The sequence below is a fragment of the Brevibacillus formosus genome, from assembly GCF_003013405.1.
GTDB lineage: Bacteria > Bacillota > Bacilli > Brevibacillales > Brevibacillaceae > Brevibacillus > Brevibacillus formosus.
Genome location: NZ_PXZL01000004.1, coordinates 173,015 through 288,357, shown reverse-complemented (window position 1 = coordinate 288,357; position 115,343 = coordinate 173,015). Strand labels below are relative to the sequence as shown.

Genomic DNA, 115,343 nt, shown 5'->3' with positions numbered 1-115,343 from the left:
TCCAAGAACATGAACGAGGGACGAGCGGCACATACAGTGTCTTGCTACCACTTGTCAAAATGGCTGACAATCAGCTAGGCATTTTATTTGAAAAAAGAGCCAGTACGATGAGGCGACAGGCTAATGAGGTATGTTTTCCGGGAGGGCGAGCTGAGAAGAGCGACGAATCCCGTTGGGCGACGGCTGCTCGGGAAACAAGTGAGGAGCTGGGGATTCCACTTGACCGCATTCATTATGTAGGCGAGCTCGATCAGGTGATTGGGCCTGGCTCCTCTATCATTTCGCCTTTTATTGGATACGTGGAAGGAATTCCAGATATGAAGCCGAATCCAGACGAGGTTGGTGAGGTCTTTATCCTTCCACTCGATCGTCTGTTGGCAACACAGCCAGCGAAGTATCTTTCCACTGTCATGACCGAGCCCGAAGAGGATTTTCCTTATCATCTGATCCCAGGTGGCAAGCGATATCCGTGGCGAACAGGGACAGTGGAGCATTTGTTTTACGAGGTGGATGGACGTGTCATCTGGGGGTTAACTGCCCGTGTGTTGGCTCAGTTTCTTGAATGGATTCACAGCGACGACTAATTAACGAGTAAACAATAAAAGCGGTTGTTCAAAAAGTTGAGGAGTGGAAAACCATGTGGATAAACAATCCGATCACTTCGCGTTTACATTTGAAATGGCCGATTATTCAGGCGCCAATGGCAGGGGGAGCGACCACACCTGCTCTGGTAGCCGCTGTCTCAGAAGCAGGGGGACTCGGAACTCTTGGTGCCGCATATATGTCTCCTGAGCAGATTCGTGAGGCGATCAAGTCCATTCGGGCGTTAACGGACAAACCGTTTGGCGTGAATCTGTTTATTCCCGAAGATTTCGATGCCGACCAGCCGATCGCAGAAGGTGTTGCCCGGGCAATGAATGATGTGCGAGATCAATTGGGCATCCCGCACAATCCGCAGGTGACGCAATTTACAGAGCCGTTTGCTGAGCAGATGGCTGTCGTTTTGGAGGAACAGCCCGCTGTTTTCAGCTTTACCTTTGGTGTTCTGGATCATCGCTTGATGGCAGAGCTGAAGCAGCGAGGAATCACTGTCATCGGAACGGCGACAACCGTTCGCGAAGCGATTGCATTGGAAGCGAGCGGAGTCGATATGATTTCCGCCCAAGGCAGCGAAGCAGGCGGGCACCGCGGTTCCTTTTTACCGGACTCACCAAGCAATATGATTGGAACGATGGCGCTCGTCCCGCAAATCGTGGATCGGGTCAAGATTCCCGTAATCGCGGCTGGAGGGATCATGGATGGGCGGGGGATCGCAGCAGCACTCGCGCTCGGGGCACACGCGGCACAGCTCGGAACGGCCTTTCTGACATGCAAGGAGAGCGGAGCACATGCCCTGCACAAGAAAGCTATTCTGGAGACGAGCGAAGAGTCCATCGTGATGACACGTGCGTTCTCTGGAAAATGGGCAAGGGGCATTCAAAATGAGTTTATGATCACACTCGCCCCACTTGATCACGAGCTCCCGACCTATCCGGTGCAAAATGCCCTGACCAAAGACATTCGAGCCGCAGCGGGCAAGCAGCAGCAAATTGCGTACATGTCGATGTGGGCGGGGCAGGCAGCTCCACTCAGCCAAGAAATCAGCGCGAGTGAGCTCGTTGAAAAGCTGGCAGCGGAGACGACGAGAATTTGCAGCAGTCTCGGGTATCCCCAGTAGAATAAGCGCGCAACGAAGCCACGCTACAAACGGAGGAAATCAAATTGAACCAGGAATATGCTCTCAAGGGGAACCTTGTCGCAGATGGACAGGAATTGCATAATGGTCTCGTAGTCGTGGGAAATGGAACGATCACCTATGCTGGCAAGGCTGATGAGTATGGAAAAGCTTTGCCAGATCATGTAGTGACAGTAGAGGATGGCTGGATATGCCCTGGATTCGTCGATATGCACATGCATGGGATTGACGGATACGACACGATGGACGGGACGCCGGAATCAATTCAGGCCATCTCGACTGCACTTGCGCGGCATGGGGTGACATCTTTTTTGGCGACGACGATGACGGCTCCTTATGCTCAATTGGAGCAGGTGCTGGTAAACATCGCGCAGTACAGCAGGGAGGGGCTTCCGGGGGCACAAGCGATCGGCATCCATCTGGAAGGACCGTGGATCAATCCTCGTTATAAGGGAGCGCAAAAAGAAGAAAACATCGCGATACCCAAGCTCGATGCAGTGCAAAAGCTATACGGACTGTCAGAAGGGCTGATCAAGGTCGTGACGATCGCCCCAGAACAACCGGAAGCACTTGAAGCGATTGCATGGTTAAAAGAACGCGATGTTATCGTGTCTGCTGGACATACAGGAGCTACGTTCGCCCAAGCGACGGAAGCGGTAGATGCGGGCGTACGCCATTTTACACATTGTTTCAATGCTATGACAGGGCTACATCATCGGGAGCCGGGCGTAGTGGGCGCCGCGATGTATCACGAGCAGTTGAGCACAGAGCTGATCGCAGATGGCATCCATGTGCATCCAGCAGTCATGAAGATTTTGTATCGGGTCAAAACGGCAGAACGACTGGCGCTCGTCAGCGATTCCATGCGGGCAGCCGCGATGGGCGAAGGGACATACGACCTTGGGGGTCAAGAGGTTCACGTCCACGACAATCAGGCAAAGCTCGCAGATGGAACCCTTGCCGGAAGCATCCTGACGCTGAATCGGGCAGTCGGCAATATGGTAACGCTGAGCGGTGTCTCTTTGTCAGATGCAGTAGAAATGGCTTCCCTGACACCAGCTAGCATCCTTGGCTTTGGCGAGCGAAAAGGACGTCTGGCACCAGGGTATGATGCAGATATTACGGTATTAAATACACAATTTGACGTGACGATGACTTTTGTAGCAGGTAAAGAAGTTTATCACCAGTCAAAATAGTTTCTTAATAGAAAAAAGCAGTCCAAGGTCGCTCTTGGATTGCTTTTTTTCGCATGAAAAAATAAAGATGTACTCTAGGAGTGTGGTCGGGGAGAAGCCCTGCCACATGTTTTCCATTCGCCTGTATCCTCACTTCGTTCGGGCGGTCTCCTTCCAAACATGTGACAGGACTTTCGTACAGCTTTTATCTTTTTATTGGTTTACACCGTTTTCGAAGGCCTTCTCAGGGAGAGCTTTCATAACGCCTTCCTTCTAGAGTGAATTTTCAAAATGTAGGGAATGGAAGCTACGTAGGAAGAAGTGCATTTCCAGTCCAAGCGCCTCTGGAGCCCGCCCCGAAGCGGACTGTGATACCCCTTGTAGGGCGGAGGCCGAAGCGTAGACTGGAAATGCACTTCTTCCCCCACCCAACCCCCTTTTCACAACTGCTGCTGCAACGCATCCGGTTGAAACCATATTTTATGAAAGTCCAACCACCCCGACGAATTGATCGACACGCCTCGTAGAGACTTGTGGAACGACGTAAGAGTCTTTTTCTGAACCAGATACAAGACAGCATAGTTTTCCTTGATCATGGCTTCGATCCTGGCGAGATGGCGTTCCCGAGCGAGCCGGTCTGGCTCCTGAAACGTCAAGCGAATCTCCTTGTTGATGGCCAAAGCCAATGATTCATCAAATGCGGGGAGAAAGTAATTTCTTTGCAAGTACATCTCCAGCTCGCTAATTTGATCGCTGCTAAACACATTGCCGTACAGCTGGCAATCATGTTCGGGCAAACAATCGGGATTCGAAAATTCCCATGGTTCTCTCACATCGACTTCCAGATTAATGCCATAATCGCCGCATCGTTGTTGAATCCATAGCGCATCTTCTTCATGGTAGGCTGTGGTGACGAGACGCAATGTTTCTCCCTGATAGTTGCTTTCCTGTAGCAGGGACATAATTTCAGCAAGGCAGGGCTGCTCGTTCTCTCTCGCTCTTACCTCCCTTAAAACAGGGTGATACGTGCGGAAGCCTTTTGCCGGGTAGATGCGATCACCGCCCAAATCGGCAATCATTTGATCCCGATCAATCAGCTGATCAAGCGCCTGACGAAACTTGAAATGATTATGCGGACCGCTCTTCCACTGGTTAAAAACAAGCAAATTACAGCAGGAAAAAAAAGCCTCCGTATCGCACCAGTCCTGGCCATCCTGAATGACTGCTTCCTTCAATGCTAGTGCTTTCGACTGGACACCGTGCGACACCATTACAGACGCCCAATTTGGTTCTTTTAGGCGACCCATGTCCAACTCAGGGAAAATCAAAATTTCCACACGATCCAACTGCGGTCTCCCCAGAAAATGAGCAGGAAATGCCTCCAGAATACAGATCCCCTCGTTAAGGCGCACCAGTTGAAAGGGTCCTGTTCCGATTGGCTTTTCTCCAAAGCCTTTTTCATCCTGTCGAACAATTTCTTCTGGAACAATGCTTGCAGGTATCGTCGCCAACAACCTCAGAAGCAAGTAATTCGGCTCTTTTAGCAGGATGCGCACGGTTCTGTCATCAATGGCGATGAGTTGATCTATGTCACGACACATCCAGCTTGCTTCATACGTGTCTGGATGCAAGCGAAGCCGGTTCAGGGAAAAAACGACGTCATGAGCAGTCAGCTCCCGTCCATGATGGAACAGCACGTTCTTTTTCAAATAAAATGTCCACGCTGTAGCATCTGGACTGCTTTCCCATGAGTGGGCGATGGAAGGTAAAATGGAACGACTATTCAGATCATAATGGACGAGTGTATTGAAAATTTGTCCCGCGAGATGTGCATCGAAGTGGTAGTAAACCAGACCAGGGTCCAGCGTCACAATCCTGCGGTACACGGGAAAGCGCAGGACATCTTGCGAACGGTTCGATACCGAGTGGCGCAAGAAGCCCATTCCCTCGGAGAGCCAATCCATGATCTGGTCTTTGACGGCTGTTTTGCCGTAGCGATTCATGAGCTCCATTGCTTCTTTGACGTCGCCCTTGTCTATTTGCAGCTTGACCTCGGCAAGAAGGATCTCATCGGAATCAGCATGAAGCGTCATGACCGAGACATTCCCTCGCCCGCGTCCCGCCTTCCATTCGACCCAACTCAGCTCGACTAGCTTACGGACAATCAACTTGGCATAGCGAGGCGTACAATGCCAAATCCCGGCCAGCTTTTCGATGGTAACAGGGAACGGTTGCCCGATTTCTTCTTGATGAAAAAACGAACGAAGCTCTAAAAAATGCAGAACGGTAACCATGCTGGCCCCCATTTCTCAATTAAAATGCATGCTCAAAAAGGTGATCGGATTCACTCAAACCGAACCCTTTTTCCCCTTTTTCTAGTTCCATATACTGAAGATAACACGAGAGATAACAAACGGGAATGGGAAAGAGAGATGGGGAGAATGAGATTTCATCCAGTGGCATGGGGTGTCATTATCGGAACATTTTTGTCACGCACAGGCTTTTTTATGACGCTTCCGTTTTTGGGCATTTACTTAGGAAAGGTAAAAGGAATTGATCCGGCGATCGTCGGTTCGATCCTCGCACTAAGCTTGCTGGTTGGAACGATTAGCAGCTTTGCTGGGGGAGCCCTGTCAGATCGATTGGGCAGATATCCAGTGATGATCACTGCGATGGGTGCTTGGAGCATCGTCTTGATCGGATACGTTTTTGCGACGGAGACGTGGATGTTCTTTGTTTTAAGTGCTTGCAACGGTCTTTTTCGAAACGTATTTGAGCCGACAGCCCGGGCCCTGCTGGCGGATGTCACGACAGATGATCAGCGGGCAGCTGTTTTCAACGCTAGGTATTTCGCGATTAACCTGGGTGGAGCAATCGGTCCGTTAATCGGCTTGCAATTGGGAGCAGGAAGCACATCCTTGTTGCCGTTCATTGTCACAGCTATCATTTTTGCCGTGTACGCAGCTGTGCTGGTGGTATTTATGGTCATGTTCAAGGAACAGTGGAAGAAGGACGTGGCTGCTGATCCGGTCACCATGAATCAGATGGCACGCATTGTTTTTACAGACAAAGTATTTCTTTACTTGTTGCTCGGGAATTTATTCGTTGCTGGTGCCTACTCGCATTTGGACACCACACTTTCCCAGTACATTGGGCATGATCGAATCGAGGCGTATTCCTTTTTATTTGTTGTGAATACCATCTCGGTTTTAGCACTTCAATATCCACTCGCCAAGTTTATGAAGCGGTACTCATCGATGACTGCATTGAAGCTGGGCTGTCTATTGTTTGGACTGGGGCTGTTCGGTTTCGGGCTATTCACGAATTTGTTTTGGCTCTCCGTGTCGATGGTGGTGTTTACGATTGGCGAAATCTTATGCTTTGTCGTTGGAGATATCCTCATCGGGGAGATCGCTCCCCAGCATTTACGTGGAGCATATTACGGCGCCAGCGGCTTTGCCTTCCTTGGACAGAGTGTTTGTGCGTGGATCGGCGGGGTGTTGCTCCAGGTACTCGGCTTTGGACAAGGGCCGCTCATTTTCGCGATCCTCATGCTGTTGACCTTTATCGCGCTTCCGTTCTATCAACGCGGCCAGCACTTATGGGAGCAGCGGCAACATCAAAAGAAAAGCTGTGAAAAATCCTCACAAGTTATGATTTGAATAGGGTGCGATCTCTTGTTTTTTAGGAAAAGGAAGAACGAAAAGAAGCACGCTGTTGACGCATGCTTCTTTTTATTTTTGCCATATCCAACTGACTAGTTGTTCTTCTGAATAACTCCCCACATGTTTCCGCTCGGGTCAAAAAACTTGAGCACCCATCCGAAGCCATCATTTTGGTAGTGGGTAATCGAGACTTCATGGGCCTGCAAATAATCATGGAGTGAATGCACATCGGAAGTGGTGTACAAAAAGACAGGCATGGGTTGATGATCAACGGTAAAGGTTGTGGACGTCTGCTCATCCGTTTCCCATATCATCAAGGTGGGTCCCGCAGACAGGGCAAGAAAAGCGGAAGTACGATACCGCGCCTGTAAGGAAAAGCCAAGGTGATTGCAGTACCAGACAATGGCCTCTTCCAAATTTTTCACGGGAACTTGTACGTGAAGCAACGATTCCAAATGTGCCATGATCAATCATTCCCCTCTCCATACTTTTTCTTTATATTGCCAGAATCCCCCATCTTTCGTTATCATTTTTTGAGAGGAAAGATAGGGGAGGCCATGACATGGGGCAGGTAGAACGGGAAAGAGGTCTGAAAAAAGGCACGATCCTGCAAAAAGCTTATCGGATCAAAAAGATCATTTCCACAAGTGGGCTGTCGAATGTGTATGTGGTCTACCATATGAAAAGCAAGCGGACGCTCATTCTCAAAGAGTTTTTCCCTCAAGCATTGGCTATGCGAGATTTGGATCACGTGAAGGTCATTTGTCGCAAACCAACGTTAAAAAGCAAATTCGATAGGCTGCTAGACAGCTTTTGGCAAGAGGCATCCCTACACAAAGAACTAAATCATGCAAATATCATCGGATACATCGACCATTTTGCCGAAAATGGCACAGGTTATCTCGTCGTGGACTATTGCAAAGGAAAGACGCTGGATGAGTATGTATTGGCCCAAACCGAGCTTGATCTGGGAGTATTTTTGCATCAGACGGTACTTCCGATATTTGACGGATTAGACTATTTGCACAAAAAAGGTATCATACATCGCGATATCAAGCCCAAGAACATCTTGGTCACTGAAGCTGGCCAGCCTGTGCTGATCGATTTTGGCTCCGCGATCTACTTCGTGAGTGATGAACCCAAGCCGATTGTGACGACAGAGGGATATTCACCGCTTGAGTTTTACTCGGGTCAATCCAAGCAAGGAGTAGTCTCGGATATTTACAGCCTGGCTGCCACACTGTATTACTGTCTGACCAAAGAGCGTCCCGTTGATGTGGCGGCAAGAGTCATTGAGGATACCTTGCCATCGATTCGAACACGGAACCCTGATGTTCCGCTGCTGCTGGCGAATGTCATTATGTGGGGATTGGCCGTCGACTCGAAAAAAAGATGCCCCACACTCAAGCTGTTTGCGACAGCGATTCGTGCAGAGCATCTGATTTGGAAGGGAAAGGCGCGCTTTTCTCTTAAGAAGCTTCCTCATTAGACGATTTTTTAAAGCGAATTTCGATCTCTGTCATCCGATCCTCGAAGGTCACATACACCTTGTCGTTGTATTGGAGGACGAGCTTTTTATGTCGGGGCATGGTTTCCTTGCCCCGCTCAACTGTGCAGTGACTATGATTGACCAAGAGCAGCGTCTGATTTTTTCCCGGCTGGAAGTAAATCTTCTGCGCTTCGGGCAAATGCTCATTCACATCCAAACTGGTGAATAGCTCCTGCAACGTGATCCGCTGCTTCTTGCCAAAGGAGGCGAGAGGCCAAAACTTGACGGGGATGTCGTTGCCGCTAGCCGTGTGCAGGAAATAACCCTCCAGACGACCTACAAACGCAGGCTTAGGACGTGTAAGCAGGTAAACACCGTAGCCGATTGCGGCTACGAGCAACACAATCATGCTGATGCTGATGTAGCGATCCCATACCGAGTGCACGGTAATGACGAGCGGGCCTGTGACGCTTGCTCCTTCTGCATCCGTGGCGGTAATGGTGATTTCTGATGTACCGCTTTTCTCTGGTGACAGCTTCAGAGCCGCGTCTTGAATCGTAGCGACAAATCGTTCTTCCGGATCAGCGGTGACGATGGTATAGGTCAGCTTGTCGTTATTGGCGTCCGTGAAGAATGAACCCAAATCGATAGCCTGCTCGCCGTTTTCCTTCTCGATCGTCAAGGTATTGACCGAGGCAGCAACTGGCGCGATATTCGTAATGTCATAAACGCTTGTAGCCGTCTCGCGATAAAAGTCCGGGCCGCTCATAAAGATTTTCCACTGGTACTTGCCCGTGTGAGGGAAGACGTAGTCGACTGTAAAGCTATCGCCAAGATTCTTCATCGGGACCTTCTCTTCTTTTTTCCCCGCGAGATCGTTTACGATCAGTTCTGCTTGCATGGATGCGTACACATCCTTGTCATCCAGACGTCCTTCCAGATGGTGGAGATAGGTAGTAAACGTGATAGGATTCCCCTTGATAACAGGTTCAGGCTTGACCTCTACACCAGCCATCAAGCTGTAATTCCCCAATAAATTGATCTTCACCAAATCCCCGGGTTTGCCCCTAAATTTAACGAGATAGTTCCCCTTCTTCGGCTTTTCTATTTTCATCAGTGAGTATTTTTTCGATTTCATAAAATGAACATTTTGCGATTGATAGTACACTTGCGATTCCAGCAGCGGATTGTTGGACAACAGGATGATGTTCGCTTCCTGCATGCTGGAGTTAGGAATAGTCACGGTCACTTCCTGCAAGCCCCCGGTAGCTGTCATAGCCGCTACTGATACGAGCTGCGATTGAATATGCTTGGCAAAAATCTGATTGAAGATTTCGGGCAGATCATCCGTGCTTTGTGTGACAAAGGAAGTTCCGCCTGTTGCCTCTGCGATTTTTTTCAATTGATCTTTTTGGACGGAGCCATCGCTATTGAGGCCAATCGTATAGATCGGATAGCCTTGCACTTTTGCTTTCGAGATAGCTGTCTCCACGTCCTTGTTGGATCCTGCCACACTCCTGCCATTCGCGTTTTGCCGCAAATCTGTTCCCCCGTCTGACAGAAGGATCAAAAATGGCTTGCGAGCCGAGTCCTTTGCTTTTTCAATCATCTCTGCCCCTCTGCGCAAGCCGAGTCCCAAATCCGAATACCCAGAGTAACGCAACCCTTGAATGGTTCGCTTGAGCTGTTCCCGATTCCTTGCTTCGGCCATGCTCGCTGGAGACTGAGCTTGTACAATTCGATCATTATAGGCGACAAAGCCAATGCGGGTACGCGTGGCTTCGCTCATATCAATGAACATACTCATGACCTCTGCGGCTGTTTTGCCAGGGTCTGTTTTGTTCATGGAATTACTCGTATCAACGACAAAGACCGCGTCTACTCCCGCATCTGCTGATCCATTTGCCCCAGCAGTAAGAGGGGCCGACAAAAAGAGCATGGGGAGGAGCAGTCCAATGACTACCATTCGAAAAAGTGGCGGCATAGAGACGGTTGACTGACGATTTTTGTGCATACATTCACCTTTTTTCTGAAAAAAATTTAAAAAAGTTCATGACTTACTAAAATGGGACGATTTACCTATAAATGGGTGTTCGTATAAAAGATTGGTTTCATATTGCCGATGTATATAAAAGTTAATCCCAACCATTTTTGTAAATATTAGGTGAATGCATGATGCTCCCCAGCGGCAACTAGGGAGAATTATCTATCAGTCCTTGTGCTTCTTTCCTAGTAAGAGAGTGGACGAGGCGAGGCTTATCCCTATTTTTTCGAAGACCTAGGAAAGGAGACTCTGTGTCTTCAGCATAAAACGGGAATCCAAGAAAAGGAAGATTTGTGGAATAAAATGGGTCTAAATACTGGGAATGGTCGCATAAGGATAGGAAATTTGTCACAATCAGCAGAATGTTGACAAATAATGCGGGCAAAGTTTAATTTAGAGGCAAGATTTTTTGTTTGTTTTTGGTATAAATGTCACGATTTGTATCTTTATTCGTGAAGTAGGACTCATCATTTATCAAGTAGGACTAAGTGGTTATGCAGACAACAGAAAGGGGCCATTTATGGACATTATTAACCAGACCAACCGAACCATGCTGTTCGAAGAGATCAACCCGGAAAAATTGGACCTGATCACCATTGTTGGAGATGTAAAAGGCATCGACAGTCTCAGCGACGACAAGATCAAGGAGATCAACGAGCATCTTCTCGTGCGCAGCTTCGATGAGTTTTTGGACAAGTTCTCCCCGAGTGTATATTCGTTCTACAATGCAGCGAACCAAAAAGTGATGTACACCTTGAAAAAGCCTGACGGAATTGCAGAGGATGCGATTTCCGAGATCAAAATCGATCAGAGCAACGACTTCTTGAAAATGCTGTTTACCCTGATTGATACGAAGCGCAGCCAAGGGATCACCAATGTGGATTTCAAATTCGAGAATTTGCTCGATATGATTTCCCCGAAAAAAGTGATGGATGATATCCGTCAGGTCCGCAAAGAGATTCACTACTTGTACGGCCATTACGAAAAGCTCGATGATGGCGATCCAAAGAAGCTCGATCTAGGTGACAAGCTGAACACGATGTTCGAGGATGCCAGCAAAAACTACAACAACGTCATGGCGATGCTGCCGCTGGCGATTGAAGATATCAAAACTCGACTGCTCTTGGGCGGCGCACAAGAGGAGAACCAATCCGAAGCGATTCAGATCGGGATGCTGACGATTGGGGAAGACGGCGAACTGAAGATCATCGAGGCACCGAAGAGTGACAGCCGCGAGCTGATGGTTCTCGATGAAAACAGCGGAAACGGACTGATGAGCGTTTTCGAAGAGGATTACGAGTCGATCACAGAGACGCCATCCTCCTATGTAAAAGACCTCGTGGTACGCACCTTCTGCCCGCTGCCGACGGTACATACCGAAGTCAACATTGAGACAGAAGTACAGAACTACAATACGTATCTGGAATTCTACAAAAACGCCAAGGACGACTTCGTTAAAACAGTGAAGCCTTTGGTTGAGAAAATTTTGGGCGTGAAGATGTTCTTCGATCAGTACGTGACCAAGAACAAAGGCATGCAGCCAGCTATGCTGATCACGAATACCAAACTCGACATGCTCGTGAAAAGCAGCAACATTCCACGTCTGGAGACTTACCTGAACACGGTCAACGCGAAAAACGACTTCACGGATACGATCTGGTTTGGAATCGTTCCATCTGTTGATATGGATTCCGCCGGAAAAGCAAAAGTGACTCGCGAGCGTTTCCGTGGGAACGAAAAAGTCGTCAAGCAGGACGGCAATACGATGGAATCGCTCACTATGCTGCTCCAGGTCGTCAAGGACTTCAAGGTGCAAGTGTTCTTCAGCTTTAGTACGGGTGAAGAAACAACCTTCAACAGCATGGCGACTGCGGGCATTGATAAATACATCGACAAGTGCGGAATCCTGGTGCGCAAAGAATTCAGTGAATTCGCGATCCCGTGCATTCCGAACTTCACGATTATTCCAAAAGACAAATCAGGAGTTGTCATCGACAGCAGAATGCTGCAAACCGAAGACGGCGTGAAGCTGTCCCAGGAAAAAGAAGACATCCTGAAGCTGTGGATCGAGGGTGTTTACGTCGGTGCGAGCTATGTAGCAGCAGGCATTGTAGCAGCGTACCAGTGTCCAGAATACTTGCGCGAAACATTCAAAGTGGTTAGCCGCGAATATCCGGGTGTGCGCTTTGACATCGAAGCAGGTGAAAACGGACTGCGTGCTGTTACCACCATGGCTAAAGAAATCTCCGGCTTCACCAACAACATCAAAGATTCCATCAACCGCAAAAACTTTGGATTCGTCTTCTCTTCGGAAAATGCACAAATCCAAGGCAAAGATATCAAGCGCATTACGGTGTACAAGGCACGCAGCCTCGCCATGTCAGAGGACGGCTTTGATTCCATCTATAAAACACTGGTCAGCACCTATATCGAGCGGATTCTCCGCTTCCAGACGGGTGATTTCAAACACGACAACATCGTGAAGTTCTTCAGTAACAATCCGAGCAGCCAAAAAAGCAAATGGCTGGGCACACGCGGCTTCGTGAACTCCATCATTCACGATGGCGATGACATGAGCTACGTCATCGATGACAAGAGCAATCTGTGCCATATCGATCTGGTGTTCAACGGCAATGTGAAAAACCTGGAGGTCACTATCACCAAAGGTACAACTCCGGTCAAAGCATAGCATTTGATCCCCTGGAGAGCTGTTTATGAAACTTTTTGACACATTACGCAGGTGGTTAGAGGTGTGTTTCCCAAAACGCACCCTTACACATAAGCCTCGAAGCCAATCAGGTACTTCGAGAGCAAGATTTCATTTCAAGGAGGTTTTATTCATGGGTTTTCGACTCAAAGTAGAAGGTTCTGAAACAATTGAGCTGGGCATGGACAACATCCAAACAGTGAAGTATGACACTGACACGCCAGACGATTCCAACGCGCGCTCTACAGATGTAGGTGCAACGCTGAGAATTACTGGCAAAATCATCACCGCAACAGACGGCGACAGCGCAGATGACACCATGAAGCTGGCTCTCTGGTCCTTGGTACCAGCAGAAAAAGCGGATTGCTACCGCAAAGTGACTCTGGAAGTAATCGCTGCTGATCAAGTGATCCGCAAAATCTACTTCCCGAACGCATTCGTAGTAGATTACACCGAGAGCTTCGGTGATACCGAGGGTGTAGGAACATTCAGCCTCTTCATCAAGCAAAAGAAAGACAAAACCGAGTTCACCAAAATCGAAGGCGGCTACGCTGTTTAGGTTTTGAGAGAAGTAAGGTAGGAAGAGCCGTACCTCGAAAGCCGTGTTCGAGGTACGGCTCTACAAAATAACCAAAATCATTGCCAGACAGAGGGTGCGCGAATGAAAAATTATTACGAGATTCTGGGGCTAACCAAACAAGCTTCCACGAATGACATCAAAAAAGCATACCGTCAACTGGCAAAGCAGCATCATCCGGATGTCAATGCCGGGAGCAGTGAGTCAGAGCGAATTTTTAAAGAAATTACCGAGGCCTATCAGACATTGCAGGATCCGGCCTTGCGCGAGGCGTACGACGCACGCTACGAGGCTTTTCAGCAAAAGAAACAACAACAGACCAGTCATACAAGCAGTACAAAACAAGGACAAAGCAAACAGCAAGCGCAGTCTGCGCCCGGAGTGAACTTCGAAGATTTGGGAAGCACCTTTGAACGATTTTTTGGTTTTCATCCGAAGACTGGCGAGATTAATCCAAACACCATGAAATCCGAAAAGAAAAATCCACTGGATACGACGGATATGTTTGAACAGTTTTTCCGCATGAAGAAAAAATAAGAGGGAAAAATCGGGCTTGGATGACAGCTCTTTCATGACATAGAGGTAGTAGCAACCTGCTCCTGTCTTTGGATGGATGTCCAAACATACACCATTCGCCCAAAGCTTGGAGCATTTTTCATACGAGGAAGTTCAAAAATTCGTCTTTTGATCACGATTTAAATGCAAGAGGTAGTTGATTGGGGGTAAAGACGTGGCGAAGAAAAAAGGGTACCAAAAGTCCATCAGAGTGAAGCTCATAGAACTGCTGATTTCCATTCTTGTGATTAGTGCACTTATTTATGTATTTGGTTATACGGACGGCAACGCTCTGAAAATCTTTACAGGAATTGCCTTCGGACTCTTTTTGTTCGGGGTCATTATCGTCAGATTCGGAAGCCCCGACGAACCGGCGCCCAAAAAAGAGGATGGCGTCACCAAGCTGGTTCTGTTAGATGAAGAGGGAGAGAGCGTGAAGGAGTGGTTCATCCAAGGGGAGACATCCCTTTTGATCGGTAAAAGCTCCGCGCAAAACGAGGTCGACATCGACTTGGGAGACGCAGAATACGCAGCCTTGATCAGCAAGCAGCATGCGGTTCTGAATCAAGCGTCCGGGGACTGGTTCATCGAGGATATTCATTCCAAAAACGGCACAGGCATCAAGCAGCCGAACAAACGCGACAAGAGCAAGCTGGAAATCGAACAGCCGCATAAAGTGAAGGCTGGCGACATCATTTACATAGCCAATACCCGCTTGTTGCTGAAATAACAACGGGGGAAACATCGCTTTTACACATACATATCGTCCTTGCACGGAACGAAACGGGGGAGCAGAACAATGAGTTTGACAAGATGCGCGAATGGTCACATGTTTAGCACCAGAAAACACGGAAGCACCTGCCCTTATTGCAGTATGGTCGTTGAGCCTGGGGCGAAACCGGACAACAAAGCACCAGCGAGAGTGGCAGACGATGATAAGACGATGCCGTACCTGGGAGAAACAGAAGGGATCGAACCTGTTACCGGATGGCTGGTATGTATTGAGGGACCGCAACAAGGTCAAGATTACCGCATTATGGCGGAGAAGAACTTCATCGGTCGCGCAGAGGATATGCATATTCGAATCGTCGGAGACAACACGATCTCTCGCCGTAATCATGCAGTGATTGTCTACGATCCGAAAAAACGCAACTTTTACTTGCTCCCGGGCGATGCTTCGGGACTTGCCTATCATAACAATGAAGCGGTGTACACACCAGTCGAGCTCACTGCGTACGATGTGCTCCAGCTCGGAAAGAGTACCTTTATTTTCATCCCGCTGTGCGGTGTTCACTTCGAGTGGGACAACTCCAACAAAGGCAAGGAATGATGAGCATGTTTCAACAGGGCGCAATCCCGTATCTTATCGTCCTTGGCGTGATCATTGCCATTACTCTTTTGTTTCGTCTGCGTGCAGCTTTGATCCGGCAAGAAATGAATCCCGTCATCCAGATCGGAAATGGACAGACGATCGGCAGACGAGAAGAACAGGATGATTACTTTTCGACAGCAACATCGTCTCATGGGACGATTGCGGTCTTGGCTGATGGAATCAGTGGACTGGCTAACGGCAGACTTGCTTCAACGCTTGCCGTGACTACATTTATCCGCGAGTTTACAAAGCTGGACAACCCGAAGCATATGTCCCTCTTCTTTTCCCGGGCTGCTTCTCTTGCGAATTCGGAGATTTTGCAGGCGTTGAGAGGAAGTAGGGGTGGGACAACACTGGTCGCTGGCGTAATCGTAGAGGACAAGCTGTATTGGGGAGCAGTTGGAGACAGTATCATTACCGTTTTCCGGAATGGAGAATTCATCCCGATCAATCAAAAAGACATTTATGAGTCGGTGCTGGAGGCTCGTTTTCTGTCCGGCGAGATTACAAAGGACGAGGCGTTGGAGCATCCGCAGAAAAAACAGCTGATCAACTACTTGGGCTACGAGAATTTTCAAAATATCGAAATTGGCCGTGAGCCGTTTCCTCTTGAGAAGGGAGACAAGGTCATTCTGTGCAGTGACGGCGTCTACGATACGTTAACCGAGATGGAGCTGGAGCAGATTTTATTCCAAAATATCGCTGCCCATGACGCGGCTGACCAAATCATTGAAGCGGTGGAAAGCAAGCAAAAAGCCAATCAGGACAATGCAACCATTCTCATCCTGGAAAAAGGCTGGTAACGGGGGAGCGGGTAGTACGAATGAGAAAGGACAACAGTGAATTCATTACCGGGTTTCTATCCGAATCAGGCAGCTTCGTTCGTAACAAGGATTACTTTGCCTACGCCGAGCTGGATGATATCGCGTGCTGGGTAATCGCCCGCGGATTGGACAATGATCAGGAAGTAGAAAGTGCAGAGTTAGCGGCCAAAAGTGTTCTGGGCTACTTTTTGCAGAAGCCGTCCATTTCGCGGTATCGCATTCGCCGCTATTTGCAGGAGGCTCATCGTGTCCTGCAAGCCGAGAGCCATCGCGTCAGGCTAAAAGCGAGCTTGACCGTAATCGTAACGGACTATGCCAGAGTGAGGTACGGGATTGCTGGTAACACCCGACTGTATCAGTTTCGCAATGGCAGATTGCAATGGCAGAGCAAGGATCAGAGTCTTGCCCAACAGATGGTGGATGGGGAGGAAATCGCAGAGGACGCGCTTGATCAGCACGAAGAGCGGCATAATCTCTTGAGCTATTTGGGGACACCCAATGAATTTCGTCCGTTTGTCTCCAAGAAGCTCCCGCTCTATGACGGTGATGTTTTTCTGCTTGCCACCCCTGGTCTGTGGGAGAAAGTGAATCCGGCTGAAATGCAGGATGGGCTTCAAGAGGCGAAAGATCCTGAAGCTTGGATCGATACGCTGGAGGACGTGCTTTTGAGCAAGCAAGAGCATGTCGTTCAAAACTACACGGCAGCCGCTATTTTTGCGAACAAAATTTTTAAGACAGACCCGCAAAAAAAATGGCGGATTATCAAACGGGTGGCCCTCATCCTTCTCGTGCTTGCCTTGGCTGGAGGCGGAGCTCTGCTGTACAAGATGAAGGAAGCGGAGCGCATCGCGGATGCTGCGACAGGGATGTTTGAGCATGAAACTGCCGGAGACGCTTTCATTGCGGAGGGAGATTATCCGAAGGCACTCAAGGCGTACAGCGATGCACGAAATGCCGCAAATATTGTGAAAAACAAAGTTCAGGCTGCCCTCTTGGCCAAAAAGATCCGCATTACACAGTTGATCGTGGATGGAGATACGGCTGTAAAGGATGAGCAGTACGCCAAAGCATTGGATAAGTACGACAAGGCGCTCAAGGAAATGAAAGGGCGCGATGATTTTAACGAACCGGAGATTTTGGAGAAAAAAGAAAAGACGCAATCGTATGTGCTCGTCATGCAGTGGAAAAAGGAAGGCGATCTCTTGTTTGAGGCGCAGGATTACGCTGGTGCGGAGGCCTATTACCAAAAGGCGCGCAAGCTGGCGTTGGAAACGTCTTTTGTAACAGGAGAAAAGGAGCTTCGCACCAAGCTGGACGAGGTAGCTTCCAAAAAGACCGGCATCGATAAGGAAAAGAAGACGCTCGACGGCGACAAGCTGGAAAAGCAAGGTGACGAGAGCTATGCGGCGCAAGACTTCGAGGGAGCGATCCAGTCGTATACGATGGCGCAGGAAATTTATCAGGAGATTGGTGTGCTGGAGAAAGTTTTGGCGATGGAACGCAAGGTGACAAAGGCAGAGGAAAAGCTGAATCCTCCTGCTGCTCCACCTTCGGCAGGTGCGCCAGCAGGACAGCCACCTGTGCAAGGGACGAGCGCTGCGAGTCAACCACCGGCAGTTCAGGTGAATCAAACGGCCCCGGTTAACCAGACCGCACCAGTTAACCAGACGGCTCCTGTAAATCAGACGGCACCGGTAAATCAAACGGCTCCGGTGAACCAGTCGGCGCCGAATAACCAAACGGCCCCGGTTAACCAGACAGTCCCAGTCAATCCGGTGCCTCCAGTCGTGCCGACCACTCAAGCAATTCCGCCAGCCGCGACAGCTCCGGCGACTCAGCCAGTTCAGCCACCGCAAGCTAATCCACCAGCTACAGCCAATCCGACACAGGAGGAGGCAGCGAAAACGCCATGAAAGAGATCGTACTGGATCGTTTGAACAAAATGGAGGAGCTGGAGCAGCGCAGGTTGCTCAAGCAGATCATGAACGGTGTCTTCCTCAACCTGGTCGAGTATCAGGAGGAGATGCAGAAGAAGCTGGAGGAGCGTGTTTTTACCGAGATCGAGGACAAGGAAGATAAGCATGACATCTACGTGACCCTCTGTCATCGTGATGACTTTGACCCGATCCACGAGTATTTGTACCCGATGATCCCTGGCGATGAGGAAAAGAAGATATGCGATCGCAAAGAGTTGGCGGTCAGGCTCAGCAATCGGGAAGAAGCGGTCATGATGACGATCTTTTTAGAATGTGAATACGACAAGATTCAGGCGCTGATGATGAGCAAGCGAACCTTCAAGGGGCGTCTGAACACGGCAGGCAATCACTATCCAATCGAAGTGCGCCTGCAACAAAGTCGTGTGTATATGGATGAGCTGGAAAAGCTGTACAACATGTTTCAAAAGAACGGAATGCCGTGGAAAACGGTGAATCACCCTTACGCCAGCAAGTTTTTCGATGTCATTTTGGTTGCCTGTGAGGGTACGTTTACAGAAGACGAAGAGATACTGGAAATGTCGATTACCCTCGATGAGTGGGAGCCTTACAAAAAGCTGGATGTGATCCCGTTGTGGAACATCGAACGTTTGGCTTTAAAAAACATCGGCTTTCCCGTACCTGCTATAGACCGGGTGAACTTCGAGCATGTCCTGTCGTTACGCAAGACAGGCAGTGATCACGGGTATTTGGTGGATGGAGATGAAGAGCTGATTCGCTACATCAAGCGGTCACCGGAAGAGCTGACGATCGTCTCCCCTCAGGAGAAGTCGGGAGTTTGGAACGTATGCAAAATTACGCAGCCAGTTACGACCCGCATCGGAAGACTCGATTACGAATTGGTGTCCAATCGTCGCAAAAACAGCTTTATTGGGAGCTATGCGCGGAAGCAGGCGATGACCGTACGAGCCAAAGGAGAGATTATCCGAATTGTCCATTCCTTTGAGGCGGCTGATCAGCTGGAGCTAGTGAATGTAGAGATCCGGGATAAAAACAATCGGCCTGCCGCCACATACGGTTTGAATCCGTTTATTAGCGATAACGTCCGTGTAGAAAACGACAAGAAGATCATGGCTCTCGGCTTTCGGAGACGCGGGGCGAACAGCTTTATTCTCCAAGACATGATGAGCTTTCTCGTCTCCGAGGTTCAGATGTATTTTCCGGAATACAAGTGTGAAGGAGAATGGGCTTGAATTACATCTGGGATTTGGTTATTCGTGCAAAACGCGCCGGGATCGCCAAAAAAGACATCCAGTTCAAAGCGGCCAAAGTGTATTCGCCCTACATGGAGCTGAGTCATGAGGCCATCAACGCCAAAACGGTGGAAAAGACAGTAGAGGTGAATCCGTACTACCGCTTCGACGATATTTTCCGTGACCTTTTTGATGCCAATTACTCGGACGATGCAGAGCTTCGGCATACCTTGTTTGATATCATCGTCCACTTGCTGGCCGAGATCGATCTGTCGCAAGGGATGAACAAGCGTGAATACCACATCCGCTTTGTGTTGCGCGACTTGGAAGCGGGGCTGTTCGGCAGTCGGGTACAGGAAAATATCCGACTTTTTACCAAAGAGGAGCGAGAGATTATCGCAGGCAATATTTTGCGCTTGTATGAGACCGGTGAAGCGGTGTACCTGCTCAAGGATACGATGCGAAAAATATTCTCTCACTCTACCATTTACGCCAATTGCGAAGAAAAAGATGAGCTGCTGATTTACGTCGGGCAGTCGGAAAGTGAAACCGCACACGCAAAGCTCACATTAATCAAGGATATTTTTCTACCGGTTCGGTTCCATACAGAGATTTATTGGCGAAACCATTTCGGCATTTTGGATGTCGAGGAAACGATGCAAATCGACAGTGTTGCACTGTATTAGGCGGCAATCACTCCCGAAGTGCGTAACGTTTTCACTATGGGAGAGAGGAGAGTTTGAATGTCTACCTATTCATATAAGCTTCATCTCCAAAAGGGCAGCGGGGATGGCAAAAATCAAGGCGGAGTAACATACACGCGGGATGAACTGATGGAGATGACTACTTTTCAGCTGCGAAATATTTGTTACAAAGAAAAGCTGGTCACTTCACTGGTGAACAACCTAGACAGGGAAGGCTTAATCCGAACAGTTCTACGTTTTCTTGGCGCAGAGGAGAAACTCTTGATTGAGCGGGTTGTTCCAGGAGGTTTCGAACGGCTCGAAGCGGCTTTACATAAATATTTGAAAACTCCGTTGCCAGGTGTAGATGCGATCAAAATTCCGGCGAAGATGTGCTTGTACATGGGTCTTGCCATTGACAGGCTGGACAATTATCGCGTCGAATCCTCCCAAGGCTTGTCCGAATCCAATGTGCTTTTGGTGAATGACCATATGGAGCTATGCGGCATTCTGCATCTGCGCAAAGACAAAGACGATAGGAGAGCCGGGCATTTTACGCTGCACGCTTGCCAAGATGCTCAACTGAGAAAAACGGTCAATCAAAACTACAGCCTGCTCTTTTTCCGCAAGCAGGATTCGGAGTATTTGTACAAGGCGTATCATCAGGACCATCCGTTGCCGCCTGTTAATCTCCACTACTACAAAGTACCGGTGACAGACCTCGAGATCAGGGAATTGGAAGAAACAGATGCCGTTCTCGCGATTGATTTTGGTACCTCCTCGACGACAGCGGGTGCTTTTCTCGACCATCAGTATGTCAGCTCCCCTTCCAGCAACGACTTGTTGAATGGACGTATACGCTTGAATGCGATCAATTACGTCTCTTTCCCCGACACGACGCAAAAAAACGAGGAATGGATCGAGGTGTTGCCGACGGCTGTCAGCGTGGCGGATTGCTCCAACCCGCATGACGTTCGCTTTCACATCGGTTATGAAGCACTTCGGCACATGAAAAAGAATGGATACAGTACGAACGCGACCGTATTTCAAGGCATCAAACGCTGGGTGAACAGCTATCACAAGATCGAAGAGGTCATGGACAGCCAAGGAAATACCGCGACTGTGAAACGAAGCGACATCCTGCGCCAGTACCTTCTTCACGTCATTCAAATGGCCGAGCATCAATTCAAATGTCGCTTTCGTCATTTGCATATCACAAGTCCGGTCAAGCTGAAAACGCAGTTTCTTGAGATGTTCACCGAGATTTTGCCGGAGTATCGCATCGAAGCAGAGCACGCTCTCGATGAAGGAATGGCTGTCCTGTTTAACACGATTGCGGATCAAATTGACAAAAACAGCTTTCTGGACGGGGAGACCTATCAAGCGCTCGTCATCGATTGCGGCGGAGGCACGACGGATCTGTCATCCTGCCATTTCCGGATCGAGGACGGACATATCTCCTATCGCATCGATATCGATACGACCTATGAAAACGGCGACACCAATTTTGGCGGCAACAACATTACGTACCGCATCATGCAATTTATGAAAATCGTCTTCGCGGACTATTACGGAAAAGGGCGGCAAGTGACCGACATCGACCAGATTATCGACATCCCTGGATCGGAAATATTCCGGTACGTGGATGAATACGGCGTCGACTCCATCTATGAACGCTTCGAGGCGAGATATCGGGAAGCTGAGGCAATTTTGCCGACTCGCTACAAGGAGTACGAGAACAAGAGCCGGGACGAGTATCAGCGTGTCCGCAACAATTTTCACTTTTTGTGGGACCTCGCTGACCATATGAAAAAAGAGTTTTTCCGTCAGACCGGCATTCTGCGCAATCGCTTCACATCCGATACAGAAAATCGTCAAGAGCCTGATCTAAAGCTGACGGCAGTCGAGCGATGGGTGTTGTCGATACGGGAGGATGGTCGCTTCCGGGATGTGTTTGATTTTCCAGATGTCGTTTTCAACGCCAAAGAGATCAATCACCTGATCAAGGCTGATATTTACGAGATTTTGCGCGTCTTCTTGGACGATTTTTACCAACAGGGAAGGCTGGCTGACTTCTCGATCATCAAGCTGACTGGGCAGTCGTGCCGGATTGATGTTTTCCGTGAAGCGCTCAAAGAGTTTGTCCCTGGACGCAGCATCGAGTTCCGGCAAAAGTCGGAGGATGCGGGCAAGGTGCCAGACCTGAAGCTGTCTTGCCTGCGTGGAGCACTGCGCTATCAAAGTGCCAAAAAGGCGGGTTTCATCGAAGCCAACATTACGAATCATGCGCCGATCGTCCCGTATTCCGTGACTGCCTTCACGCATAACAAGCAAGAGAGAGTGCTTATTCACAGTCAGGAAAAGCTGAGTCTCGTGCATGGCTCCATCTCGCGTCCCTACGGTGTGAGCGAGGTTGAATTTTATCTCAAGGAAAGCGACGGTCAGCTGCGCCAGCGGTACTTGTACATGGATGATCCTGCTCAATACAAAACGGTTTTGTATGAGGACATTGCGAGCAAGTACGGTACGCATATCCCGCAGGATGAGACTGACTCCATTCAAAATGGCGAGTCGAAATACTTCGTTTTTGCGAGCGGAAGCGAGTGGGGATTCCATGTCGTGCCAGTAGCTCGTCTGAATGAACAGCTTGCTTTGGGGAAAAAGGTTTTCTTTGCTTTCGAGAGTGACTTGTCCGAGCTGGATTTCTTTGACGGGATGAAATGATCAAAATAACCAGGCAGCTTAAATGAACAGGAAGGGGGAACAGCGGTGTTTTCCCATCTCTATCCCAATTTTCATAAAGGGCGAATTCTCAAGCGAGAGATGCTTGAAAATCTGCGTGATTACCCGCGGCATTTTGTAGATTTATACTTTCAGGATTATACAGATGGCATTATTTCCGGGATGGATGTAACGATAGGCGAGGGGCACCTCACTGTCGGCAGAGGGATCGTCAAGCATCAAGGACGGATTTACTTGTTCGACCGCGAAGAGAGTGTCCCTTATGAGGCCACAGGCATGGAGACGGTGCTCAAGATTCGTTTTCACGAGGAGACTTCGCTGACCGACTATTACGTTTACGAGACGTCGTATGTTCTCGATCAGGAGATAGAGTCAAACCAGGATGAAAGGGAGTTGGGGCGCTTCAAGCTCAAGCAAGGGGCAAGGCTTCGCGGGGATTATCAGGACTTAGCCGATATGGCGACCGAATTCAATACGTGGAATATCGTGCATGTCGAACATGCCGGGAGAAACGAGCCAACACTTGCTCCTTACATCCTGTGGTATTTTGCGAATGAAATGCTGAAAACGGTCACCAATCACCCGTATGATCTCGCCTTTGCCATGCAGTGCTTGAATGCGGACAGAGTAGAGCGGGGGCTCATTCTTCATTATATAGGGAACAGACTGGGGACTGGTTACCGCGAGTACACGAACCTGCAGATTCTCAAATACCTCGCACGTATCTTGGACGACGCCAAGAGCGGCGGAAGGTCCTCAAAAACGGAGTGGAAAACAGGCGGGCGTCAGCGGGTTATTGTTGATTAACGAGAGGATGGGGAATGGAAATGGCGCGCATGGATGAAAGTATTATCGGCATGTTGAATGAGCTTTCCGGTGAGGATGCACAGCCAGCAGCAATACGTTTTGGTCCCAAGGGCAAAAATCGACTGGATGTGGTGAACAAATCATTTATTACAGTCGGTGAAGAGAGAATTCCCATGGAGGACAAGCGCGTCCTCGACGATCTCGTACAGATTCGGCTCCCGAAGACATTTTCCATCATGAGTCCAGAAGTAGCAGCTCTGAAGTATCCATCGGAACGTAGGCCTTCCCTGATTTTTACGAACGAAACAGCGTCCATTAACCTGGCTTTTACCTATACCGAGAGCAAGCTGACGGATTCTCCTGCGCAGTTGAAAGGCTTCATGGAGGTCATGAAGCAGGTTTTGCGGAGAACACAGCCGCTTGCTCGTTGGCAGGAGGAAGGAATACGTGAGATTGCCGGGACCAGCGTCGGATTTTTCGAGTTTGTTGCACCAGCATTGGATACAGACATTTACAACCTGATCAGCTTTGTCTCCCTAGAGGGACGCGCTCTTCTCTGCACGTTCAATTGCACGGAGCAGGAGCTGTCAGATTGGAAGCCAATAGGCTGGGGAATCATGGATTCCTTGTCGCTCGTATCCTCCAATTCAGATGAAAATGGGAAGGGAGAAGGGAAAATATGAGTCTTCCTGTCATTGCCTACAACAATTTGCAAATCTCTCCTTATCAATTGACGCATCTGGTAGAACTGACGATTACGAAAAAGATCAATGAGCATGCCCGCCTGACATTTACGGGGATTGTACCAGAAGAATTGAAGGACAGCTATGTAGAAATGACAGAGGCCCAAACCCCGATCGAGATCAGTCAGGTGGATAACGACGGCAACGCTACGCCGCTTTTTGCGGGGATCGTTCTGGAGATAGGCATCAAAGCCGTACGAGACGTCTATTATTTGTACGTAGAAGCTGTCTCACCTACGTACAATCTCGACGTGAAGCGCAAGAGCCGTTCGTTTCAAAACAAAGCGATGACCTACGGTGCCCTTTTGAAAACAATCGCAGGAGAATACCCAGGCATGGACATTATGGACATGGCCTCCAATGGCGGGAAGCTGGGCTCCTTTACTATGCAGTATCAGGAGACGGATTGGCAATTTCTCAAGCGGCTTGCTTCGCGTTTTCAGACTGGACTGATGCCAGCATCCGTTTTTGAAAAGCCGAAGTTCAGTTTCGGTGTGCCAGAGGGTGCTTCAAAGGGCAAGCTGGACGATTTTCACTACCGGGTGCGCAAAAATTTGAATGAATACCGCCATTCCTCGGAAAACGGGGTCAAGGGCGTGGATGAAAATGACTACATCTTTTACGAGGTAGAGACGGATCGCGTGCTCGATTTGGGCAACGGTGTGGATTTCAAAGGGAAGAGCCTGTATGTGTATGAAGCCCATACCGAGATGAAGAAAGGCTTGCTCAAGCACAAGTATTTGCTCGCGTCCAAAAAAGGAATGAGCCAAAAGCCGCTCCACAATGCGCTCATCGTAGGGGCATCGGTGCAGGGGAAAGTCATTGAGGTCGCAAAAGACAACGTCAAAATCCACCTCGATATCGATGAGAGCCAGAGCAAGAGCGAAGCGCACTGGTTCCCGTACTCTTCGGTTTATACGGCCGAAGGAAACAGCGGTTGGTATTGCATGCCGGAGCTCGATGACTACGTACGCGTCTATTTTCCGAGCAACAAGGAAAGTGACGGGATTGCGATTAGCTCTGTCCGGAAAAATTCAGACGAGGGCGAAACGAACAAGCTCGGGAATCCCGATATCAAATACTTCCGCACAGCCAACGGAAAAGAACTGATGTTCAGCCCGTCGGAGGTATTGCTTAGCGCAAAGGACGGGGAAATCCTCATTCGCATGACCGACGCGGACGGCATCCAGATTTTCAGTAAGAAAAATATTAAGGTTGTCTCCGAAAAGGACATTTTGATGGACTCTGCTACGAAGGTGATTATCTCGGCGAAAGAGGAGATCAGTCTCACCTGCAAAGAGAGCAACATCAAGATGGACGGAAATACAAGCATCGTCGGGCAGGAGCTCAAAACCAATTGACACACATGGTTGCCACGCGGGTAACCGTGTGTTTGGTGTATGCAAAAACGGTGAGAAGAAGGGGGGATTGGCATGGAGAGAGAGGAAGCCTTGCAGCATTTCAAGGAGCATGAGGTGCCGAAGAGAACCATTGCCAGCCTGCATGCCTTGGATGCTTACTATCAGGCCAATAAAGAGAGGCTCGCAAAAGAATTTCTCCGTTCATTTGAAGAGATTTGCCGACGAGTCGTTGACATGCAGGAGCGAGGGGAAAAAGGCAAGCTGGCGCACTTGACATATTCCATGTTGCGAACGGAGCTTCTTCTTGGAAGCAGTCAGTATTTGCTGGAAGCTACGGACAGCAGTTGGTTTTTCGATCCGGTGGAGTGTCAAGCCAGCTATGATGCGAGCTGGGCATTCCGCTTTTTGGATCGGCTCGCAGATGAATGGAACGAGGCTGCCAGAGCGTATGCCGGACACGTAAGACTTCCCGATATCGAACGGATCAAGCTCGTGGAGGCAGAGAAGTTTCATCAATATGTTGTTCACCTGATCCGTTATGCCATGGTGCAGGCTGTTCAGCTGGAGGTTTTTCAACAGGTGGACAAGGAGCCGGAGCTGGAGGTGCGTGTCGGAGAATACCTGGATCAAAGCGAGATCGTGTACTGTCTGGACACTCGCCACAAAGATTCCGAGGTGATCCGTGCTTGGCTGGAGGAGAAGCAAGAGCTGGAATACGGCTACAAGGTTTTGGCTGGCCTCGATCTGGGGCAAGGGCAATTCGATGGTCTTGATCTTCGTTATTCGGACCTCTCTGACAGTCAGTTAACGAAAGCAAACCTTCGCGAAAGTGTTTTAGTCGGAACGAGATGGCATCGTGCCCAGCTAAAAGCGGTTGATTTCGGAGACAGTCTCATTCATGGAGCGGATTTTACCGGAGCGAATCTGCTAGGCGCGAGTTTTCGTGAAGCGTCCGGGCCAAGGGGTCTTTTGGAACCAGATGCGTGGGAGATGCCCGGTTTTGATGGCGTCTTGTTCGTCGGGGCGGACTTGACCGGAACTGATTTTACTGGAGCCGATCTGCGCGGCGCAGACTTTACAGATGCGATTTTGACCGGAGCGAATTTTAGCGGCGCGCTTCTGGAGAGAGCCGTATTCTCGGAGGAGTCCAGAGAGTCCATTCTGTTGGATGAGCTTCAGGAGCGGCATGTCGTTTGGCGAGAGGGGAGTCAGGCATGAATTATTTCATCTTGTCACAGGACGAGCGAATCGTGAGTCCGGTAGAGCCAACAGGCGTTTTTGACGTCATCCGGCAGGAGTGGCTCACCCCGGATTATCAGGAAGAGCTGGACGAAGCAATCATTCAATTCGACATCAAGAAAAAGAAAGAAAACGACTACCTGGATTTTCTCGACAGACCGATCCCGCTCTATTCCAACCGCTTAAAGACAATTATCCACAAGTTCGCACCGAAGCTGTTTGTCAAATCCGTCGTGTTGGTGGACATGGAGCGGGTCAAGCAGGATTTGTACTGGCTGATGATCCTGCCGCGCGTGAACTGTTTGTCAGAGCAAAGCGAGTTTCACCGGGACGGCTCACTCAAAAGGCTGGTTCTCGATCCCGAAAAGATTGGGCGCCATACAATTTTTCAAATCGAAGGCATTCGTGAACCGTATATCATCATTGATTTGCGGCTGGCAGAGGCTTTGCTGCGCCGGGACTTTTTCGGTATCCGCTTGAAAAAAGTAGAGCAAGCAGGGAGGAGAATGAGTCATGCCCATGATTGAAGATGTCAATGTAGTGCCTTCGTCCGCTCCGAAGAAAAGCTACGTCGTGGCAGGTGCGATTCTCTCGTGCGACTACGGGAGCCAGAAGAACAAGCTGAAAACGCCGTTTAGTCATGGCGTGTACATTCGCAACCAGGCACAAATGAACGTGAATGACTATATGCCGCAAGTGAACATTATGCCGTTTGGCAAATGCAAATGCGAGAAAAATCCAACCGTCGCAGCTGCTACTGCTGCCAACAACGGCGTGCTCAAGCCGATGCCATGCGTTCCTGTGGTCACCATGCCCTGGATCGATGGCAAGGCAGATGTACTCGTGGAAAACCATCCCGCCCTGTTAAACACCAGCACAAACATGTGCATATATGGAGGCTGCATACGCATCGAAGACGACGGACAGGAGCAATAGTGAGGGGGATTGTATGGATACGACAGAGAAGCTGGCTGGATACGAGAACATCCAGTTGGTCTCGCCCTTTGAAATCCAAAGCCTGCAAGATGTCAGAATCGTGAAGAAAGTTAATGAGCACGCCAGATTGTTCGTCACCGCAATCATCCCGGAGGAAAAAAGCGACCGTTGCATTGAGATGGCGACGAGTGAGGATACAGTCGCGCTGAATTTGGTGGAAAACGGTTCGCTTACAAAGACACTGTTCAAAGGACTCGTGGATTCCGTCAGTGTGAACTTCGTTCGAGGTGTGTACCATTTGGAGCTGGAAGCGGTCTCGCACACACAGCGCATGGACGGACAGCGCAAAATGCGTTCTTTTCAGCATAAACAAATGACGTATGCCAGTCTGCTGGATGAAATCACAAAGGACTATCCCGGCTCGGATTATTTGGACCATGCTTCGAACGGAGCGCCGCTTGGGACCATTGCCATCCAGTATCAGGAAACAGATTGGCAGTTTTTAAAGCGGCTGGCCTCCCGCTTCGGCTCCATTCTCGTTGCTGAGGCTGTCGCGGATACGCCCAAGTTCTGGTTCGGCTTGCCAGAGGGACGTACTGCTCAACTGACAGACGCCAGCTACACCATCAGCAAAAGGCTATCTCCCTATATGGAAACGACAGAAAACGGCTATGCGTCAGGTATGTCGGAAAACGATTTTCTCACCTATGAAGTAGAAAGCGGGCAGGTCCTCCAGCTCGGAGACCGCGTGAACTACCAGGGCAAAGAGCTGGTCGTCGCCGGGTCTACCACGAGAATCGAGCATGCCCTTCTGATTCACACCTATCAGCTCATGCCCGAAGCAGGCATCCGTCAAAACCCTATTCGCAACGACGACATCTGCGGTGCTGCCCTGGAAGGCAAGATCATCGACATCCAGAAGGATACCGTCAAAATTCACCTCGACATCGATCCGAAGCAGCCTAAGGCAGAGGCGAGCTGGTTTCCGTATTCCACGGTCTACTCCGCAGAAGGCAACAGCGGCTTTCACTGCATGCCGCAAATGGGCGACTCCGTCAAGCTGTACTTCTCCACGCCAGACGAAGAAGGCGCCATGGCGGTCAGCTCCGTGCGCAAAGGAGGAGGCAGCACCCCGAAGACAGGCAATCCCGGCATCAAGTACTGGGGAACCAACTTTGGCAAAGAGCTGATGATGGGCGGCAAGGAGCTCGTTCTTACTGCCAAGGAGAGCAAGGAAGGCAACATTTTTATCAAGCTTCATGAAGAGGACGGCATCGAGATTCACAGCATGCATCCCATCGTTTTTTCTTCGGAAAAGGATATGGAGATTACGTCAGATACCAAGGTTGAGATCAAGGCCAAGGAAGCGATCTACCTCATGTGCAGCACCAGCAGCATGATTTTGGACGGGGAAGTGGATCTCCAAGCGCCGAAGATTGAGATGGTCGGGCTGACGAAGGCGCCTGTGGTTGTGGAGGATTTGCCGCAGGAGGAGGAAGAAGAGGAAGAGGAGCAGCAGGAAGAGGAAGAGTCTGGCTGGGGTGGATTTCTGGATGGTGTACAGTTAGCACTGGATGTTGTGGGGCTCATTCCAGGTCTGGGAGAAATAGCGGACTTAGCGAATGCGGGAATCTCGCTCGCACGAGGAGACTATGCAGGAGCAGCGCTATCTCTGGCAGCGTGTATCCCTTTTGCAGGCTGGGCGGCAACCGGAGCTAAGCTGGGAGCAAAGGCGCATAAAGCACTAAAAGGAACGAAAGCGGGACAGAAAGTGCTCGAGGTAGCAGACTCAGCGGCGGATGTAGTGAAGACGGTAGCAAATACCGTCGAAAGCACCGTCGGGAAGGTCTGGACGGCAGCCCGCAAAACACTAGACGAGATAGATGTGGTGCAAGCCGTCCAGCGAATCAAGGAGCAGTTGTACGCTAGCGTCATGGCCGCAAAAGATGCTGTCATCAACAAGGCAACACAGATGAAAGAACAGCTCAAGCAAAAGGCTAGGAAGCTGCGCGATGATATGCAAGAAGGATTGCAGAATTTAGCGGATAGTTTAGGGCCTCAGTTACAATTGGCGGAAGGGTTTCCAACAAAATTCTCGAATAGAAAGGATGTAGTAGAGCTTGCCCCTACGGAGTACCAACTGAAGTGGCGCGAAACATATGGGGGACCGAATGGCCAGAAGCCGAATCAGAAGCCGCCTGAGGGTGAGAAACCACCGAAGACTGAGGAGACGGGTGAAGGTGGTAATCAACCAAAAGGTAAAGAAATTTTTGGTCCCCATTATGATGAAGGTAAACGATTGTATGAGGAAGACCCAGAGTTTTACTGTGATCCAGATATATGTACTATTGTGCAGGGGAAAGAACTCAAAAAAGCCAGGGCAGAGTATAATAAACTTAGTAATAGAAAGAAGTTGAAGAAGGGGCATCATGTTCAGGGATTGGCTTTTGGAGGGAAAAATGTTGATAGTAACATTGTGCATACAGGTGAATCTACTATTAGCAGAACAAAATTAACTAAAGAACAAATAGAGGAATATGCCAACCCTGAGAATGGTTACACTAAGAATAAAGATTTTAAATTTGCGAAGATAACTGAGGATCCAGAAGGCAAAATTGTTAGAGATGGAGTGAATTATAGATTTGGATTAAACGAAAGGCATACACGGGCTACGACTTATCAGAATAAGGTTTTGGAATATCAGAGAAGTGTTGGACTAAGAACAGAATGAATGAGGAGGGGCGACTTTGGAGATCTTGGATAAATTAGTTAGTGATATTTGGTATAGAGATAAAAATGATGGGATGGAAAATGAAATAAAGGAGTGTATAGGTTTAGGTGATGCAGAATCGGTAGTATTACTTGAACTTATTAATGCCTTTAAACGGGGTGATTTTTCGCAAAAAACTCAACTACTTGATTTGATACATACAAGTGAAAACAGGGATCTGTTAAATGTAGCAATCAGACTATTCTTTTCGGTAGCTACGCCAGATGATTTTGAAAAAATTAACAATTTCTTGATTGATGCAGAACAAGAAATAGTATCTGTATTCGTTTCTTTTGCAGAAGAATCATTATCATATCAAATTATTCCATACCTATTAGGGCTGTTATCTATATGGGAAGATACTGAAATAGGTGAAGATATTTCTTTTAAAATCGGCAGTATGATAGGCTATGATAAAGCTACCTATGAAATATGTTCAGCGGATGAGTTAGGAAATGAATTTATTACTTTTTGCAAAGATAAAAATCTGGAAAAATATTACTATAATGGTGAGTTAGCTTTTCCCGGCCACTTGACGAAAGTACTTATTGAAGAAACCATGATTGCAAGGTCCAATAATAGTGAATTGAAAGATGATACTATCCCATCCTTGTTATCTATTTGGAGCGGAATTAAATGTCCTGCAGATTACTATACTAAAGTAGATGATGAGATAGCTGGTCAGATCATTGAATATGTAAAACAAATAGCGTCAATGAAATGGGAAAAAGGAAGTAAATATTTTTACGGGCATAAGATACAATAGACAAAATAAAAATATTAATCAGCCACACCCTGGAATGAAAACAAGGGTGTGCTTTTTTCTATGTAATTAACAAAAATTGGGCGATGAAAAATGTGAAAAGTATAATTGATAGTGGCGATTCGAAGTATACAGATTTTTCGTGGAATTTTTAAAAAAGAGGATCCCGGACTTCAAATTGATTTTATTAGAGTAGAAACAGATATTAAGATAACCAAAACTGGATTCGGAGTAGATGAATTAAAAGTAAAAGATTGGAGTAAAGAAATCGAGTAACCATAAGGAGAATTAAAATGCTCAACCCAAAAAAATTAGAAATGGCGTATAAAAGATACTAGGAAAATTTTACAGATGGTATCCGATATGAAGATATAAAAGAGGAATATGATGATAGCAAGAGAGAAATCACTGATATAGTGGAATACAATACCGTAGAAAAGGATCATATTTTACTAATAAATTTAGCCTCAATTTATTCATATCACTTGTCAAAATGGAAAAACGATGTGCTGGCTAATGGCGGAAGTCAAGCGGAAGGATTAAAAAACATGCAAATGGTAGTATTTTATCAGTGCATGGGGCAAGATCTTTATAAAATCCGGTATCCTCAAATGATAGTAGAATACTCTTTTAAGGGAGTTTTAGCATCTTTAATTCATTTCACGATGTTTGGGTGGGAGAAAGAAGAAAATATATTATTTGATTTTATTGTTGATCATTTCGGTGGGCCTTTAATGGAGGTAAGTGATGACAACAAGCATACTTGGTTTTTACCTGAGTTATACTTGAAATATAGAAATAAAACAATTATGGGGACAAATCAAAAATTACATTTAACTGTTAAAGAAAAGTTTAAGAAAGCTGGGCTACAATGCGGTTTAATACCTGAAGATCTAGATGTTTATAGTGAAGTGTTGGAAAGATGGTCAACACCTAGTTCGGAAGAAATCGAAAATTTGGTCGGGAAAATGGTGTTGTATCATTCACAATTAGCCTCAGAAATAGGACAACTAGGTGAATTTGGTGACTTCAGATATGGATTCTATCCTTTTGAAATTTTGTTCTTGCTTTATGTGAGGAAACAAATGGATTTGTATGTCCCGAAACAATTTGAAGATCTATTGCTGAATACCCCAGAAGCGAAGATGGTGTTTGGAGACCCTGAACCATACCCTGAATGGGACCCTTTGTTGCTCCAGATAGATAATTTTTATCGTAAGAATTACCCAGAATATATCCCGAACAAACATGGTGTATTGTTTCGATAAATAATATACGGGGGAAGTCAATATGTATGGTCAAGGTATAGCACAGCTGATATTCCCAGATAGCAAAGATTTAGAAGAATTTATTAGTGATCATGAAGAGCTGGACTTACACGAAAGCTTATTAAAATATGGACTGTCCACAAAGAAATTTTTGTTTCTTGATTATAAAGGTGAGCAGTATGGAGATCGTCAACTATATTCTGGATTATGAATTCAATCTTCAAAATGAATTAGCTTCACAAGAAGAACTTGAAGAGCTCGGAAATTTTGAGTATGAATATGTACCTGAAAAGATAAGGGAAGCAAACAGGATACTATCACAAAGGGGATTTGGATTATTTACTTATCCGACCTCTGGTGACTTTTATGCATTATTCATCGCCCGGCTGGAGAATAAAACAAGATTACTGGAAGTAGAGCTACTTGCTGACGAAAGAATTCCTTTAAAAGAAAGATATATAAAGTATTATTCCTAAGATAAGGAAACTGCTGATCCATGATTCAAAAGAGGCAGTGACTACGTGAAGACGAGGATTTTAATACAAAAGAATACTATTCTAGTATTGGTAGATAGGTCAATCATGTGCATTACTAACATGATTGACCTGTTTTATTGTAACTTTTCTTTCCAGCCCAACTGATAGACGCTAGTTACACCATCAGCAAAACTTCCGTGTTGGCTTCGACCCTACAGGCAGGATGACAACCTTTACAGATGCTTTTGGGGGTTCGCTGCGTCAGGTATTCGATGCCAACGATAATCTTGTAGGTATCATAGATCCTCTCGGAAGGATGCATTCCTTCACCTACGATACACAGGATTGTCGAGTAGAGGAGACTACGGCTAGCGGAGCATCGACGAAGATCGGGTACACGATTACAGAAAAAGTAGAATCCATAACGAATGCATATGGTGAAACCACTCGTTATGAGTATGACAAGGAATGGCAGATCGTTGGTGTCGTAGACCCAACCGGGGCGAAAACCAGCCTCGAACGCGATGCCATGGGCAGAGTGACGTCTGTCACCGATCCTTTGGGGAACACCCAGCGCTATGAATACGATGCTGCCGGGCGCTTAATGGCTGTCTATGATGCAACCGGACAGAAGGTGAGCGGGCTCACCTATGATGGCGCAGGAAACATTCTTGCTCATATAGACGGACTCGGACGATCAACCCAATACCAATTTAACAAGCTCCATCAAGTTATTGCCACAACGAATGCGGCTGGACAGAAAACCAAGTTCTCCTATGATGCAGCCGCACGTCTGACAGAGGTATTGGAAAATGAAGCAGCCGTTTACAAGCAGCAATACGACGGAGAAGGCCGCCTAACGAGCTATACGGATGCCAATGGCAATGCCACCACCCTCTCCTACGATGCCAGTGGTTTGCTTTTAGCTGAACGCAATGCTACCGGAGAAGGAACGACCTACCGCTATGACAAGCGCGGATGGCTGACCGACAAGACAAATGCACGCGGTCAGGAAACGCACTACCGCTACGATGCAGCCGGACAGCTCATTGAGCAGCAAGACGAAGCGGGTACTGTTCGCAGGACTTTCGACGCCGAGGGTCGCGTGGTAAGTGTCACGGAGGACGGAAAAGATACCAAGCGCCGCAACTACGATCTTTTGGGTCGAATCGTCTCCAGTACAGATCAGTATGGGAATACGCTCCAGTACACCTACGATGCGGGAGGCAGACTGGCAACGCTCGTCTATCCAGACGGCAAGTCGGTTCGCTATACCTACGATCTCGCAGGTCAATTGACCACGGTCACAGACTGGGCAGGTCGTGTCACAAGGTACACGTACGATGAAAATTACCGCCTCATCCGTACAGAGCGACCGAACGGTACGGTAGAGCAACGTCACTATGACACAGCCGGACAGCTTTTGCGTCTTTGGGATCAAAATGCGCAAGGCGTCATGCTCCAGCAATATCGGTTTGTGTACAACGAGCTCGGGCAGATCATCCAAGAGGAAGAAAAGCAGTACACCTATGATGCCCTGCGGCGCCTGACGAGCGGAGCTATGGCTGGACGCAAGATTCTCTATACCTATGACCAGGGCGGGAATATTACCGCAATTGGGGATTCAGGTTCGAGTCTTGCTACGACGATGACGTACGCCAAGGACAACCGACTGGACACCGTAGATGGTCAACCCGTTCAGTATGATGAGGACGGTAACCTTCTGCTGCTCCCGGGCAAGCAACAGTCAGAAACGTATGCATACGATGCCCGCAATCGTCTCGTCCGTGCCGGACAAGCTCGCTACACCTATGATGCCGAATACGTCCGTACCTCCATGACTTGGAATGGAAAGACGACACGGTATGTGGTCGACCAAAACGCTGACCTGACTCAGGTTCTTATGGAACTGGAGGAAAATGGAGCAGCCAAAGCGTATTATGTATATGGACTGGGGCTTATTGGTCGTGAGGATGCCCAAGGCGATTATTTGTCCTATCACGCGGATACGCGAGGCAGCACGACCCTGATGACCGACGAGCATGGTCGAGTCACTGACCGTTATACCTACGGATTGTATGGGGAACTGGAAGTACACGAGGGCAGGACGAAACAGCCGTTTTGCTATAACGGCCGAGATGGAGTCATGACCGATCCGAATGGCTTGTACTACATGCGGGCGCGGTATTACCATCCGGGATTGAAGCGGTTCCTGAACCGAGATGTGCTCCAAGGGGATATGACGGACGGGCAGACGTTTAACCGTTTTGCTTATGTCAATGGGGATCCGATTGGGTTCATTGATCCGTTGGGGTTGATGAAATGTCCTGACGAGAAAAATAATAATGGGCGGAGAGAATTAACAACAAATGGTGTTGATGAACAACTCGATTGGCTTGAAAATAACATTCCTGGTTTTCATCGTGGACAAGGGCAAATCCTTTTAGAGGGAGCTTATTCACGTGATTCATCAGTTGTTTTCGGTGGCAGCAGAATAAGAGGAAACTATTCAGAAACTAGTGATCTCGATGTGGGCTTTGACAATCTAACACCTAGCCAGGCGAGTAAGTTACTCAAAAAGGCGGATAAGGTGGAAGGTGGACTTCCAATAGAGAAAACTATAATTGTCCCCGGTAATTCTACGCCTAATATACCTAAGATTGAAAGTCCAGAAGAGTTTTTTCAAAGAACCGGCCAACGTCTCTTTCCAGATTCAAGAGGAGATATGTCTATAAAACCGTCGGGTTCTATTACAGTAAAATCAGATGGGAAAATAATAATTATTCCTCCAGGAGGTTTAATTTAAATGGAGTGTAGGTTAGGAAATTCTATTGTTTCAAAGGATTTAATTACTTTTCGTGATATGGGATATGGACAAAAGTTGATGGATAGGGAAGCTATTCATTATGATCTATTTTTATCGCACGACGAATTTAAGGGGGCGGTCGAAGATTCTTATAATAAATTTGTTGATGAAACAAAAGAAGATGATAAACTAACGAATTATTTAGATTCGATAGGACTGTATGAGATCGGGTATCCTGATTTTAACAACATATTTAAAGACCATAAGGAATTACTCGGAGAAATAATAAAAGACTATTTATATCAACAGTTACTAGAAAAGTGCACTAGCCAATCAAGCAGTGTTAATTGGCAATTTGCAATTAATACAATTGATCAGATAATTATTTATTCAGATCACGTTAGAATTTCTGGTGAAGCATATGAAATATTAAAAAGCCTTAGCTGAGGTTATTTCTTTTGTAACTGGGAAAGTAGTTGTAATCTCCTTTTATGATATTCACAAATCAGTATCAACAATGTAACTTAGTGAGCAAGAATTAAACATGGTAAGAGAAAAACTGTTGGCTTACGGATTTGAAAAATGGATAGATGAGTAATGTCTTACAACCTTGACTGGCTCCACGCCTTTCAAGGTTTTTTTCATATGGTTTTCTCCGTAAAGGACCTAAAAGAATACAGTTAGATATGGTCTAGAACTTTTCGCGGTATTATCCGTGGTTGAAGCGGTTCCTGAACGGAGACGTGCTCCAAGGGGACATGACGGACGGACAGACGTTTAACCGGTTTGCTTATGTGAATGGGGATCCGATTGGGTTTATTGATCCGTTGGGGTTGATGAAGTGTTCGAAACTCCCGAATATTTCACAAAGGCATGACGAAATTGCGCATGGCGGATACTACGGAAGAAAGCAACAAAGAATCAATGATTATAAGAATAAGACTGGAAAATGGGCACCTCGTAAATCTGATGATGATGTAATTGAGGTTAACCCTAAAGATGTAAATTTTGCACAAATTTCAATAAACAGATCTTTTGATACTCCGAATGGTAAGATTCCAATTAAGAAAGCTATACAGCAAGGACCAGAACAGGTGAAGAATTTCCCACCAATCAGTGTAGTAAATGTAAAAGGTCAACTTGTAGCTAGAGATGGGAATAGCCGTTTGTATGTTGCGTTAGAAACTAAAGCGGAAAAGATTAAGGTGAGAATTGAAAAAGATATTGATAGTTTTAGAGACCTTACAAAAAGACTAAGAAATAACGGGCTTCCTAATGAAGGAACTATGAAACCACCAACACCAAGGTAGGTGAATATAATGTTCAATATTAATATTGATACAAACAAATTAAATAGTGATTTAGAAAAAATATCAAGTTGGGAAGATTGGTACAAAATTGAGAAAGATATTTTTCATACTGATGAATGGCCTAGAACATCCTTTGATAGATTAGAAGAAGATTTGGATAGACCAGTACAAATAATAGAGGGGTGTGAATGGGAACCAACAACTGATTCGTATGATATTTCTCCTGAAGTTAGTCATTTATATGAAAAAACCAGACAAAAAGTATTTGCTATACTGGAACCAGAAGCGGATGAGGACAATAAACAACACCCGGAATTATACGGCAAAAGGTGTATTTATTGTAGGATTTGGACAAGGGATTTTTCGAAACAAGAATGCCCAAAATGCAGTAATGAGTTACTAAAATTTCCACTTAATGAATGGGATTAGGATTAGATATTCTTGTCCAAAATGAAATGGTAATCTATAGTTTTGAGTGGAAATATCCAGAACCTTGATTGGCTGCTTGCCTTTCAAGGTTTCATTTTTTGAACGGCTGTTGACGAAAGAATTAACCACATCTAACCAATAAAAAATTATTTGTCCTATCATGCGGATACGCGCGGTAGTACGACCTTGTTGGCCGATGAGCATGGTCGAGTCACCGACCTTTATACCTAAGGATTGTACGGGGAACTGGAAGCGCGCGAAGGCAGGATGAAACATATAACGCCCGCGATGGAGTCAAGACCGATCCGATTGGGTTCATTGATCCGTTGGGGTTGATGAAGTGTAAAGAAGAGACGGGTATTGATGCTTATGGTGGATATTATAAACGTAAGCAACAAAGAACCTATGATTACAATAATAAAACAGGGAAATGGGCACCTGCGAAAAAGGGGACAGGTGATACTCAGGAAATACTCTTCGGACAAAGGCGTATATCCGATACATTTAGAATTAACAGTGGTGCACCAGATTATATTGAGGGACGGAAATTGGCAGATGTAGCGGCAGATTTGGAGTCTGGTAAATTACATCCTGATCAATTTGAAGTTAAATATTTCATTGACCCTAACAGTGGAAAAAAAGTAGCTGAATGTAATAGAACTCTTGCAGTATTAAGTATGGCAGGATTAAAACCAACTAAAACAAAAGAAATAATACCTAGCCAAGAGGTTTTAAATCGATTGGATCCAAGCTTGTTGGAAAATAAACCAATAAAGTATCGTGGTGAGACATTTAATATGCCTGGGAGAGCAATTCCAGTAACTGTTGGACCGAACAATTTGGAAATACTAGATATTGTAAGACTTCCATAGAGATGCGGAGGTAAATATATGATCAAAATGAAAGTTGTACCTGTTAAGGTGCCATGGATGATAAGTCCATCTCATGATTTTGCTAGTTTTATTGGTCATGAAAATCGCGAAGTAAGTGTACAAGTTATGTGCGGATATAATACTAAACACTATGATAAGGTTATTGCTAACCTAGAGTTGAAATACGGAGGTGACATACCAGACGAAGAATATAATAAAGCTGGAAGTGTAATCATCGAAATTAAATTTACTCCAATATGTCTTTTTAATATATATGGAAAAATGGATGGTTATGAGAGATATGATTTCAGCATATTTGACCCTTACTATTATGGAGGTTTGTCTATAGGTGATGAGTGGAACAAAACCGATATTTGCCCAAATCCAGGATTTTATGAAGTTGTTGAATCGAACCTAAAAGAAACTTTTGGTTTCATATCCCCTAGAGTAAAGCATTGGGTATTGCGTGGACATGATTCTTGCATTGATGTGTTAGCATATTCTTTTGAATGGAAGGAGGTAGAATGGTAAAATTTATTGATCTCGGATAATAGTTTTTAGGCACATGGATTTATTCTAAATCTCTATTAAATAACAACAAAGGCAGTACAATAAAGTCCTCAAACCATACACTAAACTTAATAAACTTAGAAAGCTTATTCCAACTTGAACATTTAGAAGGAATGAGCTTTTTTCATATCCAAGATGAAAGAAGAAAAGCATATGGCTAAAACAAGTGCAGAATAAAGTAGGTTTAATTACTCAGGCATGAGCACAGTGTTATCGGTTACGAGGATGTCATTGACTATTGCTAGGAGTACGAGAGTTACGGTAACAGGCGGCAGAGTTGAGATGCTCTTATAGGTAGCAACAGATATCGGGATGTTACTCGAGAGGGCTAAGAGCTTTGACCAGTTAGTTGACCATAAGGACGGACATTATCCGAGGATATTAAGCGGAAAAGAACGAGAGATGGCACAAGTAGCCGTTTAGTTATAATCGTCTCGATGGAGTAATAGCCGACCCGAATGGTTTGTATTACATGCGGGTACCGTATTACACTCCCGGGCTAAAGCATTTACTCGACCGGGACGTTATCTGTGGGGATACATAATTGAGGTTAACCCTAAAATGGTAAATTCTGCATAATAATCAATAAACAAGTCATTTGACACCCCGAACGGTAAGGTCCCAATTACCAAAGTTGTAAAACAAGGGCCAGATCAGGTGATAAATCTCCAAAAGTTAACGATTACAAGAGAAACAAGAACAATTAAAAATACTACACATAGTAAAGATGATTAGCTTACAAAGAAGAGTAATTCATATCATGAAAAGAAAAAATTGGATCAGGGGGAATAGCCTGATGGAAAAAATAATAGAATTTCTCACTTGGGCTGAAGAAAAAGGATGGGAAGTTAAAAAACGGATCGATCGTGAACTAACATTGACGAATGAAATCGCTAATCGATATCCAGTAATACCAGAACAATTTGATCAATTTCTTAAACGGGTAGATACTTGTGTAGCAGCAGACGAAAAATCTTGGTTTCTATGTGTAAACGATTATAACCGAGAAGTAGAACTAGCGTTTAGTTGGGATGAGTTTAAGAAAATAAGTTTAGAATCGGCGTGCGACGATGACTCGTGGAAGCAAGAGATTACAAAATTTTGGGACAGGTATTTGCCCATAGCTTTATCTGTAAGAAATGGTTATGCCTATTATGCAATAGATCTCGGGAGTGAATTTGGTTCAATCGTATGCGGCTATGAACCTGAATTTGAAGAAGCTGAACAAATTGCATCTTCGTTTGATCAGTTTTTAGATAAAATCATGAAGAATAGCGTAAACTTTTCATCATTTTAAACGAGCAGTATGAGGTGAGGCTATGTCATATGTAAGCTTTGATTGTACACAGTTCATTTCATTTGATTCCGATAATGAAGCTGATGTTGCTGCATCTTTGAAAGAATTTGAAGTTACCAATCATTTCAAAGTGTTACCGAAAGATAAAATTTTACCCAAGAAGATAGCGCATCTGAGACATTTTCTTCATTCAAGCGTTTTTGAAATGGTGAATCAAGAATTCATTGGAGAGTTTGACGAGTGGTTGGTAAGAGAGAAAGTTCCAGTTGAGATTTTAAGTTTCAGCCGGAATATTCAATTGTTCATGCAAAACAAGCATGTGCAGAATGCCACAGTAATCCTTGTTCGATACGCTCATGATGAAAAGAATGAAGATCGCATATTTGTTGGGGAATTTCATAAAGAGCATATTTTGGAAGGATTGTACCATGCTTCTTGTTTTGAAAACGCAGGAAATATTGTTGTTTTGAAAATGAAATCGAATGATGAGAGCTAAAACATGTATAATCTGCTCATCATAAAAGAAAAATGTCCCAGATGTGGCGTAATCGAGCGTACAGAAGCAGAATTTAAAATGGGCTATATGAATCTAGATTCCTACAACCTTGGTGATGAAATCAGATGAGCATCTGGGCAGTGTAAGCCCCCTCACCAAAAAAGACCATCGGGAGGAAACGCAACAGGGGAAGGATATGTGTGCTGTCCCTGTTGTGGAAAAGACTTTTGGGTCATCATAAAAGTAGAACATGATGTCATTCTGCAAGTGGAAGTAGATTACACCAAGAACGGTTATATCAAATAGTTTTCAACGAGTGGCAATCAGATAGACCCAGGCCATTCCTGGGCTTTTTGCGTTTTCCCAAATCCCACACTTTCCCCTTACTTTTCACGAGGTTATCCCGAACATTCCTGACGCTCGTACGGTACGATTTATTTGCAAGAAACAATAGGAGACAGGGAGTGTTCACACATGAAAAAAATGCTTTCCGTATCTGTAATCGCAGCAAGCTTGTTGGCAACGAGTGCGGTAGGAGCTTTTGCGGCGGAGAAAGAAGGAAAAGGAGCAGGGTGGAGCAGCCTGCCTGAAGTTCAATCACTAAAAGCATTGCAAGTAGAACAAAAAGCTCTGCAAGATAAACTGAAAGCACAATCGCACATCAACCAACAGGCATGGGATGTTCTTTGGGGCGATGTGACGAAAGAAGTACGTGAAAAGGTAAAAAGTGCTCTGGAAGAAACGAAGCCACTGCGCGAAGCAAACAAATCGCTGTCTGCTGAACTGAAAGAAGCGAAGAAAGCAAAGAATAAAGAAAAGGTAGCGAGCATCAAGGCAGAAATCGCCGCAAACCACATCGCCATCGAAGAAAAACTGGCGCATATCCAAACAGAATTGACCCAAGTCAAAGAGAAAAAAGCGTCCTTCAAAGAGATGAACCAACATTTGAAACCAATCCGCACGGAAAAGAAAGAGAACAAAGAGCAAGCAAAAGAACTGAAAGCAAATGAGAAGAACACAGTGAAAGAAGCAAAAGAAGCATTCCAGGCCGGAGACAAGGAGCAAGCAGCTGCATCCTTGCAAGAGGCTGCTGATCAGTTGAAAGAATTGATCGAGGTACAAAGCGAGATTTTGGAGCAAAAGCAAGCGATTTCCGAGATTATTCAATAAGGAACGTCTACGAGAATAGCCCGAATCCTGTTATTGACTAGACAGATGTTCCCCCTCACATAAGAGACAGAAAGCCCGTTGCACGCCAGCGGGCTTTTTTCATTCCCCAATTCGTCAAATTCCTTTAAAACATCTATACTAAAATGGAAGATAAATACATAGGGGCAGGAGGAGTTTCGCATGGATATTCTAGAGAGAGCGGGTACGGTTGAGAGTAGAGAGGATATGGTTCAATTCATTTCTCATTTGATTAAGGATTATCAGCAAAATAAAAAAGAGTGGGCGAATATATCACTTGAAGAGTTCCTAAGTGGGATGGAGTCATGGATTGAGGATTGTGATAATATGTTAGCTGATCTTGAAGGTGTAGACTGGAATTTGTTTGCTACCATTTTAATTGCAGGAAGCCGTTATGAGTAAATAGGAAAAGCTCTTGAACCAAATTCAAGGGCTTTTGACGATATAAGGGTTATCATAGGTGCGAAGCCCCTCTCCATGCCTCAAAATCATATCATTCAGGACTAATGACCCATTCATAAAATACCAAAAAATACCGATTGTAAGATTGTGTGTAAAATAATGGTCTTATTTGGAAGGGTGAATCCATTTCCCTAGGAGCATGGGAGGATGGGGGTTCATCTGGCAGGGAGGGGATACCATGAGCAATCGAACACTCACTTATGGAGATATACAAGTTTCGCCCTATGAGTTTACGCATTTGCAAACGATCAAAGTCGTGAAAAAGATGAACGAGCATGCACGCCTAACGCTCACGGGGATCATTTCTGAAGAGCGAAAAGATAGCTACGTGAACCAGACAAATGCCCAAACACTGATCAGCGTGGCACTGGCGGATGAATCGGGCAAGCCGAAAACATGGTTCCAGGGTATCGTCTTGCGCGTCCATGTCAAAGCGGTTCGCGGTATTTATTACTTGTCGCTTGAGGCTGTTTCTCATACGTATTTGTTGGATGTCAAAACGAGAAAGCGTTCGTTTCAAAACCCGGCGATGACCTATGCGGGGCTCGTGAAAACGGTGCTGTCCGGGTACGGAAAAGCTGACTTTATTGACTCTGTTACGAATGGCAAAGCGTTGAATACTTTTGTGATGCAGTATGAGGAAACCGATTGGCAGTTTCTGAAGAGGATGGCATCGCGTTTTTATACAGGCTTGATCCCGACAACGGCTTTTGACATTCCCAAGTTTTATTTCGGTTTGCCAAAAGGTCAAGATAAAGGAAAGCTTGCCGTTAGTCATTATACGGTGCATAAGCGTGTCGGGGATTACCAGAGTGATGCGGAGAACAAGGTTCCGGGAATCGATGACCAGGACTATACCGTTTATGAAGTACAGAGCGAACGAGTGCTGGAGGTCGGCAATGAGGTGAACTTCAAGTCCAGACCGCTTGTCGTTGGAGAAGCGGTCACGGAGATGAAGGAAGGCATTGTCACGCACACATACAAGCTTTATCCACGCCTAGGTCTGGCGCGTAAAAAGCAGTATAACCATGCCATCATCGGGGCATCCATTCAGGGACGGGTGCTGCAAGTCCAGAAGGACAATGTGCGGGCCAAGCTGGACATGGATGATCAGCAGGATCAGAGCACGGCATATTGGTTCCCTTACTCCACCATTTATGCCTCCGAGGATCAAACCGGATGGTATGTCATGCCAGAGCTGAACGACCAGATTCGGATTTATTTCCCGAGCAAAAAAGAAGAGGACGGTATTGCGATCAGCTCAGTTCTCAAGGAAATCCCAGACGACGACAAGCCAGCTCCCAAAAAGAAAGCCGCACCGAAAAGCAATGCAGGTGGGGGTGGAGGTGGCGGGGGAGACCGGATGAAGGACCCTGCTGTAAAGACGTTTCGTACCAAATATGGCAAGGAAATCGTGCTGGCTCCTGACAAAATTGTGATCACGACAGGAGATATGTCGATCACGATCAGTGATACGAGTGGAATCGATATCAAGAGTAGCCAGAACGTGAATATAACGGCGGATAAGGACATGAAGCTATCAGCTGCTTCTCTTCATATTAGTGCGGATAAAATAGAGCTGAGTGGAAAAGGAAATACGATCAAACTGGAAGACAAGATCGAGCTGAAAGGTTCGGAAATCAAGATGAACTAGAGGGGGGCATTTGCATCCATGAAGAAAGAGGAAGCGCTCCAGCATCTGCACGATGACACCTTCCGGCCAGCATTGGCTGAAACCGTAGCGGCACTCGAGCGTTATTTCCAGCAAAACAAGGATCAGCTCGTCCGGGAGTTCGTGGAGTCTTTTCGGCAAATGCTTCTGCATATTGAGTTCATGCAGAACAACAAGGAGCTTCCCCCTGTCGGTTTTATTCACTATTCATTGCTTCGGACAACCGTATTGGATGGCACACACACATTTTTGATGGAGGCTTATACGGAGCAATGGTACTGGGAGCCAGTGGAATGCTATGCACGGTACGATGCAGCATGGGCATTGCGAGAGGCTTCCAAGCTCATTTCGCTACTGGACGAACGCCGAAAAATGTACATGGGGACCATACACGCTGCTGATGTCGAGTTTATGGTGCTAAAGGAAATGGAGCTTTTCTGTCAGTTTGTCACAGCGCTTGCCCGAGTGGCGATTCCGGAGGTCATTAAGCTGCCCGAGTACCAACAGATCAGGAAAGCGGATCGTCTGCACATACGAGTGGGCGAATTCAAAGACATCAGTGAAGTGGTGTACGTAGAAGAGCGAATCAAGCGGGATGAGAAGGAGAGCAGAAGCCTGCTTGGGCAACCAAAAGGAACATTTTGCACCCATGAAACGTTCGCCCACATGGATTTGCCGCGAAGCAATGTAGATGCACTGGATTTGCGCTATTGTGATTTTAGTGGCAGTAATTTTACAGACAGTCAGTTCCGTGAGTGTGTCCTATTCGGAACACGGTGGGTAAAAAGCAAGCTTCAACGCACCGATTTCAGCCATTCGCTTCTTTGTGATGCCGATTTTCGTCATGCTGACTTGAGCGGAGCCATCTTCTCTTATGTCGAGGGCCAGGGAGTCAGTGCGGACGAGCTGCATCGTGTACCGGGCTTACTCGGCGTCCAATTTGCATATGCTGATTTGGAAGGAGCGGATTTTCGCCATTCTCGTCTGTATCATGCGAATTTTCATGGAGCAAATATGCGGAATGCCGTTTTTTTCGAGAAGGATCGTGAGCGCTTTGCATTGAGTGAAACACAGATGCAGCAGATTGAGTGGAAAACGGAATAAAGGAGGCGGGATGACATGCGCGATTATTATTTGCTAGCAGATGACGGTCGAATGGCTCAAAAGGTCGTACCATCGGGTCTGGGGCTGCAAAAGGAAAACACCTTCGAGCAACTCCCGCCGATATCCGTTCTTGAGGTCAACACGGATGGAGCTCATGCCTACATAGATTGGTTGGAAAAGCCACTGCCGATGATTTCGGAGCGGATGAAAACTATTACTGCCAAATACAATCCGAGCATACAATGGAAGCGCGTCGATTTGATCGACAGCGAAACCAATCTGCGAAATGTCTACTGGGCCATGCAAGTACCTGTTGTAGATTGCCTTTCCATGGAGACTGCGTTTCATTTGAATGGAACGGTAAAGAGGCTTGTATTAGATACCGATAAGATAAAGGTACATCATTTCTTCAAGGTTCAAGGGATTTTGGAGCCGTATATCGTGGTGAGTCTGGATGCTGCGGAAAGCTTCCTACGCAGAGGCTTGAACGGATTTGTTTTGCAAAAAGTAGAGCAGGCACTGCGGAGGGAGCTATGACGATCTACTGGGATGAAAAGATTTTGGATGTATGGAACAGCATCCAGACACGGCGTCAACTCGCTGAAATGGAAGAACAGCAGGTGCAATTGACGCTTGCGGAGTGTTTGGATGGCGTGCGAAAAGGCTACTTGGAGTACGAAGGACGCAGATTCGAATTCGCGGAGAATGTACTCTTTGACGGGCAGCTGGGAATTCAGCTGCCCCGTTCGATGCAGCTCATGCCGAGGGGACGTGGGTCAAATAGCCCAGGGAATCATCAGCACGAGCAAATCTCCTTTAAAGAAGAAGAGAGTGCAGTCATGCTCGGCATGAATCATATGGCACATCAGTTGCCGATGAGCGGCGTGGAACCGTTTGTGCAGGCGATGACAGCACAAGTCAAAAAGGCGCAGGCAGGCTTGCAGGTCGTACATCATGAGCTTATCGAGCTGAATGGATACCGAGTTGCCTGCAGCGAATTCATCATTCCGGTCGAGGACAAAACCTACTATCAAATTTTGTTCGCGACATCAGTAAACGGGCGGGCATTACTCGGGAGCTTTCATTTTGAGTCTGAGGAAGTGCTCGTGTGGCAGCCTTTGGCCCATGCGTTGATTCGCACGCTGCGGGTAGAGAACATTTGATCAAGACAGAACAGGGAGGTTTCCAATTGGAACAGCAGCAACATCAACAGCAATGGCAAGTGAGCGTGCCAGAAAATGAGCGGGTCATGTCGGTCAAGGAATGGCTGATTACTTTTTTAATTATGATGGTGCCCGTGGTCAATCTCGTGATGTATTTTGTTTGGGCATTTGGCAGTGAAGGCAATCTAAACAGGAAGAACTGGGCAAAAGCGAACTTGCTGATTATGGGCGTTTGCATCGGATTGTACTTATGCGTATTCTTTTTTATTTTGATCTTGGCATTCATTGGAGCATCGGTTGAACAATAGTGAGAACGGTGGATTGGCAAAAAATGTGGAGGGTATAGAATGGATCACCAAACGTATGTGGAAGGAAGCGTAGCGGAAAACGAAAAGGTCATGACGATGAAAGATTGGATAATCGTCTCGTTGTTCATGATGATTCCGATCGCGAATATTGTTTTGTTATTTGTCTGGGCTTTTGGTTCAGATGGGAATCTGAATCGTAAAAACTGGGCAAAAGCTGGCTTGTTGTTAATGGCCATTCTTTTTGGTTTATATTTCGTCTTTGGTACGATAGCCGCAATTATCACGTTTATTTTAATCGGCATGGAAGGGCAATAAGGGACGATACTAAGACGTCAATCAGGCATATTCCAACTCGAATCACCGAGGAGGAATATGCCTTGTTTTTTTACGCAGAGCATTACACCAGCTTTGCTTTTTTGACGTGCTTTTTCATCAACAGATTGCCGAAATAGCAGCCGAGCAATCCACCGACAAACGAAATTGAGCACATGATGAGAATCATGCTGGGGGTTTCAAAGTAATAGAGCATCGCAGAAAGCTGCTCGGGTGTATAGCTTTTTTCCAAGGTCGCGAGATACGATTCGCGGAAGAAAATAAGCGGGACAACCCCGCAAAGCGAATAGCCGACATAAAAAACAGAGTAGCTGATCGCATTGCGTACAGGATTCAGATAAGAGCCTTTTCCCCATAGGATCAATTCGCAGATGAGTCCGATAACAGCTAAGGTAAGTAAGTAATTCGCGTAGCCAAAACCGACAAAATACAATCCGGTCAAGACGGCTGTAAAAAATAGAGTTCCGGGCTTGGCGATTTTATTGGACATGACCATATAAATCGGACCGTTGAGTAGCGCAGTAAAGCCGCCAACCAGTAAGTGAGAAACAACGGTAATAATCGGGGCAATCGTCATCAGTATCAGCATGACGACGTTAAAGATCGCGAGCGTAATAATATCCCGCATAGTCCATCTGCCGCTTTGGGCAGCTAATGATGTTTGGGCTTGCATGTAACATCCTCCCTCAGACATAAGTAGCTGATCTGCTTGAATAACTCTCTCTACTTGCGATCCCCCTTTTGCAGGAATGCTGGAAAACAGTTTCCCTAGTAGTACGCACGGTTGTCAGTATAAGAACACAATATTGATAATGAGAATCGTTGTCAAAATAAAAAAAGCCCGAATTTCAATATTTTGGGATATTTTTCGAGCCTTTTCGCCTGTTATCTCCGTATTTTTCCGTTTTTCTTGAGCAATCGCCAAAATATTACAGGTTGGAGGATCTGCGAAATAATCAATCTGGTGAACGTAGGAGGAGATAATCAGGGATAATCGCGGATATATACCAGAAAACGGAAAAGGAGGGGGTTGTATGTATTTGGCAACGGCGCATGAGAATCATTATCATGTACGTTGTATCAAAGCGCCTAAGTAAGACGAAAGGGAGGAGTACATATGAGCATGGATACGATAGCGAAATCATGGCTGCTTGCTCAGCCGCAAGCAAAAGACAGCGTTCGCCTGTTTTGTTTTCCTTACGCAGGGGGAGGGGCCTCGATTTACAGGGGATGGGCACAGGCTTTTCCCAGTGATGTCGGTGTTTACCCGGTTCAGCTGCCAGGGAGGGAAAACAGAATTGCCGAGCGAGCGTACTCAGATATGGGAGCGCTGGTGGAAGAGCTGGCCCAAGTGATTCATCCGTATTTGGATCGCCCGTTTCTATTTTTCGGTCACAGTATGGGGACTCGAATTGCCTTTGAGCTGGCACGTACCGTACGGAGCAAATGGGGGCGTCTTCCGCTTGGCCTCATCGTTTCAGGAGGACGAGCTCCACACTTCCCGGAGCCGAAGCCTATTTACCATTTGCCTGAAGATGAATTTGTCGCAGCGCTGCGACGCTTTTCCGGGACACCAGAGGCAATCCTGCAAAGCAAGGAGCTCATGCAGTTGTTCATGCCGTTGTTGCGTGCGGATTTTACCCTCGACGAAACCTATGTGTTTGCCGAGGAGCCTCGGCTTGATTGCCCGATTGCTGCGTATTGCGGGACAGAGGATCAGGAAGCCACGCAGGAAGAAATGGAGGCTTGGGCTAGCCATACAAGTGCCGGATTTACGTTGGAAATGATAGACGGCGGACATTTTTTCCTGACGACAAACAAAGACGTGCTCCTGCAATCTGTAACCAAAATGATCGGACATTACCGGAGTACAATAGCAGGAAAAGGGGAGCGCTAAAGGGATGCAGCAGGTGCGAATAACCCACTTGTCTGAGGGGACAAAATCAGCTCTGGAGGAATCGTCTTCGTTGAAACTGGCAAAAGGGGTAGTACATATTTGGCTGACGTCTGTGCAAGCATGGGAACACAGGATGCAGGAGCTGGAAGGTGATCTGTCTGCCGAAGAACTCGATAAACGGGCGCGATTTCATTTCCACGCAGATAGGAAGCGCTATGTTGTCGCACATGGACTGCTGAGAAGGATGACTGGGCGGTACCAAGGGATTTCTCCTCGCGCGGTTCAATGGGAGTGCAATTCGAACGGGAAACCGTTTTTATGTGGACCGAGCAGTGATTCCGAAGCACTTTTTTTCAATCTGTCGCATTCGCATGAGCTTGTGGCGGTCGCTTTTTCACGCGTTCGCCTTCTCGGCGTTGACGTGGAGCATTTGCGACACATCCCGGAAATGGAACAGCTCATGAGCTACTTTCATCCTGTGGAGCGAGAGCAAATCTTGCGTTTATCTTCTAATGAGCGGCAACAGGCCTTTTTTGATTGCTGGACACGCAAGGAGGCTTTTGTCAAAGCGACTGGGGAGGGCCTGAGCCGTCCTCTCGATTCTTTTTTCATGGAAAAACAAGATGGCAGCTTCACGGTAAACGTAGATGGAGTCAGGAGCGGGGAGTGGAAAGTTTACGGGTTTACGCCTGTCAGAGGCTACGCGGGAGCAGTTGCAATCGGGACTGGAAGACCGTAAACCGGAGTGTTGAAACGAGAATCTTCTATTATACTGATAAACTTTATCGGGTTTAATGGAGTTATATAAGTGTGTAAGAATATGGAAATCTTACCGTGAGAAACGAAGAAATCGTGAGAAAACGGAAGAAAATCTACCCTATTTTTCCCAAATGTAGAAAAAACAGCTCACACATAAAATTGACAATGAGAATCACTATCAATATCTTGTTGTTAGACAAACAACATGATGCATACACCGACAAGGCAGTCTCTGCATGATCCGGCTTCGGGCGCCAAGAGTGACCCGAGTTACACAGGAGGAGGACGGAATGAAAGTAAGTACGGAGTGGTATGAGCAAGCTGCAATAGCTTATGAACAGCGTGGTTTTTGGGAGCCGCTGACAATTGGGCAGCAATTGCGCAAATGGGCGGAGCAGTACCAGAACAAAGAAGCGCTCGTGGAGGACGAGGAGAGACTCACTTATCGCGAGCTCGACAGCAAGGTGGATGCGCTTGCTTCCGGTTTTTATCACATGGGTATTCAAAAAGGCGACAATGTAGCCGTCCAGCTTCCCAATCGAATTTCTTTCATACTGACTTGCTTTGCCCTGTTTCGCATCGGCGCTGTGCCTATTCTCGTATTGCCTGCCCACAGAGAGGCTGAATTGGACGGGATTTTTGCACTCGCGAGGCCAGTTGCCTACATCATTCCAACAACGTTTCTCGGTTTTGATTACACAAAGATGGCAGAAGATTTAGTCAAAAGACATGCGTCGGTCAAATTCGTCATGACGGATGGGGATAGTCCGATCGGGAGGAGCTTGGCAGAGATAAGCGGACCGCCAATCGAGCTGGAAGCCCCTTCGTACAAAGACACTGCGTTATTGCTGTTGTCTGGCGGTACGACAGGGATACCCAAGCTGATTCCTAGAACCCACGCAGATTACGTCTACAATGCAAAAGCAACCGCAGCTCGTTGCCAACTGACAGAGCGAAGCGTCTATCTCGCAGTTCTGCCTATTGCCCATAATTTTCCTCTGTGCTGCCCAGGCATCTTAGGCACACTGTCCGTTGGCGGCAAGATCGTGCTATGTAAAACTACCAGCTGCGACGAAGCTTTTCCGCTGATTGAGAAAGAGCGTGTGACCATTACCGGTCTCGTGCCTTCGATCGTGCAAGTATGGCAGGAAGTGCTGGAATGGGATACAGAAAGCGACCTGTCGAGTCTGGAGGTTCTTCAGGTGGGAGGCTCCATGCTGGACGATAACCTCGCCAGCCGTATCACGCGAGAATGGAAATGCAAGCTCCAGCAAGTATTTGGAATGGCCGAGGGGCTCATCTGCTGCACATCACTGGATGATCCAGATTCGATCATTACCAGCTGCCAGGGCCGTCCGATTTCCGAAGGCGATGAAGTGCGAATCGTGGATGAGCATGGAAACGATGTCGCGCCAGGTGAATACGGAGAGCTGATTGTACGGGGACCGTATACGATTCGCGGCTACTACAGAGCGGAGGAACAAAACCGCGAGAGCTTTACACCCGATGGATTCTATCGCTCTGGGGACAAGGCAAGGATCACGCCAGAAGGAAATATTCAAATCGGTGGACGGATCAAAGAGCAAATCAACCGAGCGGGCGAAAAAATCATGCCGGCTGAAGTAGAGACGTACCTCCGCATGCACCCAGCAATTAAAGACGCGGCGCTGATCACACTTCCTGATCCTGTGTTGGGCGAGAAAAGCTGCGCATTTTTGATCACCGACGACGAAACGATCAGCTTGGCGGACGTCCATGCCTTCTTCCAAGAAAAAGGAGTGGCACGCTACAAAATGCCAGACCAAATCGAACGCATCGATTACTGGCCGCTGACCAGCGTCGGAAAAGTCAATAAAGCCAAGCTAAAAGAACTGGCGTTAGCGCCAAAGTCAGAGACGAAGCCAGCGCAAATCGCTTATCTGGAAGAGACGTTCGCTTTTGCGGGTGATGCGCATATGGCAGCGGCGCTGATTGCAGAGCGCAGCGGGTATGAAAACTACCTGCTCTATGAAAACGGAGATGAGCTGTCGCTAGGAATGGGGATTCATGCGCTTCTCTACGTGGATGGGGAGCAGACGACATTGACTTATCGCAACGAGACTCTTCGTTTCGACAACAACGAGCTCAGTGAGACGCTCGAAAAAGCAATGGCACAGGTACCGATTCAAAACTGGCGCGCTTATGGAACCGTCAACTTTGGCATGGCGCGTTATTATCAAGGCTTGCCGCTCATGCCTGAAGAGGATTGCCTGCTCAAGCTGTTTATTCCTGAGGTCGAGCTGCGCTTCAACAAAGGCGCGGTCCTATTGAGAGCCTTGCGTGAAGAGAAGCGGAGCGAATTCAGCCAATTGCTGCGCGAGCTTTCGATGAACACGCAACCCGAGCAACAGCTGACCCAAAGAGTGGACAAGCCAAAGCTGTCCGTCCCGCAAGCCGATACATACGACGCCGAAGCCTATATGCAAAACGTGGCCGAAGCTGTACGCGAGATTCAGGAATGCCAATACCACAAGGTCATCTTGTCACGAAAAATTCCGCTTGATCATGAGCTTGATTTGGTTGCGAGCTATATTGCTGGCAGACGAGTGAATACGCCGGCACGCTCTTTCCTCGTTAGCTTGGATGGTCTCGGTGCGGCTGGTTTTAGCCCGGAGACAGTAGTAGAAGTCGATAGCGACGGATGGGTAAGTACCTTCCCACTCGCAGGAACACGGGCAAAAGGCAGAAGTGAGGACGAGGCGAACAGGCTCAAAGAAGAGCTGCTGAATGACCCGAAGGAAATTGCCGAGCACGCTGTTTCTGTCAAGCTGGCATTCGAAGAGCTGAAAATCGTTTGCGACTCAACAAGTATCGTCTTGAACGATTTTATGTCAGTAGCTAGCCGAGGAACGGTTCAGCATATCGCTTCTCGCTTGAAAGGGAAACTGAAACAAGAATGCAATTCATGGGATGCCTTCCGCGCGTTGTTCCCAGCTGTTACCGCTTCGGGAATCCCGAAAAGAGAATCGATTGAAGCGATTGGCAGATTAGAGACTGTGCCACGAGGTCTGTACAGCGGGTGCGTCATGACTTTTGACAGTGACGGTGCCATGGATGCGGCGCTTGTGCTGCGAACGATTTACCAAAAGGAGAACCAAGCTTGGCTGCATGCCGGAGCTGGTGTCGTAGAAATGTCTTTGCCGTCCAGAGAACTGGAAGAAACGCGTGAAAAGCTGAGCAGCTTCTCCAGGCAGCTGATTGGAAAAGAATAGGGAGTTGCACGAGAGAGGAGGGAACGAGGATGTCCAAAATGCTCAATGACAGTCAGACCGCAAGTTCCACCGCTTCCTTGAGCTATGAGGAGATGAAGAGGCAAATACAGGCGTTGCTGCCCGCGCCTGTCGCGTTCTCCGATGATCAGAACCTGATCGAGCTGGGGCTGGATTCCTTGCAAATGATGAGGGTGGTCAACAAATGGCGCAAGGAAGGCGCAAAGGTTACTTTTGCCGAGCTGATCAGTGCTCCTACCTTGCGTGATTGGCAGGCGTTGATACAAAAAAGCAGCCCGTCTCTTCCAAGTGTGGACGAAAGGAAAGCAGATGTGGAAGTAGAGGTGAATGTGCCTTTTCCGCTCACGGATGTGCAATACGCTTACTGGATTGGGCGCCAGGATGATCAACCTCTCGGGGGAGTCGGGTGCCATGCGTACCTGGAAATCGATGGTGCGGGAGTGGAGCCGGAGCGATTGAAAACAGCGTGGGACAAGCTGCTGATGCACCATCCGATGCTTCGGGCCAGATTTTTGGAGGATGGACAGCAAGAGGTGATGAGTGCCCCGACGGCCACTGGAGTAGTGGTACATGATCTGCGGTCTTTTTCTGAGGACGAATTGGCACGGGATCTAGACCGTATACGGGATCGGCTGTCTCATCGGCGTCTGGCGGTGGAAGCGGGAGAAGTAGCCGGTTTGGAGTTGAGCTTGTTGCCAGAAGGCCGCACCCGCATCCATTTTGATCTGGATTTGCTGGTCGCTGACGTACAGAGTCTGCACATCGTATTGCGTGATTTGGCGGCAGCTTATGCACGAGGCAGTAAGCCTCTCGCCCCGACCAACTGGAGCTTTGCCCATTATCTCGGGCAAGAGGCACAACGTCGGGCACAGGACAGACAGGAAGCAGCCCGGTATTGGCAGGAGCGCCTTTCCACATTGCCGGGAGCGCCAGGGTTGCCACTGAAGGAAAAGCCGGAAATGATCAAGTCGCCTGTTTTTACGCGACGAACGCATTTCATGAAGCCAGCCGATTGGGCCCTTTTGCAAAAACGATCCGCAGCTCAGCAGGTCACACCAGCGATGGTGCTGTTAACGGCTTATGCAGAAGTACTGGACCGTTGGAGTACCCATTCGCAGTTTCTCATCAACATTCCACTGTTCGATCGCCAAACCGGAGAAGCTGGCATCGAAGACGTCGTTGCCGATTTTACCAATCTGCTACTGCTCGCAGTTGACATGCGTGAGCCATCCTCTTTCCTGGCGCGGGTGCGAGCAGTCCAATCACAGTTTCATCAGGATGTAGCACATGCGGCTTATTCCGGGGTTCAGCTGCAGCGCGATCTGGCTCGTGTCCGTCAGGGAGAGCGGGATTTTGCCCCTGTGGTGTTCGCGTGCAATTTGGGTACGCCGCTGATTAATGACGAGTGCCGCGACACATTGGGCAAGCTCTCTTACATGATTTCGCAAACGCCGCAAGTATGGCTCGATTTCCAGTCGTATGAAATGGACGGCGGGCTCCTGCTGGCGTGGGATGCAGTTGATCAGCTGTTTCCTGACGGGATGCTTGACCAAATGTTCGGCGCTTTTTGCCAGCTGATGGACTCCTTGGTGACCAAGGACAATGACTGGCAAGCCACATCTATGCTGCTTCCCGATTTGGAGCAGAAGAGGAACGATGAGGCTGTAGACGATTTACAATCGCAATCGAGTCAATGCTTGCACAGTGCCTTTTTTGCCTATGCAAGAAAGAATCCGCAGGAGCTGGCATTAATCGATAGTCATGCTTCCGCTACTTTTTCGTATGGCGAGTTAGCGACGTACGCGTTGCAGATTGCAGCGTATCTCCAAAAGCAAGGCGTTGAAGCAGGAGACCCAGTGGCAGTCAGCCTGCCGCGCGGAATCGATCAAGTCGCTGCGGTGCTTGGCATCGTGGCACGAGGAGCTTGCTACGTCCCTATTGGAATCGGGCAGCCATCTACAAGGCGTGAGCGCATTCATCAAAAAGCGGGAATTCGCTATGTGCTTACGAATACGGAGCAGGCACAGACGCTGGAGTGGCCAAAAGATGCTGTTGTTCTGTCGGTTACAGATGCGTTGAATGTCTCACCGCTGACTGAACCCGTGCCGATTTCTTTTGACAGTCTTGCCTACATCATCTTTACTTCTGGCTCCACGGGTGAACCAAAAGGGGTAGAAATCAACCATTCCGGAGCGTGGAACACCATTGCAGAAATAAACAGGCGCTACGGAATTGGGAAAACTGATCGGATTTTGGCAGTTTCCTCGCTTGATTTTGACCTGTCTGTCTATGACCTGTTCGGATTGCTCAGTGTAGGCGGCTCGATTGTACTGATAGGCGAAGACATGCGACGGGATGCGGCTTATTGGGCGAAACTGGTGGATCAGCATCAGGTGACGCTGTGGAACTCTGTGCCTGTGCTGCTCGATATGCTCTTAATTGCAACGGAGAGCGGACCGTACGAGAGCTTGCCGCTTCGCCTGACCATGCTTTCCGGGGACTGGATCGGCCTTGATTTACCGCAACGACTAAACCAGCTCGCACCGAACAGCCAGCTTGTGGCGATGGGGGGAGCGACAGAAGCGTCGATCTGGTCCAACTTTTTTGATGTGACGCTGCCCTTACCCGCTCATTGGACATCGATTCCGTACGGTCGACCGCTCCCGAATCAGGCTTATCGGGTTGTCGATGCGCATGGGCGTGATTGCCCTGACTGGGTAGAGGGAGAATTGTGGATCGGCGGAGCAGGTGTGGCAGTAGGCTATCGTGGTGATCCTGCACTAACCGCAGAGCGCTTTGTCAACTGGAACGGTTCGCGCTGGTATCGGACTGGTGATCTCGGGCGTTATTGGCCGGATGGAACCATTGAATTTCTCGGGCGCAAGGACTTCCAGGTGAAAATCAGGGGGCATCGCATCGAGCTGGGTGAAATCGAATCGGCCATGAAGCAGCATCCGGGGATTCGTGATGCGGTAGTGACAGCAGTAGGTGATCCGCGCGAGAACAGGCAGCTGGTTGGGTATGTGGTACCAGAACGAGAAAGCGAATCAGCGCTGTTTGATCTTATAGAGGCAGATCCGAAAAAGAGCGAAGAGCTGTGGGCAGATGTCATGGATACGAATCATGTGGAGACCTTGTCGGAGCATTTTGCAAGCATCGGACCAGAAGATTTCACCTCGTTTTGGGCGTACATGGAGCAACTTGCCGTTGGATTCATTTACCGCGCATTGGAGATGGCGGGAGTGAAATTTGAGCAACACGCCAACTTCTCCCTCGATGATTTGATGCAGAGCTGCGGAATTCAAGAGCGTTTTCGCGGGCTGGTCAGACAGTGGCTTCAAACATTGGAGGACGAAGGTTTTGTCCGTAAAGACAAATCAGATGTCTACAGCATCACGCAGGCAAGCCTGACTGAATGGCTGGAAAAGCGGGAGGTCCCGCAGGTATCACCCGCATGGGAATCGCATGCACAAGCCCTTTTGCGTTACTTGGAAAAAGTCAATGACGAGAGTGTTGCGCTTTTGCGTGGCGAGCTTGACCCGTTGGCCCATTTCTTCTCGGAGGAATTACGTCTGACCCCGAATGATTTAATGCAGACGCTCCCCGGCGCAAAGCATCGCGACAGCGCAGCGCTGGCGTTGGTCGAAAGACTGGTCCATCGTCTTGGCGAAAGGTCTGAATCACAACCGATACGTGTGCTGGAAATCGGGGCGAGGAGTCTAGCACTGACGGAATCATTGCTGGCTGTGCTCCCGGCAGATGCGACACATTTTACATGCACAGACACCTCGACTTTCTTTACGAATGCAGCAAAAGCGAGGTTCCGGGAGTACCCGTTTGTGCACTATCAGCTGCTGGATATTAATCAAAGTCCACTATCTCAAGGCTTTGAAGCACATCAGTTCGACGTTGTTATTGCCACTGATTCCCTGCATCGTGCGAAAAACATCGGGATGGCCCTTTCGCATGTACAAAGCCTTTTGGCTCCGGGAGGCATGCTGATTTTACTGGAGATGACCCGCAACAGCCGATTGCAGCAAATCAGCACAGCATATCTCGAAGATGGCTTTACCCATTTCGAAGATGAGCGGCGAAATGAACAGCTCCCCTTGCTATCGGTGGAAGCATGGCAGCGGGCCTTGCAGCAGCACGCCTTCGCACAAGTGGCAGCTTTCCCGGAACAAAACGATTTTGGTCAGCATGTACTGGTTGCGCAGGCGCCACTTCAAGCCAAGCGCTTCAACGCTGCACAACTATCTGGCTTCCTGAGTCAAAAGCTGCCTGATTACATGGTTCCGACTGCTTTTCTTTTGTTGAACGAACTGCCGCTTTCTGCAAACGGCAAGGTAGATCGACAAGCCCTGCCAACTCCTGACAGCCTGATGAAGGGCAAAGCAGAAAAAGCGTATACAGCTCCAACGACACCAATCGAAACAGCACTGGCGGCTATTTGGTGCCAGCTATTTGAAGTGGAAAGAGTAGGCGTCACAGACAACTACTTCGAGCTCGGCGGGGATTCGCTATTGGCGACGAGACTCAGTGCGATGGTTCGCAGCAAGCTGGAAGTAGAGCTGTCGTTAGGGCGTATTTTTGAAAAGCCGACGATTGCCGGACTTGCCCAGCATGTGCAGATGCTTCTGGAACAAAAAGGAACAACGTCAGACTTGCCAGCAATTGTACCAGCTCCACAAGACAGGCATCAGCCTTTCCCGCTAACGGATATCCAGCAAGCCTACTGGGTCGGGCGCAGTGGTGTTTACGCCTTGGGTCATGTCTCCACGCATTGCTATTTCGAAATCGAAGGGCAGCACTTGGACTTGGAGCGGATCAATCGAGCTTGGCAACGATTAATTGACCACCATGAAATGATGCGGGCCGTGATTTTGCCGGATGGCTGGCGTCAGCAGATTTTGGAGCAGGTTCCTGCTTACCGGATCGAGGTCGCTGATTTGCGGAACCAATCGGCTGAAAAAGCTGAGTCCGAGCTGCAAGCGATTCGGGAAGAAATGTCCCATCAGGTATTGTCTACGGATGTGTGGCCGTTGTTTGAGGTGCGCGCTTCTCGCTTTGGAGAGGATCGGGTACGCCTGCATATCAGCTTTGACAACCTGATTTTTGACGGATGGAGCATGTTTCACCTCTTGAGCGAGTGGACGAGGCTGTATCATGAGCCGGATGCGCCTTTGCCGCCACTGGAACTAAGCTTCCGCGATTATGTACTGGCGCAAGAAGCGCTCAAATCTACAGAGCTGTATCAACGCGATCTGGACTATTGGATGGCTCGACTGCCGGAGTTGCCGCCAGCACCACAGCTGCCTTTGGCGAAAAATCCTGACACGATTACCGAGCAGCGCTTCCATCGTTTGGAAGCCAGAATCAATCGCCAAGCGTGGCAGCGGCTGAAAAAGCGGACAGCAGAGGTCGGTTTGACGCCTTCCGGGATACTGCTGACCGCGTATGCGGAAACCCTCGGTGCATGGAGCAAGAGTTCGCGTTTTACGATCAACCTGACGCAATTTAATCGACTGCCTCTGCACGCGCAGGTAGGCGAAATCGTGGGGGACTTCACTACGCTGACCTTGCTGGCAGTCGAGTTGTCCGCTGGAGAGACAATTTTGGAACGAGGCAGGAATTTGCAGCAGCAGCTATGGCGTGATTTGGACCATCCTTATGTGGGCGGGGTTCAGGTCCAGCGGGAATTGGCGAAGCAAACAGGGGAGCACAACGGTGTGGCCATGCCGATTGTCTTTACGAGCGCATTGGGTGTGGAGCAGTGGAGTGGGTCTGACTCCGATGGAAAATGGCTGGGCAAGCTTGTTTACAACATTACGCAGACGCCGCAGGTATGGCTGGACCATCAAGTGGTTGAGCAAGACGGGGAACTGCTGTTGATCTGGGATGCCGTAGAGGGACTGTTTCCAGAAGGGCTCCTTGACGACATGTTTACGGCCTATTGCGAGCTGCTGCATCGACTGACAGAAGAGGATGCGGTATGGCAAGAGTTAGCACCGAGCCTAATTGCTGTCCCTCGACTGGAAGAAAGAATTGCCGCAAACGATACGGCTGCCCCTGTATCCACAGAAACACTCGTCGGACTATTTGACAAACAAGCTGCATGCCAAACGGATCGCCCTGCCGTGATCTCCACCCAGCGGACGTTGACCTATGGGGAGCTTGCCAATGCTGCTGACCAAATTGCAAAGTGGCTGCGTTCACAAGGAGTCCAGCCGAATACGTTGGTTGCTGTCGTGATGGAAAAAGGCTGGGAGCAGGTCGCAGCCACACTCGGGATTATGAAATCCGGGGCCGCTTATTTGCCGATCGATCCGCTGCACCCAGAGGAACGACGCTCTCAGCTTTTGCATGATGGACAAGTACAGTTCGTGCTGACGCAGTCTTGGCTCGATGAGCGATTGGGCTGGCCAGCGGATGTGGAGCGGCTGATCGTGGACCAGATGACGGCAAGGGATGAGGCAAGCATGGTGAACAGAGTGACACCAATTGCCGGGCAGCCGGAGGATTTGGCCTATGTCATCTATACATCCGGGTCAACGGGCCTGCCAAAAGGAGTCATGATCGACCATCGAGGCGCGGTCAACACGATTGAAGATATCAATCAACGATTTGCAGTGGGGGCGCAAGATCGGGTACTCGCTTTGTCCCATCTGAATTTCGATTTGTCGGTCTATGATATTTTCGGCATGCTTGCAGCGGGGGGAACGATCGTCATGCCGGATGCTGATAAAGCCAAAGACCCTGCACACTGGCTGGAGTGGCTGGAAGCTGAGCAGGTGACGGTGTGGAACACCGTTCCGGCGCTGATGCAGATGCTGATCGAATACGCCGTGGGGAGAAATCTTCACTTGCCACAGTCGCTGCGTCTCGTCTTGTTGAGCGGTGATTGGATTCCACTGGATTTGCCAGACAAGATCAAGTCGTTTTTCCCTCACGTTCAGGTGATCGGTTTGGGCGGCGCGACAGAGGCCTCAATCTGGTCAAACCTTTTCGCAATCGAAGAGATCGACCCTAGCTGGAAAAGCATTCCGTACGGCCGTCCAATGGTCAATCAGCGCTACCATGTGCTGAACGAATCGATGGGGGATTGCCCCGTTTGGGTGCCGGGACAGCTGTATATCAGTGGCATTGGGCTTGCCAAAGGCTACTGGAGAGATAAAAACAAGACGAATGAAAAATTCATCACGCATCCGCGGACAGGAGAGCGACTGTACCGCACAGGGGATTTGGGCCGTTACTTGCCAGATGGCACGCTGGAGTTCCTCGGTCGGGAAGATTTCCAGGTGAAAATCAGAGGGCATCGGATTGAGCTGGGCGAGATCGAGACGGCATTGAAGCGCCATGACGGACTCAAAGACGTTGTCGTGGCCGTGCCAGATGACGGTGCGGATGAAAAGCGCTTGGTCGGATATGTGGTGCTGGATCACGAAAAGGATTCCGCGTTATTCGAAACAGAGCAGGCCGCCCCCGCTGCAAGTGCTGCTCGTTGGCAGGCGATTAACAGCATGGGTTACGCGCAGGCCGATACCATTCCGGCGAGTGTCGATGTGGAAGCCGTCACGCAATTCCTGATGGAGGCTGATCGTGTAAGCACCGCCTACATGTGCCGCACGCTGGAGCATATGGGAATGTTCTCGCAAGTAGGAGAAAGCACTTCAATTGCGGAGCTCATGTATCGTTTTCAGATTCATCCCCGTTATCAGACCTTGCTTGCGCATTGGCTGGAAGTGCTGGCAGAAGAGGGCTTGCTGGAAAAACGCGCTGCGGATACGTACGTGAGTTTGCGTTCCTTGCGGGAAGGGGTGCCTGATGTTGCTCTGTCAGCTTCCTCGCTTCGTACGGAAGCAGCACGAGAGCTCGAAGCCGTTTTCCGCCGCGACTATCCGTTGTTTATTGGTCTGTTAACGGGTGAGCTCGATCCGTTGGAGCTCTTTTTAGCAGACGATGCCTTCTTAACACCTGCTGGCTTGAGCCGCTTTGATCTGACGCGGGAGTTTTACAGCAGTCTTGCCGGGGCGGTGTTCGGCAGTATCGTAAGCCACCATCCTTCTGACAAGACCCTGCGGGTGCTAGAGCTGGGCACGAGAGCAGGAAGCTTGACGCAAACGCTGGTGTCCACCTTGCCTGTAGAACGCAGTCGTTATGTATACGTCGACGAATCCTCCTTTTTTACCGACAGGGCAAAGAAGGAGTGGGGAGAGCAGGCTCCGATGGAGTACGGTCAGCTTGACATGAACATTGCTCCGCTTGCGCAAGGCTATGAACCGCATTCTTTTGACGTCATTGTTGCCGACAATACGCTGCATCGCTCTCGTGATATAGGGAAAACGCTGGCGTACTTGAAAGGGCTGCTCGCACCTGGAGGGCTTCTGTTCCTGGTCGAGTCCACTCGCAACAGCCGTCTGCTGCTGACCACTGTCGGCTTCTTCGAGGATGGGTTTAGCCATCTGGAGGATGAGCGCAAAGCCAATCATCTTCCTCTTCTTACGGTAGAGCAATGGCGAGCGGGCTTGGAAAAACAAGGCTTCACCAACGTCCTTGCCATTCCGGATAAAGCTCAGGTCGCAGAGGCGTTCGAGCGCCATCTGATTGTGGCCCAAGCACCGGAGACGGTTCGTTTGTTCCAGCCGGAAAAATTGTCCGAAGCCTTGCGAAACAGCTTGCCTGACTACATGGTGCCAAGCGAATATGTGCTGCTGGATGAACTGCCGCTATCCGCCAATGGAAAAGTAGATCGGAGGGCAATCACAAAGCTTGGCAAAAGAAAGGCAAGCATGCCGAAAAAGACGCATGTCGCGCCTTCAAACGAGCTCGAGGTCAAGCTAGCCAAGGTCTGGGAAGAGGTGCTTGGTGTAGCGGAAATCGGCATCCACGACAGCTTTTTTGCCCGGGGTGGAGACTCATTGCGCGCGATCCAATGCCTCAATCTTTTAAGTGAGAGATACCAGATTGATTTGTCTCTGCAAAGCTTGTTTGAAGCTTCTACGATCTGCACCCTTGCCGAGCTGATCACGACGAACTCACAGGCAACGGAAGATCCAGCGGATTTTGACGAGGGGACCATTTAAAAAAGAAAAACCGCAGATGAGTAGGTGGGCTGCGACTCAGTGGCAGGCGCAGCCCCGCCTTTTCTTGGAAGAAGAATGCGGGAGCAGGCCAGGAGGGAGAGAACATTGGGTATCAAAAAGATTGGCATTTTGGGAGCGACTGGCGTTGTAGGCCATGCAGCCTTTCAAACGATTTTGTCTAGGACGAACTATCCGATTTTGCTTGGCGGCAGAAATCCCGAGAAGCTACGTGAGCTTTTAACTGGGACGGACGGCAGGCTGGAATGCCAGCAGGTGGATGTATGCAACGAGGAGGAGTTGCATGACTTTTGCGGCCGAGTCGATCTCGTCATCAATTGTGCAGGGCCATCCAAGCAAATCGTTGATAAAGTTGCTGTCGCATGCCTCAAACATGAGGTTCATTACGTAGATGTATCCGGAGATGAGCATCTGTATCGACAATTGCTCACGCGAAAGCAGGAAATCGAGGAAAAGGGACTGCTGTTTATCATCTCTGCTGGCGTTTACCCTGGGCTGTCGGAAGTCTTCCCCGCTTACGTCGCTGAAAATGATTTGGACGAAATCGATTTGCTCGAAGTGTTTTTTGCAGGACAGGGCGGGTTTTCACTCAATGCGGCCTATGACATCGTCTGCAGCATTGAAGAAGATACCGGATGGGGTATGTCTTACTTCAAGCAAGGCGAGGTCAAAAAAATAGACGGACCGTTCCATCGCAACTACACGCTGCCGCATCCCGCTGGCAAACGCGACACGTATCCGGTAGTGACCAAGGAATTCGGCCTCATGTCCAAGCAGCATAAAATCGAATCCGCCTATTTTTACAACAGCTATCAAAGCAATGCCATCCTGAATCAATTTGTGATGATCAAGGCTTTGCAGCAATACAAGACCGAGGAACAAAAAAGGGTGTCAGCCAAGCTGCTGCTGGAACAGTTTGAGGAGAAGAAGCCGGGTGTGAAAGATTTTACGATGTTCCACCTGCATGCGACCGGAGGCCGTGACGGCAAAAAAGTGCGCGTTCTCTCCACTCTTCTGTACCCGGGCGACTGGAATCGGATATCTGGCATCATCGCGGCCACGGTGGCCCACTTGATCGCGGACGATCAGAACAGCAAAACAGGCTGCTTTTTCGTGGCGGAGGGCGTATCGGTGACAGGCTTGATTGATGCGCTTCGCGAGCAGCAGGTCGAACTCATGCATTCCATCATGGAAATGAAGGAGGGGTGACGTATGAACAAGAACCGTAAGTTGCGTACCGTGGTATGCGGTTCCCGCTTTGGACAGTTCTATTTGGAAGCGGTAAAGGCATTACCTGAGCAGTTTGAATTGGTAGGGCTCTTGGCAAAAGGAAGTGAACGCTCGCGTCAATGCGCCGAGCGAAATGGCATCCCGCTGTACACCGATGTCAATCAATTACCGGCTGACATTGATCTGGCTTGCGTTGTATTGCGTTCCACCGTGATGGGCGGCAATGGAACAGAGCTGTCGATCCAATTGCTTGCCAAGGGCATTCACGTCATTTCGGAAGAGCCGATCCACCATAAAGATTTGGCCTTGTGCCTTAAGCATGCCAAGCAGAACGGTGTTCATTTTATGACGGGCGATCTCTACGTACATTTGCCTGCTGTCCGCCGCTTTATTGCTTGCGCTCGTACGATGCTGGCTGTGCAGCCTGCCCTGTACATCGAGGCTGCTTGCGCTACACAGGTGTCCTTCCCGCTCATGCACATTTTGCAGGAAGCTCTCCCTTCTATTCGTCCGTGGAAAATCAGTCATGTCATCAAGGATGAGGGGCCGTTTCAAGTGTTGATCGGGCAGCTGGGCAAAATTCCGATTACGCTGCGAGCCCACAATGAAGTCGATCCGGATGATCCAGACAACCATCTGCACTTGCTGCATCGCGTGACGATTGGTGTAGCTGGCGGGAGCTTGTCGCTTACAGACACGCATGGTCCCGTCGTGTGGCAGCCGCGTCTGCACGTACCGGATCTTCCCGACATTCACGGGGAGCTGACAGTGTCTCCACCCGCACACATGCTGGAAAACAGCACACACATACTGGGACCGCAGGAGACGCCGACCTATCGGGATATTCTTACGAAGCAGTGGCCGCAAGCCATCGGACGCGATTTACTCATCATGCGAGATAGGATCATGGGGCAGGTTGACAAAGCTGCGATAGAAACACGCGCGCAGCAGGAGCTATTGTGCTCACGACAGTGGCAAGAATGGACGCAGGCATTGGGATATCCCGTGCTGCGCTCGCATGGCAGCCATGAGCCGTTGTCGTTGGCGTCTCTCGAACAAGCAGCCTGGAGCATTCCGGATGACGAATTCCACAACACTGCATTACCCAATGATCCGACTTTGGCGGAAAACAACGATGTCTTTGCATGCACGGCGTCAGCCGAGAGCGAGTTAAAAGGGATCGATGCCGTGCAGGTAAATACGTGCATTGAGCGTCTGGATGCAGCAGCGGTGGCCTCCATGCTGCTGGCATTGCAATCTCAAGGAGGCCTGACAGCGGGACAACATTCCTATACGGTGTCAGACATTTTCACTGCTGCAAACGTAGCAGAACGACATCAGCCAGTCATCAAGCGCTGGCTGCACATCTTAACGGATCGTGGCTACCTGAACGTTGTTGCTGGCGAGTATCAATGCGGCATTCAGATGACGCGAGAGGAAGTAGAGCGACGGTGGGATTTAGCCAAAAACGCTTGGAATGGCAAACTGGGCTCACCACTCGTCATGGACTATCTCAAGGACAATGCGGATCGGCTGCCACAGCTGATGGATGATACCCAGCAAGCTGCTTTGCTGCTATTTCCTGAGGGGCGCATGCACGTTGCCAATGCGCTTTATCGGGACACCCTTGTGGCGCGGTATTTGAACAAGTCGGTCGCAGAAGCAGTAGCGCGGATCGCGTCTACGACCAACTCGCTTCGTATCCTGGAGGTAGGCGCCGGGACGGGAGCGACTAGTGATGTGGTCGTGGACCGCCTGAAGGCGGCTGTTTCCAAAGGATTGCATGTGGAGTATGTGTACACGGATGTGTCCCACTTTTTCTTATCCTCTGCGCGTGAACGATACGAAGCTTGCCCATGGATGAAATATCAGGTGGTTGATATCGACAAAGACTTGTTTGCCCAAGGCCTCACAGAAGGCAGCTTCGATATCGTGATTGCCGCAGGGATGTTGAACAACGCGCGGGACACGGATGAAGTCATCCAAAGGCTGTTGAAGACCCTTGCTCCAGGAGGCTGGATGATTATTACCGAGCCGACTCGAGAATTCGTAGAAATGCTCATCTCCCAAGCTTTCATGATGACTCCCCCCGTAGATGACAGGAAAAATACGCAATCGACCTTCATGACTGTCCAGCAGTGGCTCGATGTGTTTCAGCGGGCAGGCGTCAAGGAGCTTGCGGTCTTGCCTGAGGAGTCTCACCCATTGGCACCACTTGGACAAAAGCTGTTCCTCATCAAGAACAACATCGATGCTGGCGTACGTCAGCAGCTTTCCCCAAACGAAAACGAAATGGCCAAGCTCATTTAAATAGGAGAGTGTGCATATGCCCCAAAACCTCAAGACGAATAGCGTCGAGCTCGTGATGCGCCTACGCAGAGATGGAATCTTTCTATGGGAGGAAAATGGGAGCCTGCGTTACAGAGCCCCAAGAGGAACACTTGCAGCCGATGATTTACAGGCGTTAAAAGAACAGAAAGCAGACATTCTCGCTCTTTTGCGAGCCGAATCCCAACCGGTGACGGTGGTACCCGATCCAGCAGCGCGATTTGAGCCTTTTCCCCTGACAGATGTGCAGTCTGCCTATTTGCTTGGACGGTATGAGCTGTTTGGCTATGGTGGCGTGGCGTGCCATATCTACATGGAGCTGGACTATCCCGAGCTTGATCCGAAGCGGGCGGAGGATGCGTGGAACCTACTCATTGCAAGACATGACATGCTGCGCGCAACCATTGATCAGAACGGTCAGCAGCGCATTCTGGAGAAGGTTCCGCATTTGACGATTACCTATACGGATACGAGTCAAATGGATGAGCAAGAGGCAGGTAAAAGGCTCGAAGACATACGCGAAACGATGGGACATCGTGTGTATGATACAGCCAAATGGCCGCTGTTTGATATCGGTTTGACGAAAACGAGCGACAGGGCCGTGCTCCATGTATCGATGGAATTTCTCATCGCGGATTGGGCGAGTATTTGGCTCTTGCTGGGTGAGTTTGAGGCCCTCTACAAAGAACCCGGAAAAACATTGCCTGAATTGCCGATTACGTTTCGTGATTACGTCTTCGCCGAACGCAGCCTAAGAGAGACTACGGCTTATGGCAGAGACAAAGCGTACTGGCAGCAACGGATCGATGCACTGCCACCGGCTCCGGATTTGCCACTGGCGAGACAGCAGACCCAAAATGGAGACGCACGCTTTCGCCGTCGCTTCATTCGCTTACATAACACTTCTTGGGAGGCCTTCAAAAAGCGTGCCCAGCAGCGAGGGTTAACGCCAACCTCCGCCGTGATGACTGCCTTTGCGGCTGTGATTGAGCGTTGGAGTCGAAATCATGCGTTTTGCCTGAATTTGACGTTATTGAACAGACAGCCGCTGCATGAGCGAGTCCATGAGATTGTAGGGGATTTCACATCCGTCAATTTGCTTGCGGTTGATTGGGGATTGGAGCGTTCTTTTCAGGGGCGGGCGAAAACCATTCAAAAGCAGTTGTTTGAAGATTTGGATCATCGTTTATTTTCCGGCGTGGAGGTCATGCGCGAGCTAGCGCGCAGGCGCGGGCGTGAAGCCGCTCTGATGCCAATCGTATTTACGAGCGCGATTGGGTTAGTGGAGCCAGCGGAGGGCGGTCAGCTACAGGGCAAAATTGCTGGGCATGGAATCAGTCAAACGCCGCAGGTTTTCATCGATTGCCAAGCCATGGACAGCTCGGCAGGCTTACAGGTGAACTGGGATGTGCGGGAGGGCGTATTCCCAGAGCATGTCGTTGACGACATGTTTGATACTTTTGCAAAATTACTGCAATCTTTGGCGGACAGCGAGCAAGTGTGGGAGGGAGCTGACGAAATTGCGTTGCCAGACTGGCAGTGGGAAGAGCGTCAGCAGGTGAATGCAACCACCGCAGCTTTACCAGAATACGCCTTGTATCAGCCAATCGTAACGCAAGCAATGACGACGCCAGATCGTCCGGCTGTAATTGACAGGGAAGGACAGCTTTCTTATGCAGAACTGGTGAAACGAGCTGCCGCAGTAGCAGGGAAGCTGAAAGACCTGGGCTGCCGCGAGCAAGATCGTGTTGCTATCGTGATGGAAAAAGGCGCGCATCAAGTCACAGCCGTACTCGGTGCATTGTTTGCTGGGGCCGTCTATGTGCCCATTGATCCAAAGCAACCCGAGATGCGCCGACAGGCCATGATGGAACAGGCGGACATCCGATATGCTTTGACGGTATCTGACAACCTGCTGCAATGGTTTGACTCCATTCAAACCATTGCAGTGGATCAAGTAACCCCGCAGCATGAACCATTGATACTGCCTGACCTAAACCCGGATTTGCCTGCGTACATCATCTATACGTCTGGCTCCACGGGACAGCCCAAAGGGGTCGTCATCAGCCACCGTGCAGCAGCAAATACGATCGAGGACATGCTTCGTCGTTTTGCGATCACGGAAAATGACCGTGTACTTGGCCTTGCCCAGCTGAGCTTTGATTTATCTGTCTACGATATTTTTGCCACGCTCTCTGTTGGTGGTGCGGTCGTGTATCCTTATCCGGACCGTCAAACGGACCCTTCCCATTGGAGTGAGCTGATAGCAGAGCATCAAATCACCGTGTGGAATTCCGTGCCGGCCCTGATGCAGATGCTGGTCACGTATTTGGATTCCACGCCAACGGTGAAGGTAGACAGCCTGCGACTGACCTTGCTTTCCGGTGACTGGATTCCGTTGACGCTGCCTGATCGGATGCAAAAGCATATGCCTTCTGCACAGATCGTCAGTCTCGGCGGCGCCACGGAAGCATCGATCTGGTCGAACTACCATCTGTACAAAGGACTGGAAGCAGACTGGAACAGTATTCCGTATGGCCGCCCCCTCGCCAATCAAGGCTTCCGCGTCCTCGATTCCCAGATGCGCGATTGCCCGGTGTGGGTGATCGGGGATCTGTATATAACCGGAGCTGGCTTGGCGGAGGGCTATGTGGGAGATCAACGGCTCACGGAGGAAAGGTTCTTCTCTCACCCTGTCGATGGAGAGAGACTGTACCGAACCGGTGATTTGGGCCGCTACACACCGGGGGGAGAAATCGAGTTTATCGGTCGCGAAGACAATCAGGTCAAAATCAGAGGGCATCGGATTGAGCTCGGTGAAATTGAATCGGCCCTGCTCAAACACCCTGCTGTCGCCGCAGCTGGTGTCGTGCTGGATGGAGCGAGTGACGAGCCTGTTTTGCTAGGGATTGTGGAAAGCGCCCGCAAGATGGATCGGGACCTTGAAGCAGAAAGAGCAGAATTCGCGAGGCTCGTAAAAGGGATCTCTGAAGAAACGGGCATCGAGGTCAATCAGCGCATCGTCATGCTTTTGCAACAGATTGCCCGACACCATACGAGCAAGCCTCTACGGGTATTGCAAGTAGGCGCAGGGAACGGTGTGCTGACAGAGCATGTCTCGCAAGCATTGGAAGGCTATGATGCAGAGTATGTGAGCATAGAAACAGTAGAAGAAGAGTATCGGGCGCAAGGACTGGCACCGAACTCGTTCGACGTGGTGTTCGCTGCGGGAGCGACAGATAGCGCCGACATGAACAAGCTGAAAGAACTGACTTGCCCAGGCGGGTGGCTTATTCTTGCCAAGTGGACAGAGGCGTCATGGATAAGTGAGTGGCAGAAGGAAGAAGACGGTCTTGTGTTTGTGCTGCAAGAGGAGGGAGAGAATCAACTGCTCGCTCATCGAGTGAAGCTGGACAGGGTGAAGGTCAGTGCCGCAGAGCTGGAAAAATTCCTTTCCTTACACCTGCCTGCCTATATGCTGCCTGCCCACCTGCAAGTCGTAGATGCGCTGCCGCTAACCGGAAATGGAAAAATAGATCGCCGCGAGCTGGCAAAATGGGGCCCTGCATCGTCATTCGGACAAAGTGCTGCTATAGACGCTACAGATGGGGCTGAATTTGACCCGTTGGAAGCGCAGCTTGCGCACGTCTGGGCAGAAGCATTGGGGGTATCGAGAATCGGCCGAACACAAAGCTTCTATGAGTACGGAGCAGATTCTCTCATCATGGCACAGGTAGCCGGAAAGCTGCGCGACAAGCTGGCAGAGGACCCGACGCACGCTGCCATCCCGTTTGATGTCTTGCTCCGACAAATGCTCAACTTCCCGACCGTGGAAGCACTGGCTGGCTTCATACATTTGCGCAATCAGGAGATGCAGCACAGTGAGGAAACCGCGTTGCCGAAAAAACGCAACAAGTCGAGCAATGCCGTGCTGATTCCATATGGCGGTGATGAATCTGGGCCCCTGCGGGTTGTGTTCCATGCCGTTTTGGGGACGATGGACAGTTTTCGTCCATTGATTGAACAGCTCAAAGCCCAGCAGACAGGAAGCATCGTCGGGATCGCCATTGACGATAGCGAGCGTTATTGCGCACTAGAACCGTCTGAGCTGATAGAAACCGTGGCTGATGATTATACCGAATGCTTGATCGACATCTTGCGTGAAGGTGAGCAAAGACCTGTACAGCTCATCGGCTATTCCTTGGGCGGATTGATTGCCATTGAAGTGGCGAGAAGACTCGGGGAGCAGGGCGTCCCTATTCTGGACCTGGTCTTAATCGACATTCCTCCGATTCTGACAGAAGTGAATGACGATCTCTTGATTGAGGCACTTTTCGTTCCGAACCTAAACATCACGCTGGAACAGGCTGATTTTGGAAAAGTGGATGAGCACGATTTCGCACGGGCGATTTTGCAGCTTGTAGAAAAATACGGAGATTGCATCCCGCAAGGCTCAGCGTGCACCATCGGCGGAGACGCCGGGCTAGACCAGGTAGGAGAGATGTTCCGCAAATTATCCGCGTTTGACAGAAGAGAACGCTTTACTGCTTATGTCCATGCGCTGGGCAAAACCTCAGGGGAACAGATGCCAGTGGAAATGGCAGAGGGCTTGTGCAAAGTGTTTGGGCAGAGCTTTAAAGCAGCTCGCTATACTCCTTTGCCATATATGGGAGACATTCGCTTCCTGCTGGCTCGCGAGCCGTTTCAATTTTTGCCAAGCACGAGTGAAGAGACCATCGCTTTTTGGCAAGATATATGCATTGGAGAACTGGAAGTGACGGAAATCGCTGGAAACCATTACAGCTGCATGGTAGGAGAGAATGCAGTCAAGCTGGCGGAGCTGTTGGCAGTACCACTCGGCACCAAATAACCAAATAACTTCTTGGTTAATAAGTAAGACAGCGGCAAGACAAGGACGACAAAATAACGTCCTTTCTGCCGCTGTTCTTTTTCCTTACCGCAAGAATCACTCCTGCAAAATAGAAACCGTCGTTTGTTCAGCACGTATTACTACAGGGAAGTCCAGCCCTAACAGAGCGAGGTGTCGTACATTGGCAATAGAGATATCGACAGTAAGTACTTCAAAAGGGAAAATCCAATATCATTGGAGCGGAAACGGCAAACCCAATATCGTCCTCATTAACGGTGGTTCAGGACCCATAGAAGGCTGGATGAAAATACTACCGGATCTTTCAGAGACGTCATCTGTATTTTCCTATAATCGTCTTGGTGTTTCGGGTAGTGATAAGCCTCAAGAACCCCAAGATGGATGCACGATTGTAGAAACGTTGCGGGAGGCATTAAAGACAGTAGGCTTTGAACCCCCATTTTTGCTAGTCGGACATTCATTAGGGGGATTATATGCAAATTTATATGCCCGGGTTTACCCCAACGAAGTAGCTGGCGTCGTCTTTTTAGAATCGAGCCATCCGAAAGATATCGATCTTGAAAAATATCAAGGTAAGGTTGTCAAAGCCATCAACAAAATGCTCTCCATGTTTGATTCGTTGTCTCCCCATAAACAATTCAATGAAGTTCATTTTGTCAAAAAAACAGTGGAACAAATCCATGCAATCGATTCTTTTCCCGACATCCCTGTTTATGTGATTACAGGTGGAAAAGAAAATCGCATGATGCCAGAAGAAGTACGCAAAAAACGAATCGAGCATCAATTGGAACTGCTTTCATTGTCAGGCAACAGCAAACATATCCTCGCTGAAAAAAGTGGACATTTTCCCCAATTTACCGAGCCCGAAGTCGTCTTTGATACGATCAAAGACTGTGTCGAACAAATACAACAGAAAACGTTGTAGCCCGCCTGCCAAGCCGTACTCTGCTGCTAAAGCTACGCCTGGCAATTTTAAAAGTTATGGCCAACACTCCATTAGCGGCTGCTATTTAACTCCGCCGATACTTTATTCACCAGCTGATCCGCTTGGCGCGTCGTTTCAGGCAAACGATATTTGGGAGAGAGCTTGGTGATCCATGCGCATGCAGTCGGCAAAGAAATTCCATGCCCAATCGAGACGAATATCGGCTTGATATTCGGGTGTGTCCGCAAGACTCCACCGATGATTTCCCCTTGATCGATCAAAGGGGAATACGCACCTCTTTCCTGTTCGGGTTCTTCGTAATCACCTAGCAGTCTCGTTTTTCCACAGCCAATGGTAGGAATGTCAAACAAGATGCCCAAATGACTGGCTAGTCCGAATCTTCGCGGATGGGCGATTCCTTGCCCGTCGCAGACGACGAGCTGCGGTGTTGTTTTGAGCTCCTTGAATGCACGTACCAGTGGAGGCAGCTCTCGAAAAGAGAACAAGCCGGGAATATACGGAAATTCGACGGTGTCTTGAATGACGACAGACTCGACGACTTGCAGGGAAGTGGCGTCGAGGATCACGACACCAGCGACTAACAAATCAGACTCGGCATGATAGGCGACATCTACACCGGCGACGAAGCTTACGTCCGTTAGTTGATCTACTTTTTTCACTTGCTGGGCTAGTTGTCGCTGCAGGTTGATGGCCTCTTGCTCATCAATGTTCCAAGGATGTTGGATAATCGGCTCCATCTGCTTACCTCCGGATGATAGAAGATTTGTTCATTATATCCAATGGATGTGCTATGCTCCAAGTCATAGGAACAATCCTAAAGAAAATACGTTGACTTCTCGGATGAAAAGCACTATTTTGTAACCGACCGAATCATCATGTTCGAGATTAGCTAGGAGGGCTCGTCGTGAAAATCGCAGTAGTAGGAAGCATCAATATGGATCTCGTAACCCATGTACATCATTTGCCCAAAGCAGGAGAAACGATTACAAGCCATCACTTCGAGCTGATTCCGGGTGGAAAGGGAGCGAATCAGGCAGTAGCGGCTTCTCGCCTGGGTGCGCATGTCTCCATGATCGGAATGGTAGGAGAAGATGAGAACGGCCGGGTTATGCTCAAGGGGCTAACGGATGCGCACGTTCACATAGAGGGGATCAAATGCTCGGGTACGACAGGCATGGCTTTTATCAATGTAAGTGATGATGGGGAAAATAACATCGTGCTCGTTCCAGGTGCGAATGCGCTCGTTAGCTCCGAGCACATTGCAGACCATCTGGCTATTTTAAAGGACAGCGACGTCGTATTGCTCCAACTGGAAATCCCGATGCCTGTCGTGGAATATACAGTCAAAGAGGCGGCTCGACTCGGCAAGCTGGTCATTTTAAATCCGGCACCTGCACGCGAGCTATCCAGTGAGCTATTAACCCATGTACATACCTTAACCCCAAATGAAACAGAGCTTTCTATTCTCACAGGAATGCCTGTATCCACGATAGACGAAGTGCATGCCGCAGCCAAAAAGCTTTTGTCTAGTGGACCAAAACGCGTCATCGTGACGTTGGGAGAAAAGGGCGCTCTCTTAGTAACCGCTGATGAAGCGACCCATATCCCGGCTTTCCGCGTAGAGCCGGTGGATACAACTGCGGCAGGCGATTCCTTTACAGCTGCTTTTGCGGTTGGGATTACACAAGGAATGACAGAAACGGAAGCGGCCACTTTCGCAAGCAAAGTAGCAGCGATTGTCGTTACTAGGAACGGAGCTCAACCATCCCTGCCTACTTTCGATGAAGTGCAAGCATACTCTTTTTAATGGGGGAGAATAATGGAAAAGGTCAATATAGCTGAAAAGTTTTCGTTATTCCATGAGTATTGGAGTCCCAAAATTGCAGGCGAAATCAATGACTCCTATGTAAAGCTGGCGAAATTTAAAGGTGAGTTTGTCTGGCATCAGCATGAAAATGAGGATGAGATGTTTTTGGTAGTGAAAGGGAAACTGCTTATTAAGTTTCGCGATAAAGATGTTTGGTTAAACGAAGGGGAATTTCTCATTGTTCCAAAAGGTGTTGAGCATATGCCAGTTGCAGAAGAAGAGGTTCATGTATTATTGCTAGAGCCAAAGACGACGCTGAATACTGGAGATCAAGTAAACGAAAAAACAGTAACAGATTTAGAGACGATATAATCAATGATCAAGCCTATTTTGAGAGATGAGTTCCAAAATGGGCTTTTTCTATTTAATTTGTTGACCGATCGGTACATAATGTGTAAAATTTCCATAACAGTTGGAAACGAAAGGAGGATTCCGGTGAGCAAACGCGGCAGACCTCGTGATTTTGATTACACGTCCATCGTAGATGTGGCCATGAAAACATTTTGGTCAAAAGGCTACAATGGTTGTTCTACACATGATTTATGCAGTGATACTGGACTAGGAAAAGGGAGCTTGTACAATACGTTTGGCAGCAAACAGGACCTTTATCTGGCGGTGGTGGAACACTATCACGATACCGGGATTCGTGAACAGCGGGCATTATTGGAGTGTCCGGGTTCCGTGAAAGAACGGCTGCAAAATTTTTTAGCTTGGGCATTGGTGGAAGACTTTGAATCAATGAATCCAAAGGGATGTTTGCTGATCAATGCGGGATTGGAACGGGCAAAAGACGATCCCAAGATTGAAGAAATCGTCTCCAGACATGTTGAATTTCTCAAGCAAACTATGGAAAAAGTGATGGAGGAAGGCTTGCGAACGGGTGAAATCTCCAAAAAAAGATCCGCGGTGGATTTGGCAAGCTTATTTTTAAGCAGCTACTACGGCTTTCGTGTATTGAATGCTTCCACTCAAAATCGGGCATTGGCTGAACAAATCATGAATGGCACTATAGAATCTATCTTCGGCGCGTAATGCGCTCTTTTTTTGAGTGATTTTTGTACTGATTGTTACAATAATTAGATAAGGAGTGTTCCTTTATGCCGTCGATGATTTATTTGTTAGCGGTAGCGATTTTTGCGATGACGACTTCTGAATTTATGGTGGCTGGGATGATGAATGAGCTTGCTGATGATTTCGGCGTGTCGATCCCATCCATCGGATATTTTATTACGGCGTATGCGGGGGCAATGGTGATAGGAGGTCCCGTCCTGACAGCAACTCTCTTGCATATTCGCCGAAAACAAGCGCTGCTTTCTTTGGTTGCCGTCTTCTTTATTGGTCAAGCGTTAGGGGCAATAGCTTGGAATTACGAGTCGATGATGCTTGCTCGTATCCTAACGGGTATCGCTTCATCCGCAGCGTTTGGCATCTCCGTCAGTATTTCAGCCAGCTTGGTTCCCCCTCAGTCACGGGGAAAGGCCGCTTCGATTGTTTTGGCAGGCTTAATGATTGCTACTGTCATCGGGCTCCCTCTGACAACCGTGATTGCACAATATTTCGGTTGGAGAATGAGCTTTTGGGCTGTTGCGGTAGTCGTATTATTATCAGGGGTCTTGATTCAATGGTTGCTCCCTTCCTCCGCACAAAAAGACCAGATGAATGGAAAGGATGAGCTTGCCAGTTTTCAAAATCCGCACCTTTGGGCTGCGTATGCAACGAGTATGCTAATCATTGGCGGTACGTTCGCAGCGTTTAGTTATTTTACTCCGATTCTTACCGGTGTAACGGCATTTCCGGATGCGAGTATCCCGTATTTGCTTGCCCTTTACGGCATCGCGACCGTGATCGGAAATGTCATAATTGGCAGACTTGCTGACCGTTTTCCCATGCGAATCCTTGTAGCGGGATTAAGCATACTTTTAGCGGCATTAGTTCTGTTTGCCGTAGGTGCCGAAAATAAATGGATCGCTGTGCTGTCCATTGTTCTGATTGGGTTGACGGGTGTTGCGATGAATCCGGCCATGATCGCACGCGTCATGAATACAGCAGGCAGTGGAACGATGGTAAACACGGTGCATACTTCCTTTATTACAATGGGTGTTGCCATTGGTTCTTCCCTAGGCGGGATCGGGATCAGCAGTGGCTATGGACTTGTCTCACCATTGTGGGTAGGTGCTTGTTTAGCTGTTATCGGGTTACTTTCAATCGTTCCCTACCTGCAAAGAAGCAAAGTGTAAAAAACCATACAATCCCTCTTGAAAGTCAAAGAAGGTCAAACTATAATAAAGTCATCGAAGGTCAGGAAAGGTCAAAGATCTTCTGAATTCCAAAACAACGCTTTTGGGGGGATTGAATATGCATTGTGAAATTTGCAAACAACGTGAAGCAACTGTGACTGTTCATATACGTGTACAAAATCAGCAACAAAAGTACGATTTGTGCCAGGATTGCAAAACAAAGCTGACTAACAAAATGGGAGTGGGCATGGGCTTTAGTCCTTTCTCCTCCTTCTCTGGACTGGATGAGTTCCTGCAAGGCTTTGCCCAAGGCTCTATGAATCCGGGCAAATCTTCCGGTCAACCGCGACCACAAGCACCAGAGCGTGGCGGAGGCATCCTCGATGACCTGGGGCGTAATCTCAACGATTCGGCACGTGCCGGACTGATTGATCCTGTGATTGGACGCGAACAAGAAATTGAGCGTGTCATTGAGATTTTGAACCGACGCAACAAGAACAACCCGGTTCTGATCGGGGAGCCAGGGGTCGGGAAGACGGCGATTGCGGAAGGCCTCGCCCTGCGTATTACGGAAGGGCAAGTACCGACCAAGCTGAAAAACAAGCAGGTGTACATTTTAGATGTCGCCTCTCTGGTTGCAGGGACGGGAATTCGCGGACAGTTCGAGGAAAAAATGAAGCAAGTGATTGCCGAGCTCCAAAAACGCAAGAACGTCATCCTGTTTGTGGATGAGATTCATCTCTTGGTGGGAGCAGGCTCTGCGGAAGGTTCCATGGATGCAGGGAACATCCTGAAGCCTGCACTGGCTCGCGGTGAGTTGCAGCTGATTGGGGCAACCACGTTAAAAGAGTATCGCGTGATTGAAAAAGACGCTGCTCTGGAGCGTCGCCTGCAGCCAGTCATGGTCAAGGAACCAACTGTAGAACAAGCCATCGAGATTTTAAAAGGATTGCGTCCGAAATACGAAGCATTCCACCAAGTCGCATACTCGGATGATGTCATCCGTGCCTCCGTAGAATACTCCCATCGTTACATCCAGGATCGATTCTTGCCTGACAAGGCGATTGATCTCATGGATGAAGTGGGCTCGCGCTTGAACCTGAGATCCTCCGCGGTTGATACGACAGAGCTGCATGAACGGCTGGCGCAAATCAATCAGGAGAAAAAGGAAGCGACGGAGCAAGAGGCATACGAACGAGCTGCCCGTCTGAGAGACGAGGAAGCGGCTATTTTAGAGAAGCTGGATCAGATGGAGGGCAAGGAGCAACGCGTCCAGGTTGACGTCACGGATATCCAAGCCTTGATCGAGCAAAAGACTGGGATTCCTGTTACGAAGCTGCAAAGTGATGAGCAGATGAAAATGAAGAACCTGGCAGCTCATTTGGAAGCAAAAGTCATTGGCCAGTCTGAGGCGGTCACACAAGTAGCGAAGGCGATTCGACGCAGTCGTGCAGGTCTGAAACCGAAAAACAGACCGATCGCATCCTTCCTGTTCGTCGGTCCGACTGGCGTAGGGAAGACAGAGCTGTCCAAAGCGCTGGCAGAGGAGCTGTTTGGCACCCGTGATTCCATGATCCGCCTCGATATGAGCGAGTACATGGAGAAGCACTCCGTATCCAAATTGATCGGTTCTCCTCCAGGCTACGTCGGACATGAAGAAGCAGGCCAGTTGACAGAGCGTGTACGCCGCAATCCGTACAGCATTATCCTGCTGGATGAGATCGAAAAAGCACATCCGGACGTGATGCACATGTTCCTGCAAATTCTGGAGGATGGCCGTTTGACAGACAGCCAGGGCCGTACGGTGAATTTTAAGGAGACGGTCATCATTGCGACGAGCAATGCCGGTGTGAGTGAGCGTAAAATCTCCGTTGGCTTTGGAGCTCAAGCACCCGAGCCTGCCACCGTGCTGGATTCTCTGGGAGCGTACTTCAAGCCGGAGTTCCTGAACCGCTTCGACTCGATCATTTCCTTTGCTCATCTGGAAAAACAGGATTTGGTCAAAATCGTCGATCTGCTGTTGCGAGATGTCATGGGCAATCTGTCTGAGCAAGGAATGGAGATCAGCGTGTCAGATGCTGCAAAAGAAAAGCTGGCTGAGCTGGGCTACAACCCTTCCTTCGGGGCGCGTCCATTGCGCCGCGTGATTCAGCAATACGTCGAGGATGGCATTGCGGATCTGGTGATGGAAGAAGACAATGTGACAGCTATGGTCATTGATGTCGAGAATGATGTAATTCGTGTGAAAAAAGGATAACAGTCGTAAAAAAAGAAACCCCGATCGGGGTTTCTTTGCATTTAGTTTCCTCTTTATTTATTCATGGCTTTCTCATTGATGCCGTTGCTGACGCCAGCACTTTCCATTTTCAGCTGGCGGCGCTTGGTGACGATTTTCTTCACCCATAATCCGATCAAGATGAGCGGCACCACGGTGAGAAAGATATAGAGAGAAACGTTATGGACCATATTTTCCGCCATTTTACCGTAAAAATAAAACAAGAATCCGACTGCGTAAAATTTGACTGCCCGTCCAATTGCGGCATACCCGATCAATTTCCACAAAGGGAATTTCAAGCAACCCGACATAATTGTAAATACTTTAAACGGAATCGGTGTAAACGAACCGATGAAGATCGCGACTTCGCCCTTCTTTTGAAACATCTCAGTTGCAGAGTCAATCCATTCCTTCTTGAGGATTTTGTACAGAACGGATTTGCCTAGTACTTTACCGATAAAATAACCGACGGGAGTCCCTATGAGACAAGCGATGTAGCCTACTGTAGCAATCCACAATGCCTGCGAAGGATCAACGAGGCTGAGTGGCACTTGAAGAAAGAAGGCAGGAACGGGAAAGATGACTGCGTCTGCAAAAGAATGGATGAACATTCCCAAATAGCCGTATTCCATTAAGAAATCTAAAATGTTCTGAAACATCTATTTCTCCTTTGTCATTCTATCGTTAACTGCCAGTCATCAACTCAAACGAATCGGATCGTACCAGGTAAATTATATGTGTCTAGATGCGATTCTACTTCAAACTGGCCGACTATGGAACGAATTTTTTTGAATTGGGATTCACTTACTATACAACGATATACCACAATTCTTGCATTTTGAAACAATTTATACCAGAGAATCATCCGGATGAACCATGTTCTTTGTATTTGATAATACGATGTAGAGCGTTTTCTGGTTACTCAATAGTTCCATTATCGAGATTTCGTTGTAGTCCAAAAACGCACCCTTGCCGGATTTTATCTACGACTTAAGGCGGATAGGTTAACGGTGCATGCGGCGTAACACATCCATCAACACGTCAATCCCTTGCTCAATCACTGCTTCCTTGGCATAGGATACATTCAGCTTCAAAATATTTTCTTGCGGAAAGCCCACCAAGTAATTTTTATCAATAGAATCCACGAGGATCGAGCGTTTTTTTAGCTGGGTGATAACGGCAGGAACTGGGGTGGAATCGTTCAAAACAATGTGCGTATGAATCCCCGGATACGCAAGGGGCACAAAGGTGAACAGATGCTCTTCGTTCGCCGCGAAATGGTTCAAGGACGCCATCAGCAGGTTGGATCGCCGATGATAGGAACTGCGTATTTTTTGCTTGTGACGCTCGAACATTCCGCTTTTTAGGTAAATTTCCAACGCAGCTTGAGAAAGCATGGAGCTGTCGATATCCATGAGTCGCTTGTGCTGGTTGAAGGCATCCTTTAGCGCGTCAGGTATAACGGCTACACCCAAACGCAGCCCGGGAAATATAATTTTAGAATAGCTTTTTACATAAATAATGCGAGAAAAGCGGTCATAGGCAAAGAGAGGATCGGCTTTGCTGTCATGCTCAAGATCTGCCATGTAATCGTCTTCCACGATATAGACATCGTACTGTTGGGCAAGCTCCACAATGCGCTGTTTGTCCTTTCGGCTGTACGATGTACCAAGCGGGCTATGATAGCGAGGCATCGTATAGAAAAACTTGATTTCTCCCGTTCGGAAAATAGACTCCAGCTCTTCTAAATCGATTCCTTTGGCGGTGCGCTTGATTCCGACGACAGGATGCTTCCGTACTTGCAAGCTCTCAATGAAAAGGTGGTAGCTCGGCTGCTCAATCAGAATCGTTTCTTTGCCATTTGGAAAAGGAAGACTGCACAGCAAGGATAGAGCTTGTTGGACACCGGAGGTAATGAATATATTGCCAGGGTCCGTAAAAACCTGATGGTTCCCAAGCAGCTTGGCAACGACGGAAATGAGCGATGGCAAGCCTTGTGTCGTTCCGTATATGAAAAGATCGTTTTTATAGGTTTCAATCGCTTTATTGATGCAGTGTTGAAAGTCGATATAAGGAAAGAGGTCAGGATCGGGAGCAGAGGTCGCAAAATCGATCATCGACGTATCTGCGGGTTGTATTTTCCTTTGCTTTTTCACGACGTAGTAGCCGCTTCGATCGACCGAGTAGATGAGATGACGCTTTTCGAGCTCATCCAAGGTGCGGATCACGGTACTCTTGCTGCATTGGTAGCGAGAGGCGAGCTCCCGAATGGAGGGAAGCCGGTCTCCGTCTCGATAAGAGAGGCTTTCAATCAACGTTTCGAGTTCGTTTTGAAGCTGCAAATATTTGTGCATCAAAAAAACCCTTCCCTTACCGCCGAATTTGTATCGGTACAGTTACTCCTTTTTTGCATTGTAGCACGATTGATCCCCCATTACTATTAACCTAAGACGGCCGTCTGTAAAAAGTACCCAGTAGGAGAGATACATACGATGAAAGACCAACAAAAAGCGATTCTTGCGGCATTACTTAATGCAGGGATTACCGGCTTGTCGTTTTTGTTTCTGAAAATGGCACTCGCTGTAACCAACCCGGTTGATACTTTGGCACACCGCTTTACCGTGGCCTTTATCGCTGCATCCATCCCGATCGTGTTTGGGTGGATCAAACTGTCCATCAAGCCAAAAGACATGCTCACGATTATACCGCTCGCCATGCTGTACCCCATTCTGTTCTTTACCCTACAGGCGTTTGGACTGGTGTATACCACTTCTTCGGAAGCGGGGATTATTCAAGCAACCGTTCCGATTTTTACCATGATCATGGCGGCATTCTTTTTGGGCGAGTCTTCTACGTGGCTACAAAAGCTGTCCACGCTTTTATCCGTCGGAGGAGTCGTGTACATTTTTGCAATGAAGGGGCTGGGTGTAAGCGCAGTCTCAGGGAGCAGTATCGGTACCGTTCTCATCCTGTTATCCGCTTTTTCTTTGGCGGGGTACAGTGTTCTGGCGAGGAAAATGACAAAGTCCTTTCATTATATAGACATGACGTATATGGTGGCGTTACTCGGATTTTTGTTTTTTAACGGCTGGTCAGTCATTCGCCATAGTGCAGAGGGGACCTTATCGACGTATTTTGCCCCTTTCGCCAGCTCGGCCTTTATCATCTCGATTGTATTTTTAGGGATACTGTCCTCGCTCATGACGTCTTTTATGACCAACTTTGCTTTGTCCAAGATGGAGGCATCCAAACTCAGCGTGTTTAACAATTTGTCTACGTTGGTTACCATCGTGGCAGGCGTTATCTTTTTGCAGGAACAACTGGCATACTACCATCTTATTGGCGCAGTAATGATTATTATCGGGGTGATTGGGACGAATTTCCTAGGGGCAAAAATAAAAAAACAGAATCACACGCCTCAACCGAAATCCACGTCTGTGTAGAAAATAAATAAGGACACACAACAGAGCGAATGTTTATTCATTGGCTCTGTTTGTTTTTGTGGGGGGAATCGTTCCTGAAACTGTTTACAAATCGTATCATACACGATATAGTTACCTAGATTGTGAGTATAATGACATATGGTGAGATGACGGAATGAAAAAAATTATACATCTGGATTCGATTGAAAAGAGATTTGCAGATACTGTCGTCGTCCCCTCTTTTTCTCTCTCCATTGAAGAAGGGGAGTTTTTGACGTTACTCGGACCCAGTGGCTGTGGGAAAACGACATTGCTGCGAATGATTGCTGGCTTTGAGCAGCCAACGACCGGGGAAATTTTCCTAGACGAAAAGCCACTTAAGGCTGTGCCACCGTATCAGCGTGATATGAACATGGTGTTCCAGCAATATGCTTTGTTTCCACACATGACCGTGGAGCAAAACATCCTGTTTGGTTTGAAAATGAAAAAAGTGAACGCAGCTGAACAACAAAAGCGTTTGGAGGAAGTACTTCAGTACGTCCAACTGACAGAATTGCGGAAGCGCATGCCAAAGCAGCTGTCTGGCGGACAACAGCAACGCGTAGCAATCGCACGGGCGATTATTAACAACCCACGAGTTCTGCTTCTGGACGAGCCTCTAGGTGCTTTGGACTACCAATTGCGAAAAAGCTTGCAACTCGAATTGAAAAACTTGCAGAAAAACTTAGGCATCACGTTCATTTACGTCACACATGACCAAGAAGAAGCGATGGCGATGTCCGATCGAATCGCGGTCATGAACAAGGGACGAATTGAACAGATTGCTTCTCCAGCAGAGATTTACAACTCCCCGCAAACCTTGTTTGTGGCTACCTTTATTGGGGAAAACAACATTTTCCGAGAAAACGGAACGAATGCAGCAGTACGTCCGGAAAAGATCAAGTTGTACCCGGTTGACTCCGACAAGGACAAGCACAAGAAGCTGGGCACCATTGCTGACGCGGTGTTCCTCGGCAATTTGCGCAAGGTATTTATTCGCCTCGAGGGGCAGGATATGACCGTAATGGCACATCAGTACGCAGGTGACGGTCTGGACTGGCAGGTGGGAGATCAAGTGGCCATTGGCTGGGCACAGACGGACGAGGTGATTCTTCCTTGTTAAACAAGAAGCCGGTAAAACTGCTCGCGCTTCCCGCCCTTTTGTGGATGGGTGCGCTTTTCGTCCTGCCTATGCTTATGATCGCCATACTGTCTTTCCTCAAAAGAGGCACGTACGGGCAAGTTGTCTATGAGTTTACGCTGAACAATTACATCCGTATTTTCGATCCGCTGTATGGCCAAATTTTTGGAGATACGCTGGTCGTAGCGGTTTTAACAACGGTATTTTCGATCTTGTGCGGCTATCCGTTAGCGTATTACATTTCACGGCTGGAAAAATCGACTCAGCAAATATGGCTTTTGCTCGTGATGATTCCGTTTTGGATCAACTTCTTGGTCCGTTCCTATGCGTGGGTAATCATCTTGCGTTCGCAAGGCGTGATCAATACGTTCCTGCAATCGCTGGGCATTATTTCGGAGCCGCTGCCGCTTTTGTACAATTCGGGTTCTGTTCTGCTCGGGATGGTGTACACACTCATGCCGTTCATGGTACTGCCGATTTATGTGTCGCTGGAGCAGATGGATCGCCGCAAGCTGGAAGCAGCGTATGATCTGGGTGCAACGCCTTGGAAGGCTTTTTGGCACGTAACTCTGCCGATGACCAAGACAGGTGTCGTCACTGGATCGATCCTCGTATTTGTTTCCTCCATCGGGATGTTCGTCGTTCCGGATGTCATGGGAGGAGCGAAATCGGCTCTGATCGGAAACGTCATTCAAAATCAATTTTTGTCCGCGCGTGACTGGCCGTTCGGTTCTGCCTTGTCCATCGTGCTGATGCTATTGTCCATGCTGTTGATTCTTCTTTATTTCCGCGCTACCAAAGCGAGCGAGACAAAGGAGGGATCAGCATGAAAACATTACGTCGAAACGCACTATCTGGATACTCGTGGCTGATGCTGGTCTTTTTGTATCTGCCAATCTTGATCCTTGTCCTTTATTCGTTCAATGATTCACGGATCAACGCTACGTGGACGGGCTTTACGTGGAAGTGGTACGTTTCTTTGTTTGAAAACAGGCAGGTCATGCAAGCGTTGATGAACAGTTTGACGATTGGGGTTATCAGCAGCGTCATTGCAACCGTATTGGGTACGGCTGCCGCTCTGGCGGTCAAGCACTATTCCCTGCGTTGGAGCAATATCTTCAACGGGCTGATGTACTTGCCGATCGTCATCCCGGAGATCATGATGGGGTTGGCCATGCTCGTGCTGTTTAGCCAGGTACAGATGGAGCTGGGGAAAGTGACCCTGATTCTGGCGCATGTCACGTTTAGCATGCCGTATGTGATGGTCATTATCTCTGGACGTTTGGCTGATATGGGCAAAGAACTGGAAGAAGCGTCTCAAGATTTGGGAGCAACTCCATGGGAGACATTGCGCTATGTGACGCTGCCTCTGATCATGCCGGGGATTATCGCAGGCTTCCTGATGGCGTTTACCCTGTCGCTGGACGATTTCATTATTTCGTTCTTCGTGGCTGGTCCGAATTCGACCACATTGCCACTCTACATTTACGGGTTGGTAAAACGAGGCGTTTCGCCAGAGGTGAATGCACTCTCGACACTTTTGATCGTGAGCACCGTGCTGTTGGTTGTGGTGGCAGAGATTTACCGCCGCAAAGATTCGAAAAATAATCAATCCATCTTTTAGATACATCATGGAGTTTTCATAAAGGCAATCCCATAACTGATTTGGAGGTTGAGAAGAAAAAATGAAACGTTTCAAGTCCTTGATGATCGGCGCTTTGACCGCCGTACTTGCGGTGACTGCTGTAGGCTGCTCATCGTCATCTGAGCAAGAGCAACAAGTATTGAATATTTATAGCTGGGCAGACAACTTCGACCCAAACGTCATCAAAGATTTTGAGCAAAAATTCAACGTTAAGGTCAACTATGATGTGTACGGCAGCAATGAAGAAATGCTGGCAAAAATTCAAGCGGGTGCATCCGGCTACGACCTGATTCAACCTTCCGATTACATGGTAGGCACCATGATTCAGCTGGGTCTCCTGGAAGAGCTGAACAAAGCGAACATTCCGAACATGGGTAATATCGTGTCTACGTTCAAGACACCTCCTTTTGACAAAGAAAACAAGTATTCACTCGTATATACATGGGGAATTACCGGGATCGCTTACAACAAGAAATATGTAAAAGAAACCCCGACAAGCTGGAATGATCTGTGGAATGAAGCTTACAAGGGCCGTGTGATCATGCTGAACGACCCGCGTGAGGTTATGGGAATGGCACTGATCAAGAACGGCTTCTCCAATAGCACGACGAACACAGAGGAGCTGGAAAAGTCCTTTGCTGATTTGAAAAAGGTAGTGCCGAATGTTGTTGCTTTTGATACAGATAACATCAAGCAAAAGATGATTGCTGAAGAAGCATGGATCGGAACGGTTTGGTCCGGAGACGCCGCTTTCATTCACGCACAAAATCCAGATGTGGAGTACGTCATTCCGAAAGAGGGCGCAACGATCTGGGCAGACACGCTGGCAATTCCAAAAGGCGCTAAGAACAAGGAAATGGCTGAGAAGTTCATCAACTACTTGATGGACCCAGAGGTCAGTGTGAAAAACTACGAGTCTATTGGCTACAGCAACCCGAACGAAAAAGCATACCCACTGCACAGTGAAGAATATCGTTCCAACAAGATGGTCTTCCTGGATACAGCAGACATTGCCCGTGCGGAGTGGCTGGTCGACGTAGGAGAAACCTTGCAGCAATACGACCGCTACTGGACTGAGATGAAGAGCGGCAGATAAATAGTGGTGAACGAACCGAGATGGAGTATTTCCGTCTCGTTTTTTTTGTTTCTCCATATGGATAGAAACCTACTCTTCGGCTGGAAAGGGGAATAGAGCTAGAGATTTGGAAAATAATAAAGGTACACCATTTATTGGGGTAATAGAAAATGACAACCAACTTGATTCCTGATTCCATTAAAGAGACGCAAGAAACATTATGGCAACAACTGCGAAATCCGCGATTGTCGTTTCGCAGTTTATCCTGTGGAAACAATAGCTTGTTGTTAGCATACCTCCCGTATCTCATTGATATGGTTACTCTCCAGCAAGTTTTGCTTCCCTTTTTAGAAAGGTTGCCCGACGAAAAGATAACTCCTGATGCTCTTGTGGGGAGCCTCCCTGTTGCTCGCGTCCGCAAGACGACTGATTACAGACAAGTCACCGATTATCTCGTGAGGGGATGGATTTACCTTCAAATAGAAGGAGTGGACAGCGGGCTTCTTCTTTTCGTGGCAAATATACCGAGTCGTTCTTTGGGAGAGGCTCAAGTCGAAGTACAAATATTCGGTCCGCAGGTTTCTTTTACCGAAGCACTTGAAACCAACTTAGGAATCCTTCAAAGCTATCTACCGACGGATATGCTCTCTAACGTCTCTATTACGATAGGGAGACGCAGCAGGACGAATGTGGAAGTATGTTACATGGAAGAGCTGGCTGATCCTGAAAATGTTCAAACCGTGGTTCAGCGTGTGAGAGAACTCGATGTAGATGGATTGATTGACAGTGGAAAACTGGTTCAACTCATTGATGATAATACCTTTTCTATTTTTCCGCAGTTGATCATGACAGAACGTCCTGATTATGTAAGTGAAGCTCTGTTGGAAGGAAAGGTTATCGTGTTTGTGGAAGGCAGCCCTTTTGCAATCATGGGTCCCAGTACCTTCGTTGACTTTTTCAAGTCTAATGAAGATCTCTATATTCGCTGGCAAATGGCTTCCTTTATTCGATTGTTGCGGTTCCTTGCTCTTTTTGTCTCCTTGTTTTTTACGGCTATCTATGTGGCTGCACTGACGTTCCACTATGAAATGATTCCCTCTGCTTTGCTCGTATCGTTGGTAAAGTCTCGTTCCAAGGTGCCATTTCCGCCATTGTTTGAAGCTTTGCTGCTGGAGATGATCATTGAATTCTTGCGGGAGGCTGGGGCAAGACTTCCTTTCAAAGTCGGGCAAACGATGGGGATCGTGGGTGGTATCGTTATTGGACAGGCCGCGGTAGCAGCGGGCTTTACCAGTAACATTCTGATCATGATTGTGGCACTAAGTGCATTAGCGTCGTTTACCTTTCCTTCCTACATGATGAGTACCGCAGTACGCATCCTCCGTTTTCCAATCATCTTGCTGGCTGGAATTTGGGGAGGCTTCGGTATTATGCTTGGCGCATCTTTTCTATTGATTCACATCCTACGCCAGTCCAGTTTAGGACGTCCGTTTTTTCTCCCCTTTTTTCCATTTCGCTTACGGGATTTTAAAAACAGTCTAATCCGGGTTCCTTTTTATAATCTCGGCAAGCGTCCTGCTTTGACGCGTTCTCCTGACAACGCCCGTTTGCCTGATGAAGCCGGGAAGAAAAGACCAATTCAGTAGTTAGGTGTTGAATGGGAATGTCAACGATTAGTCGTCATAGCCATATGTTTATCAGCGTCTCCCTTGCCATGTTTATTGTGCATGGCAACCAGGTTGGAATTGGTATAGCGGGCGTACAGCGCTTTATTTATGATCGAGTGCAGCAAGACGCTTGGATTGCGGTCATAATAGCAGGTTTGATGACGCATGTGGCAGCGTGGGTCATGCTAAAAATCTTGAGGAAATATAAAAACTTGGATTTGTATGACATCCACCAAATGGTGTTTGGAAAATGGCCAGCCAAAGTGCTTAATTTGATATTTATCATCTATATCATGGGTTCTGCATTAACGATCCTGCGGGGATATATCGAGATCATTCAGTCATGGATGTTTCCAGAGGTGCCATCCTGGTTATTGAATGCTTCCTTGCTTTGTCTGGCCATTTATGGAGTGACAGGTGGAATTCGAGTGTTGGCTGGGATTAGTTTTTTTTCGGTTGGACTGACAATTTGTCAGCTCTTGTTGATGATTTATCCCGCGCAATACGCCGATTTTAATTTACTCCAGCCTGTCTTTCATCACGACCTTGTAGAGCTGTTGGACGGTGCCAGGAAGATGTCTTTTAGCATTATTGGATTCGAGATTATTTTGTTCATTTACCCTTTTGTAAAGGAAAAGCAATTACTCTCTCGCTATGTACATGGTGGACTGCTGATGACCACTCTTTTGTATGTTGTCGTCATGCTGGTTACACTCCTGTATTTTCAAGGGGAACAGCTTAAGCATTTGATCTGGGCAACTCTGATGATGATGAAAATAGTAGAGTTTCCGTTTTTGGAGCGGTTTGAGTTTGTTTCCATCTCATTATGGATGCTGATCATGCTGGATAATTTGCTTTTGAACTTGTGGGTAGCCATGCGGGGGGTACACCATATTGGTGGATTTAAGGAAAGAAAAGCACTTATCGGGATTGTCATTGTCATGTTTTTCGCCAGCAACTTTTTGGAGACGCGCCAATCGATTAATTGGATCACGGATGTTTTCGGAGCGGTAGGCTTCTATATCATATTTGTTTATCCGTTGGTACTTTATATCGTTATTCTGCTGTTTCGGAAAGGAACGGTCCAGACATGAAAAGGACACGTCTGCTTGCTTATTATTTGCTAGTGGCTGCTTTGCTGCATGGCTGTGGGGAGGAACAGGTACTAGAAAAATTGGGACTAGCGGTTGCCGTGGGTTACGATCAAATCGGAGACGGAAGGTTGTTGGGTACTACGGTGTTTTATCAAATTGATCCGGAGGCGCGTCAACTCGTCACTGTGATTGCGGGAACAGCCAATACAAGCAAAGGACTCAAAATTACTCATAACAGGGAGTCTTCCAAAAAAATAGTTGGGGGGCAAATTCGTGTCGCTGTCTATCAGGATGAGCTGGCACGCAAAGGAATATTGCCGCTTGTGGAAAACTTGAGCCGAGATGCTTCCATTGGCAGTAATGTCTATTTGACCGTGGCGAAAGGAAGGGCATCTGACATCTTGACACATCGCTACCCCGAAACGAGCAACATCGGAATTTACCTCTATCAAGCCATACGGCAGAACGTCAATGGTGAGAACATGATTTCCTCTAAACTCCATGAGTTTATGAAGGATTATTATGCGGTCGGGAAAGATCCTGTGATGCCTTATATCGAAAGAGTAAAAAACGAACTGCATATTGACAAAATTGCTCTGTTTCGAGATGAACGATTGGCGGGAGAGATTTCCACAAGGGAGGGGTTTTTCCTTAAGATATTACGTGAGCGTTACAATAAGGGAGAATTGGAAATAAACTTGACTGTTGATAATCAGCGTTTTTTTACTGTAATTGAACATATCTCAAGCAAAAAGCAAATCAAACTGCTGGATTTGGATAAACCAAGGTTTTCGGTGAAGGTCAAAATGACAGCACAGATTCAGGAAATGGCTGAACAAATAGATTTATCAAAGCCGGAGGAGTTGCATAAGGTACAAAAAGCAATCCAGCTGGCAGTTAAAAAAGAGACGGAAGGTTTACTGGAAAAGTTAAGAAAACACCAGGTAGATCCTGTAGGATTCGGGGAAATCTACAACATAGCCCGTCAAAAGAGCGGAAAAAAGAAATTGAATAGAGACGAATGCCGTGAAGCCATAAAAAGGACGCAATTTGATGTTGATGTCCAGGTCAAGATTTTACGGACAGGCGTCATTGGGTAAATGGACCATGAACGTGAATAAATATCTGGACAAGCAACAAACGGGGGTGAGATAGTGAGGTGTGAGGTGAGAAAAAATGGAAAACAGGCAGGCTGTACAAGCAGGCTTTCTCGAAGCAAATGGCGCACGCATTTACTATGAAGTAGCAGGGGAAGGCGAACCGCTCTTATTGATCCACGGCTTCAATCTGGATACAAGGCTATGGGATGCCCCGCTGCAAGCATTTGCACAGACGTATAAGGTCGTTCGCTTTGATATCCGCGGGTTCGGCAAAACACGGGCGACTGATGTTCCTTTTACCTTGTACGATGACGTGAAAGCAGTACTGCTAGGGCTTGGTATTGAAAAAGCGCATGTGGCTGGGCTTTCGTTTGGGGGAATGGTTGCGCAGGAGTTCGCCCTTGCTTATCCGCAGATGGTGAGCAGCTTGATTCTGGTCGCATCCGGCTTGTTTGGTCACCCAAGAAGTGAACAAAGACTGCAGGATGTGGAACGATTCAATCAAGTATGCCAGCGTGGCACGACAGAGGAAGCGTTGGAAATGACGACACAAATGTGGTTTGACGGTCCTGGTCAGCCGGTAAATGAGCAAGCTCGCGAAGCACGAAGCCGCTTTAAAGAAATCAACAGACACGCCTTTTCGCTGCCGGAGTTTGGAGTCGGATTGGAAGCTTTATCCCCATCACCAATCGAGCGTTTGGAAGAAATCAAAGCCCCGACACTCGTCATTGCAGGAGCGCGGGATTATCCTGATTTTCTACAGATCGCCGATGTGTTGACTGAGCGGATACCAGGCGCACAAAAAGTCATCTTGCCTGACTCAGCTCATATCCCACCAATGGATCAACCAGAGGTGTTCAACAAAATCGTGTTGGAATTTCTCGCACAAAGCACTGTAAAATCATCCTAATACAGTTTGAAAAGGCATGGAACGGAGAGAATTACCGATCGTGCCTTTTTTTGTTTTCAACACTTTGCCACATCAGATAGCCCGATGGAGCCATATAGATTCTCGTACTATTTTGATAGGATTAAGGTCGAAATAAGGAAGCAGGTGATAGGGTGACATACAACATCAGACATTATGCGGTTATGTTTTTGCTCGCCTTCTTACTTGTACTGACAACGGGTATGACAACTGCTTACGCCCATGCTGGCTTGATGAGCAGCTCACCGCAAGATGGTGAGGTACTGAAGGAGAATCCAGGACAAATATCTGCGCGGTTTACCGAAACATTGGAGCCGGATCTTGTTAACGTGCGGTTATTTGACTGGAATGGCAAGGAAATAAAAATGGAGCGGCCGACATTGCAACCGGGTGATGCCTCGCAGTTGAATGCGAAACTGCCGGGCGATTTGGCTGAGGGGACGTATTCGGTTATCGTATCTGTCGTTTCCGAGGACGGACATCCGATCGCAGAGAAGCTCACGTTTTCCATCGGACAAAAAAGTGCGGTCGTGGTTCCGCCAAATGAGCAAAAAGCCGATTCAAGCTACTTGATCATGTACCGTTATTTGGCGCAAGGAATTATTCTCGTCGGTGGAGGTTTGTATCTGGTAGCGTGGGGAGCACAGCGTCATGGCTTGCCTTCGCTTGCCCAGCTCATCGGGATTGGCAGACAAATCGGATGGAGTTTGGCGATCATCGGACTAATATTTTTGTGGTTCTTGTATGACGAATCGTTAACCGCGGTATCCCTTACGCAAGCACTGTGGCAGATGGACGGGAATTTGCTTAGTCAGTCTCCGTTTGCAATCATGCTGCTGGTGTCCTTTGTACTACTGTTATTGATCGCGATTCCCAATATGGTGTCCGGCTGGTATGTGGGAATCTGGGTTCTCGTGATCAGCGCGCAAGCTTTTGGTGGTCATGCATGGGGCATTGCTCCTGTCTGGCTGTCCATTTTGCTGAGACTGTTGCATGTTTTGACGGTCGCCGTGTGGATGGGGGCACTTGTCTACTTGCTGCTTACAGTCAAAGCGGCTGAACGAGGACAGGAGTCGTTCAAGAGGTTCTTCTTGCAGACAGTTGCTGTGGCGGCAGTGCTTGCCGTCGTGACGGGTGTTGTCATGCTCATCGTGCAGACGGATATCATGAATATTATCCAGAGTTCAACGTCATGGAGCTATCTGTTATATGGAAAAATAGCAAGTGTCTGCCTTATGCTTCTTCTAGCCTTTAGGCAAACCAGACGTTGGCGGACGAAAAATTCCTTGCAGCCCGCTTACTTGCGTTGGGAGATTGTATTCGGGATTATCGCTATTCTGGCTGGACTTTGGATGAGCCAGACCAACTACCCGACTGCTGAGACAAATAATCAAGCCGTGATTCAAACAGATCCAAACTAGGGAGGATTTTATAGGATGAAAATGAAAAAATGGATGAGCAGTGTACTGGTAGCAGGTGCAGTTTTGACGTTGGCGACAGCAGCACAAGCACATGTGAACGTATATCCGAAAGAGGCTACTACAGGCTCCTATGAAAAATACACCGTGCGTGTCCCGGTAGAAAAAGACGTCAACACGACAAAAGTGAAGCTGGAATTCCCGGCAGGCGTGAAGGTAAATTCCGTTCAACCGATTCCGGGCTGGACCTACGAGTTCGAAAAAGATAAAGACGGTGTGAACACAGCCCTTGTGTGGACAGCAACAGAAGGGGGAATTAAGGCGCATGAGTTCCAAGAGTTCACGTTTGTCGGGGCAAACCCGAAAGAAGAGGGCCAAGTGGCTTGGAAGGCTTATCAGACCTACGCAAATGGCGAGGTTGTGGAATGGACAGGGGACAAGGATTCCAAAACACCAGCGTCTGTCACTACTATTAAGGCTGGTGTAGGCGAAGCAGGACATGAGCATGGACAAGAACAAAAGCCGGCAACCGCTCCTGCCGGGGAAGCGGCGAGTGCAGGCAGCAACAATACCTTGCCATTGGTACTTTCTGGTTTGGCGTTGCTGATCTCCATCGTTGGCCTGTTTAGAAAAAAAGCATAAGTTGCTTTATAAGCAAGCCGTGCAGTGGTCCAATCATGCTGCACGGCTTTTCCATTGTGTGGCAATTAAAATCATTCTATAATAGCTGTAATTACTTTCGGAGGTGTATATCACATGTTAAAAACACTATTCAGAGCAAGCAAGTACACAGGAAAGAAAAATAGGAACGGCAGCATGACGCGTACGCATTTTGCACAGTAGAGGATTGTAGAGTAACGATCAGTATGTGAAAACGGGACGCGTCATCTGCCTAAAAAAGGTGGATACTGCTTCCATGTTCATGAATGCGACAAAAGTATATACAATCAAAAGTTTTTTGACTTCCCTCGCCAATACGACCATGTTCACGACCTATGCACTTTACTATATTGTGACACTGGGTTTTAACCCGTTTGAATTGCTACTGATCGGGACGGTATTGGAGTTATCCGTGTTGGTGTTTGAAGGGATAACAGGAGTAGTTGCGGATACGTACAGTCGCCGTCGCTCCGTCATTATCGGGATGTTTTTGCTGGGAATCGGATTTGCGATGCAAGGGGTCGTTCCCGCGCTTGATGCTTGGGTACCGTTGATTTCTGTCTTCGGTTTGGTGCTGTTTTCGCAAGTCATCAGTGGCCTCGGGTATACGTTTATCAGTGGAGCGGATACTGCATGGATTGTGGATGAGGTTGGAGAAGAGAAGATCGGTACGATTTTCATGAAGGCCAAGCGCTATTCCTTGTTTGGGAATCTGCTCGGGATTGCACTTAGTGTGGCATTGGCAACACTCGCTCCCTATTTGCCTTTCCTCATAGGTGGCCTCATGTATCTGGGGCTTGGAGTCTTTCTGATTCTGTTCATGAAGGAGACCGGTTTTGTTCCTCGTGAGCGTGAGCAAGGTGCTTCCCACGTGAAGGAAATGATTCAGACGTGGACTTCGGGTGCCAAAGTGATTCGCAGTCAGCCGATACTCATGCTGATCTTGTTCGTGACGCTATTTACGGGTGCAGCTTCTGAAGGGTATGACCGTTTATGGGAAGCGCATTTGATCGCAGAAATTGGCTTTCCAGAGCTCACTGCTATTTCAATGCCAATGTGGTTCGGGATCATTGCAGCACTCGCAAGCATACTTGGCCTCATCGTCGTAGGCGTTGTGGAAAAAAGGCTGGATGTGAACAATGAGCGGGTTGTCCTTGTGGGCATGTTCACATTGACGGGACTCAAAATTGCAGCGATGATTGCTTTCGCCTTTTCTCCGAGCTTTAGCTGGGCATTAGTTGCATTGCTGTTAATCGGTGTGATTCAGTCATTAAGCAGTCCGCTGTATGATACGTGGCTGAATCTGAACATTGAGAGCAGTGTGCGAGCGACGGTTTTGTCGATGATGGGCCAGTCCAATGCCTTGGGACAAACGGCAGGTGGTCCGGCTGTCGGATGGATTGGGACTCGTTTTTCGATTCGCGCTTCGCTGGTTGCGGCCGCCATCTTGTTGGCACCGATTCTGATTGTGTTTGGACGTGCGCTTAGAAGGCGCTGAGTTGTAACAAGCATAAGGCATGTGTCCATTTTTGGGGCGCATGCCTTTTTTGACGGATGGGTAACTCGTTCATTACATGTCAAACAAACAAAGAAAGAGATAGGTTTGGAGAATCGTATGGAAGATAAATTAACATTGATTAAGGTTTTTGCTGGCACAAGCTCACAAGGGACAGTTTTAGAAGAGCTTCCTGCAGAGTGCCTAAGCGATCAAATATTCAAACTATGTGCATCTCCAGAGCTAGCTCTAGGTATTGCGAACGTGCGTTCTCTTTTGGTATGATGATCTCAACAGCAAGAAGACACATTTTGTGGTGGTGACAGCTTGATGATTCAGGAGTTGAGAAGGTACACAGTGCGGCAGCAAGCAGTGGAGATCATCTATTTGAAGAAGGATGGAGAGGCTAGCAGGCGTACGATCCGTGTGGTACATATTGATGTAAACAAAGGGAGCTTGAAAGCATACTGTTATATGAGGAAGGCGTATCGAGTATTTGTGTTGGATAACATTTTGGCGATCGCACCTGTGTCAGGGCATTTTGCCGGATAAAAGGCATCATCCTCGACGCCCCCAGCCTATTCCAGCTATACTATGTTATACTAAATAGGTAAACAACCTTCAAAAAAGAGGAAGGGCGGGGACAAACAATGGAGTTCTTCATTGTCATCGTCATCATGTTTTTGATCGTAGTATTTGTCTTGGCGTCCAAAGCTGCAAAAGGTGGAAGTGGGCGCTCTCATTCCTCTTCAGACAGCGGGGGCGGAGCCTTCTATGTAGACAGCTCTCACAATCATCATCATCGAAATCACGACTCAAACGATCGTTGGGATAGCTATGACAGCGGCTACGATAGTGGAAGTGGTGGTGGCGGAGATAGCGGAGGCGGCGGCGGGGGAGATTGACGCTGTTGCATTTTGTTTCATTATGGTACAATAACTGGGAAATATGATTCCAAACCTGAATGGTAGGTTTGCTAAAGGAGAGATGTTTTATGGTAGCCATCAAATTTGTTCAGAGTGTCGTAGTCGGGGTCACAGGAATCCTCCTTTCAAGCGAACAGTAATACCGTTCACCAGATGAGGATTCGACTGTGACTGGTTCTGGCTGATAGCCATATATTTAACCAATTGCAGGGGGAATCCGCAGTGAATCAACTAACCAATCAACAAGTATTGCAATCTATGGGCTGGAATGAGTATTTTGCTAATCATTTTGCCCCTTATGCCGAGCAAGGCTACAGTGTGGGACGTATCACACTCGAACATAAACGTATTTATCGTCTGTGGAGTGAGCATGGCGAACTCTTGGGCGAAGTAACGGGTAAGCTTCGTTATGAAGCCATCGGACGAGAAGATTTTCCAGCTGTCGGGGACTGGGTAGTGATCAGTGCCCGCCCAGAGGAAAAGAAAGCCTCGATTCACGGACTTCTTCCACGAAAGAGCAAGTTCTCCCGCAAAGTAGCTGGGGATACAGTGGAAGAGCAGATTGTGGCTGCGAACGTCGATACGGTTTTCCTCGTGAATTCCTTAAATAATGATTTAAATCTTCGCAGGATGGAACGTTATCTTATTCTTGCGTGGGAAAGTGGAGCCAATCCGGTGATTGTGCTTTCCAAAGCAGATTTGTGTGACGATCTGGATGCATGCATGGCAGAGGTAGAATCAGTTGCGATCGGAGTACCTGTTCACGTAGTCAGTGCCGAGCAGGGAGAAGGACTGGATCAGCTCGCACCGTACCTGGGCGAGGGCCAGACGATTGCCTTGATGGGTTCCTCTGGTGTTGGCAAATCCACTTTGATCAATAAATTGAGCGGAGCGGAGATGCAAAAAGTCAGTGGCGTGCGTGAAGGTGATGACCGTGGCCGCCATACGACGACACATCGTGAATTGTTCCGATTGCCGAGTGGTGCTCTGATGATCGATACGCCAGGCATGAGGGAACTCCAGCTCTGGGAGGCAGATGAGGGCTTCCGCGGTGCCTTTGACGATATTGAGTCCATTGCGGAAACATGCCGCTTCAATGATTGTAAGCATATGCGCGAGCCTGGCTGTGCTGTTCAAGCTGCCATCCTAGCTGGATCATTGGAAAAGGCACGCTTTGACAGTTACCTGAAGCTCCAACGCGAATTGGCACATCTGGCACGCAAAGAAGACGCAAGGCTTGCTGCTGCTGAAAGGGATAAATGGAAGAAGATCAACGTTCAAATGCGGCAGAAAAAACCGAAGAGATAAGTACGAGAGCCCTTGAGAAATCAGGGCTCTTTCTTTTATTAGGACAAGTAAGCGCTTCCTTTTGTTTTCAAAAATTAACGCTTGCTCACAACGCGGGACTTATGATAGATTTGGTCAATACTCGTTATTACACTTCGAAATAAATAAATAGATAGGTAGCTCGTATAATTTTGGGAATAAGGCCCAACCGTTTCTACCAGGTGACCGTAAATCACCTGACTACGAGTGAAAGTGCGTCTAGGGTTCCGTCTCTTTCTTTCCTATTCCAATCATAGGGTTGAAAGAAAGCTGGTCCGAGCGACGCAGGCACGAATGAATGTGTCACACCTAAGGGAAAAAAGCCCAGAGGGACAGTTTCACTTGGCGTTGGTCTGTTACGTAGCCCGCTTGTGACACTGTCCGCTCTGGGCTTTTTATATTTCAGCAGGCCGCAAGCAAAAGTGGCCGGAACCATATCCGAGGAGGAAGAATTGATGAAAGAATTACAAGAGCGCATCGTACAGGACGGCAAGGTACTGTCGGCATCCGTTTTGAAGGTGGATGCGTTTTTGAACCACCAGGTAGATCCACAACTGACAATGAAGATCGGACAGCGCTTTGCCGAGCTGTTCGCTGGTGAAAACATTACAAAAGTCGTGACGATTGAGGCAAGTGGAATTCATTTTGCTATGGCGACTTCCTTTGCTTTAGGTGTTCCCTTTATCTATGCGAAAAAGAAAAAAGCTGTCACGTTGACAGAGGAAGTATACTCTGCTCCTGTTCATTCCTTTACCCGTCAGGAAACGTATCAAATCAGTGTTTCCCGTCAGTATTTGTCCAAAGAAGACCGCGTATTGATTGTCGATGACTTCTTGGCTACGGGAGCTGCTCTGGTGGGTCTTACGAATATTGTCAAAGATGCCGGTGCTCATCTCGTAGGGGTTGGCGCTGTTATTGAAAAAAGCTTCCAGGAAGGCCGAGGTCTCTTGGAGCAAGCTGGCGTACGAATCGAATCATTGGCACGTATTGAATCGATGTCACCAGAAGGCATTCACTTTATTGAAGAAGAGCCCGCACGCGTATAATCAAAAAAATAATAGGAGGTAAGGGTTCACACATGCTAGCCAAACATAAGATTGTTACTTTGGGCTTACAGCACATTCTTGCCATGTATGCAGGAGCCGTCGTCGTACCGTTGATTATCGGTGGTGCTTTGAATCTGACTCCTACGCAAATCGCTTATTTGATTGCTGCCGACCTTTTCACTTGCGGAATCGCTACGCTCTTGCAGGTCCTTGGCACGCGTTATACAGGGATTCGCCTTCCCGTTGTGCTTGGCTGTACGTTTACAGCAGTAGGACCGATTATCGCCATTGCTTCTACGAGTAACCTAGCGACCGCTTACGGTGCCATCATCATATCGGGTATATTTGTTGTCTTGGCCGCTCCACTGTTTGGCAAGCTGCTGCGCTTTTTCCCAACCGTGGTACAAGGTTCGGTCGTTACGATCATTGGACTGTCGCTCATTCCCGTTGCAATGAACAACGCGGCTGGCGGACAAGGCATGCCGGACTTTGGACAACCGCACAATTTGCTTTTGGCTTTAGGAACGTTGGTTATCATTTTGCTTATTAATCGTTTCTTTACCGGATTTATTCGTGCGATTTCTGTATTGCTCGGATTGATTGTCGGTACGGCTGTCGCTTACATGATGGGGATGGTCAGCTTCGCAAGTGTTGCGGAAGCCTCTTGGTTTAGCGTGGTTGAACCGTTTTACTTCGGTACACCACAGTTCAGTATTGTGGCTATTGTTACCATGATTCTCGTCAACATCATCAGCATGGCTGAGTCCACAGGTGTTTACTTTGCACTCGGTAAAGTGACTGATACAAAAGTAACGGATCAAGATGTAGTCAAAGGATTGCGCGGGGAAGGGGTCGCAATTGTACTGGGTGGCATTTTCAACGCATTCCCTTACACGGCTTTTTCGCAAAACGTCGGCCTGGTTTCCTTGACTGGCATTAAATCGCGTGACGTAATGATTGGTGCAGGTGGAATTCTGGTCGTTCTCGGATTACTGCCAAAGCTGGCTGCGCTGACAACGGTTATTCCTAATGCAGTATTGGGTGGAGCAATGATCGCCATGTTCGGGATGGTTGTTGCATCTGGTATCAATATTCTCTCGCAGGTTGACCTGAACAAAAACGAAAATCTGCTGATCGCTGCATGCAGTATCGCTGTAGGACTTGGCTCTGCTGCGGTTCCTGCGATGTTTGATCAACTGCCTACGTTGGCAAAAATGATGCTGCAAAATGGTATCGTGACAGGTTCTTTGACGGCAGTCATCTTGAATATCGTGCTTGTTCACACGAATAAAAAAGCATCTCAGACTGCTCCGGCAAATGTAACTGTTTCGGAAGCGTCTTAACATCATTAGATAATGAACCAACCACTATTTCCTGGTTTGATAGGGAGTGGTGGTTTTTTTATTATGTGGCTGTGTTGGGGAGAAGAATATTTCCAGTCTAGGCTCCAGGCTCCGTCCCGCTGGGAGGGAGACTGCCCGCTCCGAAGGNNTCTCTGTCGTAACTGATTACATTCTTCATTCTTTTTAAAACCCGTTTAACACGGAAAACTCGTAGAGGAAACAGGAGAAAAAAGCGAAGATCTTTGGGACACCGACCGAGGCGCAATGAAAAAAAGAGAAACAAGCTCTTAGCGCCCACCTCTGAGAAACTTCCTGAATAGACCACTTTGGGCGCGGGTTTCACTTTTTTTCATGGAGCCGGGCAGTCAATCCCACAGCGGGTGGCCCTAGAATCTGAGCGTTTTCTCCTGTTTCCACCCACCACTACAGCCCGACCCCGACCGAGAGGTTTTTAAAAAAGGCTTCCCCGCAATGACAAGTGTCCAACAGTGCTGGCCAAGTTTTACATACGATGACCATGTAAAACAAACTACCTCCAGAAAGGAAGGGGTACTATGGCAACCTTTCAGGAAGCGCTCCTGGCCAAGAAGCATTTGGTCAAAAGGTGGAAGCGAATGCCGGGCGTAATTGGCATCGGGATTGGCTACGCAAACGGAAAAAACAAAAAAGGCGGCGCCTGCATTGTGATGTATACCGTCAATGCAAGTGCCGCCGTGAAGAAGACATGCCCGAGCTGCGTCCTTGTCAAAAGACAGGAGGCGACAGCCCATGTGTCCGTTCCTGTTCGAACCGTCACCTCTGGACGGTGCCATTGTCATCCTGCTGTACGACCCTCTGCAACGAATTATCGCAGCAGAATCCGACCTGTGATCGCTGGATATAGCATCGGCTACCCAGGGGCCTCCGGAACGGCTGGTTTAATCGTTGCGCGAGGAGGACAACGGTTTGTGTTGAGCAACAATCACGTCCTGAATCGTAACAATACGAGCGGCTATACCGAAACCATCCAGCCGGGCGGAGCAGACGGCGGCCGTTCAGGAAGGGATCGAATCGGACGCTTGTACCGGTATGTTCGACTTCGGAAAAACACAGGTAATCGAATGGATGCAGCGATTAGTATCCCTACTTCGAATCGACTCCTTTCCCCGCGTTACGCAACAGTGGGCAGAGTTCCAGGTGTGATTCGCTCGTATGGCATCGGACGCAGATTGAAAAAAGTAGGCCGTTCATCAGGGCTGGCATGGGGAACGGTCGAATCGATCCACACCGATATTGATGTCAGTTACGGGAACTACGGAGGACTGGGAACCATCCGTTTTCAGAATCAGACGGTCATCAGGAGTACGGTTCCCATCTCCTTGCCTGGAGATTCCGGCTCTGTTTGGCTGACTGCGGGCAACTACGCTGCGGCTGTGAATTTTGCTGGTTCAGCCAATGGAAGGCTCTCGATTTCGTATCCGGTTGTCTGGGCATTGCAAGCGTTTGGCGTCGGGATACCAAGAGCAGCTGGAAGAGTCGGCAGGTCAGTTGCCAAAGCCAAAAGAGTCAGGCGAACCAGCGCTCGTACTAGACCGCTATCTCCTGCGGAGTTAAACCGTGTCCAAACAAAAAAAGCTGCCTCCAAAAGGCAGCCGGGAAAGAAAAAGACGAAATAGATAATATCATTAGGAAACTTCTGTGGCTAGCTGATCCAGTACACTGAGAATGCGTTGTGATATCTCTTCAAGAGTATCGAACGTAGCTTCTGCTTCCTCAAGTTTTCCTTGTTTGACGAATTGGTAAATCCGCCGAACAGTTTCGTGGAACTGTCGATGAGGTGCTTCTAATTGCTTGAAAGAGGGCAAGGTGCTCACGGATGGATTGTTCAGGGCCTCGTCATACCAAATCCCCAAGCGGCATTGATGATGGTCGACGAGTTCTTTTTCATCAATGTGGTGATACCCAAGCATGAAGTTGTACAGCCACCATCTCCATAAGAGATGATCAGTTTTGACGATTCGCAAGTAATGCTTGGTCTTTATGTGGCTCGTTTGTGTGATGCTCAGCTTGTGCAGGCTGTTAATGCCAGCGCCAACATTATAGACGTTTTTACCTACATTTGAGACGTGCGAAGAGACCTGCTCCATATTCGTCAGGACTTGCGATATGCGCATCGAAATATCATCTGTGGCAGCAGACTGCTCTTGTGCCAATGCTGCGATATGTCCGGTGGAATGTCCGACAGCCTCAATATTTTGCACAATATCTCCTAATATCCCAATCGCATCGCGTGTTTGCATCACTTTATCGTTAAAATGGTCACTCATGAGAGTGGCCGTTTCTTTTACCTGGACAGCTTCATTCTGGACATTGTTGATTGTGGCTGTAATGCTTTGAACCGATTGCTTGGTCTGTTCGGCGAGCTTTCGTACTTCATCTGCCACGATAGCAAAGCCTCGGCCGTGTTCGTTGGCACGCGCTGCCTCAATTGACGCATTCAATGCAAGAAGATTGGTTTGATCGGCAATATTGCGGATGACTTGGACGACCTGAGAAACTTCTGCAATGGATGTCATTAATTGCGAAGTTTTTGTTTGCATCTCTTGTAATTCATCTGCCATGGAAAGAAAGCTGGTTAATGAATCTTGGATAATATCCTTGCCCATCGTCGCTTGCTCGATTGTAGTGGAAGCACTCTCTGCGACAGAGACGGCTGATTGAGCCACTTTTTGCACAGATTCGCTTAGTTGCTCAGCAGCAGATCCTACATTGCCAGCTTCCTCAGTCGTATCCTCAAGCGTGTCCAGCACATGCTTGAATTTATCGATCTGAATCACCAACTCCAGAACTTCGCCCAGACGATCAATGACTTTGTAATCATTGTCCTCCTGATACGATTGGAGGACGATTTGCGAATCAAGCGTGATGATCTTCATGAGTGCCAACAGAACAGAAGATAATTCCTGGGGACGTTTCGAATAGGTGTTGACGATTGCGGGAATCAAATATTCATAGACCCGCAAGTAAGAGCCTGTATACCATTCTGGCGCAAGTCCAATTTTGCTGTGGACCTCTCCGATTTTCCTGCGCCCGGCTACATAGGCATCGTCTAGCTTGGCGTGTGGAAGCGATTGCAAATAGTGACGAAAGGAAACGGCCAATCGGTCAACCGTCGTATGCGTTTCGATAGTCTGCATAAGATGGGAATATTGACGAAGCATGTGGTAATGACGCTCTGTAATGGACTCTAGGTGTTCTGCTAGGAGTGGTTCAATTTGTTTCAACCGATCAAGGTCTGTCTGATTCATTTGCAAAAAATGAACCTTCCCCGTTAGCTGATCGGACATTTGGACATCGCTTTTTTGAATTGAGGCTGTAACGGTTTGGGCGCCACGCTTACCAAACATAAAATCCCTCCATATGTTTACGAAAAACGGGCCTATTCATAAGGGGAATAGGCCATAAGTGCTTTATAGATTATAGCATTCGCGTACGGAGTTGAAACTTTGGAACTATTGTGATTTTGTGAAAAGTATATTAAGAAATGGCAACATCATCGATTATTCAAAAAAGGTCATGTGATGCTTTTCGTCCCGGTAGTAAGCGAGACGGTCCTGAAGAGTGCCTGTATGTAATTCAAACTTATGTCCATCAGGGTCGGTAAAATAAATGGAACGCTTATCCCGCTCCGCACGATCCCGTCCATGCAAAATGGTAACGTCATGCTTTTCCAAATGAGCGTACCACTCATCAAATGACTCTTCTGTGATAGTGAAGGCCATGTGTGTATAGGAGTGAGCAATTTCATTGCGTGGGATGTCCGGTTCTTCATTCAGGGCCAACCAGTAGCCATTTAAGTCAAAGTAAGCCAGCTTGCGACCACGTACTAATGGTTTGGCATGCAGGACATCCCGATAAAAACAAAAAGATTTCTCGAGATCTGAGACAGAGAAAAGCAAATGATTCAATCCTTGAAGTTGCGGCAATATGTCCCCCACCTTTTTAGCAATAATTCTTGCAACTATTGCTATTGTATGGGGAAAACAGGCAAACCACCAGTCTATTCCGGGTCTGCCTGCATTTGTTTAGGATTGGCTTTGTTGAGCTTTCGCTTGGGTTTGCAGCGTGGATTGGACTTGGGACACCATCGTTTGCGCTTGGGCAATTTCCTGAGACGCTTGTTTCAAGGCTTCTTCAGCGAGCTGCGGATTGGCTGCAGATTGCTCAATCGCTTGCGTAATCATATTTTTTGCCAGCGTGGTGGCTACCTCTGCTTTTTTAAGCGAGTCCGTGTTAATTTGGCTAGGCATTGCTATACCTCCTGCGGGTTTTCATGATGGGAATACCATATTAATTTGCCCTGCACGCAACGGTTTATGTATATAGATACGCGTCCAACCGTTTTCCTCACACGATGCATAGTCTGACAGGGGGAGGGACGCCAGATGAAGAAGCAATGGGTGCAGGTCATTCGATTGGCAGAGCAAGCTTTCTTTACGATTATCTTTTCAGCGCATAAGCGGGTGAGGGATCGCGGAATCATTTTGCCAAAGCGGTTCAATTCCAAATGGAAAATTCGCCGTTTCCTGCAAAAATTCATGACGCCTTGTCTGGCAAATCGAGTGATCGGCAATCTTGATTTGCGGCGAATAAACGGACGACTCGCGATCCCGGTAGGTGATACGATAGGGGCGCCACCGATTGTAAAATCACAGGTCCTGTCTTCGGGCAGCAGGTGTGCGACGATTGTGGTATGGTTTGCCTTCGATTCCAGTGATCGATTTTTCCGTGTGTATCAGTTGAAAAAGCTTTCGAATGGGCGCTGGATCGTTGTAGGGCGTCATCCGCTGGACTATCCGTTTAATCTTCCGCAGGATTTCTTGAAACGACAAATACCATGTGGGAAAATCTGTACACCATGGAGAGTGAAGTTAAATACTAGGAAAAAATAACTATATTCCAAAAAAATCCGGTATTGATATTGGTTCAATTTGCCTGTATAGTATGTAAGTGTTGCGATACTTATCGGAAATTGTCGAATGAGAGAAGGTCCGATATGGTTGGCAATCGGGAAGTAGCTCAGCTTGGTAGAGTACTTGGCTTGGGACCAAGGGGTCGCAGGTTCGAATCCTGTCTTCCCGACCATGTTTTCATTTGAATAGGCCGGTATGGCGGAATTGGCAGACGCGCGCGACTCAAAATCGTGAGGGAAACCGTGGGGGTTCAAGTCCCTCTACCGGCACCAGCAATCTATACATATGGTTTTCGTTATAAGGTGGGGAACAGTGAGTAGGCCTGTTTCTCACTTTTTTTCTTACAATCATCTTCCATGATACGAGTCCTACATACACCTATGAAATCAACTTATACTGTCTTTCATTTATCTAAAAAACTCAATACACGTCCATTAACGTATTCTGGCTGTTCCATCGACAAAACGTGGCCAGCATTTTTTACGATTTCCGCTTCAATACCGGGAACAAAAGTCGAAGCACGATGTAAGGCAGATTGCGGGTCATAAATGACTTCGTGCTCGCTAAGTAATAAGAGAGTCGGAACTTTTACTGATTTTAATTCGTCGTCAGTGAAAACATACGGGAATCCATCAGCTTTAGGTTTTTGATTTCTTAATTCATCCTGCCACATAACTCCTGCATGAAACTGTTTTGCAAAATTTGGATGTAACACGTAACGATCTCCCATCATCCACTTTAAAAAATTCTCAACTCCGTTAGGCACAAAAAGGCCAAGTGCGTATTTGTAGAAATTTGGATGAAAGGACACGAAAGTTTCCGCAGGACTAAGTAATACTGCCTTTTCTACTCTCTCGGCCGCACGCAAAACAAAATTCATAACATGAAGCCCACCAAGCGAAAGTCCAACCAAATACGCCTTTTTGATACCCAGATTATCAAACACTTCAAGAAGCCAATCAGCGTAACCCGTTCTCGTACCGTTTAAATCTACAGGGATACTTTTGTTCTTATCACCTATGATATCAATTGCATATGTTCGGTATTTGCTGCTCCATTCGGCAATATTTGGATACCACATGGTGGAACTAAACAATACTCCGTGCAGCAATAAGAGTGGTGGTGCATTCTTTGGTCCACTTGCAATGATATGCGTTTGACCAAAACGGGTAGGTACATAAAATGTTTCGTGATGAACTGGCCAAAGAGCGAGGCTTTCTTCATAGGTTTGATAATAGTGAATGCCGCTATCACTTAGTGATGGAATGATCGGTGCATGGTTAGACATACAAATCTTCCTTCCAATCCAGTTTAAATTGATGGGTAAATACGTGAGGGAAATCTGAGTTTCATCTGAAACAGCTTTCAATAAAAATATAATACAGCATTTTTTCATCGTCAATCGTTCTATACAGAACAATGGAATAAATCGATTGTAACAGGATTTTAAAAATAGTATAACAGTGTGTTCTCTTTGCTTTGCTTCATTCCTTTAGCTTGATAAAACACGTTTTTACATCCATAGGGGAGCAAGCGTCTCGCTTGTTTGCCGATCTTTGCCCTGATGCTGCCACCTTTGAAATGGGAAAAGGGACCAAAGTTGTCATGTACATACCTACTCCCGAGGGGATGCATGCTTGATCCATGTACCTGCTGTCTTTTCCTTTTGTACCTGCTACAATAACGTAGTATAGAAGGAAAAGGAGGCGAGAACGTTGAGACTTGCAGGAAAACAAGTGGTTTGCTTCGTCGAAAGTGAATTTGAGGATCTCGAGCTCTGGTATCCGGTGATGAGACTGCGAGAGGAAGGCGCTACCGTCCATTTCGTCGGCCCGAAGGCGAACCACGTCTACATAGGGAAGTACGGTGTACCGTGTGAGACTGACAAAGCGATGGCTGATGTCAATCCTGCCGACTATGCAGGCGTACTCGTTCCAGGAGGGTGGGCACCTGACAAACTGCGCCGCTATCCGGAGGTGCTGTCGTTTGTGGTTGCGATGCACGAGGCGAAAAAACCGATTGGACATATTTGTCATGCCGGTTGGGTGCTGGCTTCCGCAAAAATTTTGCGCGGGGTAACTACAACATCGACACCGGGCATTAAAGATGATATGGAGAATGCAGGCGCGATTTGGGTAGATGAAGAGGTTGTGGTAGACGGTCACATCGTGGGTTCCCGTAGACCGCCTGATCTGCCTGCGTATGCCAAAGCGTTTGCTGATTTGCTCGCACAACAATAGGAAAAAGGAAGAAAGGGCTTGCTCGCATAGACGGGTACGCTCTTTTTCTTATTGATTCATTTTTTCTGTCTGCCTTGTTACAATATAAGGAAGAATCTTCATTCTATTAGGGGATGATAAGGTGTTCAAAAATCGGGATCATGTCCCATTAGTAAATGACATGGCTAGCAACGCACGTCTACCAGAAAATACGCTTCTCCCACCAAATTCCCACCGAAATACGCCACCCGTTTTACAACTCGCCAAAAAAATAGGAAACAAGGCAATGACGAAGCTGCTGCAAAATCAAAAGGAATCTTCAATACCTGTCATCCAAAGGAAACTCAATCAAGACAATCTTAATAAAATGAAAGCGGACAAGCCAGATACATACGAAAAAGATGATTTCGAAAATGCCGTCGGAGATGACGGGAAATTTACGGATGTGAAAGCGGATAAAGGACTTCCAACCTTTTGGGGGCTATTAAGGGAGGTATACGGGGAAGGAAATTTGAATCAATCGTTTTTCCATTTTACAAAAGAATTAGGCGATACATGCGACCGGCCACATTCCGTTACCGCTGAGATCACTAAAAACGGGTGGAATTCTGACCGTGATGCGTCAGCACTTGTGACGGCTATCGGCAATCTTGGTTATGAAGAATCGCTCATACGTGATGGGAATGATAAGCACCGAGTAGCCAGTTATAATGGGGGTCATTTGGTTGGCTATCAGATTCTACGGGGAGAAAAAGCAGATCAGCAATGGAATGTTGCTCCACAAGATAAGAAAAATAATCAACAATCGTATAATAATACAATCGAGGCAATGCTGCGAGGGGCAGACGTCGGAACCAAGTATGAGTACACCGTTGAATTGCAATACGATCAATATAACTTTTCCGTGGATCAGGATCAATTGAAGAAACGGAGTATATTGAAAGAAATAGACTCGGATAAACCTTGGGAAATTCAGCTTCCGGTAAGAATTCCGTTTAAATGGGATGCCACTGCGCTAATGATCAATGATGGGCAATTTGGTCCTCCGACAGACGGCTCATCTTCTTATGATCAGTATTCGCAAACCATGGACGAAGCGAATTTGGATTATACAAAAGAAGACACCGCTGCCAGATACAATCTATGGTTAGCAGACGATTCAGGCGATAAAAAACTTTTTGATAAAAATTCCGAAGACTTCGATGATATCGAATGGGTGAAAAATATTCACTTTTCCATGCATCAAGCACTACCGACTGATCGAAAGAAAAATAAGAATCCGATCAATTGGAAGGGAGAGGAAGGAAAGAAAGTAGCCTACTTTGGTGATGTTCAAAAAGGAAGGGCCGCAAAGTCCGCCAACGGTTTAGGAAAGGCAGAAAAAATTCTGGAGCAAAACAAACAGCTTATCCATGAGATTGAAGCCATTGAAGACGTAAAAAAGCCAGCAAAATTTGAGCTTCTTCCCAAAAAAGAAATCAATAAAAACATTCATGGTCAAATAAAAGGCTTCTTTATCACGCGGTTAAATGAATGTCAGATCAAAAGCGATTATCAAAAGCTACGTAGTGCGAATGAAGATTGGCTAGATTTGTTTTCCGTTCGACAGGAAGAATTGGAAATCTTACAGTTGGGAAAGGAAACATGGAACGAACTAGCCACGAAAATAAATGAACAAGCAAGTTCGGTACAGATCGAAGAACATATAAAATCGCTTACGGAACTGAAGCGGACCTTATTAAAAATAAAAGATCACCGAGAAAGTCGTTGGTTATATAAGGGAGTAGTAGATGCAACCTATCCTGAATATGCAAGGAAACTAGCGGAGTGCATAGCAAATTCAAAACAAGATTATTTGCGTTTGATCAATCTAAAAAGGATAGTTGGGGAGCTTAGAGAGGAAGAGGAGGAATTGGATGAACAAATAGAAAGCTCCAAAAAGAAAGTGAAAAGAGAGGAGATCACATCGAGGATGCAAGCAAAAGAACGCATGCAAGTACTCTTGCAACAAATCTATGAACTCGAAAATGAAATCCAAGGTCTCGAAAGTCGGCAAAATAATTATAATCGTGTAACGTATGAAGAATTTTTAAATAGCAAGTGAACAAAGAAAGTAAGCAAGGGCTTGCACAAGATGATGAGTAAGCCCTTGTTTTGATGTGATAGAGGTTTTGTTACGAATTGGAGTTATTCCGTTTCTTCCAGGGCGGATCGCCCAGCTCATGAATTTTATTGTTGATTTTGTAAAAAAGATAGGGAATCAAAAAAGCTAAGACCGTCCCTGCGAAGGTCAAATATGGAGGGACGACGCCTAAAAATTTGAACATGGGATCACCTGTTGTTTTGGCGTTCGGTACGGTTTATCGCACCGATATTGCGTAGATAGACCTTTGCTTGAACGATTATCTCACTTTTTTCATACAGATGCTGTCCTGTTTCCCAATCCTGCCGAATCTTTTTCCATAGCGAAAAATGATGCTGCTTGAGATAGCTGCCAAGCTTGATGACATCCACTTTCATTTGATTATGGACTTTCCTGATGGTGTCATAGCTCATGCGCTCGATTTCTTCGGCAAACACTTGTTCAAGCTTCTCCATCGCCATGTGATTCAAGTAATCCATTGTGGCATAAGACTCGGCCAATGTGCCTTCACATTCGATTTCTATCGTGAATTTCATGTGCTGCCGATCTCGTAAATCTGCCTTAATGCCATGTTTGATCCCTTGGATGTTCATCGAGACGAGATTGTTTTTAAACTTGCCTTTTAGCATACCTCCGTTAATATTTCCCGTAAGAAAATTCAGTCCCTCCGTCTCTTCTTCCCCTAGAAAACCCATCAACTGATTGTCATGAGCAAAAACGGCAGCACCTGCTAATTTTACCTCCTGCTCTTCGGGTCTGATTCGCGGAACCACAAAGCTGTAAGGGCTGAGAAGCTCCTCGTGGACATCGCCCAATCGGACTGCTGGAAGCATCCGAGCATTTTTAATATTATTCTCCGCGACAGAGTTGACGTAAATAGCCGGCAGCTTTTCTGTTTTAGGTTTGACTTCCAGTACCTCCTTGGCAAGACCTTTTGAGATAAAGACCTTGCTGCTTCGCCTGGAGTCTGGATCACGCAGATAGAAATCGAGTGCTCTGGCAAAACCATCTTTGGTTCGGGCCACTTCCTCAGAGACGATCAGGATCTTCATATGCTGATAAAACGGGGCTCGGCTGGTTCGGGAAGCCAATTCGCGAGAAATCTCAAAGAGGGAATCCCCTTCGGATACGAGATTGTGAAAAGCCTCATTGGCTGTGTTTTGGCCGCCTCCGCTTCCTTGACCGCCTGAGACCAACCCACCGGGCACGACGAATTGATGTGTGACGAGAAAGCGTTCTTTTACGGGAGGTTTGTCGGGAGCCTCTTGCTTGGCTTGCTGCTCGGTTTTTTTCGTACGAGGTATATCAATCCCTACGCCTACGACAAATCCTCGTTCCTCAATTTGAACCTGATCCCAGCAGCCAGCCAGCAACGTCGAGAGTAGCAGGTATATACAAAAGGTAGTGAGCTTGCTATTCATGACCCTTTACACCTCGTATGACAGCGATGAGGAGCAGCAAAATCGGACATAAATAGACGACGATCATTCCGAAATAGGTGATGCTGTCAGCAAACGTGAAGAAATCAACCAGGTTTTGCGGGAGCATCGCTACAAAATAAATAATGGGAGAAAGAATGAGCACCCAAACCGTTTTGCGCACCTTGTGGAACATGGACTGCAAGTTGAGCACCGTAATATCGAGCCACATCGCACAGGTGTTGAAGATTGTCATGATCCAGATGGTAAAGAAGATGGATTCCACCCGTTCAAAGAAGCCGCCAGGGATTTCTACCTCTTTTGCCAGCTCGATGGTTGGATAGGTCAAGTTCGTTGCAACATCAGCAGAGAAGACCCCGATGACAAACATGTAGATGGTCAAGTAGAGCAGAATGGGAATCGAGAGACCTAGTGTTACGGCTTTTGCCCCTTCCTTAGGGTTCTTCATTAGCATGGTGTAAAACAGGATAATCTCGAAGCCTGAATAAGACAGTCCGACCGCTCTTGTTCCTTCCATGAGTGCGGGCCAGTCTGAAGAAAAGAAGGGCCGGATATTTTCTACCTCGAACAGCTGGGTCGTAAAGAGCAAGACGATGAGCATGACGACGAGAACGACAGGGAGAAAGAGCAAGTTGAGCCGTAGCATGGAAACGCGCGCTCCGACTACGGCGTATTGAACGATTAACAGAAAGGAGAGTGTGATCATCTCAACCGGTGTATTGTAAAACAGGTATTGCTTGGCAATATTTCCGATCGCCCGGATTTCAAACGAGACGAAAAGCATGGTGTAAATACAGACGACCAAGGTCAGGATGTAGGCGATCGGTTTGGTCGCGATAATCGAGGTGAATTCAAAGAAGCTTTGTCTGGGAAAGCGAGCCGCCAGCTTGGCAAGCAGCCAGCCAATCACACACGCGCAGAATCCGCTCAAAACAACCGAAATCCATCCGTCGAAAGCTCCTGTTGCCTTGGCTAGGGAGCGGGGAAAGGTCAGAATGCCGACGCCGATTGTGACAGAGGCGATGCTGATCCCCATATGATTTTTGCTGATCATTTTCTCCGCCAAGGTTTGTGAGCTCACTTACGACCCTCCTGTGTTCATACGATTTTCGTCTTTCGGGTGAAGAGCATCTGGTCGGTTCTTTAAGAAGGTCACAGGTGCCCGCAAAATTAAATCCTTCCAGTCCCTCGGCATTTGAGGAGCAAGAGGCGCCAAATAAGGGTATCCGATGCTGGTCAGATTGGATAAATGAATCATGATGACAATCAAGCTTAGCACCACGCCATAAATCCCAAAGATCGCCGCCATAAACATGGCGAAAAAACGAATCATCCGAAAAGCGATGGCGAGGTGATAAGCAGGGATGGCAAACGAAGCGATAGCAGTAAGAGCGACGACGATGACCATGACCGGACTGACGATGCCCGCAGATACCGCAGCGTCACCGATGACGAGACCGCCGACGATCCCGACTGTCTGGCCGATCGGCTTCGGCAAGCGCAATCCGGCTTCCTGTAACAGCTCCATCGTCGTTACCATCATGATCGCTTCTACGAATGCCGGAAAAGGAACTCCATCACGCGTGGCTGCAATCGAGAAAGCGAGATCAGACGGGATCAAGCCGGGATGAAAGGTGACGAGAGCAATATAAAAAGCGGGTGAATAGACAGCCAGAAAAGCTGCCAAATACCGCAAAAGCCTTGCTAAAGTGCCTACAATCCAACGCTCGTAGTAATCCTCTGGTGAATGCAGGAGCAAGCCAATCGTCACAGGCAAAATGAGCACCATCGGAGTCCCGTCCACCAATATCGCAATGCGGCCTTGAAACAATGCCCCACTCACTTTATCGGGACGCTCCGTGTTATGAACCTGAGGAAAAGGAGACAGAAAATCATCTTCAATCCATTGCTCGATAAAACCGGACTCTTCTACCTCATCGATATCAATTGTGGAGATTCGCCGCCTCACTTCATTCAGCAGTTCTGGATCAACGATGTTTTCAATGTAGGCGATGATCAGATCTGTCCTGCTTCGTTTCCCTACGATGGACCCTTCAAAGCGCAAGCTCGGGTCTTTGACACGTCTGCGTATATGAACGGTGTTGTCCCGGATACTCTCTGAAAAGCCATCCCTGGGACCTCGAACCAGCCCTTCGGAGACTGGCTCCTCGACAGAACGGGTTTTCCATCCCTTGCTGTCGATAATGATGACTTCGGCGGATCCATCTATGAAAAGGGCTGTATCCCCAGAAAGAATGCTTTCGAGTGTTTTTGTAAAATCCGTTGCTTTCGATATTTCGACGACAGAAAGGACTTCCTCATAGAGCATCCGGACAATCTCATCTGGTTCAGTGGGCACCATTTTGGAAGCAGTCGAGATCATCAACTGGATTTGTCCAAGTACTTGCGTGTCCAGCATATCGCAGTTCGCCAACCCATCAATCGCAATAACACCACAGGAATGATTAGTGTTGCCGATAAAAAAGGAACGAGTTAATAAATCATGTGGGCTGCCCAGCACAGTCTTAAACGTCTCCATGTTTTGCTGCAAACTGGTCGATAGTGCAAGTGTAGGATCATTTCGCTGCTGCAAACGCTGTGCGATAAGAGAGGGAGTTTTCTTTTGGCGACGCTGGGACAAAAATCTGCGCATCATTTGAAGTTCCTCCCGTTCAGATTGCGAATATCATGTTAGTGCGATTTTTTCCAGATAAGAGGAAAATTATGCGGAGGAATAGGCGAATGCTAAATCTTTCATAGTTTTGAATTGAACTCATTTGTGACCTATGGTACATTCGGCATGGTAGAATAGAGTGTAGTAACAGGGAAGTTCAAAAAATCGTCTTTTGATTATGAAGTAGTCATGAAAGCTTATTCGACATCGAAAATGGCGTTCACCATCGAAGTCCGGTGCTCATGTAGGTCCCCTACACTCCGCTCCTCCTTCTTCAGGTTCTCGCCATTTTCTCGATGCTGAAAAGACGACTTTTTGAACAGGCACAAGTAGAGAGAGTAGGAACGATGGAGAAGGGTGGAATAGAAGTGCTTGACAGTCAAGTATTGATCCGGGAAACGGACTTTTCCCGACTGGCACATACATGGGAAGAACTTGCAGAAGTAATGAAATCGCAGGGAGACGAAACCACGGCTCACAAGCTCATTCAACTGGCCGCAAAAACAAAGTGCGCTGAACTGAATATTGCGTTTTGCGGACATTTTTCCGCTGGAAAATCAACGATGATTAACACGCTTCTGGGTGTCAACTTGCTGCCGTCCAATCCGATTCCGACAAGTGCGAATGTCGTGAAGATTCGTGGCGGAGAAAAAGCGGCTCGCGTCTTCACCATGAACAGCGGAGTCCTTACATTTGATCCAGATACGGAGATGGAGAAGCTCAAACAGTTTGCTGTTGACGGAGATACGGTTGAATCCGTAGAGGTCTCTTATCCGGGAACATTCCTTGACGAATACGCCAGCTTGCTCGATACACCGGGCATTGACTCAACAGATGCCGCACACAAAATCGCTACGGAATCTGCCCTGCATTTGGCTGACGTCGTCATTTACATGATGGATTATAACCATGTTCAAGCCGAAGAGAACTTCAACTTTACGAAGACGTTGAAGGACCGTGGCAAGCCAGTATATCTGGTTGTGAACATGATCGATAAACATATTGATTTCGAATTGGATTTCGATAGCTATAAGGAAAGTGTCGAGGAAGCATTCGCGACCTGGAACATTCATCCGGATGGTATTTTTTACACGTCGCTTGCGGAGCCGGATCATCTTGAGAACATGTATGCGGAATTTAAGGGCATGCTCTCGCAGTTGATTGCTGATCGTGAAAAGCTGGTTGGCACGAGCGTTCGCAGTGCTGCCGAGCATTTGATCGACGAACACATCCAAGTAGTAAGAACAAGCCAGGCAGATCAACGCCAGCAGTGGGAAGCCCAGCTGGATGGTCTGGAAGTAGAAGGCGTCGACAGTCGTAATAGAGCGGCTGTGCAGAAAGCGCTTGAGCAGGAAGAAGCGACAGCAGCGGCTCTAGAGCAGCGTGCTGAGAATGCCCGATTGCAGATGGAAAAAGAGCTGAGTGTACTTTTGGATAATGCTCGTTTGACTTATTTCAGCACGAACGAAGCTGCACGAAGCTACTTGGAGAGCCGCAAGCCGGGCTTCAAGGTGGGATTGTTGTTTGCAGGCAAGAAGACGGAGGAAGAGCGCGCACGTCGTGAAGAAGCGCTTCTCGTCGAGTTCCGCGAAAAAGTGGCGGGAAATCTCGACTTCCATTTCAAAGAATGGCTCGGCAAGCAGCCGCAAGTGTTTGATTTGCGGAGCGAAGAATATCACGCCAGTGTGCACGCGACCAAGATCGAGATTACCGGCGAGTTCCTGAGCAAGCACATCAAAGAGGGGGCTGCTTCGAGTGAGTACGTCCTGAACTACTGTGCGGATATTTCCAGCGGGATGAAGCTGGAGTACAGACGAGTGGGTCTCTCCTTCATTGCACAAGTGGTTGAGATGATAAAGGAGAAAGTGCGTGTAGAAAGTGCAGCTCAAGGCGAGCGTCTTGGCGTATTGCGTGAATTGGCAGCACTGCATCAAAAGCTGGCTGGACTGGCAGCGAGAGAAGAAGAAACCAAGGATCGTCTGTTGGCGATTATGCGTGGAGGAGAACAAGTAGCATGAATCAACTACGAGACAAACTAATTGCGGCAGCAGAGCGTCTGCGACGCGCAAGTGAAGAAGTCGTTTCTGTACCAGGGATGCAAGCACAGGCACAGGCGATGCTGGATCGCGCAGATCGCCTGACTGCCAATCGTTTTACTGTTGCATTGTTCGGTGCTTTTAGTGCAGGAAAATCCTCGTTTGCCAACGCCTTGATGGGCGATCTTGTGCTGCCTGTATCACCGAATCCGACGACAGCCGCGATCAACAAAATTATGCCGCCTACAGATGATCGTCCACATGGAACTGTGCGTGTCGTCTTGAAGGAGCGCGAAGCAATTGAGCAGGATGTTATCCGTTCTTTGGCTGTGTTTGGACTGGTTGCGTCTGATCTGGATGGGGCATTGGCTGAGCTCGGCAAGATCGACGTCGCCCAAATCCCGCCTACGGCAAAACCACACTACACCTTTTTGAAGGCTGTTACAAAAGGTTTGCCAGAAATGGCTGCTCATCTTGGTGGAGAACTGCTGGTGGATATGCAGGCATTCAAAGGCTTTGTAGCCAAGGAAGAAAAAGCTTGTTTTGCGGAATACATCGAGCTGTTCTATTCCTGCCCGCTGACTGACCAGGGCATCGTTCTAGTTGATACGCCTGGTGCGGATTCCATCAATGCGCGTCACACAGGTGTGGCGTTTGAATACATGAAAAACGCGGATGCCGTGCTGTTTGTGACCTATTACAACCACGCCTTTTCACAGGCAGACCGCGAGTTTTTGCTGCAAATGGGACGGGTCAAGGATACGTTTGAAATGGACAAAATGTTCTTTATCGTCAATGCTTGTGACCTCGCAGCAAACGATGAGGAATTGCAGGGTGTGATTACCCACGTAGAGAAAAACCTCCTCTCGTGTGGAATTCGCCTCCCGCGTATTTATCCGGTGTCAAGCCAGACTGCTCTGTTGGCACGGATGCACGAAAAAGGCAAGCTGGCAGCTTCTGCGGAGAAAGTATACCGCCAGCGCACGAATACGGCTGAAGGCGAACCGCTGATGCCAGCAGATGAAGCATTCAAGTTCTCGGGAATGGCTTCGTTTGAAGCAGAGTTCCTCCGCTTTACGATTGAAGAGCTGACGCAAATTGCTGTGAATTCAGCGATTGGTGAAATCCGCCGCGCTCATGATACCTTGACAGAATTCATGCGTATGGCACAGTCCGGAGAAGACGAGCGTCTGTTGCGCAAAGAAGCAGCAAGCAACGCCAAGACACAGGCTCTGTCAGCTGTTGAAGCACTGTCTACCGCTTCGTTCGAACGCGACTTGGCAAAAGAGCGCGAGGAGCTGCTCTACTATGTACGCCAGCGCTTGTTCTTCCGTTTCAATGAACTGTTCAATCTCGCTTTTAACCCGGCTGTCATCAAGGATGATGGACGCAACATTAAGCAAGCACTGCAAGGCTGCTTGACTGATCTGCTCCGTTCGATCAGCTACGACTTGGCGCAGGAGCTGCGTGCCACTACCCTTCGCTTGGAGAAATTCACGAACAAGCAGGGGAGAACGCTTGTTGCGGCGTGGCAAAAGGATGTACAAGGCTACGCAGCAGGGTTGACCTTGGCACCTTATCAGCAGAGACAGGTGGAAACACTGTCCTTTGCTAACGAGCTGCCAGTAGC

Annotated in this window: 90 protein-coding genes, 2 tRNA genes, 3 pseudogenes and 1 riboswitch (2 of these 96 running past the window's edge); of the genes and pseudogenes, 81 read left to right on the top strand and 14 right to left on the bottom strand. The window is 47.9% G+C overall.

Going from position 1 to position 115,343, the window contains the following annotated elements; all coding sequences use genetic code 11:
• The 3 genes in view from C7R91_RS05905 to nagA are tightly spaced (at most 53 nt apart) and all read left to right on the top strand, a layout consistent with a single transcriptional unit that may run on beyond the window.
• Window positions 1-584, top strand: the 3' portion of a protein-coding gene (locus C7R91_RS05905; protein WP_052773418.1) for a VOC family protein. It extends 433 nt beyond the left edge of the window; only the last 584 of its 1,017 coding nucleotides appear in the window; its start codon lies off the left edge, out of view; it ends in the stop codon at window positions 582-584.
• Between the two features lie 53 nt (window positions 585-637).
• A complete protein-coding gene (locus C7R91_RS05900) occupies window positions 638-1,717 on the top strand; it encodes an NAD(P)H-dependent flavin oxidoreductase (protein ID WP_047071441.1) in 1,080 nt (359 codons plus the stop codon).
• A gap of 44 nt (window positions 1,718-1,761) precedes the next feature.
• Complete coding sequence (gene nagA / locus C7R91_RS05895; protein WP_047071443.1) at window positions 1,762-2,931, top strand: N-acetylglucosamine-6-phosphate deacetylase; 1,170 nt, start codon at window positions 1,762-1,764, stop codon at window positions 2,929-2,931.
• Window positions 2,932-3,350: 419 nt separating this feature from the next.
• Here nagA and C7R91_RS05890 read toward each other — a convergent pair whose 3' ends face one another.
• Window positions 3,351-5,204 (bottom strand): SgrR family transcriptional regulator, encoded by a 1,854-nt coding sequence (locus C7R91_RS05890; protein ID WP_047071445.1) that lies wholly within the window; start codon window positions 5,202-5,204, stop codon window positions 3,351-3,353.
• A 147-nt stretch (window positions 5,205-5,351) separates the two neighbouring features.
• Between C7R91_RS05890 and C7R91_RS05885 the strand changes: the two genes are divergently transcribed.
• Window positions 5,352-6,572, top strand: a complete 1,221-nt coding sequence (locus C7R91_RS05885; RefSeq protein ID WP_047071447.1) for an MDR family MFS transporter — start codon at window positions 5,352-5,354, stop codon at window positions 6,570-6,572.
• A 95-nt stretch (window positions 6,573-6,667) separates the two neighbouring features.
• Here C7R91_RS05885 and C7R91_RS05880 read toward each other — a convergent pair whose 3' ends face one another.
• The gene (locus C7R91_RS05880; protein WP_047071449.1) at window positions 6,668-7,039 is read right to left on the bottom strand and encodes a VOC family protein; all 372 of its coding nucleotides are present in this window, start codon (window positions 7,037-7,039) and stop codon (window positions 6,668-6,670) included.
• A 98-nt stretch (window positions 7,040-7,137) separates the two neighbouring features.
• Between C7R91_RS05880 and C7R91_RS05875 the strand changes: the two genes are divergently transcribed.
• Window positions 7,138-8,064 (top strand): serine/threonine protein kinase, encoded by a 927-nt coding sequence (locus tag C7R91_RS05875; RefSeq protein ID WP_047071451.1) that lies wholly within the window; start codon window positions 7,138-7,140, stop codon window positions 8,062-8,064.
• Here the strand turns inward: C7R91_RS05875 and C7R91_RS05870 are convergent.
• On the bottom strand, window positions 8,045-10,078 hold the full coding sequence (locus C7R91_RS05870) for a VWA domain-containing protein (RefSeq protein WP_047071453.1): 2,034 nt from the start codon (window positions 10,076-10,078) through the stop codon (window positions 8,045-8,047). The two genes, C7R91_RS05875 and C7R91_RS05870, sit on opposite strands and share 20 nt — an antisense overlap.
• Window positions 10,079-10,628: 550 nt before the next feature.
• Here C7R91_RS05870 and C7R91_RS05865 point away from each other — a divergent pair.
• The 37 genes and pseudogenes from C7R91_RS05865 (at window position 10,629) to C7R91_RS05690 (ending at window position 47,110) form a co-directional block, all read left to right on the top strand.
• On the top strand, window positions 10,629-12,797 hold the full coding sequence (locus C7R91_RS05865) for a hypothetical protein (RefSeq protein WP_047072016.1): 2,169 nt from the start codon (window positions 10,629-10,631) through the stop codon (window positions 12,795-12,797).
• Window positions 12,798-12,948: 151 nt separating this feature from the next.
• Complete coding sequence (locus C7R91_RS05860) at window positions 12,949-13,374, top strand: hypothetical protein (protein ID WP_047071455.1); 426 nt, start codon at window positions 12,949-12,951, stop codon at window positions 13,372-13,374.
• A gap of 102 nt (window positions 13,375-13,476) precedes the next feature.
• Window positions 13,477-13,929, top strand: a complete 453-nt coding sequence (locus C7R91_RS05855) for a J domain-containing protein (RefSeq protein WP_047071458.1) — start codon at window positions 13,477-13,479, stop codon at window positions 13,927-13,929.
• Between the two features lie 193 nt (window positions 13,930-14,122).
• The gene (locus C7R91_RS05850; RefSeq protein ID WP_047071460.1) at window positions 14,123-14,677 is read left to right on the top strand and encodes an FHA domain-containing protein; all 555 of its coding nucleotides are present in this window, start codon (window positions 14,123-14,125) and stop codon (window positions 14,675-14,677) included.
• Window positions 14,678-14,746: 69 nt separating this feature from the next.
• Complete coding sequence (locus tag C7R91_RS05845; protein ID WP_017252081.1) at window positions 14,747-15,277, top strand: FHA domain-containing protein; 531 nt, start codon at window positions 14,747-14,749, stop codon at window positions 15,275-15,277.
• 5 nt (window positions 15,278-15,282) lie between these two features.
• On the top strand, window positions 15,283-16,122 hold the full coding sequence (locus C7R91_RS05840) for a PP2C family protein-serine/threonine phosphatase (RefSeq protein ID WP_047071462.1): 840 nt from the start codon (window positions 15,283-15,285) through the stop codon (window positions 16,120-16,122).
• Window positions 16,123-16,142: 20 nt separating this feature from the next.
• The gene (locus C7R91_RS05835; protein ID WP_047071463.1) at window positions 16,143-18,056 is read left to right on the top strand and encodes a PP2C family protein-serine/threonine phosphatase; all 1,914 of its coding nucleotides are present in this window, start codon (window positions 16,143-16,145) and stop codon (window positions 18,054-18,056) included.
• The gene (locus C7R91_RS05830; protein WP_047071465.1) at window positions 18,053-19,330 is read left to right on the top strand and encodes a hypothetical protein; all 1,278 of its coding nucleotides are present in this window, start codon (window positions 18,053-18,055) and stop codon (window positions 19,328-19,330) included. The genes C7R91_RS05835 and C7R91_RS05830 overlap by 4 nt, the downstream gene beginning before the upstream one ends.
• Window positions 19,321-20,016 carry a hypothetical protein gene (locus C7R91_RS05825; RefSeq protein ID WP_047071466.1) on the top strand — a complete coding sequence of 232 codons (696 nt, stop codon included), beginning with the start codon at window positions 19,321-19,323 and terminating at the stop codon, window positions 20,014-20,016. The genes C7R91_RS05830 and C7R91_RS05825 overlap by 10 nt, the downstream gene beginning before the upstream one ends.
• 57 nt (window positions 20,017-20,073) lie before the next feature.
• Window positions 20,074-22,737: an acetate and sugar kinases/Hsc70/actin family protein gene (locus tag C7R91_RS05820; protein WP_047071468.1), complete on the top strand. Its 2,664-nt coding sequence runs from the start codon at window positions 20,074-20,076 to the stop codon at window positions 22,735-22,737.
• Window positions 22,738-22,782: 45 nt separating this feature from the next.
• The gene (locus C7R91_RS05815) at window positions 22,783-23,562 is read left to right on the top strand and encodes a hypothetical protein (protein WP_047071470.1); all 780 of its coding nucleotides are present in this window, start codon (window positions 22,783-22,785) and stop codon (window positions 23,560-23,562) included.
• A 14-nt stretch (window positions 23,563-23,576) separates the two neighbouring features.
• Complete coding sequence (locus C7R91_RS05810; protein ID WP_047071471.1) at window positions 23,577-24,245, top strand: hypothetical protein; 669 nt, start codon at window positions 23,577-23,579, stop codon at window positions 24,243-24,245.
• The gene (locus C7R91_RS05805; protein WP_047071474.1) at window positions 24,242-25,666 is read left to right on the top strand and encodes a contractile injection system protein, VgrG/Pvc8 family; all 1,425 of its coding nucleotides are present in this window, start codon (window positions 24,242-24,244) and stop codon (window positions 25,664-25,666) included. Before C7R91_RS05810 ends, C7R91_RS05805 begins: the two co-directional genes overlap by 4 nt.
• A 72-nt stretch (window positions 25,667-25,738) precedes the next feature.
• Window positions 25,739-26,884 (top strand): pentapeptide repeat-containing protein, encoded by a 1,146-nt coding sequence (locus tag C7R91_RS05800; RefSeq protein ID WP_047071475.1) that lies wholly within the window; start codon window positions 25,739-25,741, stop codon window positions 26,882-26,884.
• Entirely contained in the window at window positions 26,881-27,432 is a 552-nt protein-coding gene (locus C7R91_RS05795; RefSeq protein WP_047071477.1) for an imm11 family protein, read from the top strand. The genes C7R91_RS05800 and C7R91_RS05795 overlap by 4 nt, the downstream gene beginning before the upstream one ends.
• Window positions 27,419-27,841 carry a DUF4280 domain-containing protein gene (locus tag C7R91_RS05790; RefSeq protein ID WP_047071479.1) on the top strand — a complete coding sequence of 141 codons (423 nt, stop codon included), beginning with the start codon at window positions 27,419-27,421 and terminating at the stop codon, window positions 27,839-27,841. Before C7R91_RS05795 ends, C7R91_RS05790 begins: the two co-directional genes overlap by 14 nt.
• 13 nt (window positions 27,842-27,854) lie before the next feature.
• Window positions 27,855-30,572, top strand: coding sequence for a contractile injection system protein, VgrG/Pvc8 family (locus C7R91_RS05785; RefSeq protein ID WP_169769791.1), 2,718 nt, complete (start codon window positions 27,855-27,857; stop codon window positions 30,570-30,572).
• A gap of 16 nt (window positions 30,573-30,588) precedes the next feature.
• A complete protein-coding gene (gene imm47, locus C7R91_RS05780) occupies window positions 30,589-31,377 on the top strand; it encodes an Imm47 family immunity protein (RefSeq protein WP_047071481.1) in 789 nt (262 codons plus the stop codon).
• Between the two features lie 353 nt (window positions 31,378-31,730).
• Complete coding sequence (locus C7R91_RS05775) at window positions 31,731-32,642, top strand: hypothetical protein (RefSeq protein WP_236697926.1); 912 nt, start codon at window positions 31,731-31,733, stop codon at window positions 32,640-32,642.
• A gap of 22 nt (window positions 32,643-32,664) precedes the next feature.
• A pseudogene (locus C7R91_RS05770) lies at window positions 32,665-33,118 on the top strand (DUF6630 family protein).
• Between the two features lie 196 nt (window positions 33,119-33,314).
• Window positions 33,315-33,686, top strand: a pseudogene (locus tag C7R91_RS30025) (hypothetical protein); the annotation flags it as partial.
• A 36-nt stretch (window positions 33,687-33,722) separates the two neighbouring features.
• Window positions 33,723-35,924, top strand: coding sequence for an RHS repeat-associated core domain-containing protein (locus C7R91_RS05765; protein ID WP_488175171.1), 2,202 nt, complete (start codon window positions 33,723-33,725; stop codon window positions 35,922-35,924).
• Entirely contained in the window at window positions 35,925-36,371 is a 447-nt protein-coding gene (locus C7R91_RS05760) for a hypothetical protein (protein WP_047071483.1), read from the top strand.
• Window positions 36,372-36,640: 269 nt separating this feature from the next.
• Window positions 36,641-37,234, top strand: a pseudogene (locus C7R91_RS05755) (RHS repeat-associated core domain-containing protein); the annotation flags it as partial.
• 9 nt (window positions 37,235-37,243) lie between these two features.
• A complete protein-coding gene (locus tag C7R91_RS05750) occupies window positions 37,244-37,663 on the top strand; it encodes a hypothetical protein (RefSeq protein WP_047071485.1) in 420 nt (139 codons plus the stop codon).
• A 326-nt stretch (window positions 37,664-37,989) separates the two neighbouring features.
• Window positions 37,990-38,535: a hypothetical protein gene (locus C7R91_RS05745; protein WP_141336864.1), complete on the top strand. Its 546-nt coding sequence runs from the start codon at window positions 37,990-37,992 to the stop codon at window positions 38,533-38,535.
• An 18-nt stretch (window positions 38,536-38,553) separates the two neighbouring features.
• Window positions 38,554-39,066, top strand: coding sequence for a hypothetical protein (locus C7R91_RS05740; protein WP_047071488.1), 513 nt, complete (start codon window positions 38,554-38,556; stop codon window positions 39,064-39,066).
• 835 nt (window positions 39,067-39,901) lie between these two features.
• Window positions 39,902-40,402: an SMI1/KNR4 family protein gene (locus tag C7R91_RS05735; protein WP_047071490.1), complete on the top strand. Its 501-nt coding sequence runs from the start codon at window positions 39,902-39,904 to the stop codon at window positions 40,400-40,402.
• A 22-nt stretch (window positions 40,403-40,424) separates the two neighbouring features.
• Complete coding sequence (locus C7R91_RS05730) at window positions 40,425-40,898, top strand: hypothetical protein (RefSeq protein ID WP_047071491.1); 474 nt, start codon at window positions 40,425-40,427, stop codon at window positions 40,896-40,898.
• Between the two features lie 474 nt (window positions 40,899-41,372).
• The gene (locus tag C7R91_RS05725; RefSeq protein WP_047071493.1) at window positions 41,373-42,068 is read left to right on the top strand and encodes a hypothetical protein; all 696 of its coding nucleotides are present in this window, start codon (window positions 41,373-41,375) and stop codon (window positions 42,066-42,068) included.
• 180 nt (window positions 42,069-42,248) lie between these two features.
• Window positions 42,249-42,488: a DUF7660 family protein gene (locus C7R91_RS05720; protein WP_047071494.1), complete on the top strand. Its 240-nt coding sequence runs from the start codon at window positions 42,249-42,251 to the stop codon at window positions 42,486-42,488.
• A 238-nt stretch (window positions 42,489-42,726) separates the two neighbouring features.
• A complete protein-coding gene (locus C7R91_RS05715; RefSeq protein ID WP_047071496.1) occupies window positions 42,727-44,202 on the top strand; it encodes a contractile injection system protein, VgrG/Pvc8 family in 1,476 nt (491 codons plus the stop codon).
• Window positions 44,203-44,220: 18 nt separating this feature from the next.
• Window positions 44,221-45,324, top strand: coding sequence for a pentapeptide repeat-containing protein (locus tag C7R91_RS05710; RefSeq protein WP_047071497.1), 1,104 nt, complete (start codon window positions 44,221-44,223; stop codon window positions 45,322-45,324).
• Window positions 45,325-45,339: 15 nt separating this feature from the next.
• On the top strand, window positions 45,340-45,861 hold the full coding sequence (locus tag C7R91_RS05705; RefSeq protein WP_047071499.1) for an imm11 family protein: 522 nt from the start codon (window positions 45,340-45,342) through the stop codon (window positions 45,859-45,861).
• Window positions 45,858-46,487, top strand: a complete 630-nt coding sequence (locus C7R91_RS05700) for a hypothetical protein (protein ID WP_047071501.1) — start codon at window positions 45,858-45,860, stop codon at window positions 46,485-46,487. The genes C7R91_RS05705 and C7R91_RS05700 overlap by 4 nt, the downstream gene beginning before the upstream one ends.
• 26 nt (window positions 46,488-46,513) lie before the next feature.
• The gene (locus C7R91_RS05695; protein ID WP_083995119.1) at window positions 46,514-46,795 is read left to right on the top strand and encodes a hypothetical protein; all 282 of its coding nucleotides are present in this window, start codon (window positions 46,514-46,516) and stop codon (window positions 46,793-46,795) included.
• Between the two features lie 39 nt (window positions 46,796-46,834).
• Entirely contained in the window at window positions 46,835-47,110 is a 276-nt protein-coding gene (locus C7R91_RS05690; protein ID WP_047071503.1) for a hypothetical protein, read from the top strand.
• 82 nt (window positions 47,111-47,192) lie between these two features.
• Here C7R91_RS05690 and C7R91_RS05685 read toward each other — a convergent pair whose 3' ends face one another.
• A complete protein-coding gene (locus C7R91_RS05685) occupies window positions 47,193-47,801 on the bottom strand; it encodes an MptD family putative ECF transporter S component (RefSeq protein ID WP_047071504.1) in 609 nt (202 codons plus the stop codon).
• Between the two features lie 444 nt (window positions 47,802-48,245).
• Between C7R91_RS05685 and C7R91_RS05680 the strand changes: the two genes are divergently transcribed.
• The 8 genes from C7R91_RS05680 (at window position 48,246) to C7R91_RS05645 (ending at window position 71,525) form a co-directional block, all read left to right on the top strand.
• Window positions 48,246-49,025, top strand: coding sequence for a thioesterase II family protein (locus C7R91_RS05680; RefSeq protein ID WP_047071506.1), 780 nt, complete (start codon window positions 48,246-48,248; stop codon window positions 49,023-49,025).
• A 4-nt stretch (window positions 49,026-49,029) separates the two neighbouring features.
• Window positions 49,030-49,764, top strand: a complete 735-nt coding sequence (locus C7R91_RS05675; RefSeq protein WP_047071508.1) for a 4'-phosphopantetheinyl transferase family protein — start codon at window positions 49,030-49,032, stop codon at window positions 49,762-49,764.
• A 310-nt stretch (window positions 49,765-50,074) separates the two neighbouring features.
• Window positions 50,075-53,035, top strand: coding sequence for a salicylate synthase (locus tag C7R91_RS05670; protein WP_047071509.1), 2,961 nt, complete (start codon window positions 50,075-50,077; stop codon window positions 53,033-53,035).
• Between the two features lie 29 nt (window positions 53,036-53,064).
• The gene (locus tag C7R91_RS05665) at window positions 53,065-62,136 is read left to right on the top strand and encodes a non-ribosomal peptide synthetase (RefSeq protein ID WP_047071511.1); all 9,072 of its coding nucleotides are present in this window, start codon (window positions 53,065-53,067) and stop codon (window positions 62,134-62,136) included.
• Window positions 62,137-62,241: 105 nt separating this feature from the next.
• A complete protein-coding gene (locus C7R91_RS05660) occupies window positions 62,242-63,363 on the top strand; it encodes a saccharopine dehydrogenase family protein (protein WP_106786173.1) in 1,122 nt (373 codons plus the stop codon).
• Between the two features lie 3 nt (window positions 63,364-63,366).
• Window positions 63,367-65,694: a bifunctional Gfo/Idh/MocA family oxidoreductase/class I SAM-dependent methyltransferase gene (locus C7R91_RS05655; protein ID WP_047071512.1), complete on the top strand. Its 2,328-nt coding sequence runs from the start codon at window positions 63,367-63,369 to the stop codon at window positions 65,692-65,694.
• Window positions 65,695-65,710: 16 nt separating this feature from the next.
• Window positions 65,711-70,582 (top strand): non-ribosomal peptide synthetase, encoded by a 4,872-nt coding sequence (locus C7R91_RS05650; RefSeq protein WP_047071514.1) that lies wholly within the window; start codon window positions 65,711-65,713, stop codon window positions 70,580-70,582.
• Window positions 70,583-70,763: 181 nt separating this feature from the next.
• A complete protein-coding gene (locus tag C7R91_RS05645) occupies window positions 70,764-71,525 on the top strand; it encodes an alpha/beta fold hydrolase (RefSeq protein ID WP_047071516.1) in 762 nt (253 codons plus the stop codon).
• 71 nt (window positions 71,526-71,596) lie between these two features.
• Here C7R91_RS05645 and nfi read toward each other — a convergent pair whose 3' ends face one another.
• Window positions 71,597-72,283: a deoxyribonuclease V gene (gene nfi, locus C7R91_RS05640; RefSeq protein ID WP_047071518.1), complete on the bottom strand. Its 687-nt coding sequence runs from the start codon at window positions 72,281-72,283 to the stop codon at window positions 71,597-71,599.
• A 167-nt stretch (window positions 72,284-72,450) separates the two neighbouring features.
• Here nfi and rbsK point away from each other — a divergent pair, with 167 nt between their 5' ends.
• The 5 genes from rbsK (at window position 72,451) to C7R91_RS05615 (ending at window position 77,907) form a co-directional block, all read left to right on the top strand.
• A complete protein-coding gene (gene rbsK / locus C7R91_RS05635) occupies window positions 72,451-73,353 on the top strand; it encodes a ribokinase (RefSeq protein ID WP_047071520.1) in 903 nt (300 codons plus the stop codon).
• Window positions 73,354-73,362: 9 nt separating this feature from the next.
• Window positions 73,363-73,725, top strand: coding sequence for a cupin domain-containing protein (locus tag C7R91_RS05630; protein WP_201781911.1), 363 nt, complete (start codon window positions 73,363-73,365; stop codon window positions 73,723-73,725).
• 123 nt (window positions 73,726-73,848) lie between these two features.
• The gene (locus tag C7R91_RS05625; protein WP_047071524.1) at window positions 73,849-74,445 is read left to right on the top strand and encodes a TetR/AcrR family transcriptional regulator; all 597 of its coding nucleotides are present in this window, start codon (window positions 73,849-73,851) and stop codon (window positions 74,443-74,445) included.
• 65 nt (window positions 74,446-74,510) lie between these two features.
• On the top strand, window positions 74,511-75,650 hold the full coding sequence (locus C7R91_RS05620) for an MFS transporter (protein ID WP_047071526.1): 1,140 nt from the start codon (window positions 74,511-74,513) through the stop codon (window positions 75,648-75,650).
• A gap of 118 nt (window positions 75,651-75,768) precedes the next feature.
• Window positions 75,769-77,907: an ATP-dependent Clp protease ATP-binding subunit gene (locus C7R91_RS05615; RefSeq protein WP_047071528.1), complete on the top strand. Its 2,139-nt coding sequence runs from the start codon at window positions 75,769-75,771 to the stop codon at window positions 77,905-77,907.
• A 53-nt stretch (window positions 77,908-77,960) separates the two neighbouring features.
• Here C7R91_RS05615 and C7R91_RS05610 read toward each other — a convergent pair whose 3' ends face one another.
• A complete protein-coding gene (locus C7R91_RS05610; RefSeq protein WP_047071529.1) occupies window positions 77,961-78,584 on the bottom strand; it encodes a YqaA family protein in 624 nt (207 codons plus the stop codon).
• Window positions 78,585-78,929: 345 nt separating this feature from the next.
• Window positions 78,930-80,279, bottom strand: a complete 1,350-nt coding sequence (locus tag C7R91_RS05605; protein ID WP_047071531.1) for an aminotransferase-like domain-containing protein — start codon at window positions 80,277-80,279, stop codon at window positions 78,930-78,932.
• Between the two features lie 138 nt (window positions 80,280-80,417).
• Between C7R91_RS05605 and C7R91_RS05600 the strand changes: the two genes are divergently transcribed.
• The 19 genes from C7R91_RS05600 to C7R91_RS05505 all read left to right on the top strand — a co-directional run bounded on the left by C7R91_RS05600 (window position 80,418) and on the right by C7R91_RS05505 (window position 99,905).
• Window positions 80,418-81,368, top strand: coding sequence for a DMT family transporter (locus tag C7R91_RS05600; protein ID WP_047071532.1), 951 nt, complete (start codon window positions 80,418-80,420; stop codon window positions 81,366-81,368).
• 154 nt (window positions 81,369-81,522) lie between these two features.
• Window positions 81,523-82,509 (top strand): ABC transporter ATP-binding protein, encoded by a 987-nt coding sequence (locus tag C7R91_RS05595; protein ID WP_047071534.1) that lies wholly within the window; start codon window positions 81,523-81,525, stop codon window positions 82,507-82,509.
• A gap of 44 nt (window positions 82,510-82,553) precedes the next feature.
• A complete protein-coding gene (locus tag C7R91_RS05590) occupies window positions 82,554-83,357 on the top strand; it encodes an ABC transporter permease (protein WP_047072025.1) in 804 nt (267 codons plus the stop codon).
• Entirely contained in the window at window positions 83,354-84,151 is a 798-nt protein-coding gene (locus tag C7R91_RS05585; RefSeq protein WP_047071536.1) for an ABC transporter permease, read from the top strand. Before C7R91_RS05590 ends, C7R91_RS05585 begins: the two co-directional genes overlap by 4 nt.
• 61 nt (window positions 84,152-84,212) lie before the next feature.
• The gene (locus tag C7R91_RS05580; RefSeq protein ID WP_047071538.1) at window positions 84,213-85,268 is read left to right on the top strand and encodes an ABC transporter substrate-binding protein; all 1,056 of its coding nucleotides are present in this window, start codon (window positions 84,213-84,215) and stop codon (window positions 85,266-85,268) included.
• Window positions 85,269-85,417: 149 nt separating this feature from the next.
• Window positions 85,418-86,893 carry a spore germination protein gene (locus C7R91_RS05575; protein ID WP_047071540.1) on the top strand — a complete coding sequence of 492 codons (1,476 nt, stop codon included), beginning with the start codon at window positions 85,418-85,420 and terminating at the stop codon, window positions 86,891-86,893.
• A gap of 17 nt (window positions 86,894-86,910) precedes the next feature.
• Entirely contained in the window at window positions 86,911-88,008 is a 1,098-nt protein-coding gene (locus C7R91_RS05570; protein ID WP_047071542.1) for a GerAB/ArcD/ProY family transporter, read from the top strand.
• Complete coding sequence (locus C7R91_RS05565; RefSeq protein WP_047071544.1) at window positions 88,005-89,108, top strand: Ger(x)C family spore germination protein; 1,104 nt, start codon at window positions 88,005-88,007, stop codon at window positions 89,106-89,108. Before C7R91_RS05570 ends, C7R91_RS05565 begins: the two co-directional genes overlap by 4 nt.
• A gap of 76 nt (window positions 89,109-89,184) precedes the next feature.
• On the top strand, window positions 89,185-90,018 hold the full coding sequence (locus tag C7R91_RS05560) for an alpha/beta fold hydrolase (RefSeq protein ID WP_047071545.1): 834 nt from the start codon (window positions 89,185-89,187) through the stop codon (window positions 90,016-90,018).
• Between the two features lie 152 nt (window positions 90,019-90,170).
• Complete coding sequence (locus C7R91_RS05555; protein ID WP_047071546.1) at window positions 90,171-91,457, top strand: copper resistance CopC/CopD family protein; 1,287 nt, start codon at window positions 90,171-90,173, stop codon at window positions 91,455-91,457.
• 15 nt (window positions 91,458-91,472) lie between these two features.
• Complete coding sequence (locus C7R91_RS05550; protein ID WP_047071547.1) at window positions 91,473-92,096, top strand: YcnI family copper-binding membrane protein; 624 nt, start codon at window positions 91,473-91,475, stop codon at window positions 92,094-92,096.
• Window positions 92,097-92,370: 274 nt separating this feature from the next.
• Window positions 92,371-93,612 (top strand): MFS transporter, encoded by a 1,242-nt coding sequence (locus C7R91_RS05545; protein ID WP_047071548.1) that lies wholly within the window; start codon window positions 92,371-92,373, stop codon window positions 93,610-93,612.
• 117 nt (window positions 93,613-93,729) lie between these two features.
• A complete protein-coding gene (locus tag C7R91_RS29290) occupies window positions 93,730-93,894 on the top strand; it encodes a hypothetical protein (RefSeq protein ID WP_160309989.1) in 165 nt (54 codons plus the stop codon).
• 45 nt (window positions 93,895-93,939) lie between these two features.
• A complete protein-coding gene (locus C7R91_RS05535) occupies window positions 93,940-94,161 on the top strand; it encodes a WYL domain-containing protein (RefSeq protein WP_047071549.1) in 222 nt (73 codons plus the stop codon).
• A gap of 98 nt (window positions 94,162-94,259) precedes the next feature.
• Window positions 94,260-94,514, top strand: a complete 255-nt coding sequence (locus C7R91_RS05530) for a hypothetical protein (RefSeq protein ID WP_047071550.1) — start codon at window positions 94,260-94,262, stop codon at window positions 94,512-94,514.
• A 243-nt stretch (window positions 94,515-94,757) separates the two neighbouring features.
• The gene (rsgA, locus tag C7R91_RS05525; protein WP_083995121.1) at window positions 94,758-95,843 is read left to right on the top strand and encodes a ribosome small subunit-dependent GTPase A; all 1,086 of its coding nucleotides are present in this window, start codon (window positions 94,758-94,760) and stop codon (window positions 95,841-95,843) included.
• Window positions 95,844-95,983: 140 nt separating this feature from the next.
• Window positions 95,984-96,085, top strand: a riboswitch (purine riboswitch).
• A gap of 231 nt (window positions 96,086-96,316) precedes the next feature.
• Complete coding sequence (locus C7R91_RS05520; RefSeq protein WP_015892653.1) at window positions 96,317-96,907, top strand: xanthine phosphoribosyltransferase; 591 nt, start codon at window positions 96,317-96,319, stop codon at window positions 96,905-96,907.
• A gap of 32 nt (window positions 96,908-96,939) precedes the next feature.
• Complete coding sequence (locus C7R91_RS05515) at window positions 96,940-98,250, top strand: nucleobase:cation symporter-2 family protein (protein WP_047071551.1); 1,311 nt, start codon at window positions 96,940-96,942, stop codon at window positions 98,248-98,250.
• 554 nt (window positions 98,251-98,804) lie between these two features.
• On the top strand, window positions 98,805-99,905 hold the full coding sequence (locus tag C7R91_RS05505) for a chymotrypsin family serine protease (protein WP_047071552.1): 1,101 nt from the start codon (window positions 98,805-98,807) through the stop codon (window positions 99,903-99,905).
• A gap of 9 nt (window positions 99,906-99,914) precedes the next feature.
• Here C7R91_RS05505 and C7R91_RS05500 read toward each other — a convergent pair whose 3' ends face one another.
• The 3 genes from C7R91_RS05500 to C7R91_RS05490 form a co-directional block, all read right to left on the bottom strand.
• Window positions 99,915-101,636, bottom strand: a complete 1,722-nt coding sequence (locus C7R91_RS05500; RefSeq protein WP_047071553.1) for a protoglobin domain-containing protein — start codon at window positions 101,634-101,636, stop codon at window positions 99,915-99,917.
• A 153-nt stretch (window positions 101,637-101,789) separates the two neighbouring features.
• Window positions 101,790-102,215: a metallothiol transferase FosB gene (gene fosB / locus C7R91_RS05495; RefSeq protein WP_047071555.1), complete on the bottom strand. Its 426-nt coding sequence runs from the start codon at window positions 102,213-102,215 to the stop codon at window positions 101,790-101,792.
• A 99-nt stretch (window positions 102,216-102,314) separates the two neighbouring features.
• Entirely contained in the window at window positions 102,315-102,539 is a 225-nt protein-coding gene (locus tag C7R91_RS05490) for a hypothetical protein (protein ID WP_047071558.1), read from the bottom strand.
• 135 nt (window positions 102,540-102,674) lie between these two features.
• Here C7R91_RS05490 and C7R91_RS05485 point away from each other — a divergent pair, with 135 nt between their 5' ends.
• The 3 genes from C7R91_RS05485 to C7R91_RS05475 all read left to right on the top strand — a co-directional run bounded on the left by C7R91_RS05485 (window position 102,675) and on the right by C7R91_RS05475 (window position 103,474).
• Window positions 102,675-103,181, top strand: a complete 507-nt coding sequence (locus tag C7R91_RS05485; RefSeq protein WP_047071559.1) for a hypothetical protein — start codon at window positions 102,675-102,677, stop codon at window positions 103,179-103,181.
• A gap of 116 nt (window positions 103,182-103,297) precedes the next feature.
• Window positions 103,298-103,374, top strand: a tRNA-Pro gene (locus tag C7R91_RS05480).
• 17 nt (window positions 103,375-103,391) lie between these two features.
• Window positions 103,392-103,474 (top strand) — tRNA-Leu (locus C7R91_RS05475).
• A gap of 131 nt (window positions 103,475-103,605) precedes the next feature.
• Here C7R91_RS05475 and C7R91_RS05470 read toward each other — a convergent pair.
• Window positions 103,606-104,490, bottom strand: coding sequence for a carboxylesterase (locus C7R91_RS05470; RefSeq protein ID WP_047071560.1), 885 nt, complete (start codon window positions 104,488-104,490; stop codon window positions 103,606-103,608).
• Window positions 104,491-104,917: 427 nt separating this feature from the next.
• Between C7R91_RS05470 and C7R91_RS05465 the strand changes: the two genes are divergently transcribed.
• On the top strand, window positions 104,918-105,442 hold the full coding sequence (locus C7R91_RS05465; RefSeq protein WP_047071561.1) for a type 1 glutamine amidotransferase domain-containing protein: 525 nt from the start codon (window positions 104,918-104,920) through the stop codon (window positions 105,440-105,442).
• A gap of 121 nt (window positions 105,443-105,563) precedes the next feature.
• Window positions 105,564-107,525 (top strand): hypothetical protein, encoded by a 1,962-nt coding sequence (locus C7R91_RS05460; RefSeq protein ID WP_047071562.1) that lies wholly within the window; start codon window positions 105,564-105,566, stop codon window positions 107,523-107,525.
• A 227-nt stretch (window positions 107,526-107,752) separates the two neighbouring features.
• Here C7R91_RS05460 and C7R91_RS05455 read toward each other — a convergent pair whose 3' ends face one another.
• Genes C7R91_RS05455 through C7R91_RS05445 form a run of 3 tightly spaced genes read right to left on the bottom strand, consistent with a single transcriptional unit; the run spans window position 107,753 to window position 111,659 of the window.
• Complete coding sequence (locus C7R91_RS05455) at window positions 107,753-108,985, bottom strand: Ger(x)C family spore germination protein (RefSeq protein ID WP_047071563.1); 1,233 nt, start codon at window positions 108,983-108,985, stop codon at window positions 107,753-107,755.
• Window positions 108,978-110,084, bottom strand: coding sequence for a GerAB/ArcD/ProY family transporter (locus tag C7R91_RS05450; protein WP_047071564.1), 1,107 nt, complete (start codon window positions 110,082-110,084; stop codon window positions 108,978-108,980). Before C7R91_RS05450 ends, C7R91_RS05455 begins: the two co-directional genes overlap by 8 nt.
• Complete coding sequence (locus C7R91_RS05445) at window positions 110,085-111,659, bottom strand: spore germination protein (protein ID WP_047071565.1); 1,575 nt, start codon at window positions 111,657-111,659, stop codon at window positions 110,085-110,087.
• 314 nt (window positions 111,660-111,973) lie between these two features.
• Here C7R91_RS05445 and C7R91_RS05435 point away from each other — a divergent pair, with 314 nt between their 5' ends.
• Entirely contained in the window at window positions 111,974-113,695 is a 1,722-nt protein-coding gene (locus C7R91_RS05435) for a dynamin family protein (protein ID WP_236697916.1), read from the top strand.
• Window positions 113,692-115,343: the 5' portion of a dynamin family protein gene (locus tag C7R91_RS05430; protein WP_047071567.1), read on the top strand. 316 nt of this gene lie beyond the right edge of the window; the window shows 1,652 of its 1,968 coding nt (coding positions 1-1,652); its start codon is at window positions 113,692-113,694; its stop codon lies beyond the right edge, outside the window. Before C7R91_RS05435 ends, C7R91_RS05430 begins: the two co-directional genes overlap by 4 nt.

Coding starts and splice junctions, on each gene's coding strand:
- C7R91_RS05845 (WP_017252081.1), top strand. CDS start 14,747: ATGAGTTTGACAAGATGCGCGAATGGTCACATGTTTAGCACCAGAAAA.
- C7R91_RS05490 (WP_047071558.1), bottom strand. CDS start 102,539: ATGCCTAGCCAAATTAACACGGACTCGCTTAAAAAAGCAGAGGTAGCC.
- C7R91_RS05580 (WP_047071538.1), top strand. CDS start 84,213: ATGAAACGTTTCAAGTCCTTGATGATCGGCGCTTTGACCGCCGTACTT.
- C7R91_RS05885 (WP_047071447.1), top strand. CDS start 5,352: ATGAGATTTCATCCAGTGGCATGGGGTGTCATTATCGGAACATTTTTG.
- C7R91_RS05860 (WP_047071455.1), top strand. CDS start 12,949: ATGGGTTTTCGACTCAAAGTAGAAGGTTCTGAAACAATTGAGCTGGGC.
- C7R91_RS05840 (WP_047071462.1), top strand. CDS start 15,283: ATGTTTCAACAGGGCGCAATCCCGTATCTTATCGTCCTTGGCGTGATC.
- C7R91_RS05750 (WP_047071485.1), top strand. CDS start 37,244: ATGTTCAATATTAATATTGATACAAACAAATTAAATAGTGATTTAGAA.
- C7R91_RS05890 (WP_047071445.1), bottom strand. CDS start 5,204: ATGGTTACCGTTCTGCATTTTTTAGAGCTTCGTTCGTTTTTTCATCAA.
- C7R91_RS05560 (WP_047071545.1), top strand. CDS start 89,185: ATGGAAAACAGGCAGGCTGTACAAGCAGGCTTTCTCGAAGCAAATGGC.
- C7R91_RS05720 (WP_047071494.1), top strand. CDS start 42,249: ATGGATATTCTAGAGAGAGCGGGTACGGTTGAGAGTAGAGAGGATATG.
- C7R91_RS05785 (WP_169769791.1), top strand. CDS start 27,855: ATGGATACGACAGAGAAGCTGGCTGGATACGAGAACATCCAGTTGGTC.
- C7R91_RS29290 (WP_160309989.1), top strand. CDS start 93,730: ATGGAAGATAAATTAACATTGATTAAGGTTTTTGCTGGCACAAGCTCA.
- C7R91_RS05585 (WP_047071536.1), top strand. CDS start 83,354: ATGAAAACATTACGTCGAAACGCACTATCTGGATACTCGTGGCTGATG.
- C7R91_RS05455 (WP_047071563.1), bottom strand. CDS start 108,985: ATGAATAGCAAGCTCACTACCTTTTGTATATACCTGCTACTCTCGACG.
- C7R91_RS05900 (WP_047071441.1), top strand. CDS start 638: ATGTGGATAAACAATCCGATCACTTCGCGTTTACATTTGAAATGGCCG.
- C7R91_RS05565 (WP_047071544.1), top strand. CDS start 88,005: ATGAAAAGGACACGTCTGCTTGCTTATTATTTGCTAGTGGCTGCTTTG.
- C7R91_RS05515 (WP_047071551.1), top strand. CDS start 96,940: ATGCTAGCCAAACATAAGATTGTTACTTTGGGCTTACAGCACATTCTT.
- C7R91_RS05740 (WP_047071488.1), top strand. CDS start 38,554: ATGATCAAAATGAAAGTTGTACCTGTTAAGGTGCCATGGATGATAAGT.
- C7R91_RS05575 (WP_047071540.1), top strand. CDS start 85,418: ATGACAACCAACTTGATTCCTGATTCCATTAAAGAGACGCAAGAAACA.
- C7R91_RS05765 (WP_488175171.1), top strand. CDS start 33,723: ATGGCTGTCTATGATGCAACCGGACAGAAGGTGAGCGGGCTCACCTAT.
- C7R91_RS05865 (WP_047072016.1), top strand. CDS start 10,629: ATGGACATTATTAACCAGACCAACCGAACCATGCTGTTCGAAGAGATC.
- C7R91_RS05715 (WP_047071496.1), top strand. CDS start 42,727: ATGAGCAATCGAACACTCACTTATGGAGATATACAAGTTTCGCCCTAT.
- nfi (WP_047071518.1), bottom strand. CDS start 72,283: ATGGAGCCGATTATCCAACATCCTTGGAACATTGATGAGCAAGAGGCC.
- C7R91_RS05800 (WP_047071475.1), top strand. CDS start 25,739: ATGGAGAGAGAGGAAGCCTTGCAGCATTTCAAGGAGCATGAGGTGCCG.
- C7R91_RS05590 (WP_047072025.1), top strand. CDS start 82,554: ATGGGTGCGCTTTTCGTCCTGCCTATGCTTATGATCGCCATACTGTCT.
- C7R91_RS05705 (WP_047071499.1), top strand. CDS start 45,340: ATGCGCGATTATTATTTGCTAGCAGATGACGGTCGAATGGCTCAAAAG.
- C7R91_RS05690 (WP_047071503.1), top strand. CDS start 46,835: ATGGATCACCAAACGTATGTGGAAGGAAGCGTAGCGGAAAACGAAAAG.
- C7R91_RS05650 (WP_047071514.1), top strand. CDS start 65,711: ATGCCCCAAAACCTCAAGACGAATAGCGTCGAGCTCGTGATGCGCCTA.
- C7R91_RS05500 (WP_047071553.1), bottom strand. CDS start 101,636: ATGTTTGGTAAGCGTGGCGCCCAAACCGTTACAGCCTCAATTCAAAAA.
- C7R91_RS05790 (WP_047071479.1), top strand. CDS start 27,419: ATGCCCATGATTGAAGATGTCAATGTAGTGCCTTCGTCCGCTCCGAAG.
- C7R91_RS05795 (WP_047071477.1), top strand. CDS start 26,881: ATGAATTATTTCATCTTGTCACAGGACGAGCGAATCGTGAGTCCGGTA.
- C7R91_RS05615 (WP_047071528.1), top strand. CDS start 75,769: ATGCATTGTGAAATTTGCAAACAACGTGAAGCAACTGTGACTGTTCAT.
- C7R91_RS05680 (WP_047071506.1), top strand. CDS start 48,246: ATGAGCATGGATACGATAGCGAAATCATGGCTGCTTGCTCAGCCGCAA.
- C7R91_RS05605 (WP_047071531.1), bottom strand. CDS start 80,279: ATGCACAAATATTTGCAGCTTCAAAACGAACTCGAAACGTTGATTGAA.
- C7R91_RS05435 (WP_236697916.1), top strand. CDS start 111,974: ATGCTGAAAAGACGACTTTTTGAACAGGCACAAGTAGAGAGAGTAGGA.
- C7R91_RS05570 (WP_047071542.1), top strand. CDS start 86,911: ATGTCAACGATTAGTCGTCATAGCCATATGTTTATCAGCGTCTCCCTT.
- C7R91_RS05835 (WP_047071463.1), top strand. CDS start 16,143: ATGAGAAAGGACAACAGTGAATTCATTACCGGGTTTCTATCCGAATCA.
- C7R91_RS05805 (WP_047071474.1), top strand. CDS start 24,242: ATGAGTCTTCCTGTCATTGCCTACAACAATTTGCAAATCTCTCCTTAT.
- C7R91_RS05880 (WP_047071449.1), bottom strand. CDS start 7,039: ATGGCACATTTGGAATCGTTGCTTCACGTACAAGTTCCCGTGAAAAAT.
- C7R91_RS05675 (WP_047071508.1), top strand. CDS start 49,030: ATGCAGCAGGTGCGAATAACCCACTTGTCTGAGGGGACAAAATCAGCT.
- C7R91_RS05445 (WP_047071565.1), bottom strand. CDS start 111,659: ATGATGCGCAGATTTTTGTCCCAGCGTCGCCAAAAGAAAACTCCCTCT.
- C7R91_RS05735 (WP_047071490.1), top strand. CDS start 39,902: ATGGAAAAAATAATAGAATTTCTCACTTGGGCTGAAGAAAAAGGATGG.
- C7R91_RS05600 (WP_047071532.1), top strand. CDS start 80,418: ATGAAAGACCAACAAAAAGCGATTCTTGCGGCATTACTTAATGCAGGG.
- C7R91_RS05595 (WP_047071534.1), top strand. CDS start 81,523: ATGAAAAAAATTATACATCTGGATTCGATTGAAAAGAGATTTGCAGAT.
- C7R91_RS05545 (WP_047071548.1), top strand. CDS start 92,371: ATGTTCATGAATGCGACAAAAGTATATACAATCAAAAGTTTTTTGACT.
- C7R91_RS05530 (WP_047071550.1), top strand. CDS start 94,260: ATGGAGTTCTTCATTGTCATCGTCATCATGTTTTTGATCGTAGTATTT.
- C7R91_RS05870 (WP_047071453.1), bottom strand. CDS start 10,078: ATGCACAAAAATCGTCAGTCAACCGTCTCTATGCCGCCACTTTTTCGA.
- C7R91_RS05825 (WP_047071466.1), top strand. CDS start 19,321: ATGGGCTTGAATTACATCTGGGATTTGGTTATTCGTGCAAAACGCGCC.
- C7R91_RS05855 (WP_047071458.1), top strand. CDS start 13,477: ATGAAAAATTATTACGAGATTCTGGGGCTAACCAAACAAGCTTCCACG.
- C7R91_RS05725 (WP_047071493.1), top strand. CDS start 41,373: ATGAAAAAAATGCTTTCCGTATCTGTAATCGCAGCAAGCTTGTTGGCA.
- C7R91_RS05820 (WP_047071468.1), top strand. CDS start 20,074: ATGTCTACCTATTCATATAAGCTTCATCTCCAAAAGGGCAGCGGGGAT.
- C7R91_RS05620 (WP_047071526.1), top strand. CDS start 74,511: ATGCCGTCGATGATTTATTTGTTAGCGGTAGCGATTTTTGCGATGACG.
- C7R91_RS05700 (WP_047071501.1), top strand. CDS start 45,858: ATGACGATCTACTGGGATGAAAAGATTTTGGATGTATGGAACAGCATC.
- C7R91_RS05485 (WP_047071559.1), top strand. CDS start 102,675: ATGAAGAAGCAATGGGTGCAGGTCATTCGATTGGCAGAGCAAGCTTTC.
- C7R91_RS05685 (WP_047071504.1), bottom strand. CDS start 47,801: ATGCAAGCCCAAACATCATTAGCTGCCCAAAGCGGCAGATGGACTATG.
- C7R91_RS05665 (WP_047071511.1), top strand. CDS start 53,065: ATGTCCAAAATGCTCAATGACAGTCAGACCGCAAGTTCCACCGCTTCC.
- C7R91_RS05730 (WP_047071491.1), top strand. CDS start 40,425: ATGTCATATGTAAGCTTTGATTGTACACAGTTCATTTCATTTGATTCC.
- C7R91_RS05505 (WP_047071552.1), top strand. CDS start 98,805: ATGGCAACCTTTCAGGAAGCGCTCCTGGCCAAGAAGCATTTGGTCAAA.
- C7R91_RS05670 (WP_047071509.1), top strand. CDS start 50,075: ATGAAAGTAAGTACGGAGTGGTATGAGCAAGCTGCAATAGCTTATGAA.
- C7R91_RS05610 (WP_047071529.1), bottom strand. CDS start 78,584: ATGTTTCAGAACATTTTAGATTTCTTAATGGAATACGGCTATTTGGGA.
- C7R91_RS05875 (WP_047071451.1), top strand. CDS start 7,138: ATGGGGCAGGTAGAACGGGAAAGAGGTCTGAAAAAAGGCACGATCCTG.
- C7R91_RS05655 (WP_047071512.1), top strand. CDS start 63,367: ATGAACAAGAACCGTAAGTTGCGTACCGTGGTATGCGGTTCCCGCTTT.
- C7R91_RS05520 (WP_015892653.1), top strand. CDS start 96,317: ATGAAAGAATTACAAGAGCGCATCGTACAGGACGGCAAGGTACTGTCG.
- C7R91_RS05710 (WP_047071497.1), top strand. CDS start 44,221: ATGAAGAAAGAGGAAGCGCTCCAGCATCTGCACGATGACACCTTCCGG.
- C7R91_RS05760 (WP_047071483.1), top strand. CDS start 35,925: ATGGAGTGTAGGTTAGGAAATTCTATTGTTTCAAAGGATTTAATTACT.
- C7R91_RS05535 (WP_047071549.1), top strand. CDS start 93,940: ATGATTCAGGAGTTGAGAAGGTACACAGTGCGGCAGCAAGCAGTGGAG.
- C7R91_RS05830 (WP_047071465.1), top strand. CDS start 18,053: ATGAAAGAGATCGTACTGGATCGTTTGAACAAAATGGAGGAGCTGGAG.
- C7R91_RS05470 (WP_047071560.1), bottom strand. CDS start 104,490: ATGTCTAACCATGCACCGATCATTCCATCACTAAGTGATAGCGGCATT.
- C7R91_RS05810 (WP_047071471.1), top strand. CDS start 23,577: ATGGAAATGGCGCGCATGGATGAAAGTATTATCGGCATGTTGAATGAG.
- C7R91_RS05550 (WP_047071547.1), top strand. CDS start 91,473: ATGAAAATGAAAAAATGGATGAGCAGTGTACTGGTAGCAGGTGCAGTT.